Origin of the sequence: Lentzea flava (genome assembly GCF_014648475.1) — a bacterium.
Classification (GTDB): Bacteria; Actinomycetota; Actinomycetes; order Mycobacteriales; family Pseudonocardiaceae; genus Lentzea; species Lentzea flava.
The window spans coordinates 1-86687 of the sequence record NZ_BMRE01000039.1; the positions used below are offsets into that span (position 1 = coordinate 1).

The 86687-nt window shown below is 69.8% G+C and carries 89 protein-coding genes; 42 read left to right on the plus strand and 47 right to left on the minus strand.

Features of this window, described 5'->3' with window-relative positions:
* Nucleotides 1-152: 152 nt before the first annotated feature.
* The 4 genes from IEZ09_RS32600 to IEZ09_RS32615 form a co-directional block, all read right to left on the minus strand.
* Nucleotides 153-689, minus strand: a complete 537-nt coding sequence (locus IEZ09_RS32600; RefSeq protein WP_189257652.1) for a sortase domain-containing protein — start codon at nucleotides 687-689, stop codon at nucleotides 153-155.
* Nucleotides 690-753: 64 nt separating this feature from the next.
* Nucleotides 754-1452: a hypothetical protein gene (locus IEZ09_RS32605; protein ID WP_189257653.1), complete on the minus strand. Its 699-nt coding sequence runs from the start codon at nucleotides 1450-1452 to the stop codon at nucleotides 754-756.
* A 9-nt stretch (nucleotides 1453-1461) separates the two neighbouring features.
* On the minus strand, nucleotides 1462-2058 hold the full coding sequence (locus IEZ09_RS32610; RefSeq protein ID WP_189257654.1) for a class F sortase: 597 nt from the start codon (nucleotides 2056-2058) through the stop codon (nucleotides 1462-1464).
* A gap of 52 nt (nucleotides 2059-2110) precedes the next feature.
* Nucleotides 2111-3514: an NAD(P)H-quinone dehydrogenase gene (locus tag IEZ09_RS32615; protein WP_189257655.1), complete on the minus strand. Its 1404-nt coding sequence runs from the start codon at nucleotides 3512-3514 to the stop codon at nucleotides 2111-2113.
* A 110-nt stretch (nucleotides 3515-3624) separates the two neighbouring features.
* Between IEZ09_RS32615 and IEZ09_RS32620 the strand changes: the two genes are divergently transcribed.
* Nucleotides 3625-4074, plus strand: coding sequence for a gamma-glutamylcyclotransferase family protein (locus tag IEZ09_RS32620; protein WP_189257656.1), 450 nt, complete (start codon nucleotides 3625-3627; stop codon nucleotides 4072-4074).
* Here the strand turns inward: IEZ09_RS32620 and IEZ09_RS32625 are convergent, their stop codons facing one another.
* The 8 genes from IEZ09_RS32625 to IEZ09_RS32660 form a co-directional block, all read right to left on the minus strand.
* Nucleotides 4075-4884: an ESX secretion-associated protein EspG gene (locus tag IEZ09_RS32625; RefSeq protein WP_189257657.1), complete on the minus strand. Its 810-nt coding sequence runs from the start codon at nucleotides 4882-4884 to the stop codon at nucleotides 4075-4077.
* Nucleotides 4884-6080 carry a PPE domain-containing protein gene (locus tag IEZ09_RS32630; protein WP_189257658.1) on the minus strand — a complete coding sequence of 399 codons (1197 nt, stop codon included), beginning with the start codon at nucleotides 6078-6080 and terminating at the stop codon, nucleotides 4884-4886. The genes IEZ09_RS32625 and IEZ09_RS32630 overlap by 1 nt, the downstream gene beginning before the upstream one ends.
* Before the next feature lie 2 nt (nucleotides 6081-6082).
* A complete protein-coding gene (locus IEZ09_RS32635; RefSeq protein ID WP_229813158.1) occupies nucleotides 6083-6388 on the minus strand; it encodes a transcriptional regulator in 306 nt (101 codons plus the stop codon).
* A gap of 157 nt (nucleotides 6389-6545) precedes the next feature.
* Nucleotides 6546-7133 (minus strand): DUF3558 domain-containing protein, encoded by a 588-nt coding sequence (locus IEZ09_RS32640; RefSeq protein ID WP_189257660.1) that lies wholly within the window; start codon nucleotides 7131-7133, stop codon nucleotides 6546-6548.
* 6 nt (nucleotides 7134-7139) lie between these two features.
* The gene (locus IEZ09_RS32645) at nucleotides 7140-7706 is read right to left on the minus strand and encodes a GNAT family N-acetyltransferase (protein WP_189257661.1); all 567 of its coding nucleotides are present in this window, start codon (nucleotides 7704-7706) and stop codon (nucleotides 7140-7142) included.
* Between the two features lie 11 nt (nucleotides 7707-7717).
* Nucleotides 7718-8494 (minus strand): HAD-IA family hydrolase, encoded by a 777-nt coding sequence (locus IEZ09_RS32650; RefSeq protein WP_189257662.1) that lies wholly within the window; start codon nucleotides 8492-8494, stop codon nucleotides 7718-7720.
* The gene (locus IEZ09_RS32655) at nucleotides 8473-8859 is read right to left on the minus strand and encodes a DUF1707 SHOCT-like domain-containing protein (RefSeq protein WP_189257663.1); all 387 of its coding nucleotides are present in this window, start codon (nucleotides 8857-8859) and stop codon (nucleotides 8473-8475) included. Before IEZ09_RS32655 ends, IEZ09_RS32650 begins: the two co-directional genes overlap by 22 nt.
* A 30-nt stretch (nucleotides 8860-8889) precedes the next feature.
* Nucleotides 8890-10659 (minus strand): acetyl/propionyl/methylcrotonyl-CoA carboxylase subunit alpha, encoded by a 1770-nt coding sequence (locus IEZ09_RS32660; RefSeq protein ID WP_189257664.1) that lies wholly within the window; start codon nucleotides 10657-10659, stop codon nucleotides 8890-8892.
* Nucleotides 10660-10792: 133 nt separating this feature from the next.
* On the opposite strand from IEZ09_RS32660, the gene IEZ09_RS32665 reads away from it, so the two are divergent.
* Nucleotides 10793-11449: a hypothetical protein gene (locus IEZ09_RS32665; protein ID WP_189257665.1), complete on the plus strand. Its 657-nt coding sequence runs from the start codon at nucleotides 10793-10795 to the stop codon at nucleotides 11447-11449.
* On the opposite strand, the gene IEZ09_RS32670 is transcribed toward IEZ09_RS32665, so the two are convergent.
* The 3 genes from IEZ09_RS32670 to IEZ09_RS32680 all read right to left on the minus strand — a co-directional run bounded on the left by IEZ09_RS32670 (nucleotide 11446) and on the right by IEZ09_RS32680 (nucleotide 14897).
* Nucleotides 11446-12726: a dicarboxylate/amino acid:cation symporter gene (locus IEZ09_RS32670; RefSeq protein ID WP_189257666.1), complete on the minus strand. Its 1281-nt coding sequence runs from the start codon at nucleotides 12724-12726 to the stop codon at nucleotides 11446-11448. The genes IEZ09_RS32665 and IEZ09_RS32670 overlap by 4 nt on opposite strands.
* A gap of 181 nt (nucleotides 12727-12907) precedes the next feature.
* Complete coding sequence (locus tag IEZ09_RS32675) at nucleotides 12908-13507, minus strand: Maf family protein (RefSeq protein WP_189257667.1); 600 nt, start codon at nucleotides 13505-13507, stop codon at nucleotides 12908-12910.
* Entirely contained in the window at nucleotides 13467-14897 is a 1431-nt protein-coding gene (locus IEZ09_RS32680; RefSeq protein WP_268247665.1) for a DHA2 family efflux MFS transporter permease subunit, read from the minus strand. The genes IEZ09_RS32675 and IEZ09_RS32680 overlap by 41 nt, the downstream gene beginning before the upstream one ends.
* A 35-nt stretch (nucleotides 14898-14932) precedes the next feature.
* On the opposite strand from IEZ09_RS32680, the gene IEZ09_RS32685 reads away from it, so the two are divergent.
* A complete protein-coding gene (locus IEZ09_RS32685) occupies nucleotides 14933-15325 on the plus strand; it encodes a hypothetical protein (protein ID WP_189257669.1) in 393 nt (130 codons plus the stop codon).
* Between the two features lie 71 nt (nucleotides 15326-15396).
* Here IEZ09_RS32685 and IEZ09_RS32690 read toward each other — a convergent pair whose 3' ends face one another.
* Both IEZ09_RS32690 and IEZ09_RS32695 read right to left on the minus strand, forming a co-directional pair.
* Entirely contained in the window at nucleotides 15397-15618 is a 222-nt protein-coding gene (locus IEZ09_RS32690; RefSeq protein ID WP_189257670.1) for an acyl-CoA carboxylase subunit epsilon, read from the minus strand.
* Nucleotides 15615-17261: an acyl-CoA carboxylase subunit beta gene (locus tag IEZ09_RS32695; RefSeq protein WP_189257671.1), complete on the minus strand. Its 1647-nt coding sequence runs from the start codon at nucleotides 17259-17261 to the stop codon at nucleotides 15615-15617. The genes IEZ09_RS32690 and IEZ09_RS32695 overlap by 4 nt, the downstream gene beginning before the upstream one ends.
* Nucleotides 17262-17378: 117 nt before the next feature.
* Between IEZ09_RS32695 and IEZ09_RS32700 the strand changes: the two genes are divergently transcribed.
* Genes IEZ09_RS32700 through IEZ09_RS32715 form a run of 4 tightly spaced genes read left to right on the plus strand, consistent with a single transcriptional unit; the run spans nucleotide 17379 to nucleotide 20196 of the window.
* A complete protein-coding gene (locus IEZ09_RS32700; RefSeq protein WP_189257672.1) occupies nucleotides 17379-18197 on the plus strand; it encodes a biotin--[acetyl-CoA-carboxylase] ligase in 819 nt (272 codons plus the stop codon).
* 13 nt (nucleotides 18198-18210) lie between these two features.
* Nucleotides 18211-18735, plus strand: coding sequence for a PH domain-containing protein (locus IEZ09_RS32705; RefSeq protein WP_189257673.1), 525 nt, complete (start codon nucleotides 18211-18213; stop codon nucleotides 18733-18735).
* Entirely contained in the window at nucleotides 18722-19651 is a 930-nt protein-coding gene (locus IEZ09_RS32710) for a hydroxymethylglutaryl-CoA lyase (protein ID WP_189257674.1), read from the plus strand. The genes IEZ09_RS32705 and IEZ09_RS32710 overlap by 14 nt, the downstream gene beginning before the upstream one ends.
* Nucleotides 19648-20196: a GNAT family N-acetyltransferase gene (locus IEZ09_RS32715; protein ID WP_189257675.1), complete on the plus strand. Its 549-nt coding sequence runs from the start codon at nucleotides 19648-19650 to the stop codon at nucleotides 20194-20196. Before IEZ09_RS32710 ends, IEZ09_RS32715 begins: the two co-directional genes overlap by 4 nt.
* On the opposite strand, the gene IEZ09_RS32720 is transcribed toward IEZ09_RS32715, so the two are convergent.
* Entirely contained in the window at nucleotides 20180-20617 is a 438-nt protein-coding gene (locus tag IEZ09_RS32720) for a MaoC family dehydratase (protein ID WP_229813159.1), read from the minus strand. The genes IEZ09_RS32715 and IEZ09_RS32720 overlap by 17 nt on opposite strands.
* Nucleotides 20618-20715: 98 nt before the next feature.
* Between IEZ09_RS32720 and IEZ09_RS32725 the strand changes: the two genes are divergently transcribed.
* The 4 genes from IEZ09_RS32725 to IEZ09_RS32740 are packed head-to-tail and all read left to right on the plus strand — an operon-like array spanning nucleotide 20716 to nucleotide 24194.
* Nucleotides 20716-21195 carry a YbaB/EbfC family nucleoid-associated protein gene (locus tag IEZ09_RS32725; protein ID WP_189257676.1) on the plus strand — a complete coding sequence of 160 codons (480 nt, stop codon included), beginning with the start codon at nucleotides 20716-20718 and terminating at the stop codon, nucleotides 21193-21195.
* Nucleotides 21192-21506 (plus strand): DUF2563 family protein, encoded by a 315-nt coding sequence (locus IEZ09_RS32730; RefSeq protein ID WP_189257677.1) that lies wholly within the window; start codon nucleotides 21192-21194, stop codon nucleotides 21504-21506. Before IEZ09_RS32725 ends, IEZ09_RS32730 begins: the two co-directional genes overlap by 4 nt.
* A 1-nt stretch (nucleotide 21507) precedes the next feature.
* Nucleotides 21508-23937, plus strand: a complete 2430-nt coding sequence (locus IEZ09_RS32735; protein WP_189257678.1) for a TNT domain-containing protein — start codon at nucleotides 21508-21510, stop codon at nucleotides 23935-23937.
* On the plus strand, nucleotides 23934-24194 hold the full coding sequence (locus IEZ09_RS32740; RefSeq protein WP_189257679.1) for a hypothetical protein: 261 nt from the start codon (nucleotides 23934-23936) through the stop codon (nucleotides 24192-24194). The genes IEZ09_RS32735 and IEZ09_RS32740 overlap by 4 nt, the downstream gene beginning before the upstream one ends.
* Here IEZ09_RS32740 and hisN read toward each other — a convergent pair.
* A complete protein-coding gene (hisN, locus tag IEZ09_RS32745; RefSeq protein WP_189257680.1) occupies nucleotides 24175-24954 on the minus strand; it encodes a histidinol-phosphatase in 780 nt (259 codons plus the stop codon). The two genes, IEZ09_RS32740 and hisN, sit on opposite strands and share 20 nt — an antisense overlap.
* A 32-nt stretch (nucleotides 24955-24986) precedes the next feature.
* Here hisN and IEZ09_RS32750 point away from each other — a divergent pair, with 32 nt between their 5' ends.
* Entirely contained in the window at nucleotides 24987-25661 is a 675-nt protein-coding gene (locus IEZ09_RS32750; protein ID WP_189257681.1) for a response regulator transcription factor, read from the plus strand.
* Nucleotides 25661-26935 carry an ATP-binding protein gene (locus tag IEZ09_RS32755; protein ID WP_189257682.1) on the plus strand — a complete coding sequence of 425 codons (1275 nt, stop codon included), beginning with the start codon at nucleotides 25661-25663 and terminating at the stop codon, nucleotides 26933-26935. The genes IEZ09_RS32750 and IEZ09_RS32755 overlap by 1 nt, the downstream gene beginning before the upstream one ends.
* An 18-nt stretch (nucleotides 26936-26953) precedes the next feature.
* On the opposite strand, the gene IEZ09_RS32760 is transcribed toward IEZ09_RS32755, so the two are convergent.
* The 3 genes from IEZ09_RS32760 to IEZ09_RS32770 form a co-directional block, all read right to left on the minus strand.
* Nucleotides 26954-27487, minus strand: coding sequence for a GtrA family protein (locus IEZ09_RS32760; protein WP_189257683.1), 534 nt, complete (start codon nucleotides 27485-27487; stop codon nucleotides 26954-26956).
* Nucleotides 27417-28016 (minus strand): GtrA family protein, encoded by a 600-nt coding sequence (locus IEZ09_RS32765; RefSeq protein ID WP_370467763.1) that lies wholly within the window; start codon nucleotides 28014-28016, stop codon nucleotides 27417-27419. Before IEZ09_RS32765 ends, IEZ09_RS32760 begins: the two co-directional genes overlap by 71 nt.
* Nucleotides 28017-28128: 112 nt before the next feature.
* Entirely contained in the window at nucleotides 28129-30336 is a 2208-nt protein-coding gene (locus tag IEZ09_RS32770) for a sigma-70 family RNA polymerase sigma factor (protein WP_189257684.1), read from the minus strand.
* Between the two features lie 139 nt (nucleotides 30337-30475).
* On the opposite strand from IEZ09_RS32770, the gene IEZ09_RS32775 reads away from it, so the two are divergent.
* The 7 genes from IEZ09_RS32775 to IEZ09_RS32805 all read left to right on the plus strand — a co-directional run bounded on the left by IEZ09_RS32775 (nucleotide 30476) and on the right by IEZ09_RS32805 (nucleotide 36412).
* Nucleotides 30476-31243, plus strand: coding sequence for a GGDEF domain-containing protein (locus IEZ09_RS32775; RefSeq protein ID WP_229813160.1), 768 nt, complete (start codon nucleotides 30476-30478; stop codon nucleotides 31241-31243).
* Nucleotides 31244-31352: 109 nt separating this feature from the next.
* Nucleotides 31353-31733 (plus strand): GntR family transcriptional regulator, encoded by a 381-nt coding sequence (locus IEZ09_RS32780; protein ID WP_189257685.1) that lies wholly within the window; start codon nucleotides 31353-31355, stop codon nucleotides 31731-31733.
* Nucleotides 31730-32524 (plus strand): ABC transporter ATP-binding protein, encoded by a 795-nt coding sequence (locus IEZ09_RS32785; RefSeq protein ID WP_189257686.1) that lies wholly within the window; start codon nucleotides 31730-31732, stop codon nucleotides 32522-32524. Before IEZ09_RS32780 ends, IEZ09_RS32785 begins: the two co-directional genes overlap by 4 nt.
* Entirely contained in the window at nucleotides 32521-33453 is a 933-nt protein-coding gene (locus IEZ09_RS32790) for an ABC-2 membrane transporter-related protein (protein ID WP_189257687.1), read from the plus strand. The genes IEZ09_RS32785 and IEZ09_RS32790 overlap by 4 nt, the downstream gene beginning before the upstream one ends.
* Before the next feature lie 44 nt (nucleotides 33454-33497).
* Nucleotides 33498-34685, plus strand: coding sequence for a 5-(carboxyamino)imidazole ribonucleotide synthase (locus IEZ09_RS32795; protein ID WP_189257688.1), 1188 nt, complete (start codon nucleotides 33498-33500; stop codon nucleotides 34683-34685).
* Nucleotides 34682-35170 carry a 5-(carboxyamino)imidazole ribonucleotide mutase gene (gene purE / locus IEZ09_RS32800; RefSeq protein WP_268247664.1) on the plus strand — a complete coding sequence of 163 codons (489 nt, stop codon included), beginning with the start codon at nucleotides 34682-34684 and terminating at the stop codon, nucleotides 35168-35170. Before IEZ09_RS32795 ends, purE begins: the two co-directional genes overlap by 4 nt.
* Nucleotides 35171-35248: 78 nt before the next feature.
* Nucleotides 35249-36412 (plus strand): acyl-CoA dehydrogenase, encoded by a 1164-nt coding sequence (locus IEZ09_RS32805; RefSeq protein WP_189257689.1) that lies wholly within the window; start codon nucleotides 35249-35251, stop codon nucleotides 36410-36412.
* Nucleotides 36413-36512: 100 nt separating this feature from the next.
* On the opposite strand, the gene IEZ09_RS32810 is transcribed toward IEZ09_RS32805, so the two are convergent.
* From IEZ09_RS32810 to IEZ09_RS32825, 4 genes are all read right to left on the minus strand, one after another.
* Entirely contained in the window at nucleotides 36513-36878 is a 366-nt protein-coding gene (locus IEZ09_RS32810; RefSeq protein ID WP_189257690.1) for a hypothetical protein, read from the minus strand.
* A gap of 96 nt (nucleotides 36879-36974) precedes the next feature.
* A complete protein-coding gene (locus IEZ09_RS32815; RefSeq protein ID WP_189257691.1) occupies nucleotides 36975-37697 on the minus strand; it encodes a hypothetical protein in 723 nt (240 codons plus the stop codon).
* 74 nt (nucleotides 37698-37771) lie between these two features.
* Nucleotides 37772-38251: an SRPBCC domain-containing protein gene (locus IEZ09_RS32820; protein WP_189257692.1), complete on the minus strand. Its 480-nt coding sequence runs from the start codon at nucleotides 38249-38251 to the stop codon at nucleotides 37772-37774.
* Nucleotides 38248-38574, minus strand: a complete 327-nt coding sequence (locus IEZ09_RS32825) for an ArsR/SmtB family transcription factor (RefSeq protein WP_089949326.1) — start codon at nucleotides 38572-38574, stop codon at nucleotides 38248-38250. The genes IEZ09_RS32820 and IEZ09_RS32825 overlap by 4 nt, the downstream gene beginning before the upstream one ends.
* Before the next feature lie 314 nt (nucleotides 38575-38888).
* On the opposite strand from IEZ09_RS32825, the gene IEZ09_RS32830 reads away from it, so the two are divergent.
* Both IEZ09_RS32830 and IEZ09_RS32835 read left to right on the plus strand, forming a co-directional pair.
* On the plus strand, nucleotides 38889-39821 hold the full coding sequence (locus tag IEZ09_RS32830; protein WP_229813161.1) for a trypsin-like serine peptidase: 933 nt from the start codon (nucleotides 38889-38891) through the stop codon (nucleotides 39819-39821).
* 84 nt (nucleotides 39822-39905) lie between these two features.
* Nucleotides 39906-40679 carry an META domain-containing protein gene (locus IEZ09_RS32835; protein ID WP_189257694.1) on the plus strand — a complete coding sequence of 258 codons (774 nt, stop codon included), beginning with the start codon at nucleotides 39906-39908 and terminating at the stop codon, nucleotides 40677-40679.
* A 63-nt stretch (nucleotides 40680-40742) separates the two neighbouring features.
* Here the strand turns inward: IEZ09_RS32835 and IEZ09_RS32840 are convergent, their stop codons facing one another.
* The 3 genes from IEZ09_RS32840 to IEZ09_RS32850 are packed head-to-tail and all read right to left on the minus strand — an operon-like array spanning nucleotide 40743 to nucleotide 46256.
* Entirely contained in the window at nucleotides 40743-40988 is a 246-nt protein-coding gene (locus tag IEZ09_RS32840; protein WP_189257695.1) for a hypothetical protein, read from the minus strand.
* Between the two features lie 11 nt (nucleotides 40989-40999).
* Nucleotides 41000-45190, minus strand: coding sequence for an ALF repeat-containing protein (locus IEZ09_RS32845; RefSeq protein WP_189257696.1), 4191 nt, complete (start codon nucleotides 45188-45190; stop codon nucleotides 41000-41002).
* 4 nt (nucleotides 45191-45194) lie between these two features.
* On the minus strand, nucleotides 45195-46256 hold the full coding sequence (locus tag IEZ09_RS32850) for a hypothetical protein (RefSeq protein ID WP_189257697.1): 1062 nt from the start codon (nucleotides 46254-46256) through the stop codon (nucleotides 45195-45197).
* Nucleotides 46257-46525: 269 nt separating this feature from the next.
* Here IEZ09_RS32850 and IEZ09_RS32855 point away from each other — a divergent pair, with 269 nt between their 5' ends.
* The gene (locus tag IEZ09_RS32855; RefSeq protein WP_189257698.1) at nucleotides 46526-48517 is read left to right on the plus strand and encodes an RICIN domain-containing protein; all 1992 of its coding nucleotides are present in this window, start codon (nucleotides 46526-46528) and stop codon (nucleotides 48515-48517) included.
* Nucleotides 48518-48699: 182 nt separating this feature from the next.
* Nucleotides 48700-49116, plus strand: a complete 417-nt coding sequence (locus tag IEZ09_RS32860) for a DoxX family protein (RefSeq protein ID WP_189257699.1) — start codon at nucleotides 48700-48702, stop codon at nucleotides 49114-49116.
* Here IEZ09_RS32860 and IEZ09_RS32865 read toward each other — a convergent pair.
* The 3 genes from IEZ09_RS32865 to IEZ09_RS32875 all read right to left on the minus strand — a co-directional run bounded on the left by IEZ09_RS32865 (nucleotide 49097) and on the right by IEZ09_RS32875 (nucleotide 52625).
* The gene (locus IEZ09_RS32865) at nucleotides 49097-49783 is read right to left on the minus strand and encodes a TIGR03089 family protein (protein ID WP_189257700.1); all 687 of its coding nucleotides are present in this window, start codon (nucleotides 49781-49783) and stop codon (nucleotides 49097-49099) included. The genes IEZ09_RS32860 and IEZ09_RS32865 overlap by 20 nt on opposite strands.
* A 9-nt stretch (nucleotides 49784-49792) precedes the next feature.
* Nucleotides 49793-50992, minus strand: coding sequence for an LCP family protein (locus IEZ09_RS32870; protein WP_189257701.1), 1200 nt, complete (start codon nucleotides 50990-50992; stop codon nucleotides 49793-49795).
* Nucleotides 50993-51059: 67 nt separating this feature from the next.
* The gene (locus IEZ09_RS32875) at nucleotides 51060-52625 is read right to left on the minus strand and encodes an LCP family protein (RefSeq protein ID WP_229813162.1); all 1566 of its coding nucleotides are present in this window, start codon (nucleotides 52623-52625) and stop codon (nucleotides 51060-51062) included.
* A gap of 109 nt (nucleotides 52626-52734) precedes the next feature.
* On the opposite strand from IEZ09_RS32875, the gene rfbB reads away from it, so the two are divergent.
* Nucleotides 52735-53721: a dTDP-glucose 4,6-dehydratase gene (gene rfbB, locus IEZ09_RS32880; protein WP_189257702.1), complete on the plus strand. Its 987-nt coding sequence runs from the start codon at nucleotides 52735-52737 to the stop codon at nucleotides 53719-53721.
* Between the two features lie 3 nt (nucleotides 53722-53724).
* Nucleotides 53725-54573: a dTDP-4-dehydrorhamnose reductase gene (gene rfbD / locus IEZ09_RS32885; protein WP_189257703.1), complete on the plus strand. Its 849-nt coding sequence runs from the start codon at nucleotides 53725-53727 to the stop codon at nucleotides 54571-54573.
* Between the two features lie 223 nt (nucleotides 54574-54796).
* Here the strand turns inward: rfbD and IEZ09_RS32890 are convergent, their stop codons facing one another.
* From IEZ09_RS32890 to IEZ09_RS32920, 7 genes are all read right to left on the minus strand, one after another.
* The gene (locus IEZ09_RS32890; RefSeq protein ID WP_189257704.1) at nucleotides 54797-55294 is read right to left on the minus strand and encodes a DUF6000 family protein; all 498 of its coding nucleotides are present in this window, start codon (nucleotides 55292-55294) and stop codon (nucleotides 54797-54799) included.
* Nucleotide 55295: 1 nt separating this feature from the next.
* The gene (locus tag IEZ09_RS32895; protein ID WP_189257705.1) at nucleotides 55296-56393 is read right to left on the minus strand and encodes a glycosyltransferase family 4 protein; all 1098 of its coding nucleotides are present in this window, start codon (nucleotides 56391-56393) and stop codon (nucleotides 55296-55298) included.
* A complete protein-coding gene (locus IEZ09_RS32900; RefSeq protein WP_229813163.1) occupies nucleotides 56386-58878 on the minus strand; it encodes a glycosyltransferase in 2493 nt (830 codons plus the stop codon). The genes IEZ09_RS32895 and IEZ09_RS32900 overlap by 8 nt, the downstream gene beginning before the upstream one ends.
* A gap of 3 nt (nucleotides 58879-58881) precedes the next feature.
* Complete coding sequence (locus IEZ09_RS32905; protein WP_189257706.1) at nucleotides 58882-59433, minus strand: hypothetical protein; 552 nt, start codon at nucleotides 59431-59433, stop codon at nucleotides 58882-58884.
* A gap of 61 nt (nucleotides 59434-59494) precedes the next feature.
* On the minus strand, nucleotides 59495-60343 hold the full coding sequence (locus IEZ09_RS32910) for a glycosyltransferase family 2 protein (RefSeq protein ID WP_189257707.1): 849 nt from the start codon (nucleotides 60341-60343) through the stop codon (nucleotides 59495-59497).
* A gap of 25 nt (nucleotides 60344-60368) precedes the next feature.
* Nucleotides 60369-61496 carry a glycosyltransferase family 4 protein gene (locus tag IEZ09_RS32915; RefSeq protein WP_189257737.1) on the minus strand — a complete coding sequence of 376 codons (1128 nt, stop codon included), beginning with the start codon at nucleotides 61494-61496 and terminating at the stop codon, nucleotides 60369-60371.
* Between the two features lie 80 nt (nucleotides 61497-61576).
* Nucleotides 61577-62548, minus strand: a complete 972-nt coding sequence (locus IEZ09_RS32920; protein WP_189257708.1) for a glycosyltransferase family 4 protein — start codon at nucleotides 62546-62548, stop codon at nucleotides 61577-61579.
* Between the two features lie 20 nt (nucleotides 62549-62568).
* Between IEZ09_RS32920 and IEZ09_RS32925 the strand changes: the two genes are divergently transcribed.
* Nucleotides 62569-63477, plus strand: coding sequence for a glycosyltransferase family 2 protein (locus IEZ09_RS32925; RefSeq protein ID WP_229813164.1), 909 nt, complete (start codon nucleotides 62569-62571; stop codon nucleotides 63475-63477).
* A gap of 2 nt (nucleotides 63478-63479) precedes the next feature.
* On the opposite strand, the gene IEZ09_RS32930 is transcribed toward IEZ09_RS32925, so the two are convergent.
* Nucleotides 63480-63887: a hypothetical protein gene (locus IEZ09_RS32930; protein ID WP_189257709.1), complete on the minus strand. Its 408-nt coding sequence runs from the start codon at nucleotides 63885-63887 to the stop codon at nucleotides 63480-63482.
* A 101-nt stretch (nucleotides 63888-63988) separates the two neighbouring features.
* Here IEZ09_RS32930 and manB point away from each other — a divergent pair, with 101 nt between their 5' ends.
* Genes manB through IEZ09_RS32945 form a run of 3 tightly spaced genes read left to right on the plus strand, consistent with a single transcriptional unit; the run spans nucleotide 63989 to nucleotide 66127 of the window.
* Nucleotides 63989-65056: a mannose-1-phosphate guanylyltransferase gene (gene manB, locus IEZ09_RS32935; RefSeq protein WP_229813165.1), complete on the plus strand. Its 1068-nt coding sequence runs from the start codon at nucleotides 63989-63991 to the stop codon at nucleotides 65054-65056.
* On the plus strand, nucleotides 65049-65927 hold the full coding sequence (locus tag IEZ09_RS32940) for a DNA-3-methyladenine glycosylase family protein (RefSeq protein WP_189257711.1): 879 nt from the start codon (nucleotides 65049-65051) through the stop codon (nucleotides 65925-65927). Before manB ends, IEZ09_RS32940 begins: the two co-directional genes overlap by 8 nt.
* 11 nt (nucleotides 65928-65938) lie before the next feature.
* Nucleotides 65939-66127 (plus strand): hypothetical protein, encoded by a 189-nt coding sequence (locus IEZ09_RS32945; protein ID WP_189257712.1) that lies wholly within the window; start codon nucleotides 65939-65941, stop codon nucleotides 66125-66127.
* A 72-nt stretch (nucleotides 66128-66199) separates the two neighbouring features.
* On the opposite strand, the gene IEZ09_RS32950 is transcribed toward IEZ09_RS32945, so the two are convergent.
* The 4 genes from IEZ09_RS32950 to IEZ09_RS32965 are packed head-to-tail and all read right to left on the minus strand — an operon-like array spanning nucleotide 66200 to nucleotide 69781.
* Nucleotides 66200-66727: an NUDIX hydrolase gene (locus tag IEZ09_RS32950; protein ID WP_189257713.1), complete on the minus strand. Its 528-nt coding sequence runs from the start codon at nucleotides 66725-66727 to the stop codon at nucleotides 66200-66202.
* On the minus strand, nucleotides 66724-68046 hold the full coding sequence (locus tag IEZ09_RS32955; RefSeq protein WP_229813166.1) for a coenzyme F420-0:L-glutamate ligase: 1323 nt from the start codon (nucleotides 68044-68046) through the stop codon (nucleotides 66724-66726). Before IEZ09_RS32955 ends, IEZ09_RS32950 begins: the two co-directional genes overlap by 4 nt.
* A complete protein-coding gene (gene cofD / locus IEZ09_RS32960; protein WP_189257715.1) occupies nucleotides 68039-68992 on the minus strand; it encodes a 2-phospho-L-lactate transferase in 954 nt (317 codons plus the stop codon). The genes IEZ09_RS32955 and cofD overlap by 8 nt, the downstream gene beginning before the upstream one ends.
* Before the next feature lie 33 nt (nucleotides 68993-69025).
* On the minus strand, nucleotides 69026-69781 hold the full coding sequence (locus IEZ09_RS32965) for a site-2 protease family protein (protein ID WP_189257716.1): 756 nt from the start codon (nucleotides 69779-69781) through the stop codon (nucleotides 69026-69028).
* 245 nt (nucleotides 69782-70026) lie between these two features.
* Here IEZ09_RS32965 and IEZ09_RS32970 point away from each other — a divergent pair, with 245 nt between their 5' ends.
* Together IEZ09_RS32970 and IEZ09_RS32975 are read left to right on the plus strand one after the other, a co-directional pair.
* Nucleotides 70027-70323, plus strand: a complete 297-nt coding sequence (locus IEZ09_RS32970) for a WhiB family transcriptional regulator (protein ID WP_045315329.1) — start codon at nucleotides 70027-70029, stop codon at nucleotides 70321-70323.
* Between the two features lie 42 nt (nucleotides 70324-70365).
* Nucleotides 70366-73527, plus strand: a complete 3162-nt coding sequence (locus tag IEZ09_RS32975; protein ID WP_189257717.1) for a glycosyltransferase family 2 protein — start codon at nucleotides 70366-70368, stop codon at nucleotides 73525-73527.
* Nucleotides 73528-73535: 8 nt separating this feature from the next.
* Here the strand turns inward: IEZ09_RS32975 and IEZ09_RS32980 are convergent, their stop codons facing one another.
* On the minus strand, nucleotides 73536-73979 hold the full coding sequence (locus IEZ09_RS32980) for a metallopeptidase family protein (RefSeq protein WP_189257718.1): 444 nt from the start codon (nucleotides 73977-73979) through the stop codon (nucleotides 73536-73538).
* 93 nt (nucleotides 73980-74072) lie between these two features.
* On the opposite strand from IEZ09_RS32980, the gene IEZ09_RS32985 reads away from it, so the two are divergent.
* The 6 genes from IEZ09_RS32985 to IEZ09_RS33010 all read left to right on the plus strand — a co-directional run bounded on the left by IEZ09_RS32985 (nucleotide 74073) and on the right by IEZ09_RS33010 (nucleotide 79369).
* On the plus strand, nucleotides 74073-74432 hold the full coding sequence (locus tag IEZ09_RS32985; RefSeq protein WP_189257719.1) for a DUF3499 domain-containing protein: 360 nt from the start codon (nucleotides 74073-74075) through the stop codon (nucleotides 74430-74432).
* Nucleotides 74433-74514: 82 nt separating this feature from the next.
* Entirely contained in the window at nucleotides 74515-75867 is a 1353-nt protein-coding gene (locus tag IEZ09_RS32990; RefSeq protein ID WP_189257720.1) for a phosphomannomutase/phosphoglucomutase, read from the plus strand.
* 13 nt (nucleotides 75868-75880) lie between these two features.
* On the plus strand, nucleotides 75881-76081 hold the full coding sequence (locus tag IEZ09_RS32995; RefSeq protein ID WP_189257721.1) for a Trm112 family protein: 201 nt from the start codon (nucleotides 75881-75883) through the stop codon (nucleotides 76079-76081).
* Between the two features lie 3 nt (nucleotides 76082-76084).
* On the plus strand, nucleotides 76085-77149 hold the full coding sequence (locus IEZ09_RS33000; protein ID WP_189257722.1) for an SIS domain-containing protein: 1065 nt from the start codon (nucleotides 76085-76087) through the stop codon (nucleotides 77147-77149).
* A gap of 21 nt (nucleotides 77150-77170) precedes the next feature.
* The gene (manA, locus tag IEZ09_RS33005; RefSeq protein ID WP_189257723.1) at nucleotides 77171-78385 is read left to right on the plus strand and encodes a mannose-6-phosphate isomerase, class I; all 1215 of its coding nucleotides are present in this window, start codon (nucleotides 77171-77173) and stop codon (nucleotides 78383-78385) included.
* Between the two features lie 60 nt (nucleotides 78386-78445).
* Entirely contained in the window at nucleotides 78446-79369 is a 924-nt protein-coding gene (locus IEZ09_RS33010) for a cation diffusion facilitator family transporter (RefSeq protein ID WP_189257724.1), read from the plus strand.
* 530 nt (nucleotides 79370-79899) lie between these two features.
* Here the strand turns inward: IEZ09_RS33010 and IEZ09_RS33015 are convergent.
* The gene (locus IEZ09_RS33015; RefSeq protein WP_189257725.1) at nucleotides 79900-81105 is read right to left on the minus strand and encodes an HNH endonuclease signature motif containing protein; all 1206 of its coding nucleotides are present in this window, start codon (nucleotides 81103-81105) and stop codon (nucleotides 79900-79902) included.
* A 290-nt stretch (nucleotides 81106-81395) separates the two neighbouring features.
* Between IEZ09_RS33015 and IEZ09_RS33020 the strand changes: the two genes are divergently transcribed.
* The 3 genes from IEZ09_RS33020 to IEZ09_RS33030 are packed head-to-tail and all read left to right on the plus strand — an operon-like array spanning nucleotide 81396 to nucleotide 85197.
* A complete protein-coding gene (locus tag IEZ09_RS33020) occupies nucleotides 81396-82931 on the plus strand; it encodes an amino acid permease (protein WP_189257726.1) in 1536 nt (511 codons plus the stop codon).
* Nucleotides 82932-82991: 60 nt separating this feature from the next.
* Nucleotides 82992-84731, plus strand: a complete 1740-nt coding sequence (locus IEZ09_RS33025) for an alpha-L-fucosidase (protein WP_189257727.1) — start codon at nucleotides 82992-82994, stop codon at nucleotides 84729-84731.
* Nucleotides 84732-84741: 10 nt separating this feature from the next.
* Nucleotides 84742-85197 carry a MarR family winged helix-turn-helix transcriptional regulator gene (locus IEZ09_RS33030; RefSeq protein ID WP_189257728.1) on the plus strand — a complete coding sequence of 152 codons (456 nt, stop codon included), beginning with the start codon at nucleotides 84742-84744 and terminating at the stop codon, nucleotides 85195-85197.
* A 9-nt stretch (nucleotides 85198-85206) separates the two neighbouring features.
* On the opposite strand, the gene IEZ09_RS33035 is transcribed toward IEZ09_RS33030, so the two are convergent.
* Complete coding sequence (locus IEZ09_RS33035; RefSeq protein WP_189257729.1) at nucleotides 85207-85569, minus strand: winged helix-turn-helix transcriptional regulator; 363 nt, start codon at nucleotides 85567-85569, stop codon at nucleotides 85207-85209.
* A gap of 82 nt (nucleotides 85570-85651) precedes the next feature.
* On the opposite strand from IEZ09_RS33035, the gene IEZ09_RS33040 reads away from it, so the two are divergent.
* The gene (locus tag IEZ09_RS33040; RefSeq protein WP_189257730.1) at nucleotides 85652-86635 is read left to right on the plus strand and encodes a zinc-dependent alcohol dehydrogenase family protein; all 984 of its coding nucleotides are present in this window, start codon (nucleotides 85652-85654) and stop codon (nucleotides 86633-86635) included.
* Nucleotides 86636-86687: the final 52 nt, after the last annotated feature.

The following is an 86687-nucleotide window of genomic DNA, read 5'->3' on the forward strand; positions in this document are numbered from 1 at the left end:
CCCAGACCCTCGCGGCCTAACCTTTACTTAGCCAGTCCAACTTTCCGGGACCAGTTCAGGTGGAGGAAGGAGCCCTTCATCGACCTAGGCCGGCGCTGTGTTGACTCCTAGGGAAGCTGGCCGCTGCCACGTCCTGATTGGGCTTCGCCGAATCACGACGTGGCAGCGGCATGCACGATCACGTTGTCGGGGGTGCCGCACGTGATCAGCCGCAGTCCCTGCTCGTCCGCGTCCCTCGCGACGGCTTCGGCGAAGAAGTCGTCGCGGATGATCCTCTCCGTGCGCGACACGGTGAAGCGGGCGACCGAACCGTCCTTCTTGGACACTTCGACGACGTCGCCCTGCTGCAGGTCGTTCAGCCGGTAGAAGACGCCTCTGGCCCCGTTGCTCTCGATCCGCCCGACGATGATCCACTGCTGGGGGTGCGTCTGGCGCCACCCGGCCTGCATGCCCTCGCTGACGGGCGGCATCTCGACGACGCCCTGCTGGTCGAGGCCGAGCTCGACCAGTGACGACCGCACGCCGATGCGCTCGATCCGCAGCTCCATCGGATCCGACTTGCCGAGCGGTGACACCACCGGCGGCGGCGCGCTGTCGCTCGTCGCCGCCGACGGCTTCGGTGCCGGCCCATGGGAGCAGGCGGTGGCCAGCACCGCGCTCAGCACCGCGATCAAGACACGAGTCCCCACGAACCCATTGACGCACATCCGGTGGGTCAGTTGCTCGTCCGGTCGAGACACAACCGAACCGTGATCATTTTTCCTGCGCGGTGCTGCCACCACCGGTGTCGGGCGCGCCCTTCGGCTTCACGATCGGCGGCCTGGGGCTGCCGGATGGCGGTGGCGTCGTCGGCGGGCCGCCCTTGACCTTGAAGGTCTGGGTGAACGGTGGAACGCCGGGGCAGGCCACCTCGGCCGTGTAGGTGCCGGGTGTCGTGACTGCCCTGCCCGTGCCCGCCAGCTCGGCTCCGGGGCCGGGGTTGCGGACGAGGACGATCGGAGCTGCGAAACCGGGCGACGTCACGGTGCTGGGACACCGGCCTCTGACCAGGACGGCCTGCACCTGGATCTCCTCGCCGGGGTCGTACTCCTGCTGGTCCAGGCTGAAGGTGAAGATCGGCGGATGGATCCGGTGGATCTCGAACGCCCGCGTGAAGACCTTGCCGTTGCAGGTCGCCTGTGCGGTGTACTTGCCGACGGACGCGGTTGTCTTCCCGCTGCCGTAGAGGGTCGGGAACTGGCCGGACATGACGCGCAGGTCGATCGGCGCCTCGAACCCGTCCGACGTCACCGGGCTCTCGCAGCCGGACCAGACGGTCGCCGAGACGTGGACCACCTCGTGGGGACCGTAGATGTCGCGGTCCAGGGTGAAACCGTCCTGTGCGACGGCGGTCGGCGTGAACACGAACGCGGTTGCCACGGCGGCGAGCAGTGCGATGGTTCTCCTTCTCATCGGTGCCCCTCAAATCAACTTGGCGTAGACGATGATGTTGTCCCGGTAGCTGTGCGCGGCCTGGTCGAAGCTGCCGCCGCAGGTGATCAGCCGCAGCTCGGGTTCGCGGGTGTCGCCGTAGACGGCCTCGGTGGGGAAGCTGTTCTTGGCGATCTGCTCGGTCCGGTGCACGCGAAACCTCGCCGTGCTTCCATCCTTTCTGGACACTTCGACCTCGTCGCCAGCGACGAGTTCCTTGAGACGGAAGAAGATTCCCGGCTGCCTGTTGCCGTCGACGTGACCGAGGAGCACGGCGGGGCCCACCTCTCCCGGTGTGCGGGCGAGCTTGTACCACCCCGCCTGCATCGGTTTCTCGACCGGGGGAACCTCGATCGTCTCGTCCGGGTTGAGCCCGAGCGGGATGAGCGAGGACGTGGCCCCGATCTTCGGGATGCGCACCTCGGTCGGTTCCGAGGGCGGCATTCCTCTGTCCACAGCGGACGGTGGAACGGTGGTGCTGCTCTGCTGTTGGGTCGGTGCGGGTGTGGTGGGCAACGTGACGTCAGGAGGTGAGGCGCAGCCGGTCAGCAGCGCCAGTGCGACGAAGATCACCCATGACGAACGCATGCCCCGAACACGCGGGTGTCCGGGGCACGGTTGCCTTGCTGTTGCACGTTACCTAATCGAGATCGTCGTGTCGCATGAGCTGGCGGCCGGACTCGGTGATCGAGCCGGACAGCGACGGGTAGACCGAGAACGTCGTCGCGAGGTGCTCCACGGTCAGCTGGTTCTGCACGGCCAGCGCGATCGGGAGGATCAGCTCGCTCGCGTTCGGGGCGACGACCACACCGCCGATGACGACACCCGTCGCCGGGCGGCAGAACAGCTTCACGAAGCCGCGGCGCAGACCCTCCATCTTGGCGCGGGGGTTCGTGGCGAGCGGCAGCATGATCGTGCGCGCGGGCACCTCGCCCGAGTCGATCGCCTGCTGGCTGATGCCGACGCTCGCGATCTCGGGGTTGGTGAAGACGTTCGCGGCGACGGTCTTGAGCTTGATCGGGCTGACGCCCTCGCCCAGCGCGTGCCACATCGCGATGCGGCCCTGCATGGCGGCCACCGACGCGAGCAGCAGCACACCGGTGCAGTCGCCGGCCGCGTAGACGCCGCTGACGTTGGTCCGGCTCACCCGGTCGACGGGGATGTACCCGCCGCGGCCGAGCTCGATGCCGATCTTGTCCAGGCCGATGTCGGTGGTGTTCGGCACCGAGCCGACGGTCATCAGGGCGTGCGACGCCTCGATCGTGCGACCGTCTTCCAGGTGGATCAGCACACCGTCACCGGTGTTCTCGACCCTGTCCGCGCGGGCGTGCTTGACGACGGCCGTGCCGCGCTCGGCGAACACGTCCTCCAGCACCGCGGCCGCGTCGGCGTCCTCGTGGGGGAGCACCCGGTCCCGGCTGGAGACCATCGTCACCTTCACGCCCATCTCGGTGTAGGCGGAGGCGAACTCGACACCGGTGACACCGGAGCCGATGACCGCGAGGTGCTCGGGCAGTTCGGGCAGGTCGTAGATCTGCCGCCAGGTGAGGACGCGCTTGCCGTCCGGCTCCGCGCCCGGCAGCACCCGCGGCGTGGCGCCCGTTGCGATGAGCACCACATCGGCGCTGAGGATCTCCTCGCTGCCGTCCGCGGCGATCGCGACGACCCGGTGCTGGGCGAGGCCCTTCGAGTCGTCCGCGAACTTCGCCCGCCCGTTGATCAGGCGCACACCCTCGCGCTGCAGCCGCGCCCGGACGTCCGCGGACTGCGCCAGAGCCAGGCCCTTCACCCGTCCGTGCACCACGGGCAGGTCGACGGCCGCCTGGTCGTTGTTGGTCTGAATGCCCAGTTCACCGGCGTTGCGGAAGGCGCTGCGAGCCCCGGCCGAGGCGATGAACGTCTTCGACGGCACGCAGTCGTACAACACGCACGCGCCACCGGCCCCGTCGTTCTCCACCACGGTCACGTCGGCGCCGTGCTGCGCCGCGACCAGGGCTGCCTCGTAACCTGCGGGTCCGCCGCCCATGATGACGATGCGGGTCACGATCATTCCCCTTCTGCGCGCTTGCTGGCCGGGCACAACCGTACGCGTTGGCCGAATCGCCCGTGTCGTCAGTACCGAAAGCTGATCGTTGGGTCGCTACGCTGTCGGACGTGCCGCTCTATGCCGCGTACGGGTCGAACATGGATCCGAACCAGATGATGGAGCGAGCCCCGTACTCCCCGCTCGCGGGGACCGGCTGGCTCGTCGGTTGGCGTCTGACGTTCGGTGGCGAGGACCTCGGCTGGGAGGGCGCTCTCGCGACCATCGTCGAGGACCCCGATGCCCAGACGTTCTGCGTGCTCTACGACGTCTCGCCGCGCGACGAGTCGCGCCTGGACAGGTGGGAGGGCGCGCTCGGGCTGTACAAGAAGATCCGGCTGAGGGTGCAGACCCTCGAGGGGTCCGTGGTGGCCTGGCTGTACGTGCTGGACGCCTACGAGGGCGGCCTGCCGTCCGCCCGGTACATCGGGGTGGTGGCGGACGCCGCGGAGGCGGCCGGGGCGCCGGACGACTACGTGAACGACCTGCGGACGCGCCCCTGCCAGGGCATCGGGCCCTGATCAGGAACCGGCGGCCTCCGCCAGCAGCTCCACCAGGTGGTGGTGCAGCCGGCGGTAGTCGACGGGCGTGATCGTCGACCACGGCGGCTGCCCGTCCACTGCCCGCCTCATCTGCAGGTACCGCCCCTTCGGCGTGTCGTAGAACGCCACCACCCGATCGGGTCGCACCCGCTTCCCCCACTTGTCCCGCGCGGCGGCACCGAACTGCCCGCGGTGGGAGGCGTCGCGGACCATCTCGGCCAGCGTGTGGGCATCGTCACCGCGCAGCCCGCGCGAGCGCAGCGCGGCCTCCAGCTCCTCCGGGGACGAGGCTGAGGCGGCCGCTGCGTCCAGATCGGCCGACGGCAGGGTGATCGAGTGGCCCTCGCCTGCGGGGGCCGCGGGAAGGGCGGTCAGGGCCTCGCGCGGCAGTCCACCGGCCTCGGCGGGGCGCAGGACCAGCTGGCCGCTGTCCATGACGGCCAGGACGCCTGCCTGCCCCTTGCCGGCGGCCAGGAGGCGGACGCTGCGCTCGTTGAGCCACATGCGGGCGTCGATCTCCTGCTGCGGGCGGTTCAGCACGTGCAGGAGGTCCTCCAGGGTCGGGTCCAGGGCGCGCGGGCCGCCCAGACCGCGGGCACCGAGCTGGCGCCAGACCTGGTCCTCGATCTCCCTGCGTTCCTCGCGGGTCTTGCCCGGTGACGGGACCTTCAGGACGAGCGGCATCGTCTCCAGGCCCAGGTGTTCCCAGAGGACGTCGAACTCGAGCGTGGAGATGACCACCGGGTCGCGCGTGTCGCCCATCCCGAGGTCCAGGTCGAACAGAGTCATCAGTCGGTCGTGCTCTCCCCGATGACGGGCAGCGTGTAGCTGCCGACGCCGTAGATGTCGTCGCGTTCGCGCAGGTAGTCGGCGGCCTTGTGCTCCAGGTCCTCCTCGTCCTCACCCTTGCGCGGGCCCATGCCGCCGAACGGGTCGAACGACTGCTGGATCGGCACCGCCCTGCGGTGGACCTGATCGTTGCCGGAGGCGCCGACCGTGCCCATCGGGCCCATGGCGGAACCCGGCGCCGAGGACACACCGGCGGCACCGCCGTGACCCATCACCGGGCCGATGGCCGCCGACGACGCCGCGGTCGCGCCCTCCTCCATCTCCTTGCGCTCCTTGCGCTCCGAGGAGCCAGGACGGCCGGAGCGCTGACCGGTCAGACCGGCACCCGCGGTGCCCGTCCCGGCCGCGCCGGACGTGCCGGCCGACGACAGCGAGGTCGTCGAGCCCTTCGCGGAGGAGGAAGAACCGGTGGACGCCGACACCCCGGACGTGCGGGTCTGCGAACCAGGTTGCGTGGTGCCGCGCGGTGGGGTGACAGCGGACGTGCGCGGACCCGACCCGGTGCGGCCGCGTGTGACGCCGCCGGTCGTGCCGTTCGGGCCGACGACCCAGGCACCGGCCGTGCCCACCTGGGCACCGCCGCCGTGGGTGACGCCGGTGCTGCTGATCTGCAGCTGCGGCGGCTGGCTGAACTGGCCGAGGGTCGAGGTGTTCGCGGTCGTGGACGACGCGTAGGTGGACATGACCTCACGGGCGCGGCGCTCGGCGGCGTCCTGGGCCGCCTCCTGCTTCTCGTGGTCGGTCTGGCCGCCGAAGAGGTGGGTGAGGCCGGTGACCAGCGCGCCCGGCTGTTCGGCCGTCACGGTGACGGGCGGCGGCATGTCCGCGCGGGCCTTCGAGATGTGGTTCGCCTGCAGCTCGGCCGAGTAGCGCATGACGTCCGCGCCGGTGCGCGCGCTGTCCGCCCAGGCGGCGATCGGGTTCAGGCCCGCCTGCGCCATTTCGGAGGCCTTGCCCACCCACCTCGCGCCCGACAGCGTGATGCCCTTGTGCAGGTCGTCGTTGATCTCGCTCAGCGCGGCCGACACGCCCGTCCAGCGCTCCATCGACGCGAAGGACGCGGCGGGGCCGGGACCTGCGTGGATGCGTTCGTACAGCTCCTTGTGGCTGTAGCCCTGCCAGCGGTGGTCTGCCATGGTCAGCACCCGCTCTTGTTCATCATGCCGGTGTTGTCGCCCTCGACCACCCGGTACTGGCGCTCGATCTGGTTCAGGTTGTCCATCGCGGTCTTGAGCTGGCGCTGGTAGTTCAGCAACGCCTGCAGCGCCGAGTCGCCGTCGGAGATCGACCTGTCGTTGAACTTCTCCGCGGCCTCCTGGCTGACCGGGTCACCCGCCCACGGCCGGACGCGGAACTCCGTGATCGCCATCTCGATCTGCTTGTCGAGCTTGGTCAGCGCGGCGGAGAACGTGCTGCGCAACGCCGGAATCGCCGCTGGCTCCACGTTCAGCTCGTGGCTGACTGGCGGCGAGGAGTCTGCCCCGCTGCGTCCCCCTGGCGGCATGGTGAGACCTCCGGCGGTTGTGCGTACAAGCGCGTCGACACTCTAACCACCGAAAGTAACGCTGGGGAGTGGGATCAGTGACATCCGCCCGTGTGGGTCAGCGCTTCTGCAGCAAACTGGCCATCGCCGCCTCGGCCACGCGCTGGGCTCCCAGACAAAGATGATCTTGTTGTACCGCAGTGGAATTCCCGCCGTCGCGGAACATGACGTCGAGGAACTGACCGTCCGCCACGTCGATCTCCACGTTGCAGACGTCGTTCACGTCGGGTGTGCGGACGGTAATCGCCGGGAAGCCCTCGATCGAGCTCACCGTGTAGTCCACCTGGGCGTTCTCGGAGAGCCACACGTCGGCGCCGGAGACCAGCACGAGCGCGAGCCGCGCGACGTTGCCGCTGGTCGTGCTGCGGATCGTGCACGCCTTCGCGCCGCCGAAGCTCGTCTCGACGTACGCGCTGGGCGGGTTGTCGAGGCTCAGCGACGTGCGCTGCTCCGGCGTCAGGATCGCGCACGGGTCCAGGTTGTCGAGCGGCACGGCACGGGGCCGCTGCGGGAAGTCCATCTGCGAGTGCGTGGTCGTCGCCGGCGGCGGAGGCGAGGGCGGTGGGCTGTCGAGTGAACTGGGGGCAGGTCCGGCCGTGCACCCGGCCAGCGCCACCGCGACGACGAGGAGCGCCGTGATCCGCATGGCAGGTCACCGTAGCTGTTCGGGGTGGGGGTCTGTCGCCAGCCGTGACCACAGCATCTCGTCGACGCGCTGGTCATCGATGATCAAGCTGCCGCGAAGTCGACCCTCCAGGGTGAACCCGCACTTCTCGGGGATCCGCTGCGACGCCGCGTTGAACACCGAGTGCTTGTAGACGATCCGGTGCATGCCGGCCGCGCCGAACGCCCAGCCGATCACGGCGTTGAGCGCGATCGGCAGGATGCCCTTGCCCCGGTGCTCCGCGTGGGTCCAGCAGCTCACCTCGGCCGATCCGACGAAGTGGTCGAGGTTGTGGAGGACGATTCCGGCGACCATCTCCGCGGTGACCGCGTCGCACACCGCCCACGACCAGCGGTAGTTCCTCTCCCAGCCGTTGGTCATCAGCATGATGAACGTCTGTGCGCTCGGAGCGTCGTCGATGCCAAGGCGGTTCATGTACCGCTTGGTCTCCTCGTCCGAATAGATCTCGACGAGTGCCTTCACGTCGCTGATGCGGTCGTCGTTGCGGAATGCGCGCAGGTAGTACTCACCGGCGTTGATCTCGACTGGCTCCACGAGCCCAGAGGCTAATCGGCGCCGGTGAACCCGTCGTGACGTTCCGCCAGATCATCGAGCTCGGCCCGGTGCGCAGAGGCGGGCGTGCCGTCCGGGGCCGTCGTGAGCTCGATCACCCAGTCCACGTCCTCGGCGTCGTCCTCACCGGCCAGCATGTCTCTGTGCACCGCGCACGGGCCCCAGCCGTCCTCCAGCAGCTCGGTGGCCAGCTCCTCGGCGTCGTCGCGGTCGGGGAGGATCAGCAGCACGGTCGGCGGGATGAGCCCGCGCACCGCCAGCGCGGTCCGCAACGCCGCCGTGTCCGGCACGTGCACGCCGTCCAGCCCGGCTTCGCACGCGGCTCGCACGTTCTCCGCGGAGTCGTCGCAGAACACCGCCGTCTCGTGGCCGAGCTCGGCCAGCACGCGCCGGAAGATCGCGGGATCCGGCTTCGCGACACCGAGCCGCGCCGAGTTGAAGACCGCGTCGAACTCCGCGTCCAGCCCGAGCGCGGCGAGATCGGACTCCAGCCGAGTGGTCGCGTTGGACAGCAACGCCACGAAGCACTGCCTGCGGGCGGCACGCACCAACGCCAGCGCCTCGCTGATCACCTCGCCCGGCGACGCGGCCCAGCCCTGGCCGACCTGCTCGCGCCACTGCTCGTCGGTGATCTCACCGGTGACGGCGCGGCGCAGCAGCGACGGTTCGAAAGCGACCTCGGCGATCTCCGCCGGCAGCGGCGGGAACCTGCGCACCACGCCGTCGAGATCGAGCAACAGCAACGGTTTCAGCGCCGGCGTCCGTTCCACTGGCCCCACAGGATCGCGACCGCGGGGATGAGCAGGAAGATCAACGGGTTCCGCAGCACCGCGAAGAACAGGATCACCACGGCCACGCCGACGACCGGCACGACCGCGCCCTCCCACCGGCGCGCCGGCGCCCTGGACGGCTCGGGGAACATCGGCATCGGCGTGGCGAACTGGGGACGCGGGTCCGGCAGGTCGTAGAACAACGCCATCAGCTCGCCGCGGGTCTTCGCGGTCGTGATCTTCGCGGACCGCTCGCCGTACTCGTCGACGTCGATGCGGCCCGCGCTCATGTGCTCGCCGAGCACCTGCAACGCCTGCTGGCGCTCGGTGTCACCGATGCGGATGTCCCTGGACGGGTCGCTCACCCTTCAATCGTAGGTGAGCGACCGATCCCGTCAGTCCTTCAGCTCGCAGATCACGGTGCCCTGGGTGATCGGGTCACCGGGAGCCGCCGCGAGACCCGTCACGGTGCCCGCCTTGTGCGCCGTCACCGGGTTCTCCATCTTCATGGCCTCCAGCACCACGATCAGGTCGCCCACCTCGACGGTCTGCCCGTCCTCGACGGCCACCTTCACGATCGTGCCCTGCATCGGCGCGGCCACCGCGTCACCGGACACCGCGGCGGACCCGCCACCGGCACGCTTCGACTTCGGCTTCTTCGCGGCCGCGGCGGCCGGGCGAGCGGCACCGACGGCGAGGTCACCTGGCAGCGAGACCTCCAGACGGCGGCCGCCGACCTCGACCACGACGGTCTGGCGCGGCGTCTCCTCCTCGGAGGCCTCGGCCCCACCGGCGAACGGCGGGATCTGGTTGTCGAACTCGGTCTCGATCCACCGCGTGTGGACGGTGAAGCCCTCCGGCTTCTCGGCGGTGAACGCCGCGTCCCGCACGATCACGCGGTGGAACGGCAGCACCGTCGCCATGCCGTCGACGACCATCTCGTCCAGCGCCCGGCGGGCCCGCGCGAGGGCCTCCTCGCGGTTCTCGCCGGTGACGATCAGCTTGGCCAGCAACGAGTCGAACTGCCCGCCGATCACCGTGCCGCTCTCGACACCCGCGTCCACCCGCACACCGGGACCGGACGGCGCGACGAACTTCGTGACGGTGCCGGGCGCCGGCAGGAAGCCGCGACCGGCGTCCTCACCGTTGATGCGGAACTCGATGGAGTGCGCGCGCGGCGTCGGGTCCTCGAGGTGCTTGAGCTTCTCCCCGGCGGCGATGCGGAACTGCTCGCGCACGAGGTCGATGCCCGTCGTCTCCTCCGACACCGGGTGTTCGACCTGCAGGCGGGTGTTGACCTCGAGGAACGAGATCGATCCGTCCAGGCCGACGAGGTACTCGACGGTGCCGGCACCGTGGTAGCCGGCCTCCTTGCAGATCGCCTTGGCGGAGCTGTGGATCGTGGCGCGCTGCTCGTCGGTCAGGAACGGCGCGGGCGCCTCCTCGACCAGCTTCTGGTGACGGCGCTGCAGCGAGCAGTCACGCGTGCCGACGACGATCACGTTGCCGTGGGTGTCGGCGAGGACCTGCGCCTCGACGTGGCGCGGCTTGTCCAGGTACCGCTCGACGAAGCACTCGCCGCGGCCGAACGCCGTGACGGCCTCGCGGACGGCGGAGTCGAAGAGCTCCGGGATCTCCTCGATCGTGCGCGCGACCTTCAGACCACGACCGCCACCGCCGAACGCGGCCTTGATCGCGACGGGAAGCCCGTGCTCCTGCGCGAACGCGATGATCTCGTCGGGGCCGGAGACCGGGTCCTTGGTGCCGGGCACCAGCGGCGCACCGGCGCGCATCGCGATGTGCCGCGCGGTCACCTTGTCACCGAGGTCGCGGATCGCCTGCGGGGTCGGGCCGATCCAGGTCAGGCCCGCGTCGATCACGGCCTGCGCGAAGTCGGCGTTCTCGGACAGGAAGCCGTAGCCGGGGTGCACCGCGTCGGCACCGGACTGCGCGGCGGCCGCCAGCACCTTCTCGAACGACAGGTAGCTCTCGCCGGGCGTGTTGCCGCCGAGCGCGAACGCCTCGTCGGCGAGCCGGACGAACGGCGCGTCGCGGTCGGGGTCCGCGTAGATGGCGACACTGGCCAGGCCGGCGTCTCGGCAGGCGCGGATGACCCGGACGGCGATCTCACCGCGGTTGGCGATGAGGACCTTGCGCAGCGACACGGCGTCGTACCTCCTGCTGGACCGGTAATTACGGCTCTGGCTGGTGCCGCAGTCTACGGAAATCGGTGAACTCCGAGAGGGAGAGACGGCTCACTTCACATCAATCCTGGGCCCATCGGCCACAATCTGCGACGTGGGTGGATCCAGGTCCGTGCTGGTGACCGCTGCCGCAGCCGCCGCCGTGGTCGTGGCGGGGCTGACCTACGCCTTCCTCCAGCGCCCCGACCACACCGATTCAGCTCAGCCCGGCACCGACGCCACCATGCGCTGCGGTACCACCGTTTGCCAGTCCGTGGTGGGCAGATCGGTCGGCAAGGACCTCGTCGAACTGCTCGGCGGCACCGGCGGCGGACGGATCAGGGTGACCGGCGAGTCCGGCACGTTCATCTTCGAGATGACCATCGCCGAGACCGGCGCGACGATCAACGACAAGTCGCTCGTGTGCCAGGAGGCCGCGACCAGCGTGTGCCTCGTGCGGGGTGCGCAGGCCGGCAAGTGGCTCGGCGAGGTCCTGGTCAGCAGGCGCGGCACGTGGTCGCGCGAGCAGACCACCTACCTGGCCAGCGCCGGCTACCTCGGGCTGCACGACGTCAACGAGGACGGCGTCGCGGACGTCGTCGCGGCCCAGCTCGCCTGCGACGGCCAGTGCAACAACGCGTTCGTGCAGGTGTCGTCCATCGGCGGGAAGATCATCGGTTGTACGACGCCGGCGCCGGCGCGAGACCAGCTCCCTGGCTGGCCCGCACCGGCGCCGAAGATGTCCCAGATCCGGCCCTGCGCCGACTCCTAGGCGTTGACGAGTTCCTTCTCCTCGGACGGCTGCTCGATCAGGTCCTCGCTGCGCGCCACCAGCACGGGCACGGTGATCTGCCCGGCCACGTTGGTCGCGGTGCGGATCATGTCGAGGATCGGGTCGATCGCGTAGACCACGGCCACACCGGTCGCGATCACCTGCGGCGGCAGGCCGACGACGCTCAGCGTCAGCGTGAGCATCGTGTACCAGCCGGTGGTTCCGGCGGTCGCCAGCGCGCCGAACACGGCGACCAGCACGATGCCGACGTACTGCCACACCGAGAGCTGGATGCCGAACAGGTTCGCGATGAAGATCGTCGCGACGGCCGGGTAGACCGCGGCGCACCCGTCCATCTTGGTCGTGGTGCCCAGCGGCACGGCGAAGTTGGCGTACTCCGGCGAGACGCCCAGGTCCGTGGCGGCTTTGCGGGACAACGGAAGCGTGGCGCCGGACGAGCGCGACACGAACGCGAACTGGATCGCCGTGCCCGCCTTGCGGAAGAACTCGACCGGCGACGTCTTGCCGACGAACTTCAGCAGGATCGGGTAGACGACGAACAGCACCAGCAACGTGCCGACGTACACCGCGAGGATCAACGAGAACAGCGGCCGCACGAACGAGTTGCCGTACGACGCGACGGCGTTGCCGATGAGACCGAAGATGCCGATCGGCGCCAGCAGGATGATCCAGCCGACGACCTTCTGCACGATGTCGAAGAACGAGCGGACCAGGTTGGTGAACGGCGCTGCCTTCTCGCCGAGCGCGTAGGCGGCGAAGCCGACCAGCACGGCGATGAACACGACCTGCAGCACCTCGCCCTCGGTGAAGGCGCTGAAGATGTTGGTGGGCACCAGGTTGTCGAGCAACGCGCTCCACGAACCGGATGCGCGCTTGGCGAGCTTGTCGACCGCACCGGCGGCGGGCTCGATGTGCACGCCCTGGCCGGGCTTGAGGATCGCGCCGACGGCGAGACCGATCAGCACGGCGATGAACGACGTGATGGCGAACCACAGGAACGTCTTGCCGCCGAGCCGGGCGGCGGTGCGGCCGCCGCCGAGGTTCCGCAGCGACGCGATGCCGACGACGATCGCGGTGAACACCAGCGGGATCACGGTGAGCTGCAGCAGCGCCGTGAAGGTGGAACCGATCTTGGCGAGCACGGGCGCGAGCCACGTGCCCTTGCCGAGCCAGCCGGCGAGCGCGCCGAGGACGAGCGCGCCGAGCACGGTCAGGCCGAAGACCTTGGGCTTGCGGTATGTCTGGACGAAGGACACTGGAACATCTCCTGGGCAGGGATGAGCGGAAACAGGGCTGGGAGCGTCAGCTCCGACAGCCCGTGCTCGTCCTGCGGCCGTGGTCGATGTGCCGGCGGCGGGTCAAAAACTCGTTCATCGCACTGCCCCCAACGCGTGTGCTGAGGGCAGTCTTCCCTGATCAAGCCAAGTGTGACCAGCGCTACCAGAGTGTGGACACCGCGACGCCCACCTGGCCGAGCAGCCGGCGGGTCAGCGGCAGGCTGATACCGATCACGGACGTGTGGTCGCCGTCGATGCCGTCGATGAACCAGCCGCCCAGCCCGTCGATCGTGAAGCCGCCCGCGACGTGCAGCGGCTCACCCGTCGCGAGGTAGGCCTCCAGCTCCTCGTCGGTCGGCGTGCCGAACCGCACGGTCGTCGACTCGGCTCCCGAAGCGCGATCGACGACGTCTCCGCCGGAGACCCGCAGCACGGTGTGCCCGGTGATCAGCACTCCGCTCTTGCCGGCGACCCGCCGCCACCGCTCCCGCGCGACCTCGGCCGTGCCGGGCTTGCCCACGAGCTCACCCTCGAACAGCAGCATCGAGTCGCAGCCGATCACCACGCACTCGTCGTCGTGCTCGATCGCCTCCGCCTTCGCCGCCGACAGCGCGACGACGGTCTCCTCGGGCGTCGGGTCGGCTAGCGACGCGACCAGCGCGTCCTCGTCGACACCGGACACGCGGACGACGGGCTCGATGCCGGCGGACCGCAGGACGCTAAGACGGGCGGGTGACTGGGAGGCCAGGATCAGACGCACGCCCGGAGTCTCGCATGCCCGTTTCGCGCCTCATCAGCACCGCCGCGGTCACCCCGACGACGGTGGACACGACCAGCATGAGCAACGCGGCCCGCGTCGCCGCGGTGAAGTCGCCGGTCGCCGCCAGCACGATCTGCAGGACAGCGCCCGTGCCCGCGCTGCCGAGCACACCGCCGAACTGCCGCGAGGTGTTGTAGATCCCGGCGCCCGCGCCCATCAACGCCGGGTCGAGCGTCTTCGTGGCGATGTTCGTGAGCGGCGAGTAGACCATGCCCATACCGGCACCGACGACGACAAGCGCCGGCAGCAACACCCACGGCGACCCGCCCAGCTGCAGCGTCATCACGCCGATGCCGAGCCCGAGCAGCGCGAAACCGGTGATCGGCAGGTACTTGGCCCCCGGCCCGTTCGACCACCGACCGGCGAAGAACGCCACGACACCGGACACCAGCGAGGTCGGCGCGGTGAGCATCCCCGCCTCGAACGCCGACAGCTTCGGCACCGTCTGCACGAACAGCACGAGCGGCACGAACAGCCCGGTGACCGAGAAGCCGATGATCACGTTGGCGACGTTGCCGAGCGAGAAGTTCCGGTTGCCGAAGATGCGCAACGGCAGCAGGGGTTCTGCGTTGCGCCCCGCCGCCTGCCACAGCACGAACACGGCCAGCAGCACCGCGCCCGCGACGATGATCTCGGTGATCGTGATCGGCCCCGCCACCCTGCCCCACCCGTAGTGCTCGCCGTTCTGCACGCCGAACACGACCAGCCCGAGCCCCGCGCAGCACAGCAGGACGCCGAGCACGTCGAACCGGTGCGAGCGGCGGGGCTGCCAGTCCGGCACCCAGCGCAGCACCAGCGTGAGCGCGAGCACCCCGACCGGAATGTTGACGAAGAAGATCCACTCCCAGCCGAGCTGCGTGACCAGCACACCACCGAGCAGCGGCCCCGACACCGTCGCGAAACCGGCGACCGATCCCCACACACCCAGCGCCGCACCACGGCGGTGCGGGGGGAACAGGTGCGTGATGAAGGCCATCGTCTGCGGCGTCATGGCCGCGGCACCCAGCCCCTGCACGGCACGGGCGGCGATCAGCACGTGGGCGCTTCCGGCGAGCCCGCAGGTCAGCGAGGCCAGCACGAAGATCGCGAGGCCCGCGAGGTAGACCCGCTTCGGCCCGAACCGGTCGCCCAGCCTGCCGGTCAGCAGCAACGGCACCGCGAACGCCAGCAGGTACGCGCTGTTGACCCAGATGATGTCGTTGAGCGACGCCCGCAGCCCCTCGATCATCGCGGGCATCGCGACGTTCACGATGGTCGTGTCCAGCAGGATCATGAAGAACCCGACGCACAGTGCCGAGACGGCCCGCCAGCTTTGAGTAGTGCTACTGATGCGCGATCACCCCGTCCGTAGGCACCCTCGACCGAGTGAAGCGCTGGGTGCTTGTCCTCACCGAACGCGGTTCCGATCGCGAAGGCAAGCGCAGACGGATCGCCGCGGTTCTCCTCGTGCTCGCCGGGCTCGTCGGCTCGTGGGGCATCGGAAGCGTGCTCGCGAGCGATCCCATCGGCTACGGCGTGCCGATCTGGCCGTTCGCCGACCGCGTCGACCGCGCCGAGAACGCACTGCTCAGCCAGGTTCTCCCTGCGGTGCGCGACAACCTGCCGCTGGACCGCCACGACGTGCAGGTCCTGCGCAGGACCGACGCCTACGGCAGCGAGTTCTGGACCCTCGAACTGAAGGTCGACGGCGAGACGCGCTGCCGCGAGGTCGCCGTCGGCCTCAACATCACCAGCCGCCGGGTCGACTGCTCCGGCTGATCTTGTCGGACCTCGTGAGTACGTTGAAACGCAGGGGTTCCCAGCTCGGGGGTACCCCTGCGTCAGCCTGTCTAGCCGGGGAAGCCGGAGGCGCGCCAGGCGCCGGGCCCGTGCTGCAACGGCCGCCGCATCCGCCGAGCCGGGTTCGCCCACTCGGAGCGCGCAGCGGGCTTGTCCTCGGAAGAGGGCGCGGCCGCAGCCAGCCCGGCGATGACCGCGGTCAGCGCCGCGAGCTGGTAGTCGTCCGGGTCGCCCTTGACCACCCGGAGCAGAGGCTTCTGGTCGGCGCTCACAGCGGGATGTTCCCGTGCTTCTTGGGCGGCAGCGTCTCCCGCTTGTCCCGCAGCATCGACAACGCCCGCGCCACGTAACCGCGGGTGTACGACGGCGGGATCACCGAGTCGACGTACCCGCGCTCAGCGGCGACGTACGGGTTGCACAGCGTGTCCTCGTACTCCTGCTGCAGCTGCGCGCGCAGGGCGTCGACGTCCTCACCGGCAGCAGCGGCGGCCGCGAGAGTCTTGCGGTGCACGATGTTCGCCGCACCCGAGGCGCCCATGACGGCGATCTGCGCGGTCGGCCACGCCAGGTTGATGTCGGCACCGAGGTGCTTGGAGCCCATGACGTCGTACGCGCCGCCGTACGCCTTGCGCGTGATGACGGTGACGAGCGGCACCGTCGCCTCGGCGTAGGCGTAGATCAGCTTGGCGCCGCGCCGGATGATGCCGTTCCACTCCTGGTCGGTGCCGGGGAGGAAGCCGGGCACGTCGACGAACGTCAGCACCGGGATGTTGAACGCGTCGCAGGTGCGCACGAACCGGGCGGCCTTCTCGGAGGCGTCGATGTCGAGGCAGCCCGCGAACTGCGTCGGCTGGTTCGCCACGACACCGACCGAGTGGCCGTCGACGCGGCCGAAGCCGACCAGGATGTTCGGCGCGAACAGCGGTTGGACCTCGAGGAAGTCGCCGTCGTCCAAAACGCGCGAGATGACCTCGTGCATGTCGTACGGCTGGTTCGCCGAGTCCGGGATGAGCGTGTCGAGCTCGCGGTCGGTGTCCGTGATGGAGTCGGAGACCGAGCCTTCGGTCAGCGTGCCCTCGAACGCCGGTGCGTCCGAGAGGTTGTTCGACGGCAGGTACGACAGGAGTTCCTTGACGTACGCGATCGCGTCCTCCTCGTCGCTGCCGAGGTAGTGCGCGTTGCCGGACTTGGTGTTGTGCGTGCGACCGCCGCCGAGCTCCTCGAACGTCACGTCCTCGCCGGTGACGGTCTTGATGACGTCCGGGCCGGTGATGAACATGTGCGAGGTCTGGTCGACCATCACCACGAAGTCGGTCAGCGCGGGGGAGTAGACGTGCCCGCCCGCGTTGGAGCCCATGATCAGCGAGATCTGCGGGATCACGCCGGACGCGCGGACGTTGCGGGTGAAGATCTCGCCGTAGAGGCCGAGCGAGACGACGCCCTCCTGGATGCGCGCGCCGCCGCCCTCGTTGATGCCGATGATCGGGCGGCCGGTCTTGATCGCCAGGTCCATGATCTTGACGATCTTCTCGCCGTACACCTCGCCGAGCGAGCCGCCGAAGACCGTGACGTCCTGGGAGAACACGCACACCGGACGGCCGTCGACGGTGCCGTAGCCGGTCACCACGCCGTCGCCGTACGGGCGGTTCTTCTCTTGGCCGAAGTTGGTGGAGCGGTGCCGCGCCAGCTCGTCCAGCTCGACGAACGAACCGGGGTCGAGCAGGAGGTCGATGCGCTCGCGGGCTGTCTTCTTGCCCTTCGCGTGCTGCTTTTCGACAGCGCGTGCCGAGCCGGCGTGAACCGCCTCGTCGTTGCGCCGGTAGAGGTCAACGAGCTTGCCCGCGGTGGTGTGGACGTCCGGGACGCCTGAAGCGTCGGTGGGGACGTGCCCGATCGGCTCGGTCGCACTGCTCATGGGCTCGCAGCCTAACGAGAGCATTGCTGAACTGCCCCGTGCAGTTGTCCAGGTCACGGCAACCTGTTGGTCATCTCCCATCGCACGTACTCTCTCCCGTTCCAATAGCCTGGCCCGATGGACACCGCACTCGACGCCGAGGCGCTCCGCGCACGGCTGGTCGCACCCAACGGTCCGTACGCCGCGCTCGACGTCGTGGCGACGACGGCGTCCACGAACGCCGACCTGGCCAAGGCCGCCGCAGAAGGCGCCAAGGACCGCACCGTGCTGATCGCGCTGGAGCAGAGCGCGGGGCAGGGCCGCCGCGGCCGCACCTGGTCGTCGCCGCGCGGCGGGCTCTACCTGAGCGTGCTGTTCCGCCCGAGCGGTGTGCCGCCGAAGCAGCTGCCGTGGCTCAACCTGATCGCCGGTCTGGCGCTGGTGCGCGTCGCCCGATCGGTTGGTGTCGAGGCGTCCCTCAAGTGGCCGAACGACCTGCTGCTCGGTCCCAAGGGGGAGAAGGGCGCGGGGATCCTGTCGGAGATCACGGCCGGCGTCGCGCAGGCCGTCGTCGTCGGCATCGGCCTGAACGTGGCGAAGCTCCCGGACGACGTGCAGCCAGCGCCGGGCGGCCTCGCCCCGACGTCGCTGGAGGACGTGGGCGCGGCCGAGCTGGATCGAGGCGAGCTGGCGTTCCGGTTGCTGGCCGAACTGGCCGTGCTGGAAGGCGTGTGGCGCAAGAACGGCGGCGACGCGGTCGAGTCCGGCGTGCTGGAGGAGTACCTGGAGCACTCGGCGACCGTCGGCGAGCGCGTGCGCGTGGAACTGGCCGGCGGCTTGCAACTCGAAGGCACGGCGCAGCGCATCGAGCCGGACGGCACCCTGGTCGTGCGCGGCACCGACGGTGTCGATCACGGCGTGTCCGCAGGTGACGTGGTGCATTTGCGTCCGGCGTAGTTAGGGTTGGCCCATGGCCTATCCCGACGACCTGCTGAGCCCGAGCGAGCACGTCGTGATCCACAAGCACCCCCACTGGAAGATGCTGATCTTCCCGGTGTTCTGGTTGCTGGTGGTGGTCGCGATCGGCACCTACCTCGCCGGGCTCGTCGTGGACCAGTCGTGGGCCTCCATCGCGTGGATCGCGCTGACCGTGATCGGCGTGGTGCTGATCATGTGGCTGACCCTCGCACCCGTGGTGCGCTGGCGGACCACGCACTTCATCGTCACCTCCGACCGGGTCATGGCGCGCGAGGGCGTCTTCAAGCGCACCGGCCTGGACATCCCGCTGTCGCGGATCAACAGCGTCCGGTTCGAGCACAGCCTGCTCGACCGGGTGCTGGGCTGCGGCACGCTGATCATCGAGTCGGCGTCGGACGAGCCGCTCGAGTTCGACGACATCCCGTCCGTGGAGAAGGTGCATTCGTTGCTGTACCGCGAAGTCAACGACAACCCCGACGACGACTTCCACCCGAGGACGCTCGATGGGCGCGCGTGAGGTCGGTCTGCCCGACGTCGTCCCGTCCGGGTCGCTGCCCTCTCGGGTGACGATCTGGGAGGTCGGCGCGCGGGACGGGCTGCAGAACGAGTCCACCGTCGTGCCGGTCGCGGTGAAGCTGGAGTTCCTGTCCCGCCTGGCCGACGCCGGTCTGTCCGTTCTGGAGGCCACGTCGTTCGTGCACCCCAAGTGGGTGCCGCAGCTGGCCGACGCCGCCGAGCTGCTGTCCGGTTTGGACGCTCGGCCCGGCGTGAGCTACCCCGTGCTGGTGCCGAACGAGCGGGGGCTCGACCGGGCGATCGAGGCCGGGGTCAGGCACATCGCGATCTTCGCCTCGGCGACGGAGACGTTCGCGTCCCGCAACCTCAACCGGACGCTCGACTCGCAGTTCGAGATGTTCGAGCCGACCGTGAAGCGAGCGTTGTCCGCCGGCATGGACGTGCGCGGGTACGTGTCGATGTGCTTCGGCGACCCGTGGGAGGGCGCCGTACCGCGCTCCCAGGTCGTGGCCGTCGGCGAGCGGCTGCTGGAGATGGGCTGCTCGCAGTTGTCGCTCGGGGACACCATCGGGGTGGCGACTCCCGGTCAGGTCGAGTCGTTGATCGAGGGCTTCCGGGACGTGACCAAGCTGGCCGTCCACTTCCACGACACGTACGGGCAGGCGCTGTCGAACACGCTGGCCGCGTTGCGGTGCGGTGTCACGACGGTGGACTCGTCGGCCGGTGGGCTCGGTGGTTGTCCGTATGCCGAGTCCGCGACCGGAAATCTCGCCACCGAGGACCTGGTGTGGATGCTCGACGGTCTGGGCATCGAGACCGGCGTCGACCTGGACAAGCTCGTCGAGTGTTCGGTGTGGATGGCCGAGCAGCTCGGCAGGCCGAGCCCGTCGCGCGTGGTGAGGGCGCTCGCGAAGTGAAGGTCGTCGAGCTGACGCAGGAGACCTGGCCGCTCGCCGAGGCCCTGTTCAGCACGAGCAAGACCGTCGAGTGGTGCTTCTGCACCTGGTTCATGCAGACCAACGCCGAGATGAAGACGAACGACAACCGCGCGGTGCTGCGCGAACGGCTCGGCTCGCCGATCGGGCTGCTGGCGGTGGCCGACACCGGCGAGGCCGTCGGCTGGGTGGCCGTCGCGCCGCGGGCGTCGTACTCGCGGCTGGCGCGGTCGAAGATCACCGCGCCGGTGTCCGGCGACATCTCCGGCGTGTGGTCGGTGACGTGCTTCTACGTGCACCGGTCGGCGCGCCGCCAGGGCGACACGTCGTTGCTGCTGGACGCGGCAGTTGAACACGCGCGGAAGGCCGGCGCGAAGTCGATCGAGGGCTATCCGATCGACACCGAGGGCCGGAAGCTGCAGGCGGGCGAGCTGTACCACGGGCGGCTGTCGACGTTCCTCGACGCGGGCTTCGAACTGGTCGAGCGCAGGGGCACGCGGCGGGCGCTGGTCAACCGCGTGCTGTGAACATTCCGGTCGCGATGAACCGGTAGACCAGCTCGTCGCCCCGGTGGGCGGTCCCGGCGAACTCCACGAGGCCCAGGTTCGGGCGCTTCTTGGACAGGCGGGCGCTCAGCACCTCCGCGGCGAACGTCAGCTTGTCGCCCGCGTAGACCGGGGCCAGCCAGGACAGTTCCCGGCCGCCCGGCGAACCCTGGGACGTCGAGTCGGACAGCACCACGTCCACCCAGCGGCGCATCCACAGCGACGCCGTGTACCAGCCGGAGGCGGACAAACCGCCGAAAATCGAGTTCCGGCCGGCTTCTTCGTCCAGGTGGAACGGCTGCGGGTCGAACTTCTTCGCGAAGTCGACCATCTCGTCCCGGTCGACGATTATCTCGCCGAGCGGGATGATTCGGCCTGCGGGCAGATCCTCGAACGCGATCACGCGTTGATCGTACGTAACTGAATTCGCTGGGAACCGATCTAAGGGCGACGGCGTCCAACAGCCTGAGCCCAGGGCTATGCGTGTGTGAGGGGGACTCGGTGGACGACCACCGTGCGCAGGTCGAGGAGCTGCTGGCCGACTACCGGCGCAGCCGCGAGCAGCTGGCGTCTGTCCAGCGCGAGCTCGCTGCCGTGTCGGGGCAGGCTTCCAGTCCGGACGGGACGGTCACCGCGCTCGTCGGCCCCGGCGGACAGCTCAGGTCGCTGGAGCTGTCGGAGCTCGCCTACCGCAGGCACCGGCCGGAGCAGCTGGCCGAGCTGATCGTCAGGACCGTCGCCGCGGCTGCCGCGTCCGCCGCCGAGGACACGTACCAGACGCTGAGCGCGGTGCTGCCGGCCTCGACCGATCCTGCCGCGCTGGTCGCCGGTACCGCCGACCTGCAGCCCGCCGAGTACGAGCCGGAGCCTGCCCAGGAGGTGGCTCGGCAGCCCGCACGTCGTCGCGTTGACGACGACGAGGACAACGAGCAACGGGAGAGCTGGCTCGACTCCGAGCTCATCCACAGGAGGGTTCGATGACCGGGTACGAGGCCGACCTCGATCGGCTGGACGCCGGGGCGCGTGAGCTGCGCGGGTTTGCCGGCCAGGCCAAGGAGATCGCGGGGGCGCTGGACAGGGCGCTGGCGTCGTTCGGCGCCTGCTGGGGGGACGACGCGGTGGGGCGGAGTTTCGCCGCCTCGCACGAGAAGCCGTCCGGGGACGCGGCGGGGGCCGTGTCCGGGCTCGCCACGACGTTGGGGGACGTGGGCGACAAGCTCGCCGCGACGGCCGAGACCTACCGGCACGTCGAGGAGAGCAACGCGACCGCGATGAGAAGGTTGGACGGCTGACATGGGCATCGAGCTTCCCGTCGAACTCACCGAGGTCGCTGCCAAGGCCGGTGTTTCGTGGCCCAAGGCTGACGAGGACGCGATGCGGTCCAGTGCCGCCGCGTGGCGCGAGGCGGGCGACAAGATCAAGACCCTCGGCACCTCTTCTGACGGCGCTGCCACGCGGGCGCTGGAAGGTGTGACCGGTGCGACCGGAGACGCGGCGCGCGGCCGGTGGGCCAAGGTAGTGGCGCCGGACGGCGACCTGCAGCGGGCGGCCAAGGGCTGCCACGCCGCCGCCGACCGGCTCGACCACGCCGCCCAGCAGGTGGGGGCCGCGAAGGTCGAGATCGTTCGCGAGCTGGTGACCCTCGCCAAGAACAACGACGCGGCTCATGCGTCGGCGTCGGCGGGCAACCCCAACGCGCTGCTCGGCCTCGACACGCTGACCCGCGGCACGGCGGCCAACGTCGCGAACCTCCACAACACGCTTTCCTCCGCCATCCGCCTCGACAGCGGTGTGGACATGAGCCAGGCCTCACCGCCCGTGAACACCGCGCCAGGAGCGCACGGGCCGGGTGGTGGCGGTGGGCTGCTGTCCCCGGTCACGAACGTCGTGGGTGGCGTGGTCGAGCCCGTCGCCCAGGTCGTGCAGACCGCGACCGCTCCCGTGGCACCCGTCGTCAACGCCGTGACCGCGCCGGTCGCGCCCGTCGTGGGTGCGGTGACCGACACCGCGGCTCCCGTTCTCAATGCCACGGCCCCCGTGACCGCGCCTGTCGCGGCCGTCGTGCAACCGGCCGTCGAAGCGGTGCCCGGCGGCCACGACACCGTCGGCCAGGTGTTCGACGCGGTCGACGGCCGGGGTGAAGGTCCCCGTGGTGAAGGCCCTCCCGGCAATCCCGGTCGTGGTGAAGGCCCCGGCAACCCCACGCTCCCCGGTCTGGTGCCCGACACGAGCCAGGCTTCCGCGCACGTCGTGCCGCCGGTGGCGGACGTCATCCCGAGCGTTCAGGGCTCCCTCGGCCCGATCGCCGAGGGCACGACCCAGGCCTCGGCCGCTGTTCTCGACCAGCCGTTGATCCGTGGCGGCGAAGTGCACGGCCAGCCGGGGCCCGCGCCTGCCGCGTCGGTGCCTCAGGCTCAGGCGGCTCCCGCCGGTCCGGCGTTCGGCGGCGCACCCGCCGCTGGACCGGTGAGTGGTCCGGTGGGTGGCGCGGCCGGTGCGGTCGGCGGTGCCGTGAGCGGCGCTGTCGGTGGTGTGCCGTCGGCGGCACCCGCTGCCGGTGCCCAGGTCGGCTCGGTCGTGGGTCAGCAGCAGGGTGGCGCGCAGGCGGCTGCGCAGCAGGGACAGGCCGCTCAGCAGGGCGCCAAGGCCGTGGACGCCAAGGCGGCGGGGCCGCAGGCGGGACCGGCGGCCAAGACGGGCCTGCCGACGGGATCGGCGGGTCAGGCGATCACCGGCCAGGCGAGCCAGGCGGCTCAGGTCGGCCAGTCCGGCAACCAGGTCACCGGTCAGAGCCAGCCGCAGACGCCGAGCCAGGGCGGCAACCAGGCCCCCGGCCAGGGACAGCCAGGCGCCAAGGACCCGGCGGCCAAGGACCTGTCGAAGGAGGCCCTCGACGCTCTGCAGGACGGAGCGGACGAGCGCGGCACGCACCAGATCGGCCAGACCGTGACTTCTGGTCCGATGGCCGGTGTCGACTTCAGCGCTCACCAGAGCGGGTCGCTCACCGACCGGCTGGAGAACCGCGAGCACAACCAGGCGCTGTCCGGCGTTCCCGGCGTCGCCTACGACGTCGCCCGCCACACCTACACGGCGGCCGCGGTCGGCAGCTGGTTCATGGCCGTCTTCCTCGGTTCGAGCCAGGCCCCGCGCCTCGCCCCGAAGCCGTCGAGGCAGCTCCCCGCACCCGTCCAGCAGGACGAGCAGCAGGTGATCCCCCGGTTCGCCCCGCAGGACCACCCGCAGGCCGGCCTGGTCGACACGTCCTTCCCGCAGCCGTTCGAAAAGTCGGAGGGCCTCGGCAAGGATCACCCGGTCGTGCAGGAGCTGCTGGAGGGCTACGACCCGTTGGCGGGCATGCACGAGCGTGACTGGGAGAGCCTCTTCCAGAACGAGGACGGCAGCCCGCGCTGGCCGGTCGAACGCGAAGGCGGCTACGAGGACAGCCAGCCGGAGATCCTCAAGGCGGGCGCCGAGCTCGACCGGTTCGGCACCCCGGAGGGCCGTGTCCTGTCCACCGCCGGCACGCCGTTCAAGGAGCGCTCGCTGCCGCCGCAGGCAGCGGACGAGGGCTACCGCCGGTACCGCGTCACGCGCGATCTGCCCGTCCACCGCACGATCAGCGCGCCGTGGTTCGGCCAGCCCGGCGGCGGAAGTCGTTACCGCACCACCTATCCAGTCGCCGACCTCGTCGCGCTCGGCTACCTCACGGAGATCACCGCATGAACGTCGAGACGCTGCCGGAGTGGCTGACGAAGATCGGCGTGCCCGACGACGTCGTCAGCATCGGTGAGGAGGCGGACCAGCGCTGGTGCCTCCTCACCGACGAGGACGGCAAGGGCCACGAGGTGTTCTGGCAGGAGCAGGGCAACCGCTACGACTGGGCCCGGTTCGACGACGAGAGCGTGGCGTGCCACTACCTCTTCGGCCGGCTGGCGTGGGCTCAGGTCGCGCGCGGAACCCTCACCGTGCCAACAGCTTGAGCGCGGCCTCGTGCAGGTGGCCGTTCGACGTCAGCACGTTGCCGCCGTCGTAGCGCTCCTCGCCGTCGAGCGAGGTGAAACGGCCACCCGCCTCGGTCACCAGCACCTGGAACGGGGCGATGTCCCACGGGTTCGCCACGGCCTCGGGTGCGAGGTCGATGGCGCCCTCGGCGACCAGGCAGTGCTGGTAGAAGTCGCCGAACGCGCGGCTTTCCCAGGTCGCGTCGACGAGCCGCAGGTACGCCTCGCGTGAGTGGTACTCCACCCACGTCTTGATGTCCGTAGTGGACACGTACGCGTCCTCGAGAGAGCGCACCCCGGACACGGAGATCGCGCGCTCGCCGGACGCGTCCGACATGAACGCACCACCACCGGCCGCCGCCCACCAGCGGCGGCCCAGCGCGGGCGCCGACACGACACCGACGACCGGCACGCCGTCGACGACCAGGGCGATCAGCGACGCCCAGATCGGCACGCCGCGCAGGAAGTTCTTGGTGCCGTCGATCGGGTCGAGCACCCAGACGCGCGAGGCGTCCAGCGTGCCGCCGCGCTCCTCGCCCATGACGACGTCGTCGGGACGCTCTGCGGACAGCAGAGCGCGCACGGCGTCCTCGACCGCGACGTCGGCATCGGTCACGGGCGTGCGGTCCGGCTTGCGCTCGACGGAGAGGTCGTGCGCGCGGAACCGGGCGGCGGTGATGGCGTCGGCGGCGTCGGCGAGGCGGAGGGCGAGTTCGAGATCAGCATCGTGGCGTGACACGCGGCGATCGTTCCACGAATACGCTGGGTGCCGTGAGCGTGGTGTTGCTGGCCGAGGACGATCCGGCCATCGCGGAACCGCTCTCCCGCGCGTTGACGCGGGAGGGTTATTCGGTGCAGGTAGTGAGCGACGGGCCGAGTGCCTTCGAGGCGGCGATGGTGGGAGGGATCGACCTCCTGGTGCTCGATCTCGGCCTGCCGGGCATGGACGGTCTGGAGGTGTGCCGCAGACTCCGGCAGAACGGCAGAGGCATCCCCGTGCTGATGCTCACGGCGCGCGCCGACGAGGTCGACTTCGTGGTCGGGCTCGACGCGGGCGCCGACGACTACGTCGCGAAGCCGTTCCGCCTCGCCGAGCTGATGGCCCGCATCCGGGCTCTGCTGCGCCGCCGGGCGCCGGGCACGCTCGAGGTCAACGGCGTGCGCGTCGACCTCGCCGCCCGCCGCGTCACCGTCGACGGCGGTGAGGTCCAGCTCGCGAACAAGGAGTTCGAGCTCCTCAAGGTGCTCATCCAGCGCGCGGGCCAGGTCGTGAGCCGCGACGAGATCCTCTCCGAGGTCTGGAACGACCCGGACCTGAAGGGCAGCAAGACGCTCGACATGCACATGTCCTGGCTGCGCCGCAAGCTCGGCGACGGCACACCGAACTCCGCCGAGAAACGCATCGCGACCGTGCGCGGCCGCGGTTTCCGCTTCAACGCCGACTGATGCGCCGCCGGATCCTGCGGGCGATCCTGCTCGCCGTCGCCGTCACCGGGATCGTCCTCGGCCTCCCGCTGGGCTACTCCGCGCTGACCCTAGTCGAGGACAACGCCCGCGGGGCCCTCACCGAACGCGCCCAGAGCATCGCGACCAAGCTCGACGACCAGCTCGCCAACCGGCAGGGCATCGACGTCGAGGCGGTCAAGTTCGTCGTGCCAGCCGACGGCCGCCTGACCGTGGTGTCCGGCGGCGCGACCACGGTCACGGGCCCCTCACCCGGCGAGGACCCGCTCGTCGTGGAGCTGCCGATCGCGCAGCAGGGCACCGTCCGGCTGGAGATCCCCTCCGCGGAGATGCACACCAACCAGGCCCAGGTGGCGGGCCTGGTGCTGCTCCTGCTCGCCCTGTCCGTCGGTACCGGCACGGTCGTCGCCCTCGTGACGGCGCAAACGCTTGCCCGTCCGCTCGGCTACGTGGCCGCCCGCGCGTCCCGGCTGGGTGCCGGCGACTTCCGGGAGGACCAGCAGCGCTACAACATCTCCGAGCTCGACGCCGTCTCCGAAGCCCTGGACACGTCGGCGACCGCCCTCGCCCGCCTGGTCCAACGCGAACGCGAACTGGTCGGCGACGTCTCCCACCAGCTCCGCAGCCGCCTGACCGCCCTCCAGCTGCGCCTGGAGGCCCTGGCGGAACACCCGGAACCCGACACCGCGGCCGAGGCCCGCGCAGCCCTCGAACAGGCCGAACGCCTGGCCGCCGTCCTCGACGAACTCCTCGCCGCGGCCCGCGCGGCCAGAGCCGTCGGCGCCGAGCCGCTGGAGCTCAGGCCCGCCATCAACGCGATCGTCGACGAGTGGCGCGAGCAGGTGAAGAGCCAGGGCAGGACGTTGCGCGTCCGCGTCCCGGACGGCCTGCTCGCCCGCGCCACCCCGGCCCGCCTGCGCGAGGCCATCGGCGTGCTGCTGGACAACGCCCTGCGCCACGGCGAGGGCCCCGTCGTGGTCTCGGCGCGCAGCGAGGAGGGCACGGTGGTGGTCGAGGTGAGCGACGGTGGCGCCGGCGTGCCCGACGAGCTCGCGGCCCACATCTTCGAGCGCGGTGTGTCCGGCGGCGGGTCGACCGGTGTGGGGCTGGCGCTCGCTCGGGCGCTGGTCGACGCGGACGGCGGCCGGTTGGAGCTCTCGACGGCGCGTCCGGCGACGTTCGCGGTGTTCCTGCCGGTGCCGAAGGCCCAGGACGTCGTCGGCATCCCCTGGCGGGCGCCCAGCACGCCGCGCTGAGGAGTCAGCGCTTCCCGGTCACGAGTGGCCCAGCGCCTCTTCCTCGTCCAACGGCCGCGGCCCGCGCGCGTTCTCCTCGGGGAACACCCACTTCTTGTAGCCGTACCAGCGGAAGGCCATCGCGACGAGCGTGCCGATGATCTGCGCGCTCAGGAAGTCCGAGATCTCCTCGGTGAGCCGCGTCACGTGCGGCTCCTGCAGGTGGAACAGGTACCGCGCGATGTACAGCGGCGCCGAGTTCAGCACGATGCCGATGCCGTTGACCAGGAAGAACAGCGCTGCCTCGTGGTGACGCTCACGCCCGCCGCGCGTGCGGAACGACCACTCCCGGTTGAGGACGTACGACACGATCGTGGCGACCAGGGTCGCGATGATCTTCGCCGTCACCGGGTTGTTGGGCAGGACGACGGTCTTGATCCCGAAGAACAGGACCGTGTCGATCACGAAGCACGTGCCCCCGACCAGGGCGAACTTGACCAGCTCACGATGCTTCAGCGCGATCGACCGGATCGGCTCCGGAAACCGGGAGACCACTGTTTCGGCTAGGGACACGGGACGAGTCTACGGAGATCGGGTGAACGCGCCGGTCAGGTCGAGCGCCCGCGTCCGGGAACACCCAGCGCCGCATCGCCCAGAACTTGAAGCCCGTGGCGAGCAGCATGCCGATGATCGAGCCGGAGACGAAGTCCGCGATCTCCTCGGTCATGACCGTGACGAACGGGGCCTGCAGGCCGAACAGGTGCCGTGACAGCCACAGCGGGATGATGTTGATCGCCACGCCCAGACCGCTGACCAGGAAGAACAGCGCTGCCTCGTGGTGGCGCTCGCGACCGCCGCGGGTGTGGAACGACCATTCGCGCGACAGCACGTACGAGGCGATGATCGCGACGAGCACGCCGATGACCTTGGCCGTGACGACCTTGTCGGTCAGCACCGTGAGCTTCAGCGCGTACCAGACGCCGTTGTCGATGAGGAACGTTGTGCCGCCGACCACTGCGAACCGGATCATCTCGCGGTGCTTGTGCAGCAGGAACTGGAGTGGTTCTGGCAACCGGCTCATGGCGCGGCGAACGACTGGCAGCACCGCGCCAGCTTACGGATCAAGGTAACGACGCTTGCCTCCGGGTGTTACCTTTCGCCACCCAGAGGTGCCTGACCTGCACGTTCAGTGACGACAAAAGATCAACTTTTGATCAACTTCGCGTTGGTGCGCACGGCCGTCCCAGCAGGTCGGGGATCAACCACGGGAGCAGGCCGGGCCTCGGCTCGCACGGCTCCTCCGACCTCGGTGGCGCGGTCGGCACCGAGGTCGACGGCGGCACGGACGGCGTCGGCGAGCCGGTCGACGGCGGCAGCACCGGCGGGAGCTGCGACGGCGTGCCCGGTAGCGGCAGGGGCAACGTCGGCTTCGCGGGCGCAGTGGGCTCGGTGGGCTGCGTCGGCTTTACCGGCGGCGTGGTCGTCGTCGGCGGCACGGTGGTCGGCGCGGGCTCGGCCGGCGGTTGCGGCTTGACCACGTCGTCGACCGGCCAGTGGTCCGGCCGCGTCTTCACCGGCACCGTCACGGTCTTCGTGGCGTTGCCGAGCGACGCGGTGACGGTGATCGTCCCGCCGCGGTGCGGCAGCCCGAACGCCCAGATCGACGTGCGGAAGCTGTCGCCCTTGTCCAGCTGGGTCTCGCAGTGGATCGAGTTCTTGTCCGTCCGCGAGCACTCGCGGCACGGCGTGAACACCACGATGTGCTCCGACGACGACACGTCGAGCTTCAACGTGCCGGCGCGCGGGCCCTTGTTGCGCACCTTCACGTCCACGCGGGGGTCCCAGAACATCTCGTGCCACGTCGACACGGTCAGCTCGATGTCGTCGTTCACCGGCGGCACGTCGACCGCGACGCTGACGTTGACCGAGATCGTGGCGCCCGCGCTGATCGTGCCGGTGATCGTGCCGGGCTGGGCGTCCTGGGTCGCCTGCAGCCGGAACAGGAACGTCGCCTGGCCGCCCGGCGCGATGCCCCGGGGCGTCGAGCAGGTGATCGTGCCGCTGCCAGCGGGGCAGTTCACGGTCTGGTCGGTCGCGCCGTCCGGCTGCAGCAGCCGCGCGGCGAACGACGACGGCCCGCCGGTCGACAGCACGCCAGGTGGCAGGTTCAGCGTCATGCTCGCGGGTGGGGCCGCGGTGCCGCCGGTGTTCCTGACCGTGATCGGGAAGTCCTTGGGCGCCTCGCCGGGCGTGAGCGTGTAGCCGCTCGGCGTCGTCGGGGTGAGCGACGCGGGCGGAGGGGTCGGTTCCGGCGTGGGGGCCGGGGGTGCGGAGGGCGCCGGTGGCGTGGGCGCCGGGGCCGGGGTCTGCGCCGGTGGCGGTGGCGGGACGGGGCTGGGCACCGGCGGTTTCGGTGACGGCGGCGGCGCGACCACGGTCTGCGCTGGTGGCGGTTCGGCGGCCTGCACCTGCGGGGGCTGCTGCTGCCCGCCTCCCGCGGTCAGCGCGATCACCACGGCGGCGGCCACGGCGGCGGCGGAACCACCGACCGTGATCAGCTGGCGGGGGATCGAGGCACCGACCGCGCCCGCGCCACCAGCTGCCGCTCCCGCGCCGACGACGGCCGTGGTCGTGCCCGCGGCCACCAGGTACGTCGTGGCGCCGACACCGAGGACCAGCGGCGCGACGAAGATCCGCAGCGCGCCGTTGACGTCCGCGAGCTCGGCGGCCAGCGCGCGGCACCGGCCGCACTCGTCGAGGTGCGCCTCGACCTGCGTCGCCTCGCGCTTGGACAGACCCGCGCGGGTCCACGCGCCGAGCCGGTCGACCGTCGCCCTGCACCGTTCCGCGCTGGTCTCGGCCAGGTGCATCTGCAGATACTGCTGCTTGAGGCCCTCACGGGCGCGGTAGGCGAGCGCGGACACGCCGTTGGCCGTCAGCCCGAGCAGCGGGGCGACCTCGGCGGGCGACTGGCCCTCGATCTCGGTGTGCCACAGCACCATCTGCCAGCGCTCGGGCAGCGCGGCGAACGCGCGGGCGGCCATCGAGCGCTCCAGCCCGGCCACCGCGGTGTCGCTGAACGCCACGGCGGGCGCGACGTCGGTCATGTCCTCGGTGAGGTCGACCTTCTTGTCGCGCCGGGTCTTGTCGTACGCGGTGTGGCGCAGCGCCGTGAGGAGGTACGCGCGGAACGCCGAGTCGGGGCCGCGGCCCGCGCGGAGCGTGTCGAGCACCTTCGCGAACGCCTCGGACACGAGGTCGTCGGCTTCGGCCTGGGAGCGGGCCAACTGGCGGGCGAGGTTGTAGGCCGCCGAGACGTGCCGTTCGTACAACTGGCCGTAGGCGTCGATGGTCCCTCCGCGCACGGACTCGATGAGTTCCGCGTCGCTGGGGCCCTGGACGTCTGCAGGAACGGTCGCCAAGTCTCGTGTCCCTCCTCGCGGCGCTCAGTGTGACGCACGACGCCGTGAGGAGTCATCTCAATCCCCCACGCGGGTTGCGTCATGAGTCGGCACCGGCTGCGTTTCCCACCTGGAATCGGAGAGCAGGAAGGGAGACCGGGTGGGTGTCGCACAAGCGGAGCGCCTGCTGAAGTCCAGGTGGCGCACCGCCACCATGGCCGCAGGCTGGGCGTTCCCCGCAGACTGGCCGCTCGCCGAGGTCGACGACGTGTGCGCGGCGATGCTGGAGGACGCCGACCCCGGCGACGCGCTGGTCCGGCTGGGCCGGGCACGCGCGGAGGCGGGAGCGGGCCTGAGCGAGACGCTGCTCGACCTGGCCGCGCTGCACGCCGTGCTGACCGACGAGTCGCACATCGTGTCGCCGAACGTCGACGCGCTCCCTTCACGGATGCTGCGCATGACAGCGCTGGGATGGGCGGACGTGGTGACGAAGCAGGCCGGCGACTGCGCGGCCGAGGACCCGCTGACCGGGCTGGCGACGGCCGCGTACCTGCGGACCCGGCTGGGCGAGGTGTACCGGGAGACACCGGTCGCGCCCCTCGACTACGCGCTCGTGCTGTTGCGCCTGGACGTGCACCGCGCCTCCGGCTGGTCACGCGTGGTCGCGATGACTCTCGTCTCGGACGCCCTCCGGACCGTTTTCGACGGCGGCGAGACGCTGGCGACGCTCGGCCCGTGCGTGGCCGCGGTCCTGGTGCGCCGCGACGAAACACTTGCGCGCAGGATCCCCAACCTGCGCGTTCTCGCCGCGGACCGGCTCGCGGACGACCCGAACGTGCGGCCGGTCGGGCCCGCGAAGGTCTGGACCGAACGGTTGCCGGACACGCACACCGAGGCGTGCGCGCTGCTGAGCTCGCTTGGGCGCTGATCTCCCCCTGTCCCGCGCCCAGGTCTTCCCCGTCCCCACCGGTTTGCTTCCCAACGGCCGCAGAAGTGTTCTATTGTCTTAGTTCAGTAGAACAATCTGGGGAGCGTGTGTGGTCGAGTTCCACGTCGACCGTGGCAGCGGCCTTCCCGCGTACCTGCAGCTGGGGCAGCAGGTCAGGGAAGCCTTGAGGCTCGGTTGGTTGCAACCGGGCGATCGCCTGCCGACGGTCCGCGATGTCGTCGCGACCAGCGGCGTGAACGCGAACACCGTGCTCAAGGCCTACCGCGAGCTGGAGCTCGCGGGCCTCGTCGAAGCCCGTCAGGGCTCCGGCACCTTCGTGAAGGCGTCTCCGGGGTCCGCCGCCCCCGAGGACTTCGACCCGCTGCGGGCCACGCTCGCCGCCTGGGTCGCGGAGGCACGCTCCGCCGGGTTGGAGGACGAGGACATCTACGCGCTGCTGCGCGAGGTGCTGAGTGGGGGAGCGCAATGAGCGTGGTCGCGGCCGAAGTGTCGAAGTGGGCGGTGCACGACGTCTCCTTCGAGCTGCCGCCGGGCAGCGTCACGGCACTCGTGGGAGCCAACGGCTCCGGCAAGTCGACGTTGCTGAACGTGCTGGCCGGTCACCTGCCGCCGGAGTCGGGGCACACGTCGATCGCGGGCCGGGTCGCCTACGTGCCGCAGCACAAGCCGATGTACAAGGACTTCAAGGTCGCCGACGTCCTGCAGTTCGGCCGCCGCATGAACAAGGTCTGGGACCACGAGCGCGCCGACGGGTGGCTCACCAGGTTCAAGGTGCCGCGCAGACTGCAGGTCGGCGACCTCTCGGGCGGTCAGCGGACGCACGTGACCCTCGCGCTGGCGCTGGGATCGCGTCCGGACGTCCTCATGCTGGACGAACCGCTGTCCGAACTGGACCCTCTCGCGCGCAGGAAGGTCATGCGGGAGCTGCTGACCGAGGTCAACGACAACGGCATGACGCTGATCTTCTCCACGCACGTCGTCGCGGAGATCGGTGGCGTCGCGGACAGGTTGCTGCTGCTCGCCGACGGGCGCCTGATCGTGGACGGCGACACCGACGAGCTGCTGGAAGAGCACGTTCTCTACACGGGTCCACGCGACTCGGAATCCCCTGTGGAAGGACCCGTGGTGCTGGCGAAGCACAGCAAGACGCAGTCGCAGTACCTCGTGCGTTCCGGCGGCACGCAGATCGCCGAGCCGTGGACCGCGCGGTACGTGACGCTGGAGGAGCTGGTCGTGGCGCACCTGGAGCGTGCCGCGTGAACGCCTTCGTCTGGCTGACCTGGCGTCAGCACCGGTGGACGATCATCTTCTCCGCGGTTCTCGTCGTCCTCGCCGCCTACGGGCTGATCTCCGCGGAAGCCAACAAGAACACGGGCATCGACTCGATGCCGATGAGCGGCTTCTACGGGCTCATGGTGCAGCTGTCGTTCGGTGGCGTGATCGGCGTGTTCTGGGGCGCCCCGCTGATCGCCCGCGAACTGGAGGAGCGCACCTACTTCGTGGCGTGGGGCCAGGACGTGACTCCCGTGCAGTGGTTGCGCGGCAAGGCGCTCGTGCTCGGCGTCTTGGCCGCAGTCCTCGGCGCCGTCGCCGGGCTCGGCGACGGACGCGTCGGTGTCAACAAGGCGTGGTCCGCGTTCGAGGGGCACCCCGCCGTGCAGGCGGGCTACGCGCTCTTCGGCCTGGCCCTCGGCGTGTTCATCGGCCTGCTCAGCAGGCACGTCGTGACCGCGATGGCGGCGACGCTGGTCTTCTACACCCTGTCCCGGACCTTGCTGGCGGTGCTCCTGCGCGACCACTACCTGCCGGCGAGCCGCAGCATTGCCCGTTGGGACAGCACCCCGGTGGTCCCGCCGGGCGCTCTCGAACTCGGCAACGGTTTCGTCGGCAAGGACCTGAGCCCGATGAGCGTGCCGGAGGCGTGCGCGAAGCTCGTGAACCCGAACAGCTGCATGCGCAGGTCGGGTGGCGCCGCGGGCACGTACGTCGACTTCCAGCCGGTCGAGCGGATCGAGGCCTTCCGCTACATCGAGTTCGGGCTGTTCGTGGCGCTCTCCGCCGTGCTGCTCGCGCTGACGTTCCGGCTGCTGCGCCACGGCGGCGGGTGGAAGCCGTCGCGGTCCCACCGCCGCATCACCTCCGAGACGGAGCCCGCACCCGCGTCGGAGGCCGCGGCCGCACAGGGCTAGCTGCTGGTGAGCGTCACCGAAGCTGCAGGTAGGCTGCCTGAACCGTGGACTCCCGTACCCGTCTCCCCGTCGTCGGAATGATCGGCGGCGGGCAGCTCGCCCGCATGACGCACCAGGCCGCGATCCCGCTCGGCCAGTCACTTCGCGTGCTCGCCGTCTCCGAGAACGACCCCGCCGCGCTCGTCGCGCGGGACGTGGTGCTCGGCACGCACACCGACCTCGACGCGTTGCGCGCGTTCGCGAAGGGCTGCGAGGTCGTCACGTTCGACCACGAGCACGTCCCGCAGGAGCACCTGCGGGCGCTGGTCGCGGAGGGCGTGAAGGTGCACCCAGGTCCGGACGCGCTGCAATACGCGCAGGACAAGCTGAAGATGCGCGTGCGGCTGGCCGAGCTGGGGCTGCCGGTGCCGCCGTTCGCCGAGGTGCACGAGGTCCGCGACGTGCTCCGCTTCGGTGCCGAGCACGGCTGGCCGTGCGTGCTGAAGGCGGTCCGCGGCGGCTACGACGGGCGCGGTGTGTGGATGCTGAACCAGCCGCACAGCGCCGAGCTGGTCGTCCCCGAGCTGCTGGAGGCCGGGACGCCGCTGATGGTCGAGCAGTGCGTGCCGATGCGCCGCGAGCTGGCGGCCGTGGTCGCGCGCTCACCGTTCGGGCAGGGCGCGGCGTGGCCGATCGTCGAGACCGTGCAGTCCGAGGGCATCTGCGTCGAGGTCCTCGCGCCGGCACCTGACCTGGACGGTGCCGCGGCCCAGGAGCTGGCCCTGAAGGTCGCCGACGCGCTGGGTGTCGTGGGCGTGCTGGCCGTCGAGCTGTTCGAGACCGCGGACGGCGTGGTCGTGAACGAGCTCGCGATGCGCCCGCACAACTCTGGCCACTGGTCGATCGAGGGCGCCCGCACCTCCCAGTTCGAACAGCACCTCCGCGCCGTCCTCGACTACCCGCTGGGCCGCACCGACCTGATGGCACCGGCCGTGGTGATGGCGAACGTGCTGGGCGCCGCCGAACCGCCCGCGATGGGCCCGGACGAGCGCGTGCACCACCTGTTCGCGCGTTTCCCGGACGCCCACGTGCACCTCTACGGCAAGGAGGAACGGCCGGGCCGCAAAGTCGGTCACGTCACGTTCCTCGGCAACGACATGACGTCGGTCCGGGAACGCGCGCGGCTGGCCGCGCACTGGTTGTCCACCGGCGTCTGGTCAGACGGATACGACATTCACGGGAGTGCGGAGTGACTCAGGTTGGCGTGATCATGGGCAGCGACTCGGACTGGCCGGTGATGAAGGCCGCCACCGAGGCGCTCACCGAGTTCGGCGTCTCGTTCGAGGTGAGCGTCGTCTCCGCCCACCGCACCCCGCAGCGCATGCTCGACTACGCGACCTCGGCAGCCTCCCGGGGTCTTCGCGTGATCATCGCGGGTGCCGGCGGCGCCGCCCACCTCCCCGGCATGGTCGCCTCCGCCACCGTGCTCCCGGTCATCGGCGTCCCCGTGCCGCTCAAGTACCTCGACGGCATGGACTCCCTGCTCTCGATCGTGCAGATGCCCGCGGGCATCCCGGTGGCGACGGTCTCAGTGGGTGGAGCCCGCAACGCCGGTCTGCTCGCCGTGCGCATCCTGGCCGCGTCGGACCCGGCGCTGCAGGAGCGCGTGGCCCGCTTCCAGGCGGAACTCGAGCAGCTCGTACTGGACAAGGACGCGGCGCTGCAGAAGTCGCTCTGAGTGCTCAACAGCACACCGGCGCCCCTGGTGAACGGGCGCTAACATCGTGCCGAGTACTCGCTACCCGGAGGTAACAAGGTGAACCCGAGCTTCGGCACCTACCAGCTCGCCGAGGAGCACGAGGCGCTGCGAGAGGCCGTCCGCTCGCTCGCCGAGAAGGAGATCAAGCCGTTCGCGGCCGAGGTCGACGAGAACGAGCGCTTCCCGACGGAGGCCCACAACGCCCTCGTGAAGGCGGGCTTCGCGGCCGTCCACGTCCCCGAGTCCTACGACGGCCAGGGCGCCGACTCGGTGGCCACGTGCATCGTCATCGAGGAAGTGGCCCGCGTCTGCGCCTCGTCGTCGCTGATCCCGGCGGTGAACAAGCTCGGCACCATGCCGATCCTCCTGTCGGCCTCCGAGGAGCTGAAGCAGCTCGTCATGCCGTCCATCGCCTCCGGCGAGGCCATGGCGTCCTACGCCCTGTCCGAGCGCGAGGCGGGCTCCGACACCGCCTCGATGCGCACGCGCGCCGTCCTGGACGGCGACCACTGGGTGCTCAACGGCACCAAGTGCTGGATCACCAACGCCGGCGAGTCCACCTGGTACACGGTCATGGCCGTGACCGACCCTCAGGCGCCGAAGAAGTCCCAGGGCATCTCGGCCTTCGTCGTGCACAAGGACGACCCCGGTTTCTCGGTGGGCCCGAAGGAGCGCAAGCTCGGCATCAAGGGCTCGCCGACCCGCGAGATCTACTTCGAGAACTGCACCATCCCGGCCAACCGCATCATCGGCGAGCCGGGCACGGGCCTGAAGACCGCCCTGCGGACCCTCGACCACACGCGCCCCACCATCGGCGCGCAGGCCGTGGGCATCGCCCAGGGCGCCCTGGAGGCCGCGGTCGCGTACGTCAAGGACCGCAAGCAGTTCGGCAAGTCCATTTCGGACTTCCAGGGCGTGCAGTTCATGCTCGCCGACATGGCCATGAAGATCGAGGCCGCTCGGCACATGGTCTACGTCGCTGCTGCCAAGGCCGAGCGCGGCGAGCCGAACATCGGCTTCATCACGGCTGCCGCCAAGTGCTTCGCCTCTGACGTGGCCATGGAGGTCACCACGGATGCGGTGCAGCTGTTCGGTGGCGCCGGGTACACGCGCGACTTCCCCGTCGAGCGGATGATGCGGGACGCGAAGATCACGCAGATCTACGAGGGCACGAACCAGATCCAGCGCGTCGTGATGTCGCGCGCCGTGCTCAACGGCTGAGCTCAGTCGCTGGGGAGCCGGCTGTCACTTCCAGCTCCCCAGCGGGATCGTGCCGTTCTCGTAGGCCCCGCACTACAAGCCACGTCGAGTGGCATGACGGTCAGGCGGCCACGCACGTGCCGATCGCCTCCCCGATCGCCCCCTTGGCGCCCAGCACGCAGGACGACTCCGGCGTCAACGACTTGTCGGAGATCTGCTGCGCGAACGCGATCGCCACGTTCATCATCCGCATCGGGCTGCCGCTGTCGACGGCCTCCTTCACCGCCGCCGCACGGGCTTCCTCCGTGGTGCAGCTGATGTCGGTGCCGAACTTGGCGACGCGCGGCAGCCACAACGCCTTGGTACCGGACGGGCACGGCGTGATCTGCCAGCGGGTGCCGGGCGCCGCGCTGGCCAGCGGGGCGGAGAGCACCGCGAAGCCGAGCATGAGGGCCAGGGCTGCGAGGAAACCGAGGAAACGTCCCATGAGGACGAACGTAACCAGCCGAAATGCCCCCTACTGGGGGAACCGTGGCCACGGCCGGTTACTACGCTCCGCGCAAGCGTCCGAAGTGGACGAAGCTCAGGCCAGGTAGAGGGCGGTGGGAAGGATGACCAGAGTGGACCCCTCCCACCGCGCCGTGCGGCCGAAGCAGATCGCGGTGATGGACTCGCCGTCCGCGAACGCGCCCGCGGCGGAGTCCACCACCTGCGAACGCCGCAATGAGAACCTGACGCCGGTGGCGGAGACCGTGATGTCGTTGTCGCCCAGGGTGATCCGGTACGACGCCTTGATCTTCACGTAGCCCTGTGCGGATGCGGGGAGTGGTTGCGCGGTCAGGTCGAACTGCTGAAGCTCGCCCTCGGTGGTGAGGTGCCGGAGCACGGCGTCGAGGGCGCGTGCGGCGTTCGTCTCCGCCTCGAACGTCTCCCGCACGGTTTCGCCGCGGGAGCGCCTGCCGCCCGCCTCGACCAGTGAGCCGGTCAGGCCCAGCGAGCCCTCGCGGTGGGTGCCGCGTTCCACCTCGCGGATTCGTGCCTCGGCGGCGGCCTGCGGGGTTTGGCCGTACATGTTCATGATCGAGCTCTCGTCGAGCATCAGGAACGTGCGGATGCGGCCCTGTTCGAGGTCGGCCGGGTCCGGGCGCTGGTGGGTCGTGGCGGTGACGATCGCCAGCTTCGCCGTCTCTACGGCGGTGGTGCTCCGCGATTCGGCGCGCTTGGCGGCCCGGCGCGACGACCAGGTGACGACGGCGGCGATCGCGAGGGTGATCAGCACCGCCATCAGGAGCAAGAACGAATTCATGAGCAGCAACCCTCCGCGTGACCGTCACGCGGAGCATCACCCGGACGACGGCTCGCATCACTCCGCCGAACGGGTCACAGCTCGGCCAGCACCTCGCCCAGCCGCTCGTACGAACGACCCGCGCCGTCCGCCATCCCGGTCGCCAGCACGGCGTCCCTGGCTTCCTGCGACACCAGCTTCATCGTCGTGGTCATCGTCGTCTGCCCGCCGGACTCCACGAACTCCACCGTCGTCACAGCCGGCGGGTTGTCCTCGAAGTGTTCGGTGTTCACGATGCGCGAATACGGCGTGACCTCGGTGTACTCGCCGTACATCTCGAACGCGCCGGAGCCGTCCGGCATCGCCCAGCCGTACCGCCACTTGCCGCCGACGCGCAGGTCGACCTCGCAGATCGGCATCTCCCAGCCGTCGGGGCCGAGCAGCCAGCGACGCAGCAGCGACGGTTCGGTGAACGCCTTCCACACCAGCGAAGCCGGCGCGTCGAACGTGCGGGACATCGCGATCTCGGTGTCGGACGGGAGGGTCACGGTCGTGCCGAACTTGACGGTGGTCATTGCTCTGTCTCCTTCATCTCGGTCAAGAGTGCGTCCAGGCGTGCGTAGCTCGCATCCCAGAAGCGGCGGTAGTTCTCCGCCCACACGGCGACCTCCTTCAACGGCGTCGCGTCGAGCTGGCAGGGACGCCACTGCGCCTCCCTGCCACGGGTGATCAGGCCTGCCTTCTCCAGCACGCGCAGGTGTTTGGAGATCGCCGGGCCGCTGATGTCGAACGGCTCGGAGAGCTCCTTCACCGTCGCCGGGCCCTCGGTGAGCCGCGCGAGGATCGCCCGGCGGGTCGGGTCCGCCAGTGCGGCGAAGGTGGCGCTCAGCTGATCCATCTCGTACCTAACCACTTGGTTATCTAACCGCTGGGTTAAGTAGAGACCCGTGGCGGTCGGCTGTCAAGCCCCCGGTTCAAGATCAACAACCAAGATAGCGCTTTCCGATTCTGCACATTCGGCGAAGAAATGGCCCGGACGGACCTTTTTCCGGTAGGCCTGGAATGGCAGTTCTGCTGAACAGAGCAACTTCAAACGAACGCCTGGACAGCAGGTCAGAGGCCTCGCTACGTTCGCAAAGCCGCAAGTTAACCTCGTTTAGTGGGGTATTTCGAATGACAGCGAAAAGAACTGTTTCGTTAGCTTTTGGATTCGTGCTGGCCGCTTCCGTTTTCGTGCCGACCGCGCAGGCGGCACCGAACGGCAGCTCGGCCAGCCTGGCCAGAACCTCCGACGACAAGATCCAGTCGGCCGCCGCAGCCGAGTCGTACTGGACGCCGGAGCGCATGGCGAACGCGATCCCGGCCACGGGTCCTGCCACGGTCAAGGCGAAGTCCGCACCCCAGCCCTCGGGGCGTGCGGGCAGCATCGACGGTGCCGCGCCGTCGGTGAAGGTCCAGACCGAGCAGGCCCAGGGAATCGGGATCATGCTCAACGAGTCGCAGACGGTCGGCAAGGTGTACTTCACCAACCCGGCCAACGGCCTGAACTACGTGTGCTCGGGCGCGACCGTCAACAGTGGCAAGAAGAAGCTGGTCCAGACGGCGGGGCACTGCGTGCACGGCGGTGCCGGTGGCCAGTGGATGCGCAACTGGGTCTTCGTTCCGCGCTACCGCAACGGGGCTCGCCCGTTCGGCACGTGGAGCGCCTACCAGCTCACGGCTCGCACTGCGTGGACCAACTCCAGCAGCAGTGACGAGGACATGGGCATCGTCATCATGCAGACCCTCGGCGGCAACTCGATCGTCAACGTCGTGGGTGGCAACGGCCTGCGCTGGAACTGGGGCTACTCGGTGGCCGTCACGATCCTCGGCTACCCCGCGGGTGCGCCGTTCACCGGTGAGCTGCAGTACTTCTGCCAGGGCACGACCTGGAACGGCCACGGCCAGCAGGTCAGGGCCTGGTGCAACATGACCGGCGGTTCGAGCGGCGGTCCGTGGCTGCAGGAGTACAACGACCAGAACGGGCTCGGCTACATCAACAGCGTCGTCAGTCACCGGCACTCCGACGCGAGCCAGATGGACGGGCCGTACTTCGACAACGACATCAAGAGCCTCTACGACTTCGCGGAGTCGCTGTCCCCGTGACGTCGAATTTCCGTTGGCCGGACGCGGGAATTCCGTGTCCGGCCTTCGGGCAACCATGGAGCGAACGTGTTCCGTCCTAGGGTCATGACCAACCGAATCCTCCTCGCCGCGCTCGTCGTCTCGCTGCTCGCCGTCGCGCCGGGCTGCGGTGCCAGGTCGGCGGGCGGCGCGCAGGGGAAGGACCTGCGCGGCAAGGTGTTCGTCTCCACCTCCGTCACCGAGCAGGGCAAGCCGCGCGCCCTGGTCGAGGGCACGTCGATCGAACTGAACTTCACCGACGACGGCAGACTCATCGCCAGGGCCGGCTGCAACATGTTGCAGGGCCCGGTTTCCCTCGACGACGGGAAGCTGTCCGTCCCCGACCTCAGCAGCACCGCGATGGGCTGCCCGAACCCCGATCTGCACAAGCAGGACGAGTGGCTGTCGAAGCTGCTCGGCTCCGGCCCCTCGTGGGAGCTCGACGGCGGGAACCTGGTGATCACCGGATCGGACGCGCAGATCGTGCTCGGCACGGAGGCACCCGCTGCCCTCGAAGGCGGCACCTGGACGGTCGACAGCCTCGTCACCGGTGACGCCGTCTCGTCGGTGCCCGGCGCGGTCGCCGCCACGCTGGCCTTCATGGACGGCAAGGTCAACGTGTTCACCGGCTGCAACTCCGGTTCGGCTTCCTACAAAGTGGACGGTCGGGCGATCACGTTCACGTCGTTGCTGCACACCGACAAGGCGTGCGGCCCCGACGAGATGCTCGTCGAGAAGGCCCTGCTCGACGCGCTGAACGGCCAGGTCACGTACAAGATCGACCGGCAGACGCTGGCGTTGACCAACGCGAAGGGCGACGGCGTGCGACTCCGCAAATAGCAGCAGGAAACAGCAGCAGGCCGGGGTTGCGGGACGACCCCGCAACCCCGGCCCGCGCGTCGATCAGGACTTCCGTGCCGCGGCTACCCGCCGGGCCTGGACCTCCTCGAAGCCCTTGCCCTGCTCCTCGCTGATCGGCACGGCCTTCCAGTACTCACGGCCGGACTCGATGCGGTACAGCGCGTCCGACCGCTCCCACCGGAGGTTGGTGGAGAAGAACTCCTCGGTCTCGCCGCCCACGCGCACCACGAAGAACGGGTTCTCCACCGGGTGCGCGTCGGTGACGATCGCGAAGTACTGGTAGCTCATGGAAATCCAATCTACTGGCCGAACTCGGGGATCCGGACGGCGCCGGTCGGGAACGGAACGTCGGCGAAGATCAGTTCGGCCTGCGCGATCGCGTGGTCGATCTCCAGCTGGGTCGTGCCGGGCACGCGGTGCAGCTCGTACCACGGGTGCTCGACCGTCTTGGCGGCCAGGCTCTTCGGCGTGTGGAACTGGAACTCGAAGATCTGACCGGTCTTCGGGTCCTTCCACACGCTGTTGATCCCGCGGTACTTGTCGACGTACCTGTTCTGCAGCCAGGAGTTCTTGACCTCCATCTTGACGAATCCCTTGGCCTCCAGCGCGGCGATGCCCCGCTCGACCGCGGCCACGTAGCTCGCGTCGTCCGCGACCATCGTGTACCGGACGGCGTCCTTGACGTCACCGAGCACGGCGTCGATGTCCGGGTTCTTGCTCAGCTTGTCGACGACCTTGCGCTTGAGCGAGTCGGCGCCCTTGACGCTGTGCGCCAGGCCCTCCAGATCCACGCTGGGGAGGTCGTTCTTGATGTCGTTGACGACGTTCTTCAGTTTCGGCGTGATCTCGGACTCCGCCGAGATCGCCTTCTCGCGGAACCTGTCGACGGCCTCGTTGTTGACCTTCTCCAGCCTGAGCTTCTGGCCGAACTCCTCCATCTCCCAGACGCCGTCCTTGACCACGCCCTTCGGCGGGGTGAGCGGCTTGGGCGGCGGCAGCTTCTCCATCTGCTCGAACTTGAACGTCGCGTTCTCGAGCTTCGCCACGCCGTTCTCGATGGTGAGCTTGAGGTCGAGACCGCCCTTCGGTTCGATGCGGGCGATCGAGCCCTCCAGCCGCGAGAGGTCACCCTCCGCCCTCAACGTGATCGACTCGAGCTTGTAGAGCCTGCCGTCGATCGCGGCGATCGCGCCGTCGAGCTTCGCGATGCCGTTCTCCACCTTGACGGAGAGGTTGATGACCTCGCCGAAGCCGCCCGGCAGCTTGTTCGGCACGTTGTCGGACAGCTTCACGACGAAGCTGCCGATCCTGCCGAGACCCTCCGCGATCTTGGTCGTGGCCTTGGTGACCGCCGTCGCGACCACGCCGAGCGTCTTGGAGAGCGCGGAGCCGCTGCCGCCGATCGGAGCGGTCGCCGCTGCCGCCGCGATGTCGAACGTGAGCAGGCCGAACGCCTTGCCGGGGTTCTCGTGCCAGACGTCGAGGTGGATCAGCTTGTACGGGTTGTCGGCCAGGTCCTTGATCCCGGCCCAGATCTCGCTGCAGGCGGGGGTGTTCGCCTGGGACACGCTCTGCACGCCGCACTCGGCGAGCTTGACGATGCCGTTCCAGGTGTTCACCGCGCCCTCGGCGAAACCCTTGGCCGCCTCGACCGCGAAGTTGCCGATCTTCTTGGTCGCCTCGTTGAACCTGTCGCAGGCGGCAGGGTCACCGCCGTGGCAGAGGGCGGCGTCCCTGGCGTACTCGGCGAGCGACTCCAGTGCCGTGGCGGCCGCTTCGCCGACCTTGGCGGCCAGTTCCTTGCACTGGGGCGACGCGGCGTTGTTCTTGCACGCGACGACGCCCATGAGGCCGTCGTAGAACTCCTTGTTGAGCTCGTCCTTCTTGCGCTGCTCCGCTTCCCTGGCGATCCGCTGCGCCTCCGCCGCGCGCTCCTTCGCGTCGAGGAACTGGTCGAGGTGCGTGCTGACCTCGTTCGCGAACGCGTGGATCGAGTCCGTGGCCTTGATCGCCCACTGGTGGATCGCCTCGGCGGCGGCCGCCGCCTGGCCGGCGGACTGTGCTGCGCTGGACGCGACCGCTGCCGCGTTGCCCGCGCCCACGGCGTCCGCACGGGCCGACGACGCGTGCTGTCCCGCGGCCGAGGCTGCGCTGTGCGCGCCGGCGGCGTGCTGTGCCGCCTCGTTCGCCGCGTTGTGCGCGTTCACCGCGTACTGCGCCGCCTGCTCCGCGGACTTGGCGGCACGGGCGGCCGCCTCGTAGGCGGGCTTGACCTCGCCGATCGCACGGGTGGCGGCGTCCTGCGCCTGCGTGGCCGCCCGCGCCGCCTCCTCCGCCTTCTCCCGCGCGGAACGGGACTGCTCCTCACCGATCAGCAACGCCTTGGCCGCTGTCTCCAGCGCCCTGCGCGCGTCGCCGTTGATCCCCGCGTACGGCCGCGCGATCACCTCGGCCATGCGGGCCGGGTCGATGATCATCGAGGCGGACGCGGCGGCTGCCGCGGAGGCCCGGTCGGCGATCGTCGACTGCCACACCGCGGCGTTGGCCTCGCTCACCGCGGCCTCGGCCTCGAGCCGGGTCTGGTCGGCCGACGCCTGCGTCGCGACCGCGACGTTGGTGGCCTCGATCGCGAGCCGGTTCGCCTCGTCGGCTGCCCGGCGTGCGTTCACGGCTTCCTGGTCGGCCCGCGCGGCCGCGGCCTTGGCCGCGCGTGCTGCCGCGGCCGCGCGCTCCGCCTCGGCGTTCGCCGCCGCTGCGGCAGCACGGGCGCGTCCGGCCCAGGCCTCGGCGGCATTGGCCTCGCTGCGAGCCCTGCCCGCCGCCTCGGCGATGTCCTTCGTCGCCGCGTCGGCGTCCTTGCCCTGCTTGATGGCCTCGTCCCGCGCCGTCCGCAGCGCGGTCTCGACCTGCTCGGCGAAGCTCACCTTGCCGAAGCAGACCGACGTGGCCGTCTTGAGCTCGCGGCCGGTCTTCTGCGCGGCGTCGATCGCCGCCTGCTCGCGAACGCTCGCGTCGACCGCGTCGCTGTGCGCCTTGACCGCGGCCTGCGCCTTGCTGACCGCGTTGGATGCCGCGGACTGCGCGCTGAGCCGGTGGTTGCGCGCGTTGACCGCGTGCTGGCGTGCCTTGGCAGCGGCGTTCTGCGCGATCACCTTCTGCTGGGCGGCCCGGTCACGCGACCCGATCGCGATCTCCTGCTGCTTGAGCGCGGCCGCTGCCAGGCTCGCCGCCTGCTGCGCCTGCCGTTCCGCCTCGTCGTGGTACTTCTTGGCGTTGTTGGCGTGTTCCTGCGCACCGGCGTTCGCGTCCAGCGCGCGGCTGTCCGCGAGCGTCGCCTCGGTGGCGTGCTGCGCGGTCTCGGCCGCCTTCGACGCCGCCTCGGCCGCACCGCCGATCGCGATGGTGACCTTGGCCCAGTCCAGGCCGTTGGTCATGCCGGAGTCGATCAACCGCACGGCCGCGTTCTGCGCCTGCGCGGTCGCTTCCGCGGCGGCCAGCGACGCCCTGGCGGCGGTGTCGGCGTACCGGGTCGCCTCGGCGCGCAGCGCGTCGAGGTCCGCGTTGCGGCCCTTCTGCCCGTTCGCCCTGCCCGGCTTGTCCTCCTGGAGGATCTGGTCGGAGCGGTGCGCGGCCTTGGCGGCCATGTTCATCGCCGTCGTGGCGTCGTCGAGCGCCTTGACCGCGTTGATGTTGGCGCGCAGGATCTCCGCCCGCGCGTTCGCCGCCGCCTCGCTGCGCCGGGCGAGCGCGGTGAGTTCGGTGATCGCCTTGTTGCGGTCGATCAGCGCCTGCTCGACCGTCGCCTGGAAGTCGTGGTCGCGCTTGTTCGCCTCGGCGTACCCGGTGAGGTAGAACTCCCTGATCAGGGCGTAGTCACCGCGGAGGAGCAGCGCCTCACCCTCGATCTTCACCTGCGGGCCGCCGTGCTCGACCATGTCGCGGACGCGGGCGGTGATGCGCTCCCGTTCTGCCTTGTCGTCCTCGGCCTGCTGCTTGTCCTGCTTGAGCGCGATCTCGTAGCCGTAGGCCACGAAGTCCCTGATCGCCTGGTCACCGGAGTTCAGCGCGGCCTGCGCGCCCGCCTTGACGTTCGGGCCGCCGGTGCGCGCCCACTCCTCGACCTTGCGCCGGTTCTCCGTGGCCTCGGCGCGCTTGCGTTCGGCCGCCTTGGCCCTCGCCTCGGTCTCGCCGTGGTCGAGGAACCAGATCAGCTTTTCCTTGGTGTTCGCGGCGAGTGCCGCCTTCGCCGCGTCGCGGACCTCGACGTCCTCCGCGTGGTCGGCGATGTCCTGCACGAGCTGCTTGTAGAACTCGTACTCCTCGTCCACCGGCTCGTTGGCCGCGGACTGCAGCTGGAGCACGGGTGCGGGCTGTTGCGGCGCCGCGACGGCCGGCACGGTGCCGCCCACCAGCGCCAGCAACACCGTGATGATGACGGCCGCGATCGACCGGCGCCGCCACGAGGCGACGCTGGGTTCCGTTGTGCGCATGGTGTTAGCTGTCCCCCTGGTCACGGTCGATCGCCGCGAGAGCGTTCAAACGTGCTTGTGCGGCGATGCTTCGCCACGAGTTCGCCTGCTGCAGAGCCCACTCGGCCTCGTCCGCCCAGGACGTGTTGCCCTGGTCGGCCCGTGCGAGCACAGCTGCCCAGTCCTGTTCCGTCTGCGCCGCGCGGGCGTGCGCGGCGACCGACGCCCAGTTGGCCGCCTGCCTGTCCGCCTTGGCCTTCTCCGCTGCCCAGTCCACAGAGGACTGACCGGCCTGCCCCTCGATCTCGCGCCACGCCGCGATCGCGTCGGCCCGCGCCTTGCGGGCGAGCTCGCCGCTCGACTCGCGCTCCGCCTTCTCCGCGGCCAGCGCCGCCTCGGTCAGCGAACGGATCTTGCTGTGCCAGATCTCGTTCTGGTCGGAGGTGGTGCGGCGGAACGCCTCGTTGTCCAGGTCCGCACCGATTCCCCAGTAGTACTTGAAGAACAGCCCGATCGCGGCCTCGGTTCCCGTCGACAGAGCGCGGTTCGCCGCCGCACGGACCTGTGGGCCTGGATCGCTCGCGGCGAGCTCGGCCACGTAGTCGTGGTCCGCCTGCGCCATGCGCGCGAGCTTCTCCTCGTACCTGTTGCCGTTGACGCGATCCAGCTCCTGCGCGTTGGCATGTCCACTTTGGACGTACTCGGCCTGTGCGGCCGGTGTGGCCGCCAAAGCCACGGTGGACGTGGCCCGCACCGCGCTGCCCGGCAACGAGAAGTCGTTGACGCGCTTGATGTACTTGTAGTTGCGGTCGATTCGTTGTGCTGCCCGCGCCTTGGCGTTCGGATACCCGACGGCCAGGAAGTCGACGAGTGCGGCCTCACCCGCGTTGCTGCGCAACGCGTTCCAGGCCTCGGCTCTGACTTCCGGCATCGCGTCCCGCAACGCCAGTCTCATGACGAAGTCACGGCGGAACGAGGCCAGGGCGACCTGGTTCTCCGTGACGGTCGTCGTGTCGGCCAGGGCAGCGGGAACAGTGGTCGTGACGACCGTTCCCACCGTGAGCGCGGCCCCCAGGACCGCGCGCATGAGCGTATGACGCCCCATGAACTTCCCCCAGAACCCCAGTGAAACGATGGGCTGTAGCGCCCACGAGTTTCCTAACACGCATGTCAATGCAGGTCCGTTTGGCGCAAACGTGACCTGTGTTACACCAACCAAGGTTGGTTGCGGTGGATCAGACCGCATGCATACAGTGCGCGCTGGCACCACATTTCGGGGGTAACTGGGGCGGGTGCCGACTACTTGATGAATCTTGGGGGATTCACTTGTCCAGATCCACTCTGGCCGGCCGCGGCATGCGCAGAATCGCAGCGTTCGCGGTAGCGGCCACTTTGGCGAGCGGTGCTTTCACCGCGCCGGCGATGGCCGCGCCCACCACGAGCTCGGACGCCTCGGCTTCGGCGCAGGCCGCCGTGCAGGAGTCCACAACGGAGCAACGCGAGCGCGCTGCCCGTGAGCTCAACATCATCCTCACGCCCGAGATGGCGGTGATGACCGACAAGAACTTCGTCATCACGTTGTGGCAGAAGGCACGTGAGGGCACCAACATCAAGTCGGCGGCGCTCGCGGCGCTCACCAACACCGACGAGAGCGCCTGCTACCGGTTCATCACCGCGGGCATCTTCGACGCGAGCCTGCTCGACCAGATCGAGGTGGCCAAGAAGGCGGAGCGCGACCGCCAACGCCTTGCCGCGGCAGCGGAAATCGGGTGGACCGACGTCACGCAGGCGCAGCTCGACAGCTCGCTCGAGAACTTCGTCTTCCGGCTCTGGGAGCGCGCGGAGGAGGGCAGCGACGTCAAGAAGGGCGCCGCCGCCGTGCTGAAGACCGGCTCGACCGACGAACAGCGCCAGGAGTTCCTCGTCAACGGCATCTACGCCGCGTCGCGCGCCGACAAGCAGCGCAAGATCGAGGAAGCGGAACGCCTGGAGCGCGAACGTCTGGAGCGCGAGGCGAACCGGAAGGCCAAGGAGCAGGCCTGGGCCGCCGCGACCCAGTCGACGGCGACCGAGGACCTGAAGAACCTGCCCGACCGCGAGTTCATCTACGAGATCATCAAGCGCACCAAGGGCGCGCAGGTGAAGGCCAAGGCGCAGATCGCGTACGAGAGCCGCGATCCCGCCGTGTGGAAGGAGTTCATCTTCACCGGCGTGCACGCCGCGCACCAGGCCGACATCGACGAGCAGGACCGCCTGGACAAGCTCGAGGCCGAGCGGCAGATCCGCGCCATCCTGGAGAAGGCGGTCGCCGACGGCTACCAGCCGAACCTGGTCGCCGCCGCCCGCGCCGCACTGGCCGCGGGCACGAAGCTCGCCTACGACGCGTTCCTCAACACCGGCCAGCACGCGGCCGCGAAGCAGGACCTGATCAAGCCGGCCGACCACCGGGTGATCGAGCTGCAGGGCATCCAGTCCGGCCGCTGCCTGCAGGTCGCGGGCCTGTGGGACCAGCCCGGCCAGGGCGCGAACGCTCCCGGCGCGGGCACCGAGCTGTGGGACTGCCTGCGCGGCCCCAAGCAGGTGTGGGAGCTCGTGAAGAAGGTGGAGGGCCAGTACCAGCTGGTGAACCTCAGCTCCAAGCAGTGCCTGGACGTGAGTGGCACCAGCGTCATCCAGAACCCCTGCAACGACCACCCGAACCAGCGGTGGGAGTTCCTGGAGAACCCCAACGGCACCTTCCAGCTGCGCAACGTCGGCACCGGCAAGTTCGCGACCGCCGCGGACAACGGCACCGCCAACGCCACGCTGGTCGTGCAGTACACCAACACCAACGCCGTCAACCAGCAGTGGCGCATCATCGACCCGAGCCACGTCGAGTGGGCCCGGCAGATGACGCTCGGCACCATCCGGCTCAAGGGTCTGCAGTCCGGTCGCTGCCTGCAGGTCGCGGGTCTGTGGGACACCCCGAACCAGGGCGCTCTCGCCGACCTCGCTGGCACCGAGATCTGGGACTGCGTCGGCGGCAACAAGATGGTGTGGGAACTCGTCGACCTGGGCGGCAAGAAGTACGCGCTGAAGAACAAGATGTCCGGCAAGTGCCTCGACGTCCGGTACAGCGAGACGCACAACGGCAACCCGCTCATCCAGTACACGTGCCACTTCAACGGCGCACAGCAGTTCGTGTTCAGCTCCGGCCCGAACAACACGGTCGGCCTGGTGAGCGTGCTCACCGGCAAGTCGGCTGACGTGTACAACCAGCACACCGCCAACGGCTCGGGCGTCGTGCAGTGGGACGGCACCGGCCTGCCCAACCAGCACTGGACCGTGGAGCAGCTGACCACGGCCTGACCTGCGAGAACAGCACTGCGGAGGGCCTCTCGCCGACGTCGGCGAGAGGCCCTCCGTGCGTGGCCTCACCTGGACCTGTGGACTTGCTGTTGGGTTCCTGTCGTTTTCCTAAGGTCGTTCAAACCTGTACTAGTTTGGTTCGAAGCTGAACGACAGCAGTACGACAGGATCGGGGAGCAAGCATGGTCAAGGACGTCGCCGCACTCATCGGCCGCATCGGTGTGGGCATCGTGTTCGTCGCGCACGGCTGGCAGAAGTGGACCGAGTGGGGTCTCGCCGGCACGTCGGCGGCGTTCGAGAAGATGGGTGTGCCGCTGCCGTCGGTCTCGGCCGCGTTCGCCGCGACCGTCGAGCTCGCCGGTGGCCTCGCGCTGATCGTCGGCCTCGCACTGCCGATCGCCGGCGTGCTGCTCACGGTCAACATGCTCGGCGCGTTCCTGCTCGTCCACGCGTCCGGGCCGCTGATCGGTCAGGGCGGTTCGGAGCTCGTCGTCGTGCTGGCCGCGGCCGCGCTCGCGCTCGGCTTCAACGGTGGTGCCTACTCGCTGGACCGCGTGCTGTTCAAGAACAACAAGGTGCTCAACCCAGCTGCAGCGTAGTTTTCTCGCTCTCCCGGCGCGCGGCCAACCGGCCCGCGTCGGGATTGCTCACCTGCACCAGTGAGCCACCGGCCGCCAGCACGGCGAGGAAGCCCTCCAGCACACCGGAGGAGGGCACGTTCCACTCCAAAGTGGACAGCACGCGCGGTTCGGGGCCCAGCTCCGCGCCCAGCTCGCGCGCCCGCGCGACCACTTCATCCACAGTGGACTCGCCAAGGGCGGGCGTCGAACCGGGAACCGGCTCCCACGGCGTGAAGTCGTCACCGTGCCCGCGCACGTCGTCCAGGTAGTCGACGGGGGCGCCGGAGCCCAGGCCCCAGGTGTCCAGCGACGCCACGGCCACGACGTCCGCGTCCGCGGTCCCGCCCTTCGGCACCACGGCCACCTTCGCCTCGACCCCCGCGCCGACGACGTGGGCGCCGCACCACCACGCGCCGAGCAGCAGGCCCGCGGTCTGCCAGTGCGCGGGCAGCAGCACCGCCACCGGGTCGCCCGGCTCGACGTCGTGCTCGTCCCGCAGCCAGTTCGCCGTCTTGGCCGCCCAGTTCGCGATGGTCGCGCGGGACAGTTCGATGCGCGAACCCACTGCGTCGTCGTAGTGCGTGATCAGCGGACGGCCGGAGTCGGCCTTCAGCAACGGCGTGAAGAGGATCTCGGTCACGCTCACGCGGTACTCCTAGTCGACGCAGGGCACGTCCTGTTGGGCGGCAGCTGCCACGGCGGGGAAGCCGTCCAGCGAGAGCAGCTTCTCAGGGCCGAACCGCGACGGCGTAGCGGGGGTGCTGGAGGAGGAAGCCGGCGCCGGAGTGGACTTCTCGCCGATCAGCTGCGCCACCCACGCCTTCACCGCCTCGCGGTCCACCGTGACCACGCTCTGGCCGCGCTCGTTGCGCGCGTCGATGTTCGTCACCGGGATCGTGGCGAACTCCACGTTGCCCGACGCGAGCCCCTGCGCCTGTGTGGCGAGCGTCGCCAGGTCGAGCTTCTCGTCCACCACGACGGACTTCGAGACCGCGTCCAGCAGGCCCTTCATCCTGGCGGGATCGGTGAACGTGCCCGCGGACAGCAGCTGCTTCATCGCCTGCGACATGAACACCTGCTGCCGCGCGATGCGACCCAGGTCACCGCCCGGCATGTTCCGCTGCCGCACGAACGACAGCGCGTCGCCGCCGGAGATCACCTGCTCACCCGCGCGGAAGTTCGCGCCGGAGTTCGGGTCGGACGTGCCGGCCTTCAGGCACACCTTCACGCCGCCGATCACCTCGGTCAGCAGGTAGAACCCGTAGAGGTTGACCTCGGCGTAGTGGTCGACGCGCATCCCCGTGAGGTCCTGCACCGCCTGCACCAGCGCCTTGCGCCCGGCCTCGTCGGACTTGCGCTCGCGCTCCTGCTGGTCGCTCACGCCCTCGGCCTGCAGCCGTTCGGCGGTCAGGAACTTCACCGCGCCGTACGCGGAGTTGATCTTGTCTTCCCGGTAGCCGGCGATCGGCACGTACGTGTCGCGGGGGATGGAGATCGCGCTCACCTTGCCGCCGTTGCGCGGCACCCGCATCACGATGATCGTGTCGGTGTTCACCGTGTCCGTGCCCTCGGTGCGCAGCTGGCGCAGCACGTCCGCGGGAAGCGGCCTGCCCTGTGCGTCCGTCCGGCTGTCGCTGCCCACCAGCAGGATGTCGACCGCGCCGTCCTCGACGGGTGGCGAGTTCGGGATGTCCTCCAGCACCTCGAGGATCTGCGTGGTGTTGGTGTTCTGCTTCACCAGCTTCAGCGCGGCCCAGAAGTAGCCCGAGAAGGCCAGCGTCGTCACGGCGACCAGCGCGACGGCCGTCCGGCCGACGACCAGTGCGGTCTTCTTCGCGCGTGTGGCAGCGCTCAACGTTGGTCCTCCGTGTGCTGGATTTGCGTGCTCAGCGTAACTATCGGAAAGCCGTTACGCCGGGGTTTCAGTTCACGCAGACCAGTCCGCCGGCCGTGATCGGCGGAGCACTGCTGGACGGGGCGGTCGACGACGTGCCAGGCACGCCCTGCGGGTCGACGTCCTCGTCGCCTGCCGCAGCGGAGTAGTCCGAGCCGACGAAGACCTGCACCTGTCCTTTTCGGACGGACGCGCTCTCCTCGACCGTCACGTTCGGCCCGACCTCGGCCGCGACCTTGCGCGCGGCCCCTTCCTCGCCGGCCGCGTACCGCACGACCGTCGTGTCGCTGTTCTGCGGCGCCGAGTCGACGAACCCGCGCTTGAAACCCTTGGCCACCAACGCGTTCTGCACCTGGCTCGCGAGACCCTGCACGCCCGCCGCGTTGTAGACGTTGACGGTGATCGACGAGTTCGGCGGCGCCGGCAGCGTCGTGGTGGGCGTCGGCACCGACGAGCTGGACGGCGACTTGTCCGCAGCGAGACTCGTGAGGAACTTCCGCACCTGGGCCGGGTTCACCGGCAGCACGTTGCCGTCGCCGTAGGTGTCCGTCGGGTCGCCCACCGGGATGGTGCGGAACTCGATGTTGCCGCCCACCAGGCCCTGCATCTGCTCGGCGAACGTCGTGATGTCCCAGCCGTCGCTCAGGATCACGGACTTCTGCACGGCCTCGACGAGCCCGTTCAGCTTGCTCGGGTCGGTCAGCGTGCCGGTCGACAGCACCTTCTTCGCCAGCGCCCCGATGAACACCTGCTGCCGCACGATCCGATCGAGGTCACCGCCGGGCAGGCCCTTGCGCTGCCGCACGAACGACAGCGCCCGCGCACCCTCGATCGTCTGCGGGCCCGCCTTGAAGTTCGCGCCGGAGTCGCTGTCCTGCGTGTCCTCCTTCACGCACACCTCGACGCCGCCGATGGCCTTGGTGACCTCGTAGAAGCTCGCCAGGTTGACCTCGGCGTACCGGTCGATCCGCACGGCGCCGCCGGCCATGTTCTCGATCGTCTTGATCAGCGTCTTGCGCCCGGCCGCCATCGACTCGGTGCGGATCTTCTGCTCGTCGGTCTCGCCCTTGGCGCGCATCTCCTGGTCGACGGTGTTGCGCTTGCGGGCGAACGCGGAGTTGAGCTTGTGCTTGCCGAAGCCCTCGGCGATCTCGACGTAGGAGTCGCGCGGGAACGAGATCGCGACCGCGCGCGTGCCGTCCACCGGAATGTGCACGAGGATCATCGTGTCGGTGTTCTGCTCGCCGTCGGCGTACCCGCCGTTGAGCAGTGCCAGCGCTTCCTTCGACAGCGGGTTGCCCTGCGCGTCGGTGCGGCTGTCCATGCCGACCAGGAGGATGTCGACGGCGCCGTCGAGCGGCTTGCGCCCGGCGTCCTTCGCGATCTCGTCCTCGATGACCTTGGTCTTGACGATGCCGCCCTCTGCGGCGCGCAACTTGCCCCAGCCGTACGACGTGACGAGGAGCACAGCGGCGGAGACGAGCGCGACGAAGATCTTTCCGGCCACGAGGAACGCGTGCAAAGCCGTGGGCGGCCGGGTCCCCTCCACCCTGACCGGCAGACTTTCGCCTTCCACAGCCGTTTCCTCCCCCACCACGTCGAGTTTAGTCGTTTATAAGACACACGACGTGACATTGCTGTGGGTTGCAGCGATTAGGTACGTGACAGACTGCGAGCGGGGAACACCACAGGAGGAAATGAGCATGCGCGTACTGGTGACAGGTGGGGCCGGCTTCATCGGCTCGCACTACGTGCGGGAGTTGGTGAGCGGCTCGTACCCGGCCTTCGCGGGTGCCGAGGTGGTGGTGCTCGACAAGCTCACCTACGCGGGCAGCGAGACCAACCTCGCACCGGTCGCCGGCAAGTTCGAGTTCGTGCGGGGCGACATCTGCGACCCCGCCGTCGTGGCCGAGCAGATGCGCGGCGTCGACGTGGTCGTGCACTTCGCCGCCGAGTCGCACGTCGACCGCTCCATCACGGGATCCGCCGACTTCGTGCTGACCAACGTGCTGGGCACGCAGACCCTGCTGCAGGGCGCGCTGAACGCGGGCGTCGGCCGGTTCGTGCACGTCTCGACGGACGAGGTCTACGGCTCCATCGAGCACGGCTCGTGGTCGGAGACGCACATCCTCGAGCCCAACTCGCCGTACTCGGCCTCCAAGGCCTCCTCCGACCTGCTCGCGCGCGCGTTCCACCGCACGCACGGACTGCCGGTGTGCATCACCCGGTGTTCGAACAATTACGGGCCGTACCAGTTCCCCGAAAAGGTGATTCCGCTCTTCGTCACCAATTTGATCGACGGCAAGAAGGTGCCTCTTTACGGCGACGGCCTGAACGTGCGCGACTGGCTGCACGTCGACGACCACTGCCGCGGCATCCAGCTCGTCGCCGAGGGCGGCCGGCCGGGTGAGATCTACAACATCGGCGGCGGCACCGAGCTCACCAACCGCGAGCTGACCGAGAAGCTGCTGGCCGCGACGGGCCGCGACTGGTCGTTCGTCGAGCCGGTGACCGATCGCAAGGGCCACGACCGCCGCTACTCCGTCGACATCTCCAAGATCTCGTCCGAGCTGGGCTACCAGCCGCGCGTCGACTTCACCGTCGGCCTGGCCGACACGGTCGAGTGGTACCGCGAGAACCGGGCCTGGTGGGAGCCGCTCAAGGAGCGCGCGGCGCTGGTGAAGGGCTGAGCGTTGATCCTCGTTCCCGGTGGTCGCGGCCAGCTCGGCCACGACCTCGCAGCCCTGTCGCCCGACGTCCGCGCGGTGTCGTCCGCCGAGCTCGACGTGACCGCGGTGTCCCCCGCCGATCTCGCCGGCGCGTCCGCGGTGATCAACTGCGCCGCGTACACCGCGGTCGACGCCGCCGAGACCGACGAGGACCGCGCGTTCGCGGTCAACGCCGTCGGCGCGGGCCTGCTCGCCGAAGCGTGCGCTTCCGTTGGCATTCCGTTGATCCACGTGTCGACGGACTACGTGTTCTCCGGTGACGGGACGCGGCCGTACGAGCCGTCCGACCCCGTCGGCCCGAAGTCCGCGTACGGCCGCACGAAACTCGAAGGCGAACGCCGTGTGCTGGACGCGGGCGGCTGGGTCGTGCGCACCTCGTGGGTCTACGGCGTGCACGGCACGAACTTCGTGAAGACCATGGCAGCACTGGAATCGTCGCGGCCCACGCTGTCCGTTGTGGACGATCAGGTGGGTTCGCCGACGTGGTCCCACGACCTCGCGGCCGGCCTTCTCGAACTGGTCTCGGTCCTGCCGGAGCAACGCCTCCTGCACGCCACCGGCGGCGGCGAGACGACGTGGTTCCGTTTCGCACAGGCGATTTTCGAGGAACTGGGTGCCGACCCGGCCCGCGTGCGGCCCTGCACCACGGCCGACTTCCCGCGCCCGGCCCCGCGGCCCGCCTACTCGGTGCTGTCGGGTGCGGCGTGGGCAGCAGCGGGACTACGTCCGTTGCCGCACTGGCGAAGCGCCCTTTCGGAGGCATTCAAGGCAGGGGTGGTAGCTCCCCGTACCGGTGCTGCGCCATTGGAGTGACCGGTCTGGCACGGTCGTTCCAAGTGCGAGAACCTGTTCGGCATGTTCGATTCCGGGCGCAACCCCCAGCGTCCCGCGACAGCGGATTCCGATCGGCAGCGTTTCCTGAGGTGCGTTGCGATTGTCACGGGCTCGCGGCAGGTGTCGATGAGCCAGCTCGACAAGCACTCATCGAGGCCGCACTCTCGGTGAAGTCGTTGGGGCGTCAGGATTTCCTGACGCCTCACGCGTTGCACAGCCTCTTGATCGTCTCGCGTTCGTCGGTGAGACCGCGGTAGCCGATGCCGTGGCAGCCGTTGGTGATCCAGTTGGTCCAGGCGTCGGTGAACGTCGCCGCTCGGACGGGGTCGATGTGCAGCAACGCGCCCATCGCCCACGGCTGGTCGTACTGGCGGTCGAGTTCCGGCAGCCACCTGTCGAGGTAGGTGGCGAGCCACTCGGCGTCGTCGGGTTCGCCGAACGCGGCCAGCGCGAAGCAGTAGCCCTGGCCCGCGTAGCAGGTGGCGCTGTCCACGAGGAGCACGCCGATCCGGTCGCGGAACGCCTTCCTCCGCGCGAACCCGGCGAGGTACGCGCCGATCAGCTTCTCCCGCCAGGTCGCACGCAGCAACGACTCGATCTCGTCGTCGGTCGAGGTGTGCGCCCGCTCGACGATCCCGGCCACGAACGTGTCGCGGTCAGGATCGTTCAGGAAGTTGGCGTGCAGCAGCTTCAGGTGCACGTCACGCCCGGCTCTTCCGGTACGCCTCGACGGTCATCTCCGCGCACCGCCGCCAGGTGAACCCGGCCGCGTACGCACGCCGCTCCGCCTGGGCGGCAGGAGTGGCCGGTGCCGCGACGGCCTGAGCCAACCCCTCCGCCAACGCCTCGACGTCCCCGACCGGCACGTGCAACGCGTGCCCACCGGCGACCTCGCGCAGCGCGGGCACGTCCGAGCACACCACGGGAACGTTGCACGCCAACGCTTCCAGCACCGGCAGCCCGAACCCCTCGTCCCGCGACGGCAGCACCAGAGCGGTCGCCCCCGCCACCACCGACCGCAGGTGGACGTCCGACAGGTACCCGGTCCGCAGCACCCGACCGTCCACTCCGGACTGACCAGGCCCGACGATCACGAGCGGCGGCAGCGACGGATCCGCCGCGTGCGCTTTGATCAGGTACTCGAGGCCCTTGCGCGGCCCGTCCGCGCCGACGAACAGCAGGTACTCCGACGGCAGCCCCAGCCGGCCGCGCAACGTCGGCGACGGCGGCCGGGACGCGAACCAGGCCGGGTCGACGCCCAGCGGCGTGACCACGATCTTCTCCAGCGGCACCGAGAACCGGTCGGCCACGACGGAGGCGACGGCCGCGGTCGGTGTGCAGATCACGTCCGCGCGCTGGGCCGACAGCCGGACCAGCTCGGGCAACCGGCGGTCGGACGGCGGCAGGTCGCCGGGGGAGTCCAGGAAGGCCAGGTCGTGGATCGTCACCACGCGCCCGGCCCGGATGGTCGGCGGCAGCACGAAGTTCGTGCCGTGCATGACGTCGGAGAACCCCGCCAGCAGCTCGACCGGCGGGAACGGCGCGCCCAGCCACAGCCGGCGCAGCGCCCGTGCCGAGACGGGCAGGCCGCGGGCGGTGACGTCGTGCGGCAGCACCGTCCGCAACGCGCGCCAGCCGCGCAACGTGAAGGCGACCGCCCGCACGTCGGCCTCCTCCGGCATGGAAGCCAGTTCTTCCGCCAGTGCCGCGGTGTAGCGGCCGATTCCGGTGCGATGTCCGAGCAGGGGCGTGCCGTCGAGCAGCACGGACAGTGTCTTCTTCTTCGGGGCTCTAGCCATGACGTCCACCACGCGCGATCTTGCGCAGACGCCCCGTCGCCCGCTTGGCCAACTCGGTCGGGCCACCCGCGTCCAGGTACTCGCGCACCAGCTGCAGGTCCCGCTTCACCTTGTCCGCCTTGCTCAACCCCGGTGTGCGCACCAGTGGTGCGGAGCCAGGCAGACGGTCCGCCGCGGGCCTGGGGTCGCGGCAGAACTCCGCCAGCGGCGCGAGCGCCGTCTCCCAGGTGAACCGTTCGCGGACGACGGCGATGCGCTCACGGCACGCGGCCGCGAACTCCTCGTCGTAGAGCACCTTCTCCAGCGCGTCGGCCAGTGCCTCCGGGTCCTCCGGTGGCACGACGACGCCCAAACCTTCCCGCAGCACCAGGTCCGCGAACGAGTCGCCGGACGTGGTGACGATCGGCAGCCCCGCCCACAGGTAGTCGAGCACCCGCGTGCGGAACGCGAACGTGGTCTCCACGTGCTCGTAGTGCGTCGTGACGCCGCAGGACGCGTCGAGCAGGAAGTTCTGCCGATCCTGGTACGGCACCCAGCCGTCGTTGAAGAACACGGTCGAGCCGGTCAGCTCCAGCGACGCCGACAACGCGCGCGTCTGGCCGGCGATGTCCATGTCCGGCACCTCGGGGTTCGGGTGCTTCATGCCCAGGAAGAACAGCTTCGCGTCGGAACGCCGCGCGCGCAGCCGGTCCATCGCGTGGATCAACGACAGCGGGTCGAACCACGAGTAGACCCCACCGGCCCAGATCACGACCTTGTCGGTGTCCGAGATGCCCGGCATGACGCCCTTGATCGCCGGGCCGGTGCGCTGCGGCGGCTTGCCCGAGAGTCCGAAGGGGACGATCCCGAGCAACGACTGCGTCGTGGGGTCGTTGTCGTACAACGTCGGCGTGAGACGGCCCAGCGCGGCCAGGTGGCCGAGCCAGAAGTGGCGCTGCCGTTCCGACGCGCACAGGAAGAAGTCGCCGCGTTCGAGCTGCGTGTTCAGCACCCGCGTGACGGTCTCCAGGTCGAGGGCGCGCTTCTCGTCGGTGTCGTCCTTGCCCTGTTCCAGCAGTTCGAGGTGCATCGGGTCGTACATGTCGCAGACCACGATCTTGGTCGACGACTTCTTCTTCAGCTCGCCGATCATCTCCAGCGCGTGGCCCTGCAGCACGACCACGTCCGCCCACGCGACGTGCGGCGGCAGCTCCTTCGGCCGGGCGCGTTCGACGGCGAACGGCGCGTCCGGCGGCACGCACAACGGGTTCGTCGTCACCAGGCGCACCTGGTGCTCGCCGGACAGCACGTCGGCCATGTGCCAGGCGCGGATCGCGGGGCCCGCCATCCGGTCCGAGATCGCGTCGCCGGTGATCACCAGGATCCTGCGCGGCTTGCCGAAGACCTCGTCCAGGCCCAGCACGTCGACGAGGATGTCGTGCGCCGCGAGGTAACGCGGCAGGGGATAGGCCGGTTCCAGCGCCTTGCGCATCAACGGCACCAGGTCGGTGTCGGACCTGCGGCGCGCGGCCTGCTCGATCTTGCGCGACTCGGCCAGCGACGGCATCAGCTCGACGAACTGGTCGATCGCGAGGAACCCGGCCAGCGCCTGGCGCGACACCCCGACCGGCTCGCGGTCGAGCGCGGGGTCCGCCGGCCTGCGGGTGATCTCCAGCTGCGTCGGGTCGATCTCCCCGCGCGCGGTGGCCCTGCGCACGCACAACGCCAGCGCGGCGGGCAGCACCTTGGCCAGCGTCTCGTCGGAGAAGTTCTTGTACAGCGACGCGAGCGCGTTGCGTTCCAGCAGGTACAGCTCGCGGCTGTGGTCGATCGAGGTCATCGACGCGTGGTGGCGGTGGAACGTGAGCGAGGCGGGCTCGTAACGGACCCGCCAGCCGCGCAGGTTGAGCCGCCAGCCGAGGTCGACGTCCTCGTAGAACATGAAGAACCGGTCGTCGAACCCGCCGAGCTCGCGGTAGACCTCCGCGCGCACGAACATCGCCGACCCGGTGCCGAACAGCACGTCCTGCGGGGCGTCGTACGCGCCGGTGTCGTCCTGCCCGGCGTGGCGCTTGTAGCCCATGCCGAACCAGGTCAGCCCGCCGTCCACGAAGTCGATCTTCTGGCCGTCCCAGTCGAGCACCTTGCTCGCGACCGCGCCGACCGCCGGCTCCGCGTGGAACACCCGAATCGCGGTCTTGATCCAGTCGCGGTCCGCGCGCGCGTCGTTGTTCAGGAACGCCAGCACGCTGCCGGTGGCGTGCTCGACGCCGAGGTTGCAGCCGCCCGCGAAGCCGAGGTTGTGCTCCGAGGTGATGATCTTCGCGCCGGGCAGTTCCGCCTTGAGCCGCGCGGTGTCGTGCGCCTCGTTGTCGACGACGATCACCTGCAGCAACTCGGCCGGGTAGTCCACCTCGGCCAGTCCGCGCACGCAGGTGATGGTGTCCTCCGCGCCGTGGTAGTTGACGACGACGACTGACACGACGGGCAGTGATGCGCGATCCACGTGCTAAGCCTGCCTCATCACTCTGCGCGCCCGCAGTGTGGTTGCACAGATCAGCATCAACAAGATCGCGATTGGTACTCCGAACACCCACTCGCCGGACCAGTCGTTGCGGTCGGCGAGCAACGGCCGCATCAACGGGTGCCGCAGCACGGTGGCCGGACCCGGTGCCATCTTCTTGTCCTGCTCGCCCAGCACGACGATGCGCAGCCGCGCGCCGTCGGGGCAGGTGATGTGGTGCGCGAAGGCCGGGTTGTCGGGCCGGGGGAGGTCCTCGACCGACGTGATCACGCACGTCTGGGGCGTCGCCAGCACGTCCATCAACGCGCGGTGACCGTCGCCGACGAGCACCGCCGTGCCGGGGATCACGACCATGAACGCGGGCAGCACCAGCCACGCGGGGCCGAGCTTGCCCACGCCCCACGCGAACGCGAGCGACAGCAGGCAGCACGGGACCAGCACCGCGAGCTCGTACTGCTCGGGCACGATCGCGCCCAGCACGGCCGCGGCGGCGATCGCGACCAGCCCGATCACGATGAGCGGTAGTGGTCGCCTCACGGCTGCCTCCTCATGCTGGGAGGACGCCCACGATCGGAACAGGTTCCCAGGAGCCGGCGGTTCAACCGCGTGTGAGGATCTTCACCCGCAGCGCCAGCCCTGCCTTCACCAGCAACCGGAACGGCGCCCACAGCGCGCCCTGGTGCCGGTCGGCGAGGTAGCGGTAGGCGCTGCGGTGGTGCTCGCGCAGCATCCGGTCCGACGACCGCGCGGTGGCGTGACCGCCGATGTGGGTGACCTCGGCGTCGGGCACGTAGACGCACTGCCAGCCGGCCTTGGTGACCCGCTCGCCGAGGTCCACGTCCTCGAAGTACATGAAGTAGCGCTCGTCGAAGCCCTTGACCGAGTCGAAGGCCTCGCGCCGCATCAGGAAGCAGCTGCCCGACAGCCACCCGGCGGTCCGCTCGACCGGCGTCTTCTCCTGCCGGTACGCCCGCGTCCACGGGTTCGACTTCCAGAACGACCCGAACACCGCGTGCCCGAGACCACGCCCGATCGAGGGGAGCAGCCGCGCCGACGGGTAGACCTCACCGTTCGGCTCGCGGATCAGCGGCCCGAACATGCCGCCCCGAGGCCACCGGGACGCGGCCTCGATCAACGTGTCCACGCTGCCCGGCGCGAACTCGATGTCCGGGTTGGCGATCAGCACCCAGCCGACGTCCTGCCCGAACGCGGCCACACCGATGTTCGCCGCCCGGCCGTAACCGAGGTTTCCGCCGGTCGGCAGGAACGTGACGTGCTCGCGTTCCGCCGCGACCTGCTCCGGCACGCCGTCGGTGGAACCGTTGTCGGCGAGGATCACCTGCACCGAGCGGGTGGTCGCCTTCGCGAGGGTGTCCACGAACGGTGCCAGCGTCTCGCCCGGCGAGTACGTGACCGTCACGACACCAAGTCCGTCGCCGTAGTTCACGCGCGACACAGTAGTGGCTCGCGATTCACCGGCGGCGGCGCACCAGCACCGCCCGCTCGTAGGCGAGCCGGTGGCGGTCGGCACTCACCGCCCAGGAGAAGTCCTTCGCGCGTTGCTGTCCGGAAGCTGCCAGGGCCGAGCGGCGGGCGGGATCGTCCAGCAGATCGGCGATCGCCGCCGCGATGTCCCCCGCTCCGACACCGCAGTAGGCGACCGCCTCGCCACCGACCTCGGGCAGCGACAGTCTTCGGGTCGTGAGCACGCACGCGCCGCACGCCATCGCTTCGAGCACCGGCAGGCCGAAGCCCTCGCCGAGCGACGGGTAGGCGACCAGCTGGGCACCGCCGAGAAAGCCCGCGAGCTGTTCGAACGGCAGGTAGCCCGCCCTGATCACGCGGATCCGGTGCGGCACCGAGTCGAGCGCCCGTTCGACCTGGCTGTCCCAGCCGGGCTGACCGGCGAGCACGAGCGCGGGCGGGTCGGTGCGGCCGACCATCGCCTGGGCGAACCCGCGGATCAGCGCCGGGACGTTCTTGCGCGGTTCCAACGCACCGAGGAACGCCACGTACGGCGTGTCCCCCAACGACAGCGTCCGCCGCACCGTGGTGATCTCGTCCGGCGACGGCGGGTGGAAGCGCTCGGTGTCGACGCCGTGCTGCGCGATGTGCAGGACGCGGCTGTCGGCTCCGGCGACGCGCACCAGTTCGTCGGACGTCGCCTGCGACGGCACCACGCACAGATCCGCGCGCTTCAACGAGGCGCGGGTCCATGCGCGGAAGAAGCGCGCCTTGACCGACGAGTGCAGCACCGGGTCGGTGAAGAACGTGGCGTCGTGCAGCGTCACGACCGAAGCGGCCTTGCTGGCCAACGGAAGCGTGTAGTGCGGTGAGTGCACGACGTCGACGCCGAGCGACCGCACCAGGCGCGGCAACGTCGTCTGCTCCCAGGCCAGCCGGGCTGTCCTGGTGGCGACGGCGTCAGCGGCCCGCACGACGCGGGCGTTCGGCGCGATCTTGGTGAAGAGCTCTTCGTCGCGCGGCTGACACACGACGGACAGCTTGGCGCCGTCGGCGTCCAGTGCCGCGACGAGCGAATCCACGTAACGGCCGACGCCACCCCGGTCTGCGGGGACCGCGGTGGCGTCGATCAGCACGCTGGGTTCGGCGGTCGGCACGATCAGCTAGCGTAATGTCAGTTGCGAATGCGTTTAGCGGGAATGCGCCAATCCGGTCGTTACAGGTGCGTGTCCCAGACACCTCGTGCGGTCTTTTCCCAGGTGAACTCACTCGCGCGGGTGATACCGGCCGCGACGGTGTGATGCGGATCCATCAGCACTTCCCGCAAACCTTCCGTCAAAGAGCCCAGATCCCCGCGCCGAACGGCGGTTCCGGCACCGCCGGCGACCTCGACGAGAGCGGGGTCGTCGGAGTGCACGACGGGCACGCCCGCGGCCATCGCCTCCAGCACCGGCAGCCCGAAACCCTCGGCCAGACTGGGTGCGGCGAGCACCGTCGCACCGGCCAGCACCGACGCCAGCCGTTCGTCGGAAACCTTGCCCAGCAACGTGACGTGCGGTGCGCGCAGATCAACACCGCCCCAGCCCTGCGGACCGATCACGACCAACGGCACGTCGAGCTGCTCGGTCGCCTTCACCAGCAGGTCGAAGCCCTTGCGCGGCTCGATCGTGCCGATGGCGAGCACGTAGCGTCCTGGAAGATCGCCTGGTTTCTCACCCACCAGCCTGGTGACCCCGTTGGGCACCACGTGCACCGGAACTTCGACGCGCACGTGGTCGCGCAGTTGGTCTGCGACGGCGTTTGTCGGCACGACCAGTGCTTTCGCCTCGGTGGCGGCTCTTGCGATGACCTTGCGGTGCCACGCGACACCGCGCGGCGTCAGCGTCTCCGGATGCGTCCACGGCACCACGTCGTGCACCGTCACCACGGCACCCGGCAGTGGGGCGAGCGGCGTGGGGGCGTGCACGTGCGGGCCGAGCTTCGGCGGCAGTCCTCGCTCCCACAACGCCACCAACGCCCGGCGGGGCAGCCTGATCACGCGGTCCGCGTTCGCCGTCGCCGCGGTGGTCACCCTCCAGCCGCCGGGCGCGGTCTCCCGCAGGGCCTTCAGCAGTTCGGCCGTGTAGCGGCCGGTGCCGCCGGGGACGGGGGCGTTGAGTTGCTCGGTCAGCACTACGAGCTCTGGCACGTCGCGTACCGTCTCACGCCGTGTCGGCACTCAGCACCGTGGTGGTCGTGACGTGGCGCGGACGTGACCACATCACGGCCTGCCTGGACGCTCTCGCAGCCCAGAAGAGTCCACACAGGACGATCGTCGTCGACAACGCGTCCGACGACGGCACAGCCGCGTTGATCAGCGGGCATGAGGTCGTGCGGCTGCCGCGCAACCGCGGTTACGCCGGCGGGCTGGCCGCCGTGCTCGGCATGATCGACACCCCGTACGTGGCGTGGCTCAACGACGACGCCGTGCCGGATCCGTCGTGGCTGAGCGAGCTGGAGAACGCGCTGGAGGCCGAACCGGACGCGGCCGCCGCCACCTCGTCGATCCTGCTGACGGACGGCTCGACGCAGTCCGTCGGTGTGGCGCTGACCGCGGCCGGCTACGGCAAGGACGTCGTGCTCGCCGGGCGCGAGGTGTTCGGGTTCTGCGGCGGCGCCGCCTTGCTGCGGACGTCCGTGCTGCGCGCGGTGGGCGGTGTGCCGGCCGACTTCTTCTGCTACTACGAGGACACCGACACGGCCTGGCGGTTGCGGCTGGCCGGGCACCGGGTGATCTCGGTCGGACCGGCGCGGGTGCGGCACCGGCACGGGGCGAGCACGCGGCCGGGTTCTCCGCTCTTCCACCGGTGGAACGAGCGCAACCGGTTGCTCATGCTGTTCCGGTGTGCGCCGATTCTGGTGGCGTTGCGCGAGTTCGCGCGGTTTCTGGTGATCACGGCGTTGCTGCCGGTGCGCAGGAGCGTGCCCGACGCGGCGAACTTCCGGATCGGGCTGCGGTTGCGGGTGATCGGCGAGGTGCTGCTCAGAACGCCGGTGACCCTCGTCCAGCGACTCGTGATCGGCGCGCGGTCGAAGATCACCCGCGGTGTGGTGTGGCGGGACTGGGCAGGGCGTTAGCCTCACATGTCTCCGCTGAGGCGCTGCGACAGCGAGCTCCGCGTCTGCTGGTGGTTCGAGACGGTCGGGATCACACCCGGCTGCACGACCTGAGTGATCTCCGCGTCGTCCGCGACCGGCTTCGGCTGCGCGGGCCTCGGCTGCTGCTGCGGCGGCATCTGCTGCATCGGCTGCTGGGCGGGCATCGGCTGGGGAGGCCGCTGCTGCCCGAGCTGCCCCATCTGCCCTGGCGGCAGGATCATCGTCGAGTCCGGGTCCAGCCGCGGGTCCACGGCGTTGACCAGCGTGCGAGGGATCTGGAGCGTGTCGGACGCGTCCATCGGGGACGTCATGTTGTCCGGCGTCACGATGTTCCGCCCACGTGCGCGGGCGCGGGCGAGCATGGCGTCGGCCCGGTCGCGGGGGTCCATGTCGGATTTAGCTCCTTGCCGGGACCAGATCCCGTATGACGATCTGCTTCGTGTCAGAGTATTCCGTCGAACGGCTCGCTGTAACGCGGAGGAGGAAAAAGGTGCACGGCGTCGAAGCTGTGGTGCTGGTCGGGGGCAAGGGCACCCGTCTTCGCCCGCTGACCCTGTCCGCTCCCAAGCCCATGCTGCCGACCGCGGGGGTGCCGTTTCTCACGCACCTGCTGTCGCGGATCAAGGAGGCCGGGATCACCCACGTGGTGCTCGGCACGTCCTACAAGGCCGAGGTGTTCGAGGAGTACTTCGGTGACGGTTCCAGGCTGGGGCTGGAGCTCGAGTACGTGGTCGAGGAGGTCCCGCTCGACACGGCGGGAGCCATCCGCAACGTCGCGGACAAGCTGCGCGAACCCGACGTGATGGTCTTCAACGGCGACATCCTGTCGGGCGTCGACCTGACGGGGATCGTCGACACGCACCGCAAGCACGAGGCGGACGTCACGCTGCACCTGGTGAAGGTCGCGGACCCGCGCGCGTTCGGCTGCGTGCCGACCGACGACGAGGGCCGCGTGCAGGCGTTCCTGGAGAAGACCGACAACCCGCCGACGGACCAGATCAACGCGGGTTGCTACGTCTTCCGCCGCGAGGTGATCGACGCCATCCCGGCTGGCCGTCCGGTCTCGGTGGAGCGCGAGACGTTCCCCGGTCTGCTGGAGGCGGGCAAGCGGCTGCAGGGCCACGTCGACGCCACGTACTGGCTCGACCTGGGCAAGCCGGAGGCGTTCACGCAGGGCTCCGCCGACCTGGTGCGCGGCATCGCGCCGTCGGCCGCCGTCGCCCAGCCCGGCGACTACCTGGTGCTGGAGGGCTCTTCCGTGCACGAGGGCGCGACGGTGAAGGGCGGCAGCACGGTCGGCGCGAACTGCACGGTCGCGGACGGCGCGGTGCTCGACGGCGCGATCCTGTTCGACGGCGCCGTCGTCGGCGAGAATGCCGTGGTGGAACGCTCGATCGTCGGCGCGGGCGCGCTGGTGCAGGCCGGTGCGGTGCTGCGCGACGCCGTGGTGGGCGACTCGGCCGTGATCGGGGCGCGGTGCGAGCTGATCGGCGGGGCGCGGGTCTGGCCGGGCGTGGTGCTGCCAGAGGCCGGCGTGCGCTTCTCCACGGATGCCTAGCAGAACCTGGACACCACCGTTCCCCCTGGACCTGGGCGCGGTGCTCGGACCGCTGCGCCGCGGACCCGGTGACCCGTCCTTCTCGACCGAGGGCGGCATCTGGTTCGCGGCGAACACGCCGTGCGGTCCGGGAACTCTGCACATCCGTCGTACGGACGCGATCGAAGCGGAAGCGTGGGGCGACGGCGGCCTGTGGCTGCTGGACGGCCTGCCCGCTCTGCTCGGCGCGGACGACCCGCTGGACGAGTTCGTCGCGCACCACCCGATCGTCGCCGAGGCCCGTCGTCAACGCCCCGGCCTGCGGCTCGGCGCGACGGGTCGCGTCTGGGACCTGCTGTTCGCCTCGATCCTGGAGCAGAAGGTCACCGGCAAGGAGGCGTTCCGGACGTGGCGCGAGCTGGGCCGCCGCTTCGGCGAGCCCGCACCCGGCCCGCTGCCTCTGAAGGTGCCGCCGACACCGCACCGGTTGCTGGCGTTGCAGGACTGGGAGTGGCACCAGTGCGGCCTCGACGGCGCCCGCCGCCGCACGCTGATCAACGCGGCCCAGGTCGCGCACCGGCTGGAGAAGGCCGCCGAGATGCGCAGCCGCGAGCTGCTGGAGAAGGTGCCCGGCATCGGCGTGTGGACGTCGGCCGAGGTGGCGCAACGGTCGTGGGGCGACCCGGACGCCGTGAGCGTCGGCGACTACCACGTGGCGAAGAACGTCGGCTGGGCGTTGACCGGCAAACCGGTGGACGACGACGGGATGATGGAGCTGCTGGAGCCGTACACACCGCAGCGCCACCGGGCCGTTCGCTACCTGGAGGCCGCGGGGATGCAGCGGCCGCGGCGGGCACCGAGGTTCTCGCCGCGCGACTACCGCAGGTTCTGAGGGGGGCTTGGTTGGCGAAGCGGCAGTACGTGGCGAGGGGCGTGCCGGGCGGCTACCGGATCTGGAACACCAGGTCGCGGCGCTGGTGGGGCGACCACTACGAGCTGTGCCCCGACGACCTCCTCGCCGAGCTGAACGGCGCCGCCGATCCCGCGCGGATCACCGCCCTGCTCAAGCGCTACCGCGCTCTCCGCCGCTAACCCGGCCCGGACGAAAACGATGAAGGGCTCCTTCATCCACCTGACGTGGATGAAGGAGCCCTTCATCGAGCGCTAGCGGAGGCGGGCCAGCGCCGACTCGATCAACGGGTGCAGGTCGTCCACGTTGGCGGGCAGCGAGTCGAGCGGCCACCACTGCAGGTCCACCGACTCGGCTGACCGCACCGGCCGCGCGCCGACCGGCGCCCGCACCAGGAACCGCACGTCGAAGTGCCGCGTCGGCTTGCCGAGCGAGCACGTGATCGGGTGCACGTCGAGGTGGATCGGCGTCGGCTCGATCCGCAGCCCGCGGATGCCGGACTCCTCGGTGGCCTCGCGCAACGCGGCCGCGGCCAGGGAGTCGTCCTCCGGCTCGCAGTGGCCGCCGAGCTGCAGCCACCGGCCCACGCGCGGGTGCAGCGTCAGCAGCGCGTGCTCCGCGGTGGCGTCCAGGACCAGCGCGGACGCGGTGAGGTGGCCGGGTTCGCAGGACCGCTGGCAGGCGTCCTCACGGGCAGCCAGGAAGCCCAGGTAGGCCTCCTTCAACGCGTCCTGGCCGGTGAACCGGCTCAGCGTGGCGACCGCGTCGGCGTGCAACGTCACAGCTCGATCAGCCCTTCCAGCGGCTCGCGGGGCGTCAGCGGCTCGGTCGGGTGCCCGACCGCCACCGCGCCCAGCGGTTCCCAGTCCTCCGGCACGCCCAGCACGGAGCGCACCACGTCGGCGCAGAAGATCGTCGACGACACCCAGCACGAGCCGAGCCCCTCGGCGGCCAGCGCCACCAGCAGGCCCTGCACCGCGGCACCGCCGGCGACCGTGAACATCGTCTTCTCGGCCTCGGACCGGCGCTTGTCCGGATACGCGTGAGCGCCGTCGCGCACGAGGAACGGCACGATGATCTCCGGCGCCTCCACCAGCAGGTCGCCCCTGCGCACCCGGCGTGCGACCTGCTCGTCGGTGAACCCGTCGCCGCGCAGGTCGGTTTCCCACTGCTCGCGCATCGCCCGCAGCAACTCGGCGCGCTTCTGCCGCACCAGCACGAACCGCAGCGGCTTCGTGTGGTGCGGCGCGGGCGCGGTCAACGCGGCACCCACGGCGCGTTTCACCGCGGCCGGATCCACCGGCTCCGGCGAGTAGAACCGCACGGACCGGCGCATCAGCACGGCCTCGGCCCTGCCCTGGGCCAGCGCCTCCTCGGTGCCGAGCCGGAACAGGTCCTCCTCGGTCGGCCTGACCAGGTCGCGGGCGGTCGAGCCGTCGTCCACCACGTCGAAGCCGCGCAGCACCGCCACCGGCACCGCGCCGAGCTTGCCCTTCACCAGGTCCGCGGCGGCCGCGATCTCGTCGGCGATCGCGACCATCGTCACGGCCAGCTCGTTGCCGTGCTGGTCCACCGAGCCCGCGTAGTTGTGCAGCACGCGGATGCCCGCAGCGCCGATCGCGGCGTCGGTCTGACCCACCCGCCACGCGCGGCCCATCGTGTCGGTGATCACCACCGCGACCTCGACGCCGAGCAGGGCCTTCAACGCACCGCGCAGTGCGGCCGCTGACCCGTCCGGGTCGACGGGCAGCAGCGCGATCTCGTCACCGGCCACGTTCGAGGCGTCGACCCCGGACGCGGCCTGCACGATGCCGAGCTTGTTCTCGGTGATCAGCGTCCGCATCTTGCGGGCGAGCACCCGCACCGACTCCGCGTCGACGTGCTCGCGCCGGATCCTGTCCCGCTCCTCCGGGTCGGCCGGCACCCGGATGAGCCGTCCCTCCACTTTGGACACGATCTTGGACGTGACGACGAGCACGTCACCGTCGCGCAGCCACGGCGCGGCGGCCGCGATCGCACCGGCGAGATCGTCGCCGGGGCGAAATTCCGGCAGGCCCGGCACCGGCAGCAGCTCCAGCGCCGCGGCGGCGTGATCAGTCAACGTCGACTCCGGCCAGTTCCAGCGCGTCCCGCGCCATCTGCGCTGTGGCGTCCACATCGGACATCAGCAGCGGAACGGCGCGGACCGCGACACCGGGCACGTCGGCGCGGTCGCCGGTGTGCACCAGCCACGCGTCGAGAATGCCGTCTTCCGAGCACTTGCGGGAGCCGTAGAGCCGTCCGACCGCCTCGGCGGAGGTCTCGACACCGATCGCGTCCAAACAAGCGTCCGCCATGCCCCGCAACGGTTTCCCGCCGATGATCGGCGACAGGCCCACGACCCCGGCCTCGGTCTTGCGCAGCGCGTCGCGCACACCGGGCACGTTCAGGATCGTGCCGACGCTCACGACGGGGTTGGACGGGGCCAGGACCACCGCGTCGGCCTCGGCGATCGCCTCCAGCACGCCGGGCCCCGCGGTGGCGGCCTCTGCGCCCACGAACGCGAACGACTGCGCGGGCACGCCGGCCCGGTGCTTCACCCACCACTCCTGGAAGTGGATCGCCTTCGGCTCGCCGTCCAGCTCGACCACGACGTGGGTCTCCACGCGGTCGTCGGACATCGGCAGCAGCCGCACGCCCGGCTTCCACCGGTCGCACAGCGCCTCCGTCACGGCCGACAGCGGGTATCCGGCGCGCAGCATCCTGGTGCGGACGAGGTGCGTGGCCATGTCCCGGTCGCCGAGCCCGAACCAGGTCGGCTCGGCACCGTAGGCGGCCAGCTCCTCCTTGACGGTCCACGACTCGTTCTCGCGGCCCCAGCCGCGCTCGGTGTCGATCCCGCCGCCCAGCGTGTACATGCAGGTGTCGAGGTCGGGGCAGATGCGCAGCCCGTGCATCCACACGTCATCGCCGGTGTTGACCACCGCGGTGACGTCGGCTCCCAACCGCTTGAGCCCTTGCAGGAACCTCGCGCCGCCGACCCCGCCGACCAGTGCTACGACCTTCACGCCGCGCCATGCTTCCACAGTGCGGTGCGCGGTCTACAGGTAGCGCCAGAACATGAACGCGACCACACCGGAGCCCGCCGAGCCCGGGTCGCCGCCGATCAGCTCGAAGACCGTCGAGGCCAGCGCGAAGAAGAGCCGGTTCACCTCGGCGAAGGCGATCAGCACGGCGAACAGGATCAGCGGCGCCCACGGCCGGGCCTTCGCGCCGAACTGCTGCGCCTGGTACGACATGAACGGCTCCAAAACACCCCAGCCGTCCAAACCGGGAATCGGCAGGATGTTCAGCACGAACGCGATCACCTGCAACAAAGCCAGGTACGAAATTGCGCCGGCGAGCGCGGCCGGCGGCGAAAACAGCGTGACGATTCCGGCGAGGATCACGCCGAGCACGAGGTTCGTGACCGGTCCCGCGAGTGAGACCAACGACTCGATCTTCTTCGAGCGCAGCGCGTGGTGGTTGATCCACACCGCGCCACCAGGAAGGGGAATGCCGCCGAACGCGAGCAGCACCAGCGGCAGCACGATGCTCAGCACCGGATCGGTGTAGCGGCGGATGTCGAGGGTCAGATAACCCTTGTCCCGCACGGAGAAGTCGCCGCCCTTGTAGGCGACGGCGGCGTGCCCGAACTCGTGCAGGCACAGCGTCACCGCCCAGCCGGCGAGTACGAAGAGGATGGTGCCCGCGATGATGGCGACATCGCCCTCGAGCAGGGTGAGGGCCCCTCCGGCGACGGTCGCCGCGAGCAGGCCGAGGAACAGTGGACTGGGTCGCACCGCTGATCGCTTCACCCCACCAGTGTGGCGTGTCGGCTGGCGTGGTGGGCCGTTCGGGGACCCGTTGCGACGCGTGGATCACTGTCTGTGCTGCCAGTCAAGGTTTTAGCGGCCAACTGCGCGAATATCCCCCGACGTGTGGACTCCACTTGACCCCCTGCTGTGACGCAGGTGTAATCACATCGGTGTCATTCGTCGTTGTGGGAGCGGCGTCTGGCGTCCGCCAACCGGGGAGAGCGGAAGGCGAGGAGGCGGACGAAATGCAGGAATTCGAAGAAGATCACGTCGCGCAGCCGGTTGTGCAGGGCGAACTGTCGTACCTGTTCGACCCCGCCGACGAGCAAGACTGGCAGGAGCGTGCGCTCTGCGCACAGACGGATCCCGAGGCGTTCTTCCCCGAAAAGGGTGGATCGACGAGGGAGGCGAAGCGCATCTGCCTGGGCTGCGAGGTCCGGTCGGAGTGCCTCGAGTACGCGCTCCAGCACGACGAACGCTTCGGCATCTGGGGCGGTCTCTCGGAGAGAGAACGCCGCAAGCTGAAGAAGCGAGCCGTCTAGCCGGAGCACTGAAGTGTGATCTTTGTGCCTTAACTTGAGGACGTGACAAGTCCTCACCCGAGGCTCCGGACCGCGCCGGTGCTGTGCGTCCTGGTCTGCCACGACGGCGACCAGTGGCTCAGCACGGCGCTGTCCGCGTTGCGGCGTCAGCGAATTCGCCCGAGGCACGTGATCGCGGTCGACACCGGTTCCACCGACCGCACGGGCAAAATCCTGGCGGAGGCGGAAGATCTGCTGGACGGCGTGCTGACCGTGCCGCGCGGCACGGGCTTCGGCACCGCTGTGCGCATCGCCGTCGAGCACGCCGTCGACAGGTGGGGCGACCCCGGCAGGTGGCTGTGGCTGCTGCACGACGACAGCGCGCCCGAACCCGACTGCCTGGCCGCACTGCTGACCGCGGCCGAGGTGTCGCCCTCGGCTGCCGTCCTGGGCCCGCTGTGCCTCGATTGGGTGGATTCTCGGCTCGTCGTCGAGGCCGGTTTGTCGACGGATTCCTCCGGGCATCGGCAGACGGGCCTCTCGTCCGCGGAACATTCCGCGTCGTTCCAGCAGAGCACCGAGGTGCTCGCGGTCTCGTCGGCCGGCTCGCTGATCCGCCGCGAGGTCTGGCACGCGCTGGGCGGCTACGACGAGGCGATGCCGCTGCTGCGCGACGACCTCGACTTCGGCTGGCGCGTGAACCGTGCCGGTCATTTGGTCCTGTGCGTTCCCGTGGCCCGAATGCGGCACGCCCGCGCCGCGACCAGAGGCGCACGTCGTTTGGACGCGACGATGGCGCGCCCCGGTCCGTCGTTCCGCGGGGTCGACCGCGCACACGGCATGCGCACGTTTCTGGTCAACACCTCGGGTTTTTCGTTCCTCATAGGACTTCCGCGGCTCCTCTTTCTGTCTTTGCTGCGGGCTTTGGGTTTCCTGTTCCTCCGGCGTTTCGCCGACGCTCACGCCGAAATCGGCGCCGCCCGCTACCTCCTGACGAGAGGCAGGCTCTTCGAGGGCCGCCGCGCCCGTCGCGGTTCCGCCGTCGTCCGCGGCCTGTTCACCTCGCGGCTGACCAGGTTCCGCAACGCCCTGCGCGCCGGTGCCGCGTTCCTGATCCGCCGCCGCGTCGAGGCCGACGCCGCGCTGGGCCGCCTGCCCGCTTCCGACGCCAGTTCGGCATGGCTCGAACCGTCCGAAGTGGACTCTCGGCCGGTAGGTCCCGCCGCACTGCCCGCGGGCGCCTCCAGGGGCCGTCCGCGCGTGGCCGGTCTGCGGCGTCCACCGGTCGTCGTCCCGGTCGACGCCGCGTTGCCCGGCGCCCTCCGTCCGTCACCGCGCCCTCGGCCGTCGCCGGGACCGCGCGGCCCCGAGATGGTCTTCGTCGAGGTCGACCAGTCGAGGGTGCTGCGGTCGCTGTTGCTGGCGCCGCCGGTGCTGCTGGTGCTGGGGCTGTCGGTGGTCGCGGTGGTGGCGAACTGGTCGCGCCTCGGGCTGTCGCTGGCCGGCGGCCGGTTGCTGCCCGTCGGGTCCGCGGGCTCCGTGTGGTCGACGTATCTCGCGTCGTGGCATCCGGTGTTCGGCGGCACCGCGGCTCCGGCTCCCGCCGCGCTGGCCGTCCTGGGGCTGATTCCCGGTGGGCCTTCGTTCGCCGTCGCGTTGTTGTTGCTCGGTGACATCCCGCTCGCCGCGCTCTCGGCCTACATCGCGTCACGCGGCATGCGCGTGCGTCGGTCCGTGCGTGCGGTGGTGTCGGCGTTCTACGGGTTGCTGCCCGTGGCCACGACGGCGGTGGCCGAGGGACGGCTGGACGTCGTCGTCGTCCACGTCGTGACGCCCGTGGTGTTCGCCGGGGTGTACGCGGTTCTGCGCGCATCGTCCACGCACGCCTGGCTGCCGATGGCTTCCGGGACGGCCCTGGGTGTTGCGGTCCTCGGAGCTTTCTCGCCGTTGACCCACGTCGTGACGATCGTCGGGGCGTTGGGCGGGTTCATCGCGGTGTCCGGCGGGGCGCGGCGGATCGCTGCGTTGTTCGCCATCGTGCTGTTGCCCATGGCGTTGTTGTTGCCGTGGCCCGCAGTCCTCTTGCAGCACCCCGAGAAGGTCCTGAACGGGCTCGGCGCGGCCTTCGAGTCGCCTCCGCCGAACCTGATCGTGTGCTCGGTGTTCGTGGCCGCCGCGTTCGCCGCTGCCGTGTTGCGGCCCAACGCCGCGATGCTGCCCGGCCTGTTCGTGATCGTCCTGGCGATCGGGGCCCTGGCTGCCGTCGCGGCTGTACGGGCCTGGCCGGGCACGCCGTTGGTGATCCTCGCCTGGGGGCTCGTCTGGGTGGTGCTGGCCGGGTGCCGGCGCGGGGTGGCGCCGGGAATCGCCGGGCAGGTCCGGGTTCGGCGGGCCGTCTACGCCGTGGGCGTGGTGACGCTGGTCAGCCTCGGCGTGGCCGGGTTGCTGGATCTGCGGTCCGGGCCGTTGAAGGCCGACGGCGGGGCCCAGCTGTCCTCGTCGCTGACCGCCGAGCTGGAGCGGACCGGGCGGTCGGTGCTGATCCTCGGGTCGCCGGTCCGGCAGGTCGCCGGACGGATGCCCGCGTTCGGGGACGACGATCTGGTGCCCACGGTGTCGTCTCCCGCACGGCTGCGCCGGTGGAACTCGTCGTTGCTCGACGGGGCCGCTCCCGTCGTGAAGGTCACGCTGGCCCAGGCGGCCGCGTCCGGGGTCTCCTTCCTGGTGCTGCCGTCGGAGGAGGCAGCGGCACGGGTGCGCGGCGCTGCCGGGGAACTGGTGTCCGTGGCACCGGGCACCACTGACGGGCGGCCGGTGCTGAGGGTGCGGCTGGCCGCGGACACCGGGGTGTTGCTGGGGCCCGATCTCGCCAGGCGGGCGCGCACCGGCGGGGAACCGCCCGCCGAGCTGGCAGCGCAGGGAGTGGCGCCGGTCAACGTCACGCTGCCCGACGTCGCCGTGAAGGTCTCCGCTGGTGGCGAGGGCCGGGTGCTCGTGCTGGCCGCCGAGGACGAGCCCGGCTGGGTGATCACCGTCGACGGCAGGCAGGTGCCGGTCGTGCGGGCGTGGGGGCACCTCGTCGGGGTGCCGTTGCCGTCGTCGGACGCCGAGGTCAGGGTCGAGATGTCGACCACCCTGCGGGACTTCCTGCTGCTGGCTCAGGCCGCGGCGGCGCTGTTCACGTTCCTGACCGCGATCCCCACCCGGCGGCGCCCTGCGGTGTGAGAGGGGTCTCAGCCCTCGTCGATCACGTCCGGGTCGAGGCCGAGGTAGTTCGCCACCTGCTCGACGAGGACGTCGTGCACCAGGTCGGCGAGGTCCGCGCCGTCCTTCGCCCGCGCCTCGAGCGGACGCCGGTAGAGAACGATCCGGGCACGGTGATCGGATCCGGCCGGCAGCAACCGGGCGAGCGGGACGTTGCCGTCCTCGACCACGCCGTCCTCACCCTCGACCTGCACGTCCGGCACGTCGTCCACGGCCACGTCGAGCTGGGTGAGCTCGGTCCGCCACCGTGCCTCGATCGGCTCCAGAGCCTCGATGACCAGCGCGTCGAAGCGCTCGGCCCGGGAACGGGCTGCGGGCAGGGTGGCCGGGTAGAGCGGACCGCGCAGCCCTCGGCCGTGCCGGTCGCGGTTGCGCCGGCGAGGCGAGTTCTGTCGACGTGAACCCCGTGCCATCACCACAACCCAGCAGCCTAGTTGCTGCCGCGGGCGAGCAAACACAGCGTGCCTCACACACAGGCTCGCGTGGACGCGCTATCGTCCCCGATCGTGCGGAGCGTGAGACGGTGCTCGCGAACCGGGTGTGCTAACCCGGCTGTCGCCACGCTCACCTACGCCTATGCGGACTCCACCGCAGTCGTCGGACCGCTCGCCACGTACTCCGAACCGCACAGCTACGACCTGTGCGAGGAGCACGCCCTGCGGCTCACGGCGCCGCGCGGCTGGGAGGTCGTGAGGCATCAGGGTGAGTTCGCGGCGCCCGAGCCGACTGTGGACGACCTGACCGCGCTGGCCGAGGCCGTGCGCGAGGCCGGGCGGGCTGACGTCACCCCCAAGGTGCCCGATGTGCCGTTGGGCACCCAGAGGCGTGGTCACCTGCGGGTATTGCCCGATCCGCACGAGGACTGAACGACCACACGCATCACTGATCTGCTCGCCGGTAGGCTGCCCTGGCAGTGGCCGTCAAGAGCGAGTTTCGGGAGTGTGCGGCGTGCGTGACCTGTCCGGCATCGTCAAGGCGTACGACATCCGCGGGGTGGTCGGTGAGCAGCTGGACGCCGGCGTAGTCCGCGACTTCGGCGCAGCATTCGCGCGCTTGGTCGGTGGACCAGCCATCGTGATCGGTCACGACATGCGTGACTCGTCGCCGGAGCTCTCGCGGGCGTTCGCCGAGGGTGCGCAGGCGCAGGGCGTCAACGTGATCAGCATCGGGCTGGCGAGCACCGACATGCTGTACTTCGCGTCCGGCAAGCTCGACCTGCCCGGTGCGATGTTCACCGCGAGCCACAACCCGGCGCAGTACAACGGCATCAAGCTGTGCCGCGCGGGTGCCTCGCCGGTGGGCCAGGACTCCGGTCTCGCGCAGATCCGCCAGGACGCCGAGAACCAGGTGCCGGACGCAGAGGGCGTCACGCCGGGCACGTTCGAAGAGCGCAACATGCTCGTGGACTACGCGGCGTACCTCAACGAGCTGGTCGACCTCAAGAACATCCGTCCGCTGAAGATCGTCGTGGACGCGGGCAACGGCATGGGCGGCTACACGGTGCCGCAGGTCTTCGAGGGCCTGCCCATCGAGATCGTCCCGATGTACTTCGAGCTCGACGGCAGCTTCCCCAACCACGAGGCGAACCCGCTCGACCCCAAGAACATCGTCGACCTCCAGGCCCGCACGAAGGCCGAGGGCGCCGACGCCGGTGTCGCGTTCGACGGCGACGCGGACCGCTGCTTCGTCGTCGACGAGAACGGCGACCCGGTGAGCCCGTCCGCGATCACCGCGCTGGTGGCCGTGCGCGAGCTCGCGAAGGACCCCGGCGGCACGATCATCCACAACCTGATCACCTCGCACGCGGTGCCGGAGATCGTCAAGGAGCACGGCGGTCAGCCCGTGCGCACGCGCGTCGGCCACTCGTTCATCAAGGAGGAGATGGCCAAGACCGGCGCCATCTTCGGTGGCGAGCACTCGGCGCACTACTACTTCCGCGACTTCTGGCGTGCGGACACCGGCATGCTGGCCGCGCTGCACGTGCTGGCCGCGCTGGGCGAGCAGGAGGGTCCGCTGTCGAAGCTGACCGAGTCCTACAACCGCTACGCCGCGTCCGGTGAGATCAACTCCACGGTCGCCGACCAGGCGGGCCGGATCGCCGCGATCAAGGACGCTTTCGGATCCCGCGACGGCGTCACGCTCGACGAGCTCGACGGTCTCACCGTGCAGCTGCCGGACGGGTCGTGGTTCAACCTCCGCGCCTCGAACACCGAGCCGCTGCTGCGCCTGAACGTCGAAGCCGCCAACGACGAGGCCGTCGCCGCACTGCGCGACGAGGTCCTCGCGATCGTGCGGGCCTGAGGAGAGAACAGAAGTGGCCGTCAAGCTCGAAGAGCAGTTGCTGGAGATCCTCGCCTGCCCGTGCCCCGAGCACGCGCCGTTGCAGGTCGGGAAGCCGGACGACCCGGAAGCGGACTTCCTCACGTGCACCGCGTGCGGGCGTTCTTTCCCGGTCCGCGACGGCATCCCGGTGCTGCTGCTGGACGAGGCGGTCGAGCCGCCCTCGGCTGGGTGACCCGTGCTCGACGACATGCTGCTCGACGACCCGAGCCGCCTCGCCGACGCCGACACCGGTGGCTGGCTGCGCGCTGCCGCACGGGCGGGAGCACAGGTCCGTTCCACCGCGGAGGCCGCGACCGAGGCGGGGGTGGACCGGATCTTCTCCGAACGCCCGCGCGCGGTCGTGCTGGTCACCCGGCCCGGCCACGCGGTCGCGGTTGCCAACGTCGTCATGGCGTTGCTCGGTCCCGGCTGCTCGGTGCCCGTGGTGGTGTCCGACGAGGTGCCGCCGTGGGTCGGCGCGCTCGACGTGGTGCTGGCCCACACCGAGGACCCCGGTGACCGGGTGCTCGCCGAGTCGATCGACCGCGCTTCCCGTCGTGGCGCGCGGACTCTGCTGACCGCGCCGGACTCCGGTCCGGTCGCGGCCGCCGCGGCCGGCCAGGCCGTGCTGCTCGCGCCCCGCGTCGAGGTGCCGCCCGGCTTCAGCTTCCACCGCGCGCTCGCCGCGTGGATCGTGGTGCTGAACGCCCTGGGACTGCTCAAGGTCGACGTGGACCTCGTCGCGGACGAGCTCGACCGCGAGGCCGAGCGCGACCACCCGATGCACGAGTCGTTCGTGAACCCGGCGAAGTCGCTGGCGCTGCGCGTCGCCGACCGCACGCCGCTGCTGTGGGGCCTCGACGAGGTCGCCACGTCCGTGGGCGTGCACGGCGCGGGCGTGCTGGCCGCGTTCGCCGGGGTTGCCTGTGATGTCGCCGGGTATCCGCAGGCGCTCACCCGCCCGGTGCTGCACCGCCGCGCGGTGCAGGGCACTTCAGGCGCCGACCTGTTCGCCGACCCGGACGACGAGACCGGTGGTGGCCTCGTGCGGGTGCTGTTGCTGGCCGTGCGCCAGGGCCCGGTGGCCGATGCTGTGCGACATGCGGCCGAGGAGGCCCTGCCGGGAGCAGACGTGCTGGAACCGGCCGTGGAGGTGGTGGGAGGCGACGCGGTCAGCGCCGCGCTGCTCGCGCTCCGCTTCGAACTGGCCGCGCTGTACCTCGGGCTTGCCTCCGGAACTCTCGGCGGCAACCCGTACTGAGTCTGGGAGCTGAGAAGAGAAGTGGACCTGCTGCACAACACGGTCAGGCCGTACGCGTGGGGTTCGCGCACGGCCATCGCCGAGCTGCTCGGGAAGGAGGTGCCCGCACCCCATCCCGAGGCCGAGCTGTGGATGGGCGCCCACCCCGGCGACCCGTCCCGCGTGCTCGGCGCGGACGGCGTGGAGCGCTCGCTGCTCGACCTGCTGAACTCCGACCCTGACGGCCAGCTCGGCACCCGTGTCGCCGAGCGGTGGGGCAGCCGGCTCCCGTTCCTGCTCAAGATCCTCGCCGCCGACGAGGCGCTGAGCCTGCAGGCACATCCGTCCGCCACGCAGGCGGCAGAGGGCTTCGCGGCCGAGGAGGCGGCGGGCATCCCGCGCGACGCCTCGGTGCGCAACTACAAGGACCCGGCCGCCAAGCCCGAGCTGATCTGCGCCCTGACGGAGTTCCACGCGCTGGCGGGCTTCCGCGCGCCGGAGCGCACCATCGCGTTGCTGCGCAGCCTGGACGCCCCCGCACTGGCCCCGTACACCGAGATGCTGGTCGCACAGCCGGACTCGTCAGGCCTGCGCGCGTTGTTCACGATGCTGATCACGCTGCCGCAGACGTCGCTCTCGTCGCTGCTGCCGCAGGTGCTCGACGCGTGCGTGCTGCACGTGAAGGAGCACGGCGAGTTCGACCTGGAATGCCGCACGATCCTGGAGCTGGGCGAGTCCTACCCCGGCGACGCGGGCGTGCTGGCGGCCCTGCTGCTGAACCGCATCGTGCTGCAGCCGGGCGAGGCGATCTTCCTGTCCGCCGGCAACCTGCACGCGTACCTGCGCGGCACCGGTGTCGAGATCCTCGCGAACTCGGACAACATCCTGCGCTGCGGCCTCACCCCCAAGCACGTCGACGTGCCCGAGCTGTTGCGCGTGCTCGACTTCACGTGCGGCGACATGGAAGTCCTGACCGGCGAAGAGGTCTCACCGGGCGTCCGCGTCTACCGCACCCCGGCACCGGAGTTCGAGCTGTCCCGCCTGGACCTGACCGGCGAGACCAGGATCAACCACGACGGCCCGCAGATCCTGATCTGCACCGAGGGCGCGGCCGAGCTGACCAACGCCCGCGGCGACTCGATGCGCCTGGCGCGCGGCCAGTCCGTGTGGCTGCCCGCGTCGGACCCGGCGGTGATCGTCCGCCCGGATGGTGTTGAATCCGCTCAACTTTTCCGTGCCACGGCCGGGAACGACTAAGGTTCACGACCGGACAAAGCAGACTTTTTTCTGGCCAGGACTGGTTGCGAGGAGACAGGCGTGTCAGCAGGGGGCGGGACCAAGGCCATCGTCGCGGCGTTGGTGGCAAATGCCGGTATCGCGGCGGCCAAGTTCGTCGGTTTCTTGATCACCGGCTCGTCGTCGATGCTGGCCGAGTCGGTGCACTCGGTGGCCGACACGTCGAACCAGGGCCTGCTGCTGCTCGGCCAGAAAACCGCGCAGCGCAAGGCCACGAGGCTCCACCCGTTCGGCTACGGCCGCGACCGCTACTTCTGGTCCTTCGTCGTGGCCCTGCTGCTCTTCACCCTCGGCTCGGTCTTCGCGCTGTACGAGGGCATCCACAAACTGCAACACCCAGAGGGCCTCTCGAACCCGATCGTCGCCGTGGGCATCCTCGTCGTGGCGATCGGCCTGGAGACCTACAGCTTCGTCACCGCGATCAGCGAGTCCAAGAAGATCAAGGGCGATGTCTCCTGGTGGGGCTTCATCCGCCAGTCCCGCGTCCCCGAACTCCCCGTCGTGCTGCTGGAAGACGCAGGCGCCCTGCTCGGCCTCGTCCTGGCACTGCTGGGTGTCGGCCTCACGACCCTGACCGGCAACCCGGTCTTCGACGCCCTCGGCACGGTCGCCATCGGCCTCCTGCTGGGCGTCATCGCGATCATCCTGATCATCGAGATGAAGTCGCTGCTGATCGGCGAGGGCGCCTCGGACGCCGACCTCGACCTGATCTGCGACGAGCTGGCCGCCGGCAAGGTGCAGCGCGTCATCCACATCAAGACGCAGTACCTCGGCCCGGAGGAGCTGCTGGTCGCGGCGAAGATCGCGCTGGAGCCGCAGTTGCCGCTGGACCAGGTGGCGCAGGCGATCAACGATGCCGAGCAGCGGGTGCGCGGGAAGGTGCCGCATGCCCGGTTGATCTACTTGGAGCCGGATTTGGATCGGACCACCGTTACCAGCGGGTGAGTTCTTGGGCCGTCCCGGGTGTTGCCTTGGGCGGCCTTTTGTTTCGGGGTTGCGCTGGGTATTGACGAGCCGGGTCATTTCATCGCCGCTTCGCGACGATTGCGATTGGGGCTTGACTTCGGGGCCCTTGCGAGGCGCAGATCGGCCTGTAAAAGCCGGGCATGAGGAGCCCGGCCGATCCGAACACGGTAGCACCTCGCACCCAAAGTCAAGCCCCAATCGCGAGCGTGCGTGGTTGCGTTAGGCGGTCGGGCTCCGGAAATTACCGCTTGAACGGCGTGGCATCGGGTGCTGTCCGGCTCGGCTTCGCCTTCGCGGTTTCCGGGTGCGTCGGGTTTACCGTTGGCAATGCGTGGTGGCAGGGGCTTTGCGGTTTGTGTCGTATAGCCGCAACGGGTTCGGTGCTTGTCTTCGGCTTTGCCGATGCGCCTGGCGGGTTGTGGGCATGGCTGTGCCACGGCCGTGGTGGAGCTGCACGGCCGTGGCGGTCGAGGTGGCGGTGAGGGCCGCTCGCGTTCCCCTGGTCGGGGTCAGGCGGCGGTGTGGAGCTGGTTGCGTCTGGGTCTGCGTTGAGGGTCGAGCCAGGCGGGAGGGTAGAAGACCGGCACGCCCTGCTCGATCGTGACTTCCCAGCCGCTGCGGTGGATCAGGGTGTGGTGGTGGCGGCAGAGCAGGACGCCGTTGTCGATGCGGGTGTCGCCGCCGTCGGCCCAGTGGTGGACGTGGTGGGCATCGCAATGCTTCGGCGGCCGGTTACAGCCAGGGAAGGCGCAGCCGTGGTCACGCGCGACCAGCGCGCGGCGGATCCCGGCGGTGAACAGCCGCGACCGGCGGCCCACATCGAGCGGCTGTGACTTGCCGCCCAGAACCATGGGGATGATGCCCGCAGAGCAAGCGAGCTGGCGGACCTGGTCAGCCGGGATCCGCTCGCCGTTGTCCAGCGTCGCCGCTCCGGTCTGCGCGGCCAGGTCCTCGTAGGCCATGGTCAGGGTCAACGCGACCGGTTCGCCGCCGTGTTCGGGCAGCTGGTCGGCTCGCAGCGTCAGGTCGATGAGTTCGGCCAGGGCGTCGCCCTGGCGCTCGTCACGCGAACGCGGGTCCGGGCCCTCGTCGGTGGTCGGCCGGGGCTTGGCCAGCGGATCCAGCAGCGTGACCAGCTTCGCGCCGGTGACCGCGTCCAGGGTTGCCGCGAGCTTCCAGTCCCCGGTCTTGTTCTGCCGCAGGGTGAGCCGGTTGCCATCGGGCGCGGGTTCGGGGTCGCGGGGTTCGGGGTCGTTCTGGTAGAGGCCGTAGGCCAGGTCTTTGCCGAAGGCGCGCACCGCGGCGGGCTCGTGGTCGCGGGCGCAGTCCACGACCAGGTTCTCGACCTCGGCGGGCAGGTTCTTCATCGCCTCCGCGACCGCGACGACGTGGTCGAGCGACAACGCGCCCTCGGCCGCGGCCGCGGCGGTCACCGGAAGGACGGGGGCGAGTTCGCTGCCGGTCGGGGTGATCTCACTGCTGAGCAGCACGGCCTGATCAACCCAGCGCTTGGCGGTCGTCGGATCCCAGCGGACCGCGTGCCGCAACACCTGCGGCAGAGTTTTGTACCCCAGCTCCGCGGCGGCCCCGCGCCGATTCAGCTCCGCGATGTCCTGCATCACTGCATATTCGCGGGCCCGGATTTCCGTCACCTTGCCGACGATGCTGCGCAGCAGCTCGTCAGTGGAGAGGAGAGAAAGCCGGGGGTCGCTCACGTGTTCGACTCTACCGCAAGATCACGAGAATATTACGGCCGAAAACAAACACCATTGAGTGAAACGGGAAGCGGCAATTTCTGGAACCCGGCCACCGGCTGCAACCACGCACGCAACCGAACCGCGCAAGCCGGCCCCTCCACTGGAACCCAACCGCCCAAACCGGACCACGGCGCTGTCAGGTTTCGAGCCAGCCAAAGTCCGTACAACGCGCGAACATGGTTGTAGGCGTTCCACATGCTGGATACCTCTAGGGTGAGTCGAACAGGTCCATCAAGGAGGTATGCACCGTGCCGGGGAACGGGTTGTGGCGCACCAAGTCGATCGAGCAGTCGATCGCTGACACGGACGAGCCGGACACCAAGCTCCGCAAGGATCTGACCGCATGGGACCTCACGGTCTTCGGTGTCGCGGTCGTCATCGGTGCCGGTATTTTCACGCTCACGGCCAGCACGGCGGGCAACCTCGCGGGGCCCTCGGTGTCGCTGAGCTTCGTGCTGGCGGCGATCGCCTGTGCGTTGGCGGCGTTGTGTTACGCCGAGTTCGCCTCGACCGTGCCGGTGGCCGGTAGTGCGTACACGTTCTCCTACGCCACGTTCGGTGAGTTCGCGGCGTGGATCATCGGGTGGGACCTGGTGCTCGAGTTCGCCGTCGGCTCGGCTGCCGTGGCCAAGGGGTGGTCCGCCTACCTGCAGACGACGCTCGGCCTGCTGGGCGTCGACGTCAAGACCGAGGTGGGCGAGGGCGTCAAGTTCGACTGGGGCGCTGTGCTGCTCGTCGCGGTGCTCACCGTTCTCCTCGTGATCGGCACGAAGCTGAGCTCGCGGGTCAGCGCGGTCATCACGGCCGTCAAGGTTGCCGTGGTGCTGCTCGTGATCGTGCTCGGCATCGGGTACATCAAGGCCGAGAACTACAGCCCGTTCATCCCTCCGGCCGCCGAGGGCGGTTCCGCTGGGCACACCGGGATCGAGCAGTCGCTGTTCTCGTTGCTCACCGGGTACTCGGGCAGCACCTACGGCGTGCTCGGCATGTTGGCCGCGGCGAGCATCGTGTTCTTCGCGTTCATCGGGTTCGACGTCGTGGCGACCACGGCGGAGGAGACCAAGAACCCGCAGAAGGCCGTGCCGCGGGGCATTCTCGGTTCGCTCGCGATCGTCACCGTGTTGTACGTCGCCGTCACGCTCGTGATCACCGGCATGGTGCCGTACACGAAGCTCGCCACGCAGCCGGACGGCACGCGCGCCACGCTCGCCAGTGCGTTCCGGGACAACGGTGTCGACTGGGCGGCCACGGTGATCTCGGTGGGTGCGCTCGCCGGTCTGACCACGGTCGTGATGGTGCTGATGCTCGGGCAGAGCCGGGTGTTGTTCGCGATGTCCCGTGACGGGCTGTTGCCGCGCGGGCTCGCGAAGACCGGCAGCCACGGCACGCCGACGCGCATCACGATCATCATCGGTGTGCTGGTCGCGATCGCCGCGGGCTTCTTCCCGGCCGGCAAGCTCGAAGAGATGGTGAACGTCGGCACGTTGTTCGCGTTCATCCTGGTTTCGGCGGGCGTGTGGGTGCTGCGCAGGACGCGGCCCGACCTCTCGCGCGGGTTCCGGGTGCCGCTCGTGCCGTTGGTGCCGATCCTCTCGATCCTCGCGTGCCTGTGGCTGATGCTGAACCTGACCGCCCTCACGTGGGTCCGGTTCATCGCGTGGATGGCGCTCGGTGTCGTCGTCTACTTCGTCTACAGCCGCCGCAACTCGGTGCTCGGCAAGACCGGGCACGCCGCGGTGCACAACGAGCCGGTCGTCAAGCACGGCGAGGAGCCAGGACTCTAGACATCGGATCTCTTTTCCTCCAAGCTCGTGGTGCCGCCATGAGCTTGGAGGAGGAGTCCGATGCTCCACGCGCTGGTCGCGGCGCTGCTGGCGGTGCTGCCATTGGCTGGCCCTGGCCCGAATCACGCTGTTGACGACCCGTTCACGGCGTCAAGGGCGCAGTGGTTCCGCGACGCCCGGTTCGGCATGTTCATCCACTTCGGCGGCTACTCGCAGCTCGAAGGCGAGTACCAGAGGTCCGACGGCTCCACGTGTCAAGACGCCGAGTGGATCATGAACAAGTGCAAGATCCCGACCGCCGACTACGAGCGGCTGGTCAAGTCGTTCAACCCCGCCCAGTTCGACGCCAAAGCCGTTGTCGCCACGGCGAAAGCGGCCGGGCAGAAGTACATCGTCATCACGTCGAAGCACCACGACGGCTACGCGATGTGGCCCACGAAGGTCAACAAGTGGAACCTCCGCGACCACTCCGCCTTCGACAAGAAGCGCGACGTGCTCGCCGAGCTCAAGGCGGAAGCCGACCGGCAGGGCATCAGGTTCGGCCTCTACTACTCGACCTGGGACTGGCACGACCCGGACGCGCGCAGCACCCAGAACTTCGCGCGGTACAAGGCGCGGATGCGCGCCCAGCTCGTCGAGCTGATCGACAACTACGACCCGGCGCTGCTGTGGTTCGACGGCGACTGGGACACCGACAACCCGCCCAACCCGTGGACCAAGCAGGACGGCGCGGAGCTGGAGAGGTTCCTCAAGGCCAAGGATCCGGACCTGCTCATCAACAACCGGATCTCCAAGCGCGCACCGGGCGTGAAGGAACGCCGTGTCGTCGACGGCGACTTCGGCACGCCGGAGCAGACCTTCCCGGCCGCGCCGATCGACGGCCAGCTCTGGGAGTCCTGCATGACGATCCCGAGCAAGTGGGGCTTCGCCAAGTGGGACAAGAACTTCAAGAGCGCCACCACCCTGACCCGCAACCTCGTCGACATCGCGAGCCGCAGCGGCAACTACCTGCTCAACGTCGGTCCTGACAAGCTCGGCCGCATCCCGCAACCCGAGTCGGATCGCTTGCGCGCCATGGGTTCCTGGCTCGCGCAGCACGGTGACGCGGTCTACGGGGCGTCGGTCGCGTCCTGGGTCGCCGACCCGGCCTGGGGTGCCGTGTCGCGCAAGGGCGACAAGCTCTACCTGTCGGTCTACGACTGGTCGAACTCCTTGCACCTCAAGGTTCTCGAACAGTTCGACGTCACCGGCGCGCGCGTCCTGAACAGCCCGCAGACCGTCACCGTCACGAAGGCCGGCGACGGCTACGACGTGAAACCCAGTGGTGCCAAGACGAACGACGTCGCAACGGTGATCGAGCTGACCGTCAGGGGCGAGCAGGCGGCACCCATCGGCACCGGAAACGGTCTGCGCGCGCAGTACTTCCCGACGAACAACTGGACCGGAACGCCCGTCACCCGCACGGATCCGTCGCTGAACTTCGCGTGGCGCTTCGACGGCGACAACTTCTCCGTGCGCTGGACCGGCTTCGTCCAGCCGAGGTTCAGCGACACCTACACCTTCCTCGCCGTCTCCGACGAGATCGCGAAGGTGTGGATCGACGGCAAGCTCGTCGTGGACGCCTCCGCACCCCACCAGGCCCGGATCGACAAGGGCACCATCGCCTTGCAGGCCGGGAAGAAGTACGCCGTCAGGGTCGACTTCGCGGAACGGACCGGCGAGGCCCACTTCAAGTTGCTGTGGACTTCCGCGAACCAGAACCAGCAGGTCGTGCCCGTGGAACAGCTCTACACCAACTAACCTTCGTGCCATGGGCGATGCGCGGTGGCTCTCCGCGGAGGAGGGGAACACCTGGCACCACTTCGTGCAGGCGTACCACCTCCTCGAGAGGCAGATCGAACAGCAGTTGCAGCGCGACGCGGGCCTCTCGCACGCGCAGTACAACGTGCTGGTCGTGCTGTCCGAACAGCCGGGCAACCGCCTGCGCATGACCGAGCTGGCCCGCCGCGTCGTGGTGTCGAAGAGCTCGCTCACCTACCAGATCGGCAAGCTGGAGAAGGCCGGACTCGTGCGGCGCCAACCGCACGAGTCCGACGAGCGCGGCATCCTCGCCGTGCTCACCGACGCGGGCAAGGACCTGCTGAACTCCGCCGCGCCCGGTCACGTCGAGACGGTCCGCGCGTACCTGATCGACCTCTTCACGCCGGAGCAGCTCGCGCAGCTCGGCGAGTTCATGCAGGTCGTGCACGAGAAAGCCGACGACTAGGACGACCGGCTAGGACGACCGGCCGGACGCCGCCTCCTGGAAGTCGGCGACGGCGCCGCCGTACTCCCTCGCCCAGTCCGTCAGCACCTCGATGGGTTCGACGAGGGTGCGGCCGAGGTCGGTCAGGCGGTACTCGACCCGGCGGGCCGTTTCGGCGTGGCGTTCGACCAGACCGTACTGCTGGAGCCGCCGCAGCGTCTGGGTGAGGACCTTGCGCGAGACGCCGCCGATGAGGTCGACGAGCTCACCGTGCCGGTGCGGCCGCCGGCTGAGGCCGAAGAGCACGAGCACGCCCCACTTGTCGGAGATGATCTCGACCGCCAGGCGGGTGGGGCAGTCGGCGAGGAAGGCTGGTCCAGCCGCGCTCTGCATGAGATCGAAGGTACCCCGAGGTAACTCACCGCTTCGTAACGTCTTTCGCAGCAACGGATCAGCACCAGCTGCGGAGGACCCCATGCCACGAGTCGTCGTGTTCGACGAGTTCGGCGGACCGGATGTCATGCACGTCGTCGAGGAGCCGGTCATCGCGCCCGCACCCGGCGAAGTGCGGGTCAGGATCGAAGCGTTCGCCGTGAACCCCCTCGACCGGATGATGCGGTCCGGCACCTCGCCGGCGACCATCCCCTTGCCCCACGCCCGCCTCGGCGTCGAGGGAACCGGCGTCGTCGACGCGCTCGGCCCAGGGACCACCGGGTGGGAGATCGGCGATCCGGTCGTCCTCACAGCCGTTCCGGACGCGAGCGTGCGCGGTAGCTACGCCGACTACACCACGGTTCCGGCGAGCCGGGTCGTCGCGAGGCCGGCCGGGCTCGGGGTCGCGGAGGCGGCGGCGATCTGGGTCGCGTTCTCCACCGCCTACGGCGCACTCGTCGAGAAGGCGGCGATGCGGCCCGGCGACCACGTCGTCATCACCGCTGCGTCCGGTGGCGTCGGCCGGGCGGCGATGCAGATCGCCAACCAGATCGGCGCCGTGCCCATCGCCCTCACGCGGCACGCCGCGAACGAAGAAGACCTGGTGGCTGCCGGTGCCGCCGTGGTCATCGCCGCCGACCGCGAGGACGTCGTCGACGCCGTTCTCCACCACACCGCGGGAAAGGGCGCCGACATCGTCCTCGACGTCGTCATGGGGCCTGGTCAGCAGGATCTCCTGAAAGCGGTCCGTCCCGGCGGGACACTGGTCGCCGCGGGTTTCCTGGACCCGAGGCCCACGCCCTTCCCCGCGGGCCCGCCTCTCACGATCTTCAGCTACCGGAGCTTCGAGCACACCCTCGACGCCGTGGTGGTGAAGCGCATGGCCGCGTTCCTGAACGCCGGGGTGCGCCTTGGTGCGTTGCGGCCCGCCATCGACAGGGTGTTCGCGCTCGACGACGTCGTCGAGGCACACCGTCACCTCGAAAACGGGCTCCACGCCGGCAAGAAGATCGTCGTCACCGTCTAGATGGTTGATTCCAAGGGGTAGGCCTGGGTCCAGGCATGGGACGAGGGTGTCC

What these genes read in the sequence shown, in the direction of transcription:
- IEZ09_RS32605 (WP_189257653.1), bottom strand. Translation starts at nt 1,452, where the DNA reads ATGAGAAGGAGAACCATCGCACTGCTCGCCGCCGTGGCAACCGCGTTC.
- IEZ09_RS32610 (WP_189257654.1), bottom strand. Translation starts at nt 2,058, where the DNA reads ATGCGTTCGTCATGGGTGATCTTCGTCGCACTGGCGCTGCTGACCGGC.
- IEZ09_RS32625 (WP_189257657.1), bottom strand. Translation starts at nt 4,884, where the DNA reads ATGACTCTGTTCGACCTGGACCTCGGGATGGGCGACACGCGCGACCCG.
- IEZ09_RS32630 (WP_189257658.1), bottom strand. Translation starts at nt 6,080, where the DNA reads ATGGCAGACCACCGCTGGCAGGGCTACAGCCACAAGGAGCTGTACGAA.
- IEZ09_RS32640 (WP_189257660.1), bottom strand. Translation starts at nt 7,133, where the DNA reads ATGCGGATCACGGCGCTCCTCGTCGTCGCGGTGGCGCTGGCCGGGTGC.
- IEZ09_RS32695 (WP_189257671.1), bottom strand. Translation starts at nt 17,261, where the DNA reads ATGAGCAGTGCGACCGAGCCGATCGGGCACGTCCCCACCGACGCTTCA.
- IEZ09_RS32700 (WP_189257672.1), top strand. Translation starts at nt 17,379, where the DNA reads ATGGACACCGCACTCGACGCCGAGGCGCTCCGCGCACGGCTGGTCGCA.
- IEZ09_RS32705 (WP_189257673.1), top strand. Translation starts at nt 18,211, where the DNA reads ATGGCCTATCCCGACGACCTGCTGAGCCCGAGCGAGCACGTCGTGATC.
- IEZ09_RS32710 (WP_189257674.1), top strand. Translation starts at nt 18,722, where the DNA reads ATGGGCGCGCGTGAGGTCGGTCTGCCCGACGTCGTCCCGTCCGGGTCG.
- IEZ09_RS32730 (WP_189257677.1), top strand. Translation starts at nt 21,192, where the DNA reads ATGACCGGGTACGAGGCCGACCTCGATCGGCTGGACGCCGGGGCGCGT.
- IEZ09_RS32735 (WP_189257678.1), top strand. Translation starts at nt 21,508, where the DNA reads ATGGGCATCGAGCTTCCCGTCGAACTCACCGAGGTCGCTGCCAAGGCC.
- IEZ09_RS32740 (WP_189257679.1), top strand. Translation starts at nt 23,934, where the DNA reads ATGAACGTCGAGACGCTGCCGGAGTGGCTGACGAAGATCGGCGTGCCC.
- IEZ09_RS32755 (WP_189257682.1), top strand. Translation starts at nt 25,661, where the DNA reads ATGCGCCGCCGGATCCTGCGGGCGATCCTGCTCGCCGTCGCCGTCACC.
- IEZ09_RS32785 (WP_189257686.1), top strand. Translation starts at nt 31,730, where the DNA reads ATGAGCGTGGTCGCGGCCGAAGTGTCGAAGTGGGCGGTGCACGACGTC.
- IEZ09_RS32810 (WP_189257690.1), bottom strand. Translation starts at nt 36,878, where the DNA reads ATGGGACGTTTCCTCGGTTTCCTCGCAGCCCTGGCCCTCATGCTCGGC.
- IEZ09_RS32815 (WP_189257691.1), bottom strand. Translation starts at nt 37,697, where the DNA reads ATGAATTCGTTCTTGCTCCTGATGGCGGTGCTGATCACCCTCGCGATC.
- IEZ09_RS32820 (WP_189257692.1), bottom strand. Translation starts at nt 38,251, where the DNA reads ATGACCACCGTCAAGTTCGGCACGACCGTGACCCTCCCGTCCGACACC.
- IEZ09_RS32825 (WP_089949326.1), bottom strand. Translation starts at nt 38,574, where the DNA reads ATGGATCAGCTGAGCGCCACCTTCGCCGCACTGGCGGACCCGACCCGC.
- IEZ09_RS32835 (WP_189257694.1), top strand. Translation starts at nt 39,906, where the DNA reads ATGACCAACCGAATCCTCCTCGCCGCGCTCGTCGTCTCGCTGCTCGCC.
- IEZ09_RS32840 (WP_189257695.1), bottom strand. Translation starts at nt 40,988, where the DNA reads ATGAGCTACCAGTACTTCGCGATCGTCACCGACGCGCACCCGGTGGAG.
- IEZ09_RS32845 (WP_189257696.1), bottom strand. Translation starts at nt 45,190, where the DNA reads ATGCGCACAACGGAACCCAGCGTCGCCTCGTGGCGGCGCCGGTCGATC.
- IEZ09_RS32850 (WP_189257697.1), bottom strand. Translation starts at nt 46,256, where the DNA reads ATGCGCGCGGTCCTGGGGGCCGCGCTCACGGTGGGAACGGTCGTCACG.
- IEZ09_RS32855 (WP_189257698.1), top strand. Translation starts at nt 46,526, where the DNA reads ATGCGCAGAATCGCAGCGTTCGCGGTAGCGGCCACTTTGGCGAGCGGT.
- IEZ09_RS32860 (WP_189257699.1), top strand. Translation starts at nt 48,700, where the DNA reads ATGGTCAAGGACGTCGCCGCACTCATCGGCCGCATCGGTGTGGGCATC.
- rfbB (WP_189257702.1), top strand. Translation starts at nt 52,735, where the DNA reads ATGCGCGTACTGGTGACAGGTGGGGCCGGCTTCATCGGCTCGCACTAC.
- IEZ09_RS32895 (WP_189257705.1), bottom strand. Translation starts at nt 56,393, where the DNA reads ATGGCTAGAGCCCCGAAGAAGAAGACACTGTCCGTGCTGCTCGACGGC.
- IEZ09_RS32930 (WP_189257709.1), bottom strand. Translation starts at nt 63,887, where the DNA reads ATGGACCCCCGCGACCGGGCCGACGCCATGCTCGCCCGCGCCCGCGCA.
- IEZ09_RS32940 (WP_189257711.1), top strand. Translation starts at nt 65,049, where the DNA reads ATGCCTAGCAGAACCTGGACACCACCGTTCCCCCTGGACCTGGGCGCG.
- IEZ09_RS32970 (WP_045315329.1), top strand. Translation starts at nt 70,027, where the DNA reads ATGCAGGAATTCGAAGAAGATCACGTCGCGCAGCCGGTTGTGCAGGGC.
- IEZ09_RS32980 (WP_189257718.1), bottom strand. Translation starts at nt 73,979, where the DNA reads ATGGCACGGGGTTCACGTCGACAGAACTCGCCTCGCCGGCGCAACCGC.
- IEZ09_RS33025 (WP_189257727.1), top strand. Translation starts at nt 82,992, where the DNA reads ATGCTCCACGCGCTGGTCGCGGCGCTGCTGGCGGTGCTGCCATTGGCT.
- IEZ09_RS33030 (WP_189257728.1), top strand. Translation starts at nt 84,742, where the DNA reads ATGGGCGATGCGCGGTGGCTCTCCGCGGAGGAGGGGAACACCTGGCAC.
- IEZ09_RS33035 (WP_189257729.1), bottom strand. Translation starts at nt 85,569, where the DNA reads ATGCAGAGCGCGGCTGGACCAGCCTTCCTCGCCGACTGCCCCACCCGC.
- IEZ09_RS33040 (WP_189257730.1), top strand. Translation starts at nt 85,652, where the DNA reads ATGCCACGAGTCGTCGTGTTCGACGAGTTCGGCGGACCGGATGTCATG.